We start from the raw sequence: 115,343 nt of genomic DNA, 5'->3' as shown, positions 1-115,343 counted from the left end.
TCGCCTGAATACATCGCCAACCAATTCACGCGTTACGCCTTTTTAGATATGAGTCTGTTTGATGTCGTAACTGTACTGGAGCAGATCACCCTGGAAGACGTAGAGCGGGTCATTAAAGAAGAAGTGTCAGAAGACAGGCTGACAGTCTGCAAAGTCGTGCCAAAATCATAAAAAAACATCCCTCACGCCCTGAGGGATGTTTTTCTGGGGAAAGAAGGAATGTTGATTGATGAAACAGACAGCGCTCGTCACCGGAGCAAGCGGCGGAATCGGACAAAGTATAAGTGAAGTCCTCGCAAAAAACGGATATGACGTGCTTTTGCATTATCATTCTAATAAAGAAGCCGCACACAGGCTTGCGGAAAGATTGAGCGCATCATTCGGTGTAAAAGCCTCTATTATTCAGGCGGATCTGTCCTCACCGGAAGGCGCGGAGACACTCAGCCGCTCCGTTAAACAGCCTGTGGACGCTCTGATATTAAACAGCGGCAAAAGTCATTTCGGCCTGATTACGGACGTGACGGATGACATGGCGCGGGAGATGGTGCAGCTGCATGTGACGAGCCCGTTTTTGCTGGCGCGTAATCTGGTGCCCGGCATGATCCGGAAAAAAAGCGGAGGCATCGTCGCGATCGGTTCCGTATGGGGAGAAACAGGCGCATCGTGCGAAGTGTTATACAGCATGGTCAAAGGAGCGCAGCATTCGTTCGTCAAAGCGCTTGCCAAAGAGCTCGCTCCGAGCGGCGTCCGCGTGAACGCAGTCTCGCCGGGCGCCGTTGATACGAATATGCTTGATCAGTTTACGTCTGATGAAAAAGAAGCATTGGCAGAGGAAATACCCGCGGGCCGGCTGGCAAATCCCGGGGAAATCGCCGAAGCGGCAGCGTTTTTATTATCGGAGAAGGCTTCCTATATTACCGGACATATATTATCGGTAAACGGCGGCTGGCACTGCTGAAAAAAATGTGTGTATAGTTTGCATCTGCACGGACAAAATAATTTTGTAACAACAGATGAAATGGAGGAAGCCAACATGTCAGTATTAGAAAACTGGGATAATTGGAAGAATTTCCTTGGCGACAGATTGAACTATGCACAGGAAAAAGGGATGAGTGATGAAACGGTCACTGATCTCGCTACAGAAATCGGCGGTTACCTTGCGAACGAAGTCGACTCGAAAAACCATCAGGAAAAAGTGCTTGCTGATCTTTGGAGCGTTGCTTCTGAAGATGAACAGCGCGCCATTGCAAATATGATGGTGAAGCTTGTTGAAAATAACAGCACTCATTAAGAGGGGAGGATTTTCTCCTCTCTTTTTTTATGTTTTCCTCTATAGAGCAACATTCTTCTTTCTAATTAGAGAAAAATGTTTTATGATAAAGGAAGGTAAAAATTTTGCCACAATGGAGGGGGTATATCATTTGGCAAAGCTCGAATGGTATTTTGAATATGAAATTCAAGTGAACCGCCCCGGCCTGCTCGGGGATATTTCATCTCTTCTCGGGATGCTGTCAATTAATATTGTCACAATTAACGGTGTCGACCTTTCCAGAAGGGGAATGCTGCTCAGATGCCGGCATATAGATCAAATTAAACGATTGGAATCAATTTTAAAAACAATGGAGACCATTAAAGTAACGAAGCTGAGAGAACCGAGGCTTCGCGACCGTCTCGCAGTCCGTCACGGAAGATACATTCAGCGTGATGCCGATGATAAAAAAACCTTCCGCTTTGAAAGGGACGAGCTTGGCCTTTTGGTTGACTTTATGGCTGAGCTGTTTAAAAAAGAAGGACACAAACTGATCGGAATCCGGGGAATGCCGCGGGTCGGAAAAACGGAGTCCATCGTTGCCTCAAGCGTCTGCGCCAGCAAAAGATGGCTTTTCGTATCTTCAACGCTGTTAAAGCAAACGATCCGCAGCCAGCTGGTTGCCGATGAATACAGCACGGAAAACGTATTTATCCTTGATGGCATCGTTTCGACAAGACGGGGCTCTGAGCGCCATCTTCAGCTCGTCAGTGAAATTATGAGGCTCCCGGCGACAAAGGTCGTGGAGCACCCGGATATTTTTGTTCAAAATTCGGAGTATACGCTCGATGATTTCGATTATATTATCGAACTCAGAAATGATCCTGACGAAGTCATTACATATGAACATGCAGAAGAACCGCAAATATTTGATCAGACCGGTTTTTCAAGCTTTGATTTTTAATATTGGAAGGTGTTTGTTGTGACAGAATTAGCAATCCGGCTTAAAGAAGCCAGAGAGGAAAAAGGGATGTCATTGGATGAACTCCAGGCGGCGACGAAAATTCAGAAAAGATACTTAACCGCTCTGGAAGAAGGCTCCTATGATGTCATTCCCGGCAATTTTTATGTGCGGGCGTTTATCAAGCAATACGCTGAAGCTGTCGGGCTTGATTCAGACCAATTATTTGAAGAATATAAAAAAGACATCCCGAACACGTATCATGACGATGTGTCGGAGAAAATCTCCGGTCTCGCCATGCAAAGGGAGCTGCCTAAGTCCTCAAAGGCGGCGGAATGGCTTCCGACCGTTCTTATTGTCATCGGTGTGATTATCGTCATTGCGATCCTGTATGCGATTATTCAGTTTGGAATAAGCAAGTCCGGGCAGACTGACAGCAATAAGGCCGTCACCCAAAGTGAGAGCAAGTATGAGATTCCTAAGGATTCTGCGCTGAAAAACGACGGCAATACAAATGACGGAGCGCAGACTGACAGCAAAAAAGACAAAAAAGCGCCAGAGCAGAAAAAGAAAGAAAAGAGCAGTGAAAAGACAGAGATCAAAGCGGCCGGAACAGAAGGCTCCGCTTCTTCATACAACGTTTCCGGAGCTGATAAGTACAAGCTTGAACTGATTGCTTCCGACAACGCTTGGATCCGCGTCCGGGATGACAGCGGCGGTTCATTAAAAGAAGGGACGCTGCAAAAAGGCGAAACCTACAAAAAAGACATCACAGATCAAAAGCAGATTGAAATACGCACGGGCTATGCCCCTAACCTGAAAATTAAAATCAACGGAGAGGTTCTGTCCTATGAACTCAATCCGCATGATGTGATGGCGCAGACCATAACAATCAAGATGAAAAAATAAAAGGGGAAAAGTCATCTGAACGATTAAGATGACTTTTTCTTCACGTCCGAGTACATATTATTGGAGGGGCTTTATGTTTAACTTACCGAATAAAATCACACTGGCAAGAATCGCTTTAATTCCTGTATTTATGATTATCATGCTTGTTCCTTTTCAGTGGGGCAGCCTTCATATAGGGGATGAATCGATTCCGGTCGCACATCTTACGGGAGCTGTTTTATTCATTATCGCATCAACGACTGACTGGGTGGATGGCTACTACGCCAGAAAGCTGAACCTCGTGACAAACTTCGGGAAATTTTTAGATCCGCTGGCTGACAAGCTGCTTGTGTCTGCGGCATTAATTACGCTTGTGCAGTTTGACCTTGCGCCGGCGTGGATGGTCATCGTCATCATCAGCCGCGAATTTGCCGTAACGGGACTAAGACTTGTGCTGGCGGGAACGGGGGAAGTCGTAGCCGCCAATATGCTGGGAAAAATTAAAACATGGGCTCAGATCATCGCTGTTGCAGCGCTTTTACTTCATAATCTCCCGTTTGAGCTCGTTTCTTTCCCGTTCGGGGATATCGCTTTATGGGTGGCCGTGCTCTTCACAGTCATTTCCGGCTGGGATTATTTTGCGAAGAACTGGGATGCGTTAAAAACATCTAACTAAGAAAGAAGGACTTGAACATGGAAATAGCAAAAAAAGCGGAAATCATTGCAGTCGGCTCAGAGCTTCTGCTCGGCCAGATCGCCAATACGAACGCTCAGTTTATCAGTAAAGAGCTGGCGGAAATCGGCGTAAACGTGTTTTACCACACCGCTGTCGGTGACAATCCGGAGCGGCTTAAGCAAGTCATCCGCACTGCCGAAGAGCGCTCGGACCTGATTATTTTTTCAGGCGGCCTCGGACCGACCAAGGACGATTTAACAAAAGAAACCATTGCAAACACAATGGGACGCCCGCTCGTTCTGAATGACGAAGCGTTCCGGTCGATTGAAGAGTATTTCGCGAAAACAAAACGGACCATGTCGCCGAATAACCGCAAACAGGCGCTCGTTATTGAGGGCTCGGACGTTTTGGCGAATCATTTCGGCATGGCGCCGGGAATGCTTGCAGAGCACGGATCAAGGCTTTATATGCTGCTTCCCGGACCGCCGAGCGAGCTGCGTCCGATGTTTGAAAATGAAGCGAAGCCGCTGCTTCTTAAAAAGCTCGGTTCAAATGAGAAAATCGTTTCAACCGTGCTGCGGTTTTTCGGAATCGGTGAATCTCAGCTTGAAGCTGATTTAGAAGATATCATTGACGCGCAGACGAATCCGACGATTGCGCCGCTTGCCGCTGACGGTGAGGTCACGCTGCGTTTAACGGCGAAACATGCCGATGAAAAAGAAACAGAACGGCTTTTAAAAGAAACGGAAGCCTCCATTTTAGAACGTGTCGGTGAATTTTTCTACGGATATGATGATACGTCCCTGGTGAAGGAGCTTTCAAAAGCATGCAGACAGAACGGAATCACGATTTCCTCTGCCGAAAGCTTTACAGGCGGACTGTTTTCAGAGTGGGTGACTGATTTAAGCGGCGCGTCTCAACTTTTTGCAGGGGGCGTTGTCTGTTATTCCGACAGCGTGAAACAGCATGTGCTCGGCGTGAAAGCTGAGACGCTGGCAGATAGCGGAGCGGTCAGCAAAGAGTGCGCGCGCGAGCTTGCCGCCGGTGTCAGAAAGCTGACCGGAAGCGATATCGGTATCAGCTTTACCGGAGTTGCGGGCCCGGATCCGCAGGAAGGGCATGCCCCGGGCCGTGTCTTTATCGGCATTTCCGCGGAAGGAAAAGAAGAGGTGCATGAATTTAACTTTGCCGGATCAAGAACCGGAATCAGAAAGCGCGCCGCTAAATACGGCTGCCATCTCATTTTAAAAATGCTGGATCAAAAATAAAGTTTTAAAAGGGCATTTTCTCTGATTTTTAATTTTTACGAAGGGAATTATGTTCTTTTGAAGAAAAGCGAACGCGGAAAAAATCCGAATATGCGTTCGCTTTTTTCTTGGCAAATGTCAGTAAACAAGGTATAGTATATGTAGTGGCAAGATAAAGGAGGAAAAAAATAAATGAGTGATCGTCAGGCAGCCTTAGATATGGCTCTTAAGCAAATAGAAAAACAATTCGGCAAAGGTTCCATCATGAAGCTCGGGGAAAAAACGGATACAAGAATTTCAACGGTGCCGAGCGGCTCCCTTGCACTTGATACCGCTCTCGGAATAGGCGGATACCCACGCGGACGGATTATTGAAGTGTACGGACCTGAAAGCTCAGGTAAAACGACCGTAGCGCTTCACGCCATCGCTGAGGTTCAGGAAAAAGGCGGACAGGCAGCATTTATTGATGCTGAGCATGCCCTTGATCCTGTTTATGCGCAAAAGCTCGGTGTCAATATCGAAGAGCTGCTTCTGTCTCAGCCGGATACGGGAGAGCAGGCGCTGGAGATTGCTGAAGCGCTGGTGCGAAGCGGAGCTGTTGATATCGTAGTCGTTGACTCTGTTGCGGCGCTTGTTCCAAAAGCTGAAATTGAAGGTGACATGGGTGACTCACACGTCGGTTTACAGGCGCGTCTCATGTCTCAGGCGCTCCGTAAGCTTTCCGGGGCCATCAATAAATCTAAAACAATCGCAATCTTTATTAACCAGATTCGTGAAAAAGTCGGCGTTATGTTCGGAAATCCGGAGACGACACCGGGCGGACGCGCGCTGAAATTCTATTCTTCCGTGCGTCTTGAAGTGCGCCGTGCCGAGCAATTAAAGCAGGGCAACGACGTGATGGGGAATAAAACGAGAATTAAAGTCGTAAAAAACAAAGTCGCTCCTCCGTTCCGTACGGCTGAAGTGGACATCATGTACGGTGAAGGAATCTCCAAAGAAGGGGAAATCATCGACCTTGGGACTGAACTTGATATCGTGCAAAAAAGCGGCTCGTGGTATTCTTATGAAGAAGAACGCCTCGGACAGGGCCGTGAAAATGCCAAGCAGTTCTTAAAAGAAAATAAAGACATCATGCTGATGATTCAAGAACAAATCCGTGAACATTACGGTTTGGACAATAACGGTGTTACGGAAAAATCGGAAGAAACTCAGGAAGAGCTTGAATTTGAAGAATAAAAGCACGATCAAAAGGGCGGAATAAGCAATTTCCGCTCTTTTTTTGTGTGTTTAAAAAAACACTGGCTGTTTCGGAAAATTTTATCTGAAATGTTACAACTTTTTTCACCCTTCACTCGTCTAACATCATGGCGAAAGTTGAAATTATATCTGAGGAGGAAAAAAGATGACGAGCCCCCGCCGCACAAGAATTAACAAAAAAAGAAAGAAGAAATTGATGAAAACGGGAGGGCTGTTTCTTTTTCTGCTGCTTGTCACTGTTTTTATTATGATCTGGACCGTCACAGCGCATCACCGGGAGAAGGATTCTGTTAAAAGTGCTCCCGCCGCTCAATCTGATTCTTCAAATGACCAGACTCAACAAAAAAAAGAAAAGACGCAAAAAGAGAAAACACCTAAATCAATCGATCACAATAAACGGATCAGCAATTACTTGCAACAGATCGGGTTCAGCGGCACAGCAATGGTCGTAAAAGATGGAAAAGTTGTGCTGAAAAAAGGTTTTGGCTATGCGGACCGAAAACAAAAAATCAAAAACAATCCGGAAACATCATATTATATCGGTTCTTCACAAAAGGCGTTAATTGCGACGGCTGTCCTGCAGCTTGAAGAAAAAGGGCTGCTTCAGACGAGTGACCCCGTCAGTACATACTTGCCGAATTTTCCTAACGGCACGCGCATCAAACTGAAAAACCTGCTCAATCATACGTCCGGCATAAACGGACATATTGAGGGTCAGGGACCGATTTCTCCCATTGATTTAATTAAGGATATAGAATACCGCGGAATTAAACGGCAGCCTGGGGTTTGGGATTACAGAGATTCCAATTATTCAGTGCTCGCCTATATCGTATCTCAGGTCAGCGGGGAGTCATACGAACAATATATAAAAGACCACGTATTCAAACCGGCCGGAATGAAGCATGCCGGATTTTACAAAACATTTGCTGAAGCCAAATATCCTGCCGTCGGCTACAAAGTTGATGAGAGCGGACAGCTTGTAACGCCTCACATTTTGGACCTATCGCAGCTGTATGGGGCGGGCGACATGTATATGAGTGCTGAAGATCTTTATAAATTTGATAAAGCGGTCGTCAACGGCACGCTCCTTTCAAAACAAAGCTTTACAAAAATGTTCACAGCCGGAAGCAGTTCCGCTTACGGCATGGGATTTTACATTGATCCGGGAAGCTATTCCAATCACGGTGTGATGCCCGGTTACAACATTTTGAACAGCTTCAGCCATTCGGCAGGCAAATATGTCATTTTACTGTCAAATATTCAGAATAACGCCAAATTAGGGCAGGTAAACAATAGAATTTACCAATTGCTTAACCAGCCGGACTAGACGAGCCGTCATTTGCGAAAAGCAGATGAAGGTGTGGTATGATATATACATGGCGAAGATTCTGAGCCGAAGGCGAATCGTTAAGCTGGCAAGCTTGACAAGTATTTCCGACACAATTACAATGAAGTTGTAACATTTGTTTTTTTAACATGATTGTTAAACCATTTAAACTTGACAAGGGCATGAGAGATTCATTCCCTGTGAAGGTTCTGTATGTTGAGAAAATCTGACAATGTACATGCCGGCACTTATTTAAGCAACAACCAAGTTCATAGCAAGAGGAGGTGAAAGTATGACCCTAATGACGGTTCTCATCTCCATTTTGCTGACTCTGCTCGGTTTAGTTGTTGGCTACTATGTTCGTAAAACCATTGCCGAAGCAAAGATTGCGGGCGCACGCGGTGCTGCCGAGCAAATCCTTGAAGATGCAAAGCGTGATGCTGAAGCACTGAAAAAAGAAGCTCTGCTTGAAGCAAAGGACGAAATCCATACACTTCGAATAGATGCTGAACAGGAAGTTCGTGAAAGACGAAATGAGCTTCAAAAACAAGAAAACCGTTTACTTCAAAAAGAAGAAAATCTTGACCGTAAACATGAAGGAATTGATAAACGGGAAGCGATGTTGGAGAAGAAAGATCATTCTCTGAATGAACGACAACAACATATTGAAGAGATGGAAAGCAAAGTGGATGAGATGATTCGTATGCAGCAGTCAGAACTCGAACGCATTTCGAGCCTGACACGGGATGAAGCGAAACAAATCATTCTTGACCGGGTTGAAAATGAGCTTTCACATGATATCGCCATCATGACAAAAGAAACCGAAAACCGTGCGAAAGAAGAGGCGGATAAAAAGGCGAAAAACATTCTGTCGCTTGCTTTGCAGCGCTGTGCAGCAGATCATGTTGCCGAAACGACGGTATCGGTCGTCAATCTTCCGAATGATGAGATGAAAGGACGTATCATCGGCCGTGAAGGGCGTAACATCCGTACGCTTGAAACGCTTACAGGTATCGACCTGATTATTGATGACACCCCTGAAGCAGTCATTCTTTCCGGATTTGATCCGATCAGACGGGAGACGGCAAGAATCGCTCTTGATAAACTCGTGCAGGATGGCCGTATTCACCCGGCGCGCATTGAAGAAATGGTTGAAAAATCCCGCCGCGAGGTTGATGACTATATCCGGGAAATGGGTGAACAGACGACGTTTGAAGTCGGCGTTCACGGACTTCATCCGGACCTGATCAAGATTCTCGGCCGATTGAAATTCCGTACAAGCTACGGGCAAAACGTACTGAAACATTCCATGGAAGTGGCGTTTTTAGCCGGTTTAATGGCTTCTGAACTTGGAGAAGATGCAAAGCTTGCCAAGCGGGCCGGTCTTCTGCATGACATCGGAAAAGCAATTGACCATGAAGTGGAAGGAAGCCACGTGGAAATCGGAGTGGAGCTTGCGACCAAATATAAAGAGCATCCAGTCGTCATTAACAGTATTGCGTCACACCACGGAGACGAAGAGCCGACTTCCATTATCGCCGTTCTGGTCGCTGCCGCTGATGCACTGTCAGCCGCACGACCGGGTGCGAGAAGTGAAACGCTCGAAAATTATATCCGCAGACTTGAAAAGCTTGAAGAAATCTCCGAGTCTTACGAAGGTGTTGAAAAATCATTTGCGATTCAGGCCGGCCGTGAAGTTCGCATCATGGTGAAACCGGACTCCATTAATGATTTAGAAGCCCATCGTTTGGCGCGTGATATCCGAAAACGAATTGAGGACGAGCTTGATTATCCGGGCCACATTAAAGTGACCGTGATCAGAGAAACTCGAGCCGTAGAGTATGCAAAATAAAGTGATGCTTAGCGCATCACTTTATTTTTTTGAGCCCCAGAAAAGAAAGGAATGGAATGTATGAGAATTTTATTTATCGGGGATGTTGTCGGTTCCCCGGGCCGCGACATGGTAAAAGAATATGTCCCGAAACTGAAAGCGAAACATAAACCGCATTTTACGATTATTAACGGAGAAAATGCAGCACACGGAAAAGGACTGACGGAAAAGATCTACCATAGCCTGATGGAAGCCGGAGCCGATGCCATTACAATGGGAAACCATACGTGGGATAAAAGAGAGATCTTTGACTTTATTGATGATGTGCCGCATCTTGTCCGGCCGGCGAACTTCCCGGAAGGTACGCCGGGAAAAGGCATTACCTACATTAAATCGAACGGAAAAGAGCTTGCCGTCATGAATTTACAGGGACGGACGTTTCTTCCGCCGCTTGATGATCCGTTTGCTAAAGCGGATGAGTTAATAGAAGAAGCGAAAAAGCGCACACCGTACATTTTTATTGATTTTCACGCCGAAGCGACAAGCGAAAAAATTGCGATGGGCTGGTACACAGACGGAAGAGCCTCTGCCGTGGTTGGCACGCATACACACGTACAAACTGCAGATAACCGCATTTTGCCGAAAGGAACGGCATATATTACTGATGTAGGCATGACGGGTCCGTACGACGGAATCCTCGGTATGGACAGAGAAACGGTCATCAAGCGGTTTAAAACCAATCTTCCTGTCCGGTTTACCGTTGCGGAAGGGAAAACAACGCTGAGCGGAGTGCTCATCGACATCGACGAGCAAACGAAAAAAGCCGTAAATATCGAACGGATTTTAATCAATGATGACCATATGTTCTTTGAATAGGTGATCATGTGTTTATTTTATAAAAATATTAAAAGGAAAAGCAGGAATATAGCAACTTCTTAGTGAATATAGTAGAAATGGAAGGTAGCCCGCTATTTTTGAAAAGCATTGTGGGGATGGCTTTTTGGATAGCAACATCTAATAATGATTGTTCTAATGAACACTCACTTATCCATTGTAAAACTAAGGGGGAGCAGAAATGGAAATCTTAAAAGTTTCAGCAAAATCAAGTCCAAATTCAGTGGCAGGCGCGCTTGCGGGCGTATTGAGGGAACGCGGAGCCGCCGAAATTCAAGCAATTGGGGCGGGTGCCTTAAATCAGGCTGTTAAAGCGGTTGCGATTGCCAGAGGCTTTGTCGCGCCAAGCGGCGTAGATTTGATTTGTATTCCGGCTTTTACAGATATACAGATTGACGGAGAAGAAAGAACGGCGATTAAGTTAATCGTCGAACCCCGTTAAACCAAAACCTGTTCATTCTCAACCTGCTTGCATAAGGCGAGCAGGTTGTTTTTATTGCTGTCATATTTTCTCACAATATTATATTGATAGTACGAAGAGATGATAAACGGCTTTATTCATATAATATTCAAAAAAAATCCCGCCCATTTTTCCGGACGGAAGCAATTGTATTTACTGAATGGACACTGCTGTTTACCTCCTTCTTAAGCCATGTTACAATCCAGTTATTACAGTGTTTTTTTGAGGGGGAGTGTACATGTTGGAAGGAAAGATGAAAGCTGTCGTTAAAAATGAAAACGCTTTCGGAGCAACTTTGAAAGAAATTTCCATACCTTCCATTAATGAGAATGAAGTTCTCATTAAAGTACAGGCCGCATCTATATGCGGTACAGATGTGCATATTTATAATTGGGATCAATGGGCGCAGGAACGAATCAAAACACCTCAAGTATTCGGACATGAATTCAGCGGTATCGTAGCAGAAACAGGCAAGCACGTCACAAATGTCAAAACAGGCGACTATGTATCGGCGGAAACCCACTTCGTCTGCGGAACTTGTGTCCCCTGTTTAACAGGAAAACATCATGTGTGCACTCATACAAAGATCCTTGGCGTGGATACAGCCGGATCCTTCGCTGAATATGTCAAAGTGCCGGCTCAAAACATTTGGAAAAACCCTGCTGACATGGATCCTGCAGTCGCCTCAGTTCAAGAGCCGCTTGGCAACGCGGTGCACACGGTGCTGGAAAGCGGCCATCTGGCGGGCGGCACCGCTGCAATTATCGGCTGCGGGCCGATCGGACTCATGGCGGTGGCTGTGGCTAAAGCGGCCGGCGCATCCTGCATTGCGGCCATTGATAAAAATGATTACAGACTGGCTCTTGCAAAAAAATTAGGAGCCGAAATTACGATTTCAGCTGACAAGGAAGATCCGCTTAAGGTCATTGATGCCTTAACGGGCGGAGAAGGAATAGACCTTGTCTGCGAAATGTCAGGCCACCCTGCAGCGATAATACAAGGATTAAAGATGGCGGCCAATGGAGGAAGATTTCATATGCTGAGTCTGCCGGAACACCCGGTGACGATTGACCTGACAAATGACGTGGTGTTTAAAGGGCTGACCGTTCAGGGCATCACAGGCAGAAAAATGTTTGAAACATGGCGTCAGGTATCGCATCTGCTTGAATCCGGCCTTGTTGATCTGACTCCGGTGATTACCCATCAGTTTCCGCTTGAAGAATTTGAAAAAGGATTTGACCTGATGAGAAAGGGCCAGTGCGGCAAAGTCATTTTGATTCCATAAAGGGAGGGTTCTATAATGAAAGAATTTGAATATCTAAAAGCAGAGCTTGATAAAATGAAAGAAAATAACACATGGCAGCAAATGAAACAAATTGAAACGAAGCAGGGGCCGTCGGTGGCAGTCAAAGGGGAGAACGTGATTCAGCTTTCATCGAACAATTATCTCGGTCTGACGTCGCACCCAAGGCTTGTCGAAGCGGCCAAACGCGCTGCGGAGGAATTCGGAGCGGGTACGGGGTCCGTCCGGACAATCGCGGGAACATTTACGATGCACAATGAGCTGGAGAAGAAACTGGCAGACTTTAAAAAAACAGAAGCGGCACTTGTTTTTCAATCAGGATTTACAACCAATCAAGGCGTTTTATCAAGCATTCTTACAAAAGAAGATATCGTGATATCTGACGAATTGAACCATGCTTCCATTATCGACGGGATCAGGCTGACGAAAGCAGATAAAAAGGTGTACCGCCATGTCGATATGGACGATTTGGAAAGGGTGCTGAAAAAGTCAATGAATTACCGCATGCGCCTCATCGTCACGGACGGCGTATTCTCAATGGACGGCAACATCGCTCCATTGCCTGACATTGTCAAACTTGCAGAGGCGTACGATGCTTTTGTCATGGTTGACGATGCACATGCTTCCGGCGTACTCGGAAAAAACGGAAGGGGAACGGTTAATCACTTCGGGCTTGACGGAAGAGTCCACATTCAGGTGGGCACATTAAGCAAAGCCATCGGGGTTCTTGGCGGATATGCTGCAGGGTCGCAGGTTCTGATCGATTACCTGCGCCATAAAGGCCGTCCTTTCTTATTCAGCACGTCTCATCCGCCTGCGGTAACGGCAGCATGCATAGAAGCCATTGACGTCCTGCTGGAAGAGCCGGAACATATGGAAAAGCTATGGGAGAACACGGCGTATTTCAAAGACAAACTGGTTCAAATGGGGCTGACTCTTACAAAAAGCGAAACACCGATCGTGCCGATATTAATAGGTGAGGAAGAAAAAGCCCAGGCATTATCAGACCTTTTATTGACCCGCGGCGTCTTTGCACAAAGCATCGTGTATCCGACCGTCGCTCAGGGAAAAGCGAGAATCCGCACCATTATTACAGCGGAGCATACAAAAGAGGAGCTTGACCGGGCGCTTGAAGTGATCCGTTCAGCGGCAAAAGAGCTTCAGCTTGTATAAGAGGGAAATGATTCCCTCTTTTTATTTCTTATTGATTCTTATTCTCAATAAGGTGTACAATAATAGGCTGGCGGTTGTGCCAAACGCTTTTAACCAGTATACTTGAGGGTGGAAGTTTCGGTTGAAAGGAGACATTCGAACATGAATGAAAAGCAAAAGCAGGAAAGCGGACAAGTAAATCCAGCGGACAAAAAATCCGAAAAGGATTACAGTAAGTATTTCGAAGCCGTATATATTCCGCCTTCTTTAAAAGATGCGAAAAAACGGGGCAAAGAATCCGTTCAATATCATAACGATTTTAAAATCTCAGAAGAATTTAAAGGTCTCGGCGAAGGCAGGAAGTTTTATATCCGCACGTACGGATGCCAAATGAACGAGCATGATACGGAAGTCATGGCGGGTATTTTTATGGCGCTCGGTTATGAAGCGACAAACTCGGTCGATGATGCGAATGTCATTTTATTAAACACCTGCGCCATCCGGGAAAATGCTGAAAACAAAGTGTTCGGTGAGCTCGGCCATTTAAAAGCGCTCAAAAAAAATAATCCGGATCTGATTCTGGGTGTATGCGGCTGTATGTCACAGGAAGAATCAGTCGTAAACCGCATCCTTAAAAAGCACCCGTTTGTCGATATGATTTTCGGCACGCACAACATTCACCGCCTGCCGGAACTGTTATCAGAAGCCTACTTATCAAAAGAGATGGTTATTGAAGTGTGGTCGAAGGAAGGGGATGTCATTGAAAACCTTCCGAAGGTCCGCAACGGGAAAATTAAAGGCTGGGTCAACATTATGTACGGCTGTGATAAGTTCTGCACATACTGCATCGTGCCGTATACCCGCGGAAAAGAGCGGAGCCGCCGTCCTGAAGAAATCATCCAGGAAGTCAGAAGACTTGCAAGCGAAGGCTATAAAGAAATCACGCTGCTCGGTCAAAACGTTAATGCGTACGGAAAAGATTTTGAGGACATGACGTACGGACTCGGTGATTTAATGGACGAACTGCGTAAAATTGATATTCCGAGAATCCGGTTTACGACGAGCCACCCGCGTGACTTTGATGACCATCTGATCGAAGTGCTCGCCAAAGGCGGCAACCTGCTTGACCATATCCATCTTCCGGTTCAATCAGGAAGCTCGGCGATGTTAAAAATGATGGCGCGCAAATATGACAGAGAACGCTATTTGGAGCTTGTCGGAAAAATTAAAGCAGCGATGCCGAACGCTTCACTTACTACCGATATCATTGTCGGTTTCCCGAATGAAACGGATGAACAGTTTGAAGAAACGCTTTCGTTATATCGCGAAGTGGAATTTGACAGCGCATATACGTTTATCTACTCTCCTCGTGAAGGCACGCCTGCAGCGAAGATGAAAGACAATGTTCCGATGAGGGTCAAAAAAGAACGTCTTCAGCGCCTCAATGATTTGGTGAAAGAAATTTCAGCCAAAAAAATGAAGGAATATGAAGGCAGGACTGTCGAAGTATTAGTTGAGGGAGAAAGCAAAAATAACCCTGACATTCTTGCCGGCTATACGGAAAAAAGCAAGCTCGTCAACTTCAAAGGGCCGAAAGACGCCATCGGCAAGATTGTACGCGTCAAAATCGAACAGGCGAAAACATGGTCGCTTGACGGTGTGATGGCAGGAGAAGCAATCGAGGTGAAATAATAATGACGCTTTACTCTAAGAAAGACATTGTCCAGCAGGCAAGAAACCTTGCGAAAATGATTTCTGAAACAGAAGAAGTTGATTTTTTCAAACGCGCCGAGGCGCAGATTAATGGAAATGAAAAAGTCTCTGCGATTATTAATCAGATTAAAGCTCTGCAAAAGCAAGCCGTTAACCTGAAGCATTATGAAAAGCTTGAAGCTTTGAAACAAGTGGAAAGTAAAATTGACGCCCTGCAGGAAGAGCTTGAAGGAATTCCGATCATTCAGGAATTCAGAGATTCCCAGATTGAGGTCAATGATCTTCTTCAGCTTGTCGCCCATACGATTTCCAATCAGGTGACAAATGAAATCATTACGTCTACCGGCGGCAACCTGCTGACAGGAGAAACCGGTTCAAAAGTAAAACATTCGAATAACAGCTGTTCTCTTTAAACACGGGGCCATCATCGGCCCGTGTTTTTTTGTCGATTTAGAACTAATTATTATATGTACTAAATATTCATCATATTGCCGTTTCGGCCCACTTTCCCTCAAAAAGTTTTATCAGACTTAAAAGTAAAGTTTCTGGGCAGGGCTGCATACAATGAAACAGAAACTTTGTATTTTTATATTTTTATTATAAAAATGCACATGAGACAAATGCCCAGCATAAGATAACACGAAGAAGAACAAGGAGGCCTATCGGAATGTCTGAATACAGGGAAATTATTACGAAAGCGGTAGTTGCGAAAGGCAGAAAATTCACCCAGTGCACGAATACAATCTCACCTGATGAAAAACCGTCAAGTATATTGGGCGGCTGGATTATCAATCACAAATATGATGCCGAAAAGATCGGGAAGACTGTAGAAATTGAAGGGTATTATGATATAAACGTCTGGTACTCTTACGCTGATAATACAAAAACGGAAGTTGTAACCGAGAGAGTGAAATATGTTGATGTAATTAAACTCAGATACAGAGATACTAATTACTTAGATGACGAACACGAAGTCATTGCCAAAGTGCTGCAGCAGCCGAATTGCCTTGAAGTCACCATTTCTCCTAACGGAAATAAAATCGTCGTTCAGGCCGAGCGGGAGTTTTTAGCGGAAGTGGTCGGGGAAACGAAAGTAGTCGTAGAAGTAAATCCAGACTGGGAAGAAGACGATGATGATGATTGGGAAGACGATCTTGACGAAGAATTAGAGGACATTAACCCTGAATTTTTAGTCGGAGATCCTGAAGAATAAGCAGAGGCTGGGGGAGTCAGCACCCCAAGTCTCTTTTTTATATATAAAGATATCACTCTTTTGTTTATGTTATAATGGGATGCGGAAAACAGAAGATACATAGTGAGGGATTAAATGATGGCTAGTTACACGCCTATGATACAGCAATACTTGAAAATAAAGGCAGAGCACCAGGATGCCTTTTTATTTTTTCGGCTAGGTGACTTTTATGAAATGTTTTTTGAAGATGCAAAAAAAGCGTCACAAGAGCTTGAAATTACACTGACGAGCAGAGACGGAGGTTCAGCTGACAAAATTCCGATGTGCGGCGTGCCTTATCATTCTGCGGCGGCTTATATTGAACAGCTGATTAAAAAGGGCTATAAAGTCGCGATCTGTGAGCAGACGGAAGATCCGAAGGCGGCTAAAGGCGTTGTGAAACGGGAAGTCGTCCAGCTGATCACGCCGGGAACCGTGATGGACGGAAAAGGCATTCATGAGTCGGAAAACAACTTTATCGCTTCCGTTTCCGAATTTCGTGACGGATACGGCCTCGCTTTATCGGATTTAACGACCGGAGAAAACCTGGCCGTATTTATTGAGCGGATTGAAGATGTCATGTCAGAGATTTATTCAGTCGGCGCCAAGGAGATTGTCGTCTCAAGCAAGTTTAATGAAAAGACAGCAGCCCAGCTGAAAGAACGGTGCGGCGCAACGATTTCCATCGAAGACGGAGAAATGACAGAACAGATCGAAATCGCAAAGCACTTGCCGGGCGAAGAGCTGACAAAGACGTTTATGCGTTTATATACGTATTTGCAGAAAACGCAAAAACGGAGTCTGGATCATCTGCAGCCGGTTCAAGTGTATGAATTGGAAGAAGCGATGAAAATTGACCTGTATTCCAAGAGGAATCTTGAACTGACGGAAACGATCCGTTCAAAAAGCAAAAAAGGCTCGCTGCTTTGGCTTTTGGACGAAACGAAGACAGCAATGGGCGGCCGGCTTCTCAAACAATGGATTGACCGTCCGCTGATCAGAGCATCCCAAATCGAAGAACGCCAGGAAATGGTTGAGACGCTGATCAATCATCTCTTTGAGCGTGAAGATCTGCGCGAGCGCCTCAAAGAAGTGTATGATTTAGAGCGTCTTGCGGGCCGGGTCGCATTCGGAAACGTCAATGCAAGGGATTTAATCCAGCTGAAAGAATCATTAAAACAGGTGCCGAGCATTAAAGAGCTTGTAGGGTCTCTTAACCATAAAAAAGCAAAAGAACGCGCCGGCTTGATTGATCCGTGCGGAGATCTGCTTGATTTGTTAGAGGATGCGCTTCATGAAAATCCGCCGTTATCTTTAAAAGAAGGCAACTTAATAAAAGACGGCTATCACCAGAAGCTCGATGAGTACCGTGACGCCAGCAAAAACGGAAAAGACTGGATTGCCAGACTGGAGCAGCAGGAACGCGCTTATACAGGCATCCGTTCATTAAAAGTCGGCTTTAATAAAGTGTTCGGCTATTATATTGAAGTCACAAAAGCAAACCTTCATCTGCTTGAGGACGGGCGGTATGAGCGGAAGCAGACGCTCACAAACGCCGAACGGTACATTACGCCGGAATTAAAGGAAAAAGAAGCGCTTATTTTAGAGGCGGAAAACAACATTTGCGAGCTGGAATATGAGCTTTTTGCCGAACTGCGGGAAAAAGTTAAGAAATTTATTCCTCGTCTGCAGCGTCTTGCTAAGCAAATGAGTGAGCTGGACGCGCTGCAATGCTTTGCCACGATCAGTGAAAACAGGCATTACACAAAGCCCGTCTTTTCTGATAACGAGGTCAAAGTCATTGAGGGGAGACATCCTGTCGTTGAAAAAGTGATGGACAGTCAAGAATACGTGCCGAACAATTGCCTGATGGGCGATTCACGGGAAATGCTCCTGATTACGGGTCCGAATATGTCAGGTAAAAGCACGTATATGAGACAGATCGCACTCTTGTCCATCATGGCTCAGATCGGCTGTTTTGTGCCCGCAAAAGAAGCGGTTCTGCCGATTTTTGATCAAATCTTTACGAGAATCGGGGCTGCGGACGATTTGATTTCCGGACAAAGCACCTTTATGGTGGAAATGCTGGAAGCGAAAAACGCGATTGTAAACGCCACAAAAGACAGCCTGATCCTGTTCGATGAAATCGGACGCGGGACATCAACGTACGACGGAATGGCGCTGGCACAGGCAATTATTGAATATGTTCATGATCATATCGGCGCTAAAACACTGTTCAGCACGCATTATCATGAACTGACGGTGCTTGAAGATAAGCTCCCTCAGCTGAAAAACGTTCATGTGCGCGCCGAGGAATATAACGGCACGGTCGTGTTTCTTCATCAAATTAAAGAAGGAGCCGCAGATAAAAGTTACGGCATTCATGTCGCCCAGCTTGCTGAGCTCCCGGATGATCTGATCAGCCGCGCACAGGAGATCTTAAAACAGCTTGAGCAGACAGGAGATAAACCGGAGCTTCCGGCGGCCCCTGAGAAAAAGCCCGCCGTCAAAGAAGAACCGGCACAACTGTCCTTTTTTGCTGACAGTGATAAAAAACAGAAGGCACCGGCTGTTTCTCAAAAAGAAAAACAAGTGCTTGAAGCCTTCAAGTCAATCAATATTCTTGATATGACGCCGCTTGAGGCGATGAATGAAATGTACAAGCTGCAAAAAAAATTAAAATAGAAAGAGGTGACGGACTTGGCAAAAGTCATCCAGCTGTCAGATGAACTTTCAAATAAAATAGCGGCAGGTGAGGTGGTGGAACGGCCTGCATCTGTCGTTAAAGAATTGGTGGAAAACGCCATCGACGCAAACAGCACAGTCATTGAAATTGATATAGAGGAAGCGGGACTTTCGTCGATTCGGGTGCTTGACAACGGCGAAGGTATGGAAACCGATGATTGCAAACGGGCTTTCCGCCGCCATGCGACCAGTAAAATCAAAGATGAAAACGACCTGTTCCGGGTGAGAACACTCGGTTTCCGCGGAGAAGCTTTGCCAAGTATCGCGTCTGTTTCTCATCTGGAAATCAAAACGAGCATCGGCGAGGGAGCGGGAACTCATCTCATTCTTCAAGGCGGTAATATCATTTCTGAACAGAAATCCTCCAGCAGAAAAGGAACGGAGATCATCGTTACCAACCTGTTTTTCAATACACCCGCCAGATTAAAATATATGAAAACCGTGCATACGGAACTCGGCAATATTACGGATGTCGTCAACCGGATCGCCCTTGCGCATCCGGAAGTATCCATCCGCCTCCGCCACCAGGGGAAAAATCTTCTGCAGACAAACGGCAATGGAGACGTGCGCCATGTGCTGGCCGCGATTTACGGGACGGCGGTTGCGAAAAAAATGATACCGCTCCATGTCAGCTCGCTTGATTTTGAAGTCAAGGGCTACATTGCGCTGCCGGAAATCACGCGTGCATCCAGAAACTACATGTCATCTGTCATTAACGGAAGATACATTAAGAATTTCCCGCTTGTAAAAGCGGTGCATGAGGGCTATCACACGCTTCTGCCGATCGGCCGCCATCCGATTACGTTTATCGAAATTACGATGGACCCGATTTTAGTCGATGTCAATGTCCATCCGTCGAAGCTTGAAGTCCGCCTCAGCAAGGAGACGGAACTGCATGAGCTGATCCGTGACGGGATAAAGGAAGTATTTCAAAAGCAGCGGCTGATTCCGAGCGCCCAGCTTCCGAAAAAATCAGCGCCGGCGCCGGTCAAAAACGAACAGCAATTCATAACGTTCGAGGAAAGTGCCCCTGAGCGGAAACTGCCGGAAAAAATGCCGGAACCGTCGTACTCGCCGATGAAGCTGAGTTCGGTCGTAAAAGAGCCGGCTTCGGTAATAGAAGAAGAGTTCCTCCCGAAGGAAGCGGATGATGACGTGCTGTCGGAGATCAGCATGCCGGAACCCGAAGCGCCTGTTTCCGATATTCCGGAGCCTGAAGAGGAGGCTGTCTCTGAAGAGATACGGGAAGAAAGGGTGCCGGTGATGTATCCGATCGGCCAAATGCACGGGACCTATATTTTAGCCCAAAACGAAAACGGGTTATATATCATTGACCAGCATGCTGCTCAAGAGCGGATTAAGTACGAATATTTCCGGGAAAAAGTCGGGCAGGTTGAGCCTGAAGTGCAGGATATGATCGTGCCGCTCACCTTTCATTATGCGGCAAATGAAGCGCTGATTATTGAACAGCACCAGCAGGAGCTTGAAAGCGTCGGGGTATTTTTAGAAGCATTCGGCACGAACAGCTATATCGTCCGATGTCATCCGGCCTGGTTTCCAAAAGGAGAAGAAGCTGAATTGATTGAAGAAATCATTCAGCAGGTGCTTGACGCCAAACGGATCGACATTAAAAAGCTGCGGGAGGAAGCGGCCATTATGATGAGCTGTAAAGGCTCGATCAAAGCGAACCGCCATTTGCGCAACGATGAAATCAAAGCGCTCTTGGACGATCTGCGCCGAACGACAGACCCGTTCACATGCCCGCACGGCCGGCCGATTATTATTCATCACAGCACGTATGAGATGGAAAAGATGTTTAAACGCGTGATGTAAAAGGGTTCTGTGTGGGATGTACCCCTCGTGCCCACATTTTCTCCACTGATTTTTAGCTGTTTAGGTATTTATCAAACCGATTAATGCTGAATATCTTTTCAAAAGCCAAGAAAGGATCAACAAGCCTATTTCCCGGTCGATGGCTTATAAGATTCTGATGGCTGCTGCTGAGCATGTCGGTTTGGATGATATAGGCATACACACGTTGAGGAAAACATTCGGATACCATTTTTACAGGCAAACAAAAGACGTTGCCATACTGCAGGAGATTTTCAACCACTCTGACCAGCGGACAACCCTTCGATACATTGGAATTAACCAGGATGCCATGAACAACGCTATGAAGAAATTTAAAATATAAGCAGGCTCATCTCATAAAAAGATGAGTCTTTTTTTTTCGCACATTTTTATTGATTCCCTTCAAAAAGCAAACGTGGAATTTATTTTAGGGATATCGCTTGAAAACAAGGGTGGCAAGGGCTGGCAGCACTTCGGGCAGTTGCACAGTATATAAGATATGAGTAATTCGTGGATTGTGTGGATAAATGGAAAAATTGGGCGTTTTTCGTGGTATCATCGTGTTACAGGAGGTGAGCGGCATGAGTAGAGGCGCAACAGGTTCAGCGTTAGAAGAGAAAGGCATGGTTTGATAGAACGATACTAAGTAATGAAGGGGTGAGCGGGATGACAGCAGCAGAGCAAAAAGGAATGTACTAAAACAATTTTGGCAGAAAGATGGCACGATAACGGCACACCATTTTGTTTTAGATAAGTTATTATGGTAGTAGGTAATAAATCAAGGGAGCGGCACTGCTGATGAGCGGGGTCGCTTTTTTTATGTTCCCTGTAAACTGTTCCCGGTAAATCGTTCGACAAATTTTGCAAGCAGTTCCTTTGTCACGCTCTTTCACCGATAATAAAGCAGGGGTGATAAAATGAATTTAGAAACTATAAAGAAGTCAGTTGTATATTTGAAATGTTTTAGCGATGATGATCAAGATACTGGTACAGCTCTCTTTGTTAAAAAAGAGAATAAAACGTACTTAATTACTGTGAGGCATTTAATTTTTAGTAATAAGACTAAAGAATTATTTAACACTGTCATGAAAGGAATGAATTACAATGAAAAAAGAGACAGTCTTGGGTTGGACGAAATTAGAAATTTCAGCTTGAAGCACGTAGTTTATGAGGAAAATGTGTATGATATGGATTTAGCGATAATATCGCTAAATTTTGAAGAAACAAAAGGGTTTGCACGCCATCTAGAATCTGCAGGATACAAGCCGTTAGATTTGGTATATTTTAATAATAAAAAAATAAAAGAAGGAGACGATATCTATTTAATAGGCTATCCACTTTTCAGTAATTTGGGGGGAGTTAATCCAGCTTTAGGTAACTATCATTTACCTATTTTATCCTCTGGGAAAGTTGCGATGTACCATGAAGATTTTAATTATTTTCTAGGCAATATTTTTAACTACGGTGGTTTTAGCGGAGGCCCAGTTATTTGGAATAACAAAATAAGTGGAATCTGTGTTTCTCAGGAAGCAAATCCTTTGTTTAACCAAGATGGTGAAATTATAACTCTTATCAGATACCCAATGACTTATATAAAAAAGGCAGAATGTATATTCCGACTTCTAGAAAGAATGCAAAGTAATGAAAAATAAAAAAAGCACCTTAACTAGGTGCTTTTTTATATTCTCTGTAAACTGCGTCCGGTAATTCTCAGGATAGACAATCGGCGGTTAACGGCTTGAGTGCGGGTGCAGTTTAGAAAGAATATATCCAAGTGCTTTCCCAATAGGGAGGGCGCTTTTTAATTGGAGGGATTAACCTTGTCCGAAGACAATTTGTACGTTGATCAATTTAAAGCGTGGCGCACTGAACAAGAACTTCTTTTAAAACAGATTAATTATGACATTGAAATCAGTAAAAGGAAAATCGAATTGAACGAGAAACAAAAGCAGTTGCACCTGCAACGCGTGAATATAGGAATTCAGGAATTCAATAATTGGGCAAAAACTTCTAATCGTGACGAAAGACTGGAGCTATTAAAGGAGGGTCAAGCAGATTGAAGAAAGCATTGAAGCCTTGTAATGAACCAGGATGTCCTAGCCTAATGCGAGAGGGTTACTGCGAACAGCACAGGCGAACCAAGCCGGCCTATGATCAATACCGGGAGTCTGCTGCCAAAAGGGGGTATAACAGCAAGTGGAGGCAGGCGCGTGCTGGCTACCTGTCCAAACATCCGTTATGTGCCGCTTGCTTGATGCAGGGCAGAAGAACCCCGGCAACAGTTGGCGATCATATCGTTCCGCATAAAGGTGATGTGAAACTATTCTGGGATTCAAGTAAATACAGCCCCTACATTGTGCCCCCGTGCCACGGCCGAAAGACAGCCAAGGAGGTGAGGGAATGACCAGACCGCGGCAACCTTTAGATTTGTTACTTTACCAAGCTTTTAATCAATCAGGACAAGCTATTTAAGTAATACCGGCAAGCTTCCAGTGATTTAGAGGATGTATGTGCTGCATTTTCCTGTTGGTCCGAAGACGAAAATTGCGGAGTACAATTTGAAATCAAAAAGGGGCCCTCTCTTTATGAGGACCCTAATCCGATTTATCTCCATCTCCAATTTATTTCGTTATCTTCTTCATAGATACCGGGCAAGGAAATGCCTACTTTTTTATACTCATCATCAACAATAAACCAATTATCATCGTCTAATAGATCATCGTCAAACTTCTCAATTGCAGAGGGATTATCTTCATCTACTACAGCTCTAAAAAAGTCTTTGAAGTTTTCCATCTTCTCATTAGGGATGATCTTCCCATAAGCCCAAGGCCCTTCTACTGCAACCCCTTCAATTTTACCTAAACACTCATTTTGATAGTAAAGAAACATATGCGTATGCGTCACTCCTTAGAAAACATTTTGAAGTATTCTTTTGGTATCTCACCTTTAACAAAATATTCAGTATCTCTATTTGTCCATTTGAGGGCTTTATTTTTCCAATTGTCTGTTTGTCTCGTATCGTTTTTTATAAGTCTCTCAATTTGTTTAGGATTAAGGATGGCAACTCCTTTTAGCTCACCAGAACGTATTGCTTTTCGAAGAGAGGATATGTCCAATTCAATAGTATGATCTCCGTAACCTTTTGCAATCTTTTTGTTGACTGTAAAGCTGGTGTATGGACTATTTGATTTTCCGCCTCTTCTATATCCTCCTAAAATATGTTCCATTACAGTTACCTGACGACCTTTATACATTCCACTTTTGTTAGCAGGTATTAAGTTTCCGGTTTCAGGTGATATATAAGATTTGCCGATGCCATTCTCCCTTTTTGCAGCATAGGGGAAATTTTCTCCTCTGTACAGGTTAGAAGGTTTTCCTGTTCCAGCGTTTGCCTTTAACACTTTTCCTGTCCCAATCATACCTATAGGGCTGATTGCAGCCAATGCTTGATGGAATCCGTTTTCCTGTCTCTCATCAGATATTTTATTCCCGAACATATCCCGGCCGGTTACAGCCTCGCCAAACCCATTTGCAGACGCAAGCCCGTATAATCCTTTCTCTGAATTATGAAGAGCTTTAAAGGTTTTTGGAGTTTTATATATTTCGAGCGCTTTATCTGCTTTGTAAATTGCTTTTCCAGTTGAATAGATTGCCTTTCCGCCTTTAAAGATACGGCCGGCCCACCCGACAATTGGAATGTAACCAGCGGCTGCCATTCCCCCGGCTGCGACTCGCTGACCAGCAGTGAGTTTTTCACCTGTGACTGGGTCAACTCCATCAGCCGCTCTTTTATAATCATAATACCCAGTAGCTTCTCCTGTAAAATTACAAACGACATCCCATGTTTTTTCGTACCAAGGCCTGTTCGCGAGCTCTTCCTGTTCCTTCGCAATTCTTCTTTCTTCTGCCTGCTGTTTTTTGAACGAAAGATATTCCGATGATTGTTTATGTAATCCTGCTTGCATCTGATGGATTTCACTTTCCCGGTACGCCTTGGCATTATAGTTGAGCGGGGTGGCGTTTTTGCCTTTCCCTGTCGCATCTTGTAATGCCTGAAAATCTGCCATAATGAACGCCTCATTAGCTTCTGACAGCCCATATTCATTTGAAAGGTTGTTATCCAGCTCACCAATTTTATGTATTGTATCTCTTTTTGTTGTATCAGAATCCTCTAATTTTTGATCCGCGTTATCGGTTGAAAAGAGATCGAGCGGCAGTATATCTGCGATTTCATCAAGGATACCTTTCATTTCATTACGCTGCTCTTGCATAATCGCTTTTGATTTATCAAGTGCGTGTGTCAATTCATGTTCAAGGAAAGATTCTTCCACATAAGAATCTGAAAGCCCGGCATCTTCAATCATAGCTTCTATGCTTGTGAGAAACGCAATTTTCATATCAATTAATTCAAGCCATTCATCTGTGACGCCAGCGTGATCTTGAAATAAAGCTTTGATGTTGTCGGCGCCTTTGCCCGAAAAATCGCTGTCGCCCAGGTCTGTCATGCCTTGGAACGCATTTTTCAGGTTCGTCATTTGGCTGCGCAATTCTTTGTATTCAGTTGCGCGTTGTTTGGCGGCAGAAAGCAGGGTGGTTGCTTCAAAGATTTTCATGATCATATCCTTTCGCGATAATATGTTATTCAAAATTTTACCATGATGATAGCCGGAGTAAAATGAATTCGTTAAGAATTCACCGAGAATATAAGTTCTGATATAGTTTATCCGAGGTTAATATAATGAGGGAAATGTCAAAAGGACTTACCGAGAAGATCACGAGCAAGTGGTTTTCTTAAAAGGATACAAAAAATATATGAGCAACATCGATTTAAACTTGTTTTAACGTTTCCATCATTGTTTAAAGGGTCAAAAGATTATAAAAGTAATCGAAAATCTAGGTGATTATCATGAGTTTTATGAGTACCTCCTTTTACAAATTCACAGGGAGATGGTGAAAGAATTTAAATAAAATTTGAATTTGGTGAGCTGACAATCTAAAAGTCAAAGGGGACTAGTAATTAGCCCCCCTAAATTTAGTTCTTCCTGCGTTTTTTTCTGCTTTTGATTAAACTGAAAACCACTAAGAGAACCACACCGACAGCAACAACATAAAATGAAATTTCTGCTGCTGGGGTGTTAATATTTTTAAGAATAAGGACAAGTCCTATTAAAACTATAGGAATGATGTAAGTTAGAATTTTTATCGCTTTTGGGCTTGGTTCAGCGTTTCTTTTATTTTCCATAATTACCTCCCGTCTAAAGCTTAACACAGGTTAAATTTGATCATCACCAACAATAGTCCCGTTTAAAGGGGGAAAACATAAGAGTTTAAGTCATCCATCAAGCGGCGTACGTGCCGTTTGGTTCAGAAGATACTTTATCTTTCTGGCATAAAAGATTACTCAGGAGAGAATGCACCGGCTGTTCCAAGTTTTGGACTGAATTCTGGCAAAAGAAAGTGAAGAAACAACATCTTGTGTGTGAATTACGTCGTATTTTTTCTGATTCGAATTGTGCGTTAATGCCAACTCATAAGCATAATATTGAAATTCGGTGTAAGGAACTAAGGTATTCTGATATATTTTGAGGAAGCCGTATGGGTTTAGTTTAGCTTGAAGAAAAGGATTGAAATAAGAATCAAGATTGAGAGTCATTTAAAGACTGATTTTCCTCTCCGGCTATTTCGGCAATTCCTTGTTTTTATTCTTTTTATCCGAAAATTATACCATTCTTCATTTTCTGAATAAAATCTCCTAAAGTATTCATGTAAATGAATATTCTTATTTCCTTATATATTACGATAACAAATTTTAAAAACCGGCGGCTGGTTCTTTTGGTTGATTTGAACAGTTTTTCATCTTTACCGGAAAATCCATGGAAAAACGCGGTGTCATCTGGTAAAGTGGTTACAGCCGGCTGGGCGGCAGCAGCAGTCTGTCCGGATCTTTTGAATGGGAATGGTGACAATGGATCATACATATGAAGTGCATCAAATTAAAACCTATCACCAGATGTGGTCAAACTATTGTTATATTATCGCAGACCGATCAAAAAAATCTGCGATAGCGGTGGACCCGTCCTGGGAAATCGGCAAAATAACCGATAAACTGCATGAATTGGATGTTGATTTATCAGCTGTTTTATTAACACATTCACATTATGACCATGTAAACTTGGCGGAGCCGCTTCAGCAAATCTATCACTCTGATGTATACATGTCGTCGGCTGAAATCGATTACTATCAATTCCGGTGCAGAAACTTAATAGCGCTTGAAGACGGACAGACCTTTGCGGCGGGGGGATTTATCATCAAGAGCATACTGACTCCGGGACATACGGCCGGAGGGATGTGCTATTTGCTTTCTGATCACCTTTTTACCGGTGACACCGTGTTTACCGAAGGTTGCGGTATATGTGAGGACAGAGGCAGTTCTGCGGAAGATATGTTTAACAGTATACAGCGGATCAAAGCCTCCATTCCGCCGCACGTGCGAGTATATCCTGGGCATTCTTTCGGGGAGAAACCGGGTCAAAAAATGGAGAGTCTTTTGAAAAACAATATTTACTTTCAAATTGACAAAAAAGAACATTTCGTGAATTTTCGCACCAGAAAAAATCAAAAAGGGCTGTTTCATTTTAAGTAGCGTATAATTTAGTTCTATTTAACTGCTTTTTCTTTCGGGATTAGAAATATCTGAAATAAAAAGATAGTAATTGCTTTCTTTTTGTTGATTTATGCCTGATTAACAGGGGTTTGCGGGAAGGAGCGCAGAGCAGGCTGGGTGGGACATTCTGCTTATATCTGTTCCGAAAGACCTAAACACGCCTTCTCCTAGGAAAAAATAGGCATTCTTCAGGAGTCCGCATAGGATAAATTAACTTGACATGGTATTTTTGTGAAGTTACTATCAACTTGAATATGCTTCTTATCTGAATCCGAGAAAGGATGGCTGAGAAAATGATTACATACTTATTCCCAGGACAAGGTTCTCAAAAACAGGGAATGGGAAGTTCATTGTTTGATGAATTTAAAGACTTAACTGAGCAGGCTGATGACACACTCGGATATTCTATGAAACGGCTTTGTCTTGAGAATCCGTATTCCAACCTTCACAAGACGCAGTTCACTCAGCCCGCTTTATATGTAGTCAACGCGTTAAGCTATTTGAAAAAAATCCAAGACAATGACATAAAGCCGGATTATGTGGCCGGCCACAGTTTGGGAGAATATAATGCGCTGTTTGCCGCAGGCGCTTTTGATTTTATTACGGGCTTGCAGCTTGTCCGTAAAAGAGGCGAATTAATGAGTATGGCCACTGACGGAAAAATGGCCGCCGTTATGGGATTAACTGCACCTCAAGCGGCAGACGCCCTTCAAACGAACGGATTACATACGATTGATATTGCCAACATGAATTCTCCTCATCAAGTTGTCATCTCCGGACGAAAAGAAGACATTGAAAGAGCCAAAAGCGTATTCGAAGAAATAAAAGATGTGACGATGTTTCATCCGTTAAACGTAAGCGGCGCTTTTCACTCGAGATATATGAGTGAAGCAAAACAAGAGTTCGAAAAATTTTTACAGTCATTTCATTTTTCTGCTATATCAATTCCTGTCATTTCTAACGTGCATGCCAGACCTTATGAACAAGACGAAATCCCCTCCGTTCTGGCTGATCAGATCGACCATTCAGTACGATGGCACGACAGCATCCGCTATCTCCTGAACATCGGGCGGATGGAATTTGAAGAAGTCGGCCCGGGCCATGTGCTGACAGGACTTATTCACCGCATCAAAAAAGAAACTGAAACTTTACCCGCGATGTAGCGGAACATAAGACAAAATTCTTTTCTCACACAACATTGCCCAGTCATACAACATCACGATCACTTCACTTCACGACATCACGAAACACTCACGAATCAATATTTCAAAAAAACATATAGCGAAAAGGAGAACAAATGAGCCAGCCAATTGTTTTCATGTTTTCCGGACAGGGTTCCCAATATTATCACATGGGAAAAGAGCTGTTTGCACATAACGCCGTTTTTCGGCAGAAAATGCTCGACTTGGACGATTTTGCCGCCAGCCGTTTCGGTGTTTCTGTCCTTAAAGAGATTTATCATACAGCCAACCGTCTGTCCGATCCATTTGACCGCCTTCTTTTCAGCCATCCCGCCATTTTTATGGCTGAGTATGCACTCGCGTATGCTTTGGAACAAAAAGGCATACGTCCCGATTGTGTAATCGGAGCGAGCCTCGGTGAATATGCGGCGGCCGCTGTGTCGGGTGTGCTCAGCCCCGAAGACGCATTAGATTGCGTGCTGGAACAGGCCGAAATCATTACGGAAACATGCCGCAATGGCAGCATGCTTGCGGTACTGGGGAATCCGAAATTATACCAAGATGACCCGCTGCTCCATGAAAATAGTGAATTGGCCGCTGTTAACTATCAATCTCACTTTGTCATCTCCGGAGAGCGGGGACACATCAGAAAAATCATCGACGACCTGAGAGAAAAGCAGATTCCTCATCAGCTGCTGCCGGTATCATATGGGTTTCACTCAGCGATGGTTGATCAGGCGGAGCATCCGTACAAGCGCTTTTTGGCTCGGAAATCAATCCGGACTCCGTTTATTCCGTTCATTTCCAGTGCGACTGGAGAGGCTGAGACGGATATTCAAGCGGACTTTTTCTGGAATGTCGTCAGAAAGCCGATTCGATTCCGCGAAGCGCTTCAAGTTGCTGAAAGCCGTGAAAAGGGATTGTATATTGATGCCGGGCCTTCCGGAACATTGGCCGCATTTGCCAAACAGATTCTTCCCGCAGGATCGGCTGAACGCATCCGTACTATTATGACGCCGTTCCATAAAGAACAAACCCATTTGCAGCAAATCGAAGACATCATTTTATCATCGCCCGGAAGGAGACTGTAAGATGATCAGCTTTGTTTTTCCCGGCCAAGGTTCGCAAAGAATAGGGATGGGAGAGGAGCTGTTCGGCCGCTACCCTGAATTAACTGCAAAGGCCGATCACATTCTCGGATATTCCGTTCAGGATCTGTGCAGGGACGGAGAACGTCTCAATCAGACTCAATTCACTCAGCCGGCACTCTATGTCGTCAATGCCCTGAGTTATTTGAAAAAAACAGAAGAAACCGGCTTGAAACCGGATTTTACCGCCGGACACAGTTTAGGAGAATATAACGCGTTATACGCCTCGGGGGCCTTCGATTTTGAGGAAGGCTTGCAGCTGGTCAAAAAGAGGGGCGAACTGATGAGCCGCGCAAAAGGAGGCGGCATGGCAGCGGTGATCGGTCTGACTCATGGGCAGGTGACGGACGTTTTAAGAGAATCTCAATTACATATGATTGATATCGCCAACATGAACACACCGCAGCAAATTGTCCTTTCCGGATATAAAGAAGATATTGAAAAAGCCGCAGCCGTATTTGAATCTGTAAATGGCGTGAAAATGGTTCACCGCTTAAATGTCAGCGGCGCTTTTCATTCCAGATACATGCTGGAGGCGAAGGAGGAGTTTTCACGGTTTATTGAATCTTTCCATTTTAAGCCGCTGTCCATTCCGGTCATTTCAAATGTGACGGCAAGACCTTATGAGCAGAGAGAGCTGAAAGAGACACTCGCCGCGCAAATAACGGGGTCTGTGAACTGGACAGACAGCATCCGTTTCTTAATGGGACGAAAGAACATGAGCTTTGAAGAAATCGGTCCCGGAAAAGTGCTGACCGGGCTGATTCAAAGAATTACAGCTGAAGCGAAGCCGATAACAGATGAAATCAAAGCTCCGGCTGCGGCTGAAAAAAGCTCAATTACGGCGGCATCTTTAGGAAATGAAGAGTTTAAAAGTGATTATCGGCTGAAATACGCCTATCTGGCCGGCGGCATGTACCGCGGAATCGCTTCGAAGGAGATGGTCGTCAGGCTGGCCAAAAAAGGAATGATGGGCTTTTTCGGAACGGGCGGATTGAGCATCGGACAGACGGAGGACGCCATTTTGTCAATTCAGCATGAGCTTCGTGACGGCGGTTCCTTCGGCATAAATGTTGTACATAATATGAAGCATGCAGATTCTGAAGAAAAAATGGTTGACCTTTTACTGAAGCATGGGGTGCAGAATTTGGAAGCATCAGCATTTTTAACGGTTACTCCCGCTTTAGTCAGGTTTCGCGCTAAGGGGTTAAAGCGAGGTGCTGACGGACAAGTGACAGCGCGTCAGCGGATTATCGCCAAACTGTCCCGTCCGGAAGTAGCGGAAGCGTTTCTCAGCCCGGCGCCTGATCATATGTTGCAAAAGCTTGCAGCCGAAAACAAGATTACCGCTGAAGAAGCGAATCTGATGAGAGAAATACCCGTTGCGCATGACATCTGCGTGGAGGCCGATTCGGGCGGCCATACTGACGGCGGAGCTGCTTACAGCCTCATGCCGGCGATCGTCCGTTTAAGAGATGACATGATGAAAAAATATCGATACGGCAAAACCGTCCGTATCGGAGCCGCAGGGGGAATCGGAACGCCTGAGGCTGCCATGGCTGCATTTATGCTCGGCGCTGATTTTATTGTGACCGGGTCCATTAACCAATGCACCGTTGAAGCGGCGACAAGCATTCCCGTCAAGGATCTGCTTCAGCAGATGAATGTACAGGACACGGCTTACGCGCCGGCCGGCGATATGTTTGAATCAGGCAGCAAAGTGCAGGTATTAAAGAAAGGACTGTTCTTCCCGACCCGCGCTGCTAAACTGCATGAACTGTATCAGCGTCACGGCTCAATCGAAGAAATTGATGAAAAGACAATCAGACAAATAGAAGATAAGTATTTTAAGGCAAGTGTAAGCAGTGTTTATGAAAAAGTGAAGGCGCACTATTCGAGAGAAGACATTTCAAAAGCCGAACGGAATCCGAAACAGAAAATGGCGCTCATATTCAAATGGTATTTCAGGCAAAGCTCCGCCTCGGCGATTAAAGGAGATCCCGATGCCAAGGTAGATTACCAGATTCATTGCGGTCCGGCATTGGGAGCCTTTAATCAATGGGTGAAAGGTACGGAGCTGGAATCCTGGAAAAACCGCCATGCTGATGGAATCGGCCTGCTGCTGATGGAAGAGACGGCCTCGCTTTTGAATCAGAAGTTACGTTCATTTTTGCAAACGTGTTGACAAGACGAAATGATAGATTGAAAACATGGAATATTCATAAAAAGAATGAAACAGGGAGGAACTGACAATGAGTAAAGATAGAATCTTTGAATTGCTGCAGAACACAATTTACGAGGTTTTGCCTGATTTAGAAGGCGAACAGCTCTCACATGAAGACCGTTTAGTTGATTTGGGGGCGGATTCAGTGGATCGTGCAGAAATTATCACAATGATGCTGGAGGAATTATCTTTGCAGATCCCGCGTGTGGAGCTGACAGGAGTCTCAAACATCGGCGAATTGGCTGAAAAGCTTTATGAAAAGGTACAGGCCGTCTGATAAAACGGCGCAAAAATCGGAAGCTCAAAATTCATATTGGAGGCGAAGTTCATGACTGCTGCCGGAATAGAAGCGATAAATGTGTTTGGCGGGACGGCATACCTCGATGTCATGCAGCTGGCGGAGTACAGAAACTTAGACCCTGCCAGATTTGAGAATTTACTGATGAAAGAAAAAGCGGTGGCGCTTCCTTATGAAGACCCCGTTACATTCGGCGTTAACGCGGCAAAGCCGATTATCGACCGATTGACAGAGGCTGAAAAAGATAGAATCGAGCTGCTGATTACCTGCTCGGAGTCCGGCATCGACTTCGGAAAATCACTCAGTACATATATTCATGATTACTTAGGCCTCAACCGGAACTGCCGTTTATTTGAACTGAAGCAAGCCTGCTATTCAGGAACGGCGGGCCTGCAGATGGCGCTTAACTTTATTTTGTCACAGACGTCCCCAGGAGCGAAAGCGCTTGTCGTTGCGACGGATATTTCCCGGTTTTTAATTGCCGAAGGCGGCGATGCGTTAAGCGAAGATTGGTCTTACGCAGAACCGAGCGCCGGAGCGGGTGCCGTCGCCTTATTGATCGGTGAAAATCCGATCGTATTTCAGGCGGATGCCGGCGCAAACGGCTACTACGGCTATGAGGTGATGGATACATGCCGCCCGATCCCGGACAGTGAAGCCGGTGACGCCGACTTGTCATTGATGTCTTACCTTGATTGCTGTGAACAGACATTTCGCGAGTATAAAAACCGTGTGCCGGGCGCCGACTACAAAGAGACGTTTCACTACCTTGCCTTCCATACACCGTTTGGCGGCATGGTAAAAGGAGCCCACCGGACAATGATGCGCAAGCTTGCAAAAGCGAAAAACGCTGAGATCGAACAGGATTTTCAAACAAGGGTAGAGCCGGGGCTCCGCTACTGCCAACGAGTCGGAAACATTATGGGCGCAGCCTCTTTATTGGCTCTTGCCAGTACGATTGACCAAGGGGCATTCGGCACTTCTAAACGGATCGGCTGTTTCTCCTACGGGTCAGGATGCTGTTCGGAATTTTACAGCGGCGTTGTGACGCCTGAGGGACAGGCGCGGCAGCATTCTTTCAAGATAGAAGAGCATCTGAACGACAGATACAGGCTGTCCATGGAGGAGTATGAAGAACTGTTTAAAGGCAGCGGTTTGGTGAAGTTCGGTACCCGGAATGTCAAATTGGATATGAATATGATTCCGAACATTTTAGACCATCATGCCGGGAGCCCTCGTTTATATTTGGAAGAAATCACGGAATTTCATCGGAAATACAGGTGGATCCCGTGACCTATGAGACGATAAAGGTCCGTTTTCAGCAAAATGTCTGCTTCATCACCTTTGATCGGCCTGAAGCCAACAATACGATTAATGAGCGTTTAGTGGAGGAATGCCTGCATGTTCTTTCTGAATGTGGGGACTCCGTCACCTCCGTAGTGCTTGAAGGGCTGCCGGAGGTATTTTGTTTCGGGGCGGATTTCGATGAGATGTACGAGAAAATGAGACAGGGCATGCAGCATGCGGAATCACAGGAGCCGCTTTACCGTTTGTGGCTGGCATTAAAATCCGGGCCGTACATCACCATCGCCCGCGTGCGCGGAAAAGTAAACGCGGGAGGTGTCGGATTTGCCGCCGCGTGCGATATCGTCATCGCAGATGAGAGTGCTTCATTCAGTTTATCTGAACTGTTATTCGGGCTCTATCCCGCCTGCGTTCTGCCGTTTTTAATTCAAAGAATCGGATTTCAAAAGGCGCATTATATGACGATTATGACAAAGCCCGTGCCGGCAAGGCAGGCGCTTGAATGGGGACTTTGCGACGTATGCGTTTCGGACAGCGCAACAGAGCTGAGAAAGCATTTGCTGCGCCTTCGTCCGCTGTCGAAAAAAGCAGTCATCCGCTATAAACGATACATGGATTCCTTAAACGACCTTGTTCATCGTTCGAAATCCGCTGCTTTAGCCGAAAATCAAGCGATGTTTTCAGATCCGGATAACCAATCAGCCATCATCCGTTATGCAGAAACGGGGCGGCTTCCTTGGGAAACGGAGAACAGTTAGGAGGATATCATGCCGAACGCCGCAGTTGAACTGCTCGAACTTGAACCGGAAATTATCCAAGTGACAATGCAGGATAAAACCCACAAAAATGCCTTCTCCAAAGAGCTGACGGATGGATTGATGGAGGCTTTCGCCCGTGTTAAAAAATCGTCCGTCTATAAAGCTGTGATTTTAACAGGCTACGGCCATTACTTTGCTTCCGGAGGCACACAGGAAGGCTTACTGAGGATTCAGCAAGGCATCACGAAATTTACGGAAGACCGCATGTACTCTTTGGCGCTGGAATGTGATATTCCCGTCATTTCCGCCATGCAGGGCCACGGAATCGGAGGCGGGTTTGTCATGGGGCTTTTCAGTGATTTTGTCATTTTAAGCAAAGAAAGCGTGTATACCGCAAACTTTATGAAATACGGCTTCACCCCCGGAATGGGCGCTACCTTCATCGTTCCGCAGAAGCTTGGGGCAAGCCTCGGACATGAAATGCTGTTAAACGGAGGCCATTACCGCGGCGGTGATCTGGAGAAAAGAGGGGTGCCTTTTCCGGTGCTTCCGAGGCAGGAAGTATTGGGATACGCACAGGAACTGGCCCGTGAGCTGGCGGAAAAACCGAGAAACTCGTTAATCACATTGAAAAGGCACTTGGTGACGCCGTTTCGCGAGCAGCTGCCGGCCATCATTGAGAAGGAGTTAATCATGCATGACCAGACGTTTCATGATGATGAAGTGAAAAAACGAATCACGACGATGTACGGAGTATAAGACATACAGATGAAATGGAGGCAGCTCTATGAAAAGTGATATGAAGGCAAGCGGGTTACTCAAGCCATCTGTCAGCTATGGAAAATCATTGCGGCTTTCAGCGGATCAGCCGATGACGATTCCTGAAGTCCTGCATAAAACCGCCGCGGCAGCGAATGATCAAAAGGGCATCACATATATACAGCCTGACGGCACCGAAGTGTATCAGACTTACAGCGGATTGAAAAAGATCGCTCTTTCGATTGTGAAAGGACTCCGCCAATCAGGCGTGAAAGCCCATGATGAAGTCATTTTACAGCTCAGTGACAATTCTCAGCTGATTCCTGCTTTTTGGGGCTGTGTTTTTTTAGGAGCGATTCCGGTTCCGCTTGCGGCCGCTCCGGCTTATACAGAAATGAACAGCGGGACGCAAAAACTGAAAGACGCTTGGACGCTTTTGAATCAGCCGTATGTCATCACAAGCCGTGAAGTGCTGACGGAGATGACTGAATGGGCGAAGGATCAGGAGCTTTCCGGGTTCTGCGCTTTGGCGGCAGAAGATCTTTCGGCGCATGAAATGGATACAGATTGCCATTATCCCCGTCCGGAAGATCTGGCGATGCTGCTGTTGACCTCGGGAAGCACAGGCACGCCGAAAGCCGTGATGCTCAGTCATGAAAACATCATCTGCATGGTCAAAGGAAATATTCAGATGCAAGGCTATACAAGTGAGGATGTCACGTTTAACTGGATGCCTTTTGACCATGTCGGCGGCATCGGAATGCTTCATCTGCGTGATGTTTATCTCGGGTGTGAAGAAATCAACATACCGAGTGAATCCATTTTGATGGACCCTTTAAAATGGCTCGATATGATTGATCATTACCGTGCTTCGGTCACGTGGGCGCCCAATTTTGCCTTCGGACTCCTCGCCGATTTCGCAGAAGAGATTCAAACGCGGAAATGGGACTTATCCTCCATGCGTTATATGCTGAACGGAGGGGAGGCCGCGGTTGCGAAAGTCGGACGCAGAATTATGGAGCTTTTAGAGCCGCACGGTCTGCCGGCTAATGCCATCCGTCCCGCATGGGGAATGTCCGAAACGTCTTCAGGCGTTATTTTCTCAGATGAATTCACGCTGGAAAACACGAGTGATGACGACCGCTTCGTGGAGATCGGTCTGCCGATTCCGGGGTTTAATATGAGAATTGCGGATGACCGCAATCAGGTGGTGGAAGAAGGAGAAATCGGCCGCTTCCAAGTGTCGGGTCTGACTGTGACAAGCGGATATTATGAGCGGCCGGACTTAAATGAGACTGTCTTTACAGAAGACGGCTGGTTTGAAACGGGAGATCTCGGATTTCTGCGGGAAGGCCGTCTGACGATAACGGGCCGCACGAAAGATGCCATCATTATCAACGGTGTGAATTATTACAGCCACGCCATTGAATCAGCCGTTGAGGAATTACCGGAAATCGAAACGTCATATACAGCGGCATGCGCCGTCCGGCCGAATCAAAGCACGACAGATGAGCTGGCGATTTTCTTTGTGACATCTGTTCCGTTGGATGAGAGCCGCCGGACGAAGCTGCTTCATCACATTCACCAGCATGTGACACAGCGAATCGGCGTCACCCCTGACTATCTGCTTCCGGTCGCAAAAGAAGACATTCCTAAGACGGCGATCGGGAAAATCCAGCGCACCCAGCTGAAACAATCATTCGAACAAGGGCAATTTGCTTCATTACATAATAACGGGCAAGAAGACGGCACTTCCGAATCAGCTTCTTTAGAGAAAGAAATTGAACGGGATTTTATCCGCTTTCTGAAAGAGGAACTTTCCATCGCGGATGAACTTGTTGATTCAAATACACCGCTTCAAAGTCTTGGCGTCAATTCGATTAAGATGATGAAACTCGCCAGATCAATCGAAAAAACGTATCATATCCGGCTGACGGCAAGAGAGCTGCACAAAAACCCGACGATTGGCGCTTTAGCGGCTTATACTGCTGAAAAAGCGGCAAACATGTCAGCGGACCATCATCCCCAAAAAGCCGAACCGCCGGCAGAACGGGAGAGCAAGCAAACGGCGCCAGCGCTTTCAGAAGTTCAAAAAGGGCTGTGGACATTGCAGAAAATGTCGCCTGAAACGGCTGCATACCATGTCCCGCTCTGTTTCCGATTCACATCAGAAATCGACAAAAAGAAACTGAAACAGGCGTTTCAGCTTGTATTAAAACAGCACCCGATACTCAAAAGCGCCGTAAAGGAAACAGACGGCGGGTTTTATTTCGCAGAATCGGCTGATCCTTTTGTATTTTCGGAAGAAGATATTTCTGACGTAAATGAATCACAAATACCCGCTCTGATACGAAAAAAAGTGAAAGAGCCGTTTGTCAAAGAAGGCGGGCCTTTGCTGCGTGTGCAGCTGCTTTCAAAATCCGTCTCGGAACATTATCTTTTGACGGTCATTCACCATATCGTGTTTGACGGCATTTCATCCATTACATTTATTCACAGTCTGCTGGATCACTATCAGGCGCTGCTGCAGGGAGAAGAATTTACAGCTGGTGCTTCCGTACATTCCGATTACGCGGTTTGGGAAAAGCAGTACTTGGCAAGTGAGGAAAGCAAGAAAGACCGTGCTTACTGGATGGAACAGCTCGGAGGCGACCTGCCCGATCTTCAGCTTCCGCCGATGCGCACGGACAGCAGTGCTCCGGCGTTTACAGAAGATACGCTGACACGCAGGCTTCCTGAACGGCTGCTGAAAAATGTCACGGCATTTGCCGCATCGCGTTCGATTCATTTGTCCACCGTCATGCTGAGCTGCTACATGGTGCTTTTAAGCAAGTATACGGATAAGGAAGATATTGTGACTGGCATGCCTGCAATGGTCAGACCGGAAGAACACTTTGACGGGGTGATCGGCCATTTCCTCAACATGCTTCCTATACGGGGCAGAGCCGGACGGAAAGAAACATTTGCTGACTTTGTTCAAAAGGCGCAGGATGCGGTTTTGGACGGACTTGATCACTCATTTTATCCGTTTCCGAAAATGGTGCGTGATGTTCATGCGACACCTCGGCAGAACGGTTCACCTATTTTCACTAATGCTTTTTTCTATCAAAATTTTCTGCAGCATTCAAGCTACCAATCGATGCTTGATGAATATAAGGAATTCTCCTGTGAGTTTGTAAAAGGCATTCATCAGGAAGGGGAATATGATCTTGTATTTGAAATGTGGGAAGAAGCATCAGGCATGGATCTTACGATTAAATACAGCACTGAATTATTTGATGAAGCAGGGGCAGTCAGACTTTTTAACCAATTTGTACAGGCAGCAGAATCTTTGACGGCAAACGCGGATATGCCGCTTGAGAATGTTTCTCTCATGACAAAAAGAGAGGAGCAAAAGATTTTTAAGACTTGGAATGAGACAAGCCGCGAGTATCCGGATGCCTGCTTCCATGAATTATTCGAACGTCAGGCGGCAGAAACCCCTGATGCCTGTGCAGTTGTATATGAAAAGCAAAAACTGACGTACCGTGAACTTGATGAAAAAAGCACGAAACTGGCGCTCTATTTGCAGGCGCACGGCGCGGAGCCTGATGATCTCATCGGCATTTATACAGATCGTTCATTGCATATGGCTGTCGGCCTTCTCGGCATTTTAAAAGCCGGGGGAGCGTATGTGCCGCTTGATCCTTCTTACCCCGCTGACAGATTGGAATATATGATTGCTGACAGCAGGATCTCAATGTGTCTGACGACAGCTGATTTAGAGCACTCTTTGAAATGGGGAGGCGTGCAGACAGCAGCCATTGACCGCGATTGGTCTGATATTGAAGAGACTGCGGGGGAAAGAATGACGCTGAAACGGCTGGTGACGCCTGAAGATCTGGCGTATGTCATTTACACATCGGGCAGCACGGGCAAACCGAAAGGCGTCATGATTCCGCATCGGGCGCTGACCAATTTCTTGATCTCGATGGCGCATGAACCGGGGCTTTCGTCCGAAGATAAACTGCTTGCCGTCACGACATATTGCTTTGACATCGCGGCATTGGAGCTGTACCTTCCCTTAATCACAGGAGCGCAATGCCATATCTGTAAGACAGAAGTCACAAAAGATGCACGGAAGCTGAAAGAACTGATTAAGGAGTACAAACCGACGATCATGCAGGCGACGCCGTTTACGTGGAAAATGCTCTTTCATTCCGGATGGACAAATGAAGAAAAGGTGAAAATCCTTTGCGGCGGTGAGGCGCTTAGCGAGCAATTGAAACAGCAGTTTCTCGATACGAAAAGTGAGGCTTGGAACATGTTCGGGCCGACAGAGACGACAATCTGGTCCGCGGTGCAGCGTATAACGGAAAATGAGAGCGCGCTTACGATCGGGCGCCCGATCGCCAATACCCGTGTGTATATGATGGATTCCAACCTCAACCCTGTTTTAGAAGGGGTGCCGGGAGAGCTTTGTATTGCGGGAGACGGATTGGCAAGAGGGTATTTCAACAAGCCCGAGCTGACGGACAAAGCCTTCGTCAGCCACCGGCTGGAACAGGGATCAAAGCTTTATAAAACAGGCGATATGGCGCGTTTTCTTCCCGGCGGCCGCATTGAATACATGGGGCGGATAGACAGCCAAGTCAAAATCCGCGGCTACCGGATTGAACCCGGAGATATTGAGAGCCGGCTGAATGCCCATCCGGCCGTACAGGAAAGCGTCGTTGTTGTAAACAATCACTCCGGAAATGAAAGGCTTTGCGCATTTTATATCCTGAAAAACGGAGAGCCGCTTCCGTCTTCAAAGGAATTGCGCAGGCATTTGAAACAAGCGCTGCCGGCCTATATGGCGCCAGCTTCCTTTATCCGTCTTGAAGAGCTGCCGCTTACGCCGAACGGAAAAGTTGACCGCAGGCTTCTTGCAGCGCGCGATCTGACAGAGAAAAAGCCGGAAACAAAAACATACTCTTCATCTCATATTCAGCAGGCGGTGCTTGCGATTTGGCAGGACGTATTAAAAAGCAGTGACATAGCGCTTGATGACCGCTTTTTTGATGCGGGAGGGGATTCGCTCCTTGCCGTAACTGTCACTGACCGGATGACGCGGGAACTGGATTGTGATTTCAGTGTGACGGAGCTGTTTGAATACGCGACGGTAAAAGACATCAGCCGGTATATCGCTGAACAAAAACCGCAAGAAACCGTTTTTGCATCTGTATCAGAAAAGAAAGTGAATGCAGAAAACCGCGAAAACCTGACGGGAAAATTTCCCGATTATTATGAAGAAAGCGTCGCGGTTATCGGTATATCCTGTGAGTTTCCGGGAGCGAAAGACCATTATGAGTTTTGGAATAACATCAAAGAAGGCAAAGAAAGCATCACCTTCTTTTCAAAAGAGGAGCTCCGCCGTTTCGGTGTTTCCGAAGAACTGGCTGATCATCCCGGCTTCGTTCCGGCTAAAGCCGTTTTAGAAGGAAAAGAAATGTTTGATCCGGGTTTTTTCGGCTTTTCACCAAAAGATGCGGAATATATGGATCCTCAGCTGAGAATGCTTTTGCTCCATTCATGGAAGGCGATTGAGGATGCGGGATATGTCTCAACAGACATTCCGGAAACAAGCGTGTATATGTCTGCAAGCGCCAACTCTTACCGCAGCCTGCTGCCGGAGGAGACGACAGCACAGCTGGAAACGCCGGATGGCTATGTGTCATGGGTGCTTGCCCAAAGCGGGACGATTCCGACGATGATTTCTCATAAACTCGGATTGAAAGGGCCGAGCTATTTTGTCCATGCTAACTGCTCATCTTCTTTAATCGGCCTGCATTCGGCTTTTCAAAGCCTGCAGTCCGGCGAAGCCAAATACGCCCTTGTCGGCGGTGCGACCCTTCATACGGAATCAAGTGCCGGGTATGTTCATCAGCCTGGGCTGAATTTTTCAAGCGACGGGCATATTAAAGCGTTTGACGCGGCTGCTGACGGAATGATCGGCGGTGAAGGGGCCGGTGCCGTGCTTTTGAAAAAAGCGTCTGATGCTGTTAGGGACGGCGACCATATTTATGCGCTGCTGCGCGGAATCGGCGTCAATAACGACGGAGCGGATAAGGTCGGATTTTACGCGCCGAGCGTCAAAGGACAGGCTGAGGTCATTCAGAAGGTCATTGATCAGACGGGCATCCATCCTGAAACGATCGCGTACGTCGAAGCGCACGGCACGGGAACAAAACTCGGCGACCCGATTGAACTGTCCGCGCTTCAATCTGTGTACGGCCGGTACACAGATAAAAAACAATACTGCGGCATCGGTTCAGTCAAAACAAACCTTGGGCATTTAGATACAGCCGCCGGAATGGCGGGCTGCATCAAGGTTGTCATGAGCTTATATCATCAGGAAATCGCGCCGAGCATCAATTACAAAGAGCCGAATCCTCATCTTCATTTAGAAGACTCTCCGTTTTACGTTGCGGAAGGGAAAAAAGAGTTAACCCGCGAGAACACAGCGCACCGCATGGCTTTAAGCTCTTTCGGGCTTGGCGGAACAAATACACATGCGATTTTTGAAGAATATCCCGAGGTGTCTGAGGCAGCAGAATGGACAGGTCCGTACATTATCCCGTTGTCTGCCAGAAAACAAGACCGTCTGAAGGAGTACGCAAAACGGCTGCTGGCTTTTCTCGATGCAAAAACGGACGCCGATCTTGCGGATATTGCTTACACTTACCAAGTCGGAAGGGAAGCGATGGAGGAGCGCGCGGCCTTTATCACAAGCGGCGTTGCGGAGCTGAAGCGGCAGCTTGCCGATTTTATCAATGATAAGCCGGCTGTAGCAGGCTGCTTCAGGGGAGAAAAACAGCAGGCAAAAGACATCGCCTGGCTTTCTGATGATGATGACAGCGCTGAACTCATTGAGAAATGGCTTGCGAAAGGAAAAGGTTCGAAGCTATGTGAAATGTGGAGTAAAGGTGTCGCCATAAATTGGCACAAGCTTTACAAAGACAAGTATCCGAAGCGGATCAGTGTGCCGGTCTACCCGTTTGCAAAGGAACCGTACTGGCCGAAAAAAGCTGAAACGAAAACATCTGCCGCACATACCGGAATCTCAGTTTTACACCCGCTCGTGCAGCAAAATACGTCAGACTTGGCCGTTCAGCGGTTCAGCTCACGGTTTACAGGCTCTGAATTTTTCCTGAAGGATCATGTGGTCAGAGAAAAAGCGGTGCTGCCGGGAGCGGCATATTTGGAAATGTCTTATGAAGCGGTAAAACGGGCGCTTGGCGGTTTATTAAAAGACCAAGATAGAATAACGCTCCATCATACGGTCTGGATGAAACCGATCGTCGTTCACGAACAAGAGCGCCAAGTCCATATTGCGCTGTTTCCTGAAGAAGACGGCATCATCTCGTATGACATTTACAGCGTAAACGCTGACGATGAAGAAGTGCTGCACAGCCAAGGCCGGGCTGAAATCATAAAGGCAGACCGAGAGCCTGAGGCAGACCTTTCTGCCATACAAAGCAGGTGCACAGCGGACATTCTTGATCCGGCGGCCTTTTATCGGGAAGGCAGGAGCAGGGGAATGTTCCACGGAAAAGCCTTCCAAGGCATTAAGTCCGCCTTTATCGGTGAAAGAGAAGTGCTTTCTGCCATACAGCTTCCGGATTCTGTTTCTCATACGAACGGACAATTTACGCTTCATCCTAGCATCATTGATTCGGCTATTCAGACGGCGACGATCTGCATTATGCAGGAGTTTTCCGGACAAAAGCTGATTCTGCCGTTTGCGCTGGAATATCTTGAAGTCATCAAAGCATGCACACCGACTATGCGGGCGCATGCACGCTTCAGCGAAGGATATCAAGCCGGCGATTCCGTGCAAAAAGCCGACATTGACCTGTATGACGAAACAGGAGCGCTTTGCGTGAAGGTGAGAGGCTTCTCTACGAGAGTGCTTGAAGGCGATGCAGAATCGGCTCAGCCATCCGGCTCGGAAAAGGCCTTGTTTGCACCGGTGTGGAAAGAAGCTGCGGCATCCGAGAAAGCTTCTGTCCATGCTGATGAGCATTTGATCATTCTTTGTGAAGATGCAGTCCATCTAAAAAATGAAGCGGCATCCGGTCTGAAAGACGCCGAACTGCTGATTGCGGAAGGTGAGGGCGGAACAGCCGCTGAACGCTTCCAAACCTATGCGCAGACGATCGCTGAACACATTCGGCGGATCATGAGCGAAAAAAGGCAGGGCCGCATTCTGATTCAGACCGTTATTTCAGCAGACGGCAGCCAGCAATTGTTTGCGGGGTTAACCGGTTTGCTAAAAACAGCCGAGCTGGAATACGGAAAACTTGACTGTCAGCTCATCGAAATGGAATCAATCGGCGAAATGCCGGCTGTCGCTCAAAAACTGAAAAACGACAGTCATCGGCCGCATGATAAACACATCCGTTATAAAGGAGAGAAACGGTATGTGAAGGCCTGGGAAGAAATGCATCCTGCAGGTGGCGGCACCGTCTGGAAGGACGAAGGCGTATACCTGATTACCGGAGGCGCCGGAAGCTTAGGCTTGATGTTTGCAAAAGAAATCACTGATCGCGTAAAACACCCGAAGATCATTCTGACCGGCCGCTCAAATGTGACAGAAGCCAAGCAGCGTGAAATCGCTATGCTTCAACATGCAGGCGCACATGTCGTCTGGAAAAAGCTGAATGCGGCAGACCGGCGGGAAAATGAGGCGCTGATAAAAGAGATTACGGCGGAATTCGGGGAGCTTAACGGAATTATTCACGCTGCGGGCGTGATACAAGACCGCTTCCTGCTGCAAAAAACGAAGGAAGAATTCCGGGAAGTGCTGGATCCGAAAGTGATCGGCACCGCTTATTTAGATGAAGCCAGCAAAGACTGCAGGCTTGACTTTTTCGTATTGTTCTCCAGTGTTTCCGGCGTTCTCGGCAATGTCGGGCAGGCTGATTATGCAGCCGGCAACGCGTTTATGGATGCGTACGCCGCTTACAGGCAGTCCCTTACGGAGAATGGCCTGCGGCACGGAAAAACGATCGCCTTCAACTGGACGCTGTGGAAAGATGGCGGCATGCAGGCGGGAGACGAGACGGAGAGAATGATGAAAAAAGCTTTCGGCATGGTTCCGCTTCAAAAGGCGGCCGGCTTTGCTGCATTCTATGAAGGCCTGGCTCAGGAAAAGCCGCAAGTTTTAGCAGCTGAAGGCTACAAGGCAAAATTAAAACAGACGTTCCTATCCATTTCTGAAGCTGACAAGCAGCAGGAGAAGACGGCAGAGCCTGTATCAGCCGTTTCATCAGGCAAATGGCACGATTCGCTTATCCGAATGGTCAGTTCGATTTTAAAAGTCAGCCAAGATGAGATTGATATCGATACGGAGCTGAGTGAATACGGCTTTGATTCTGTATCCTTTACCGTTTTTACAAATCAATTAAATGAGGCGTATCAGCTGGAGCTGGCGCCGACGATCTTCTTCGAGCACGGTACGATCCGCAGTTTAGCGGAATATTTGACAGGTGAGGATGCCGGCCTTCCTTCTCAGCCGGAAGAAAAACAAGATGAAGAGGAAGCTCTTCCGATGCTTCATACCGCTTTGACAGACATGGTAAGCGGAATTTTAAAAGTCGGCCGTGAGGATATTGAGATTGAGACGGAATTGAGTGAATACGGTTTTGATTCCGTAACGTTCACCGTCTTTACAAATCAATTAAATGAAGCGTATCAGCTGGAGCTGGCGCCGACGATTTTCTTTGAGCACGGGACGATCAGCGATCTGGCCGGATATTTGGCAAAAGAGCATCCGGGCCGTTTCGGCGAAAAGAAGAAAGAGACGCCGAAAAAAGAGCAGCTAAAAGCCCATAAGCCGAAAACGCAGAGAAGAAAGCGTTTCGCGACGGTAATGCACGCTGCGGCAGAGACAAAAGAACCGCGACGCTTTGATCCGGTTGCGATTGTCGGAATCAGCGGCAGATTCCCTGGCGCAAAAGATATAGAGGAATTTTGGCGCAATCTGAAAGAAGGAAAAGATTCTATCACAACGATTCCGAAAGACCGCTGGGATTGGGAAGTGTTTGATGGCGACCCGAATCTTGAAGGGAATAAAACGAATATCAAGTGGGGCGGCTTTATCGACGGAATAGCTGAATTTGATCCGCTGTTCTTTGGAATTTCACCGCGGGAAGCCCAATATTTAGATCCGCAGCAGCGGCTGTTATTGACTTATGCGTGGCGGGCGATAGAAGATGCGGGCTGTAAGCCGGAGAGCCTTTCCGGCACAAATACTGGCGTCTTCATCGGAACCGGAAATACCGGTTATAAAGATTTGTTCACAAGAGCAGGTCTTGCGCCGGAAGGACATGCGGCGACAGGCAGCATGATTCCTTCCATAGGTCCGAACCGTCTGAGTTATCTGTTAAATCTTCACGGGCCGAGCGAGCCGATTGAAACAGCATGCTCAAGCTCGCTTGTGGCGATCCATCGGGCGGTATCCGCCATAGAAAACGGAGAATGCGACATGGCGATTGCCGGAGGGATCAACACGATTTTGACTGAAGAAGCGCATATCAGCTACAGCAAAGCAGGCATGCTCAGCAAAGACGGAAAATGCAAAACCTTTTCCAAAGACGCCAATGGGTATGTCAGAGGAGAAGGCGCGGGCATTCTGATGCTGAAGAAATTGACAGATGCCGAACGGGACGGAAATCCGATTTACGGCGTAATTCGCGGGACGGCTGAAAACCACGGCGGCCGGGCGAATACGTTAACCTCGCCGAATCCGAAACTGCAGGCTGACTTATTGGTGAAAGCATACCGGAAAGCGGGAGTGGACCCGAGCACCGTCACTTATATTGAAGCGCACGGTACAGGAACGGAATTGGGTGATCCGATTGAAATAAACGGTTTGAAAGCAGCGTTTCACGAGCTGGCGAAAACAAATCAAGAGCCTGGAGTCTCCGGTCATCGCTGCGGCATCGGTTCGGTCAAAAGCAATATCGGCCATTTAGAGCTTGCCGCGGGAGTATCAGGCGTCATGAAAGTGCTTTTGCAAATGAAGCACAAAACGCTGGTGAAAAGCCTTCATTGCGAGACGATCAATCCTTACATTCAGCTGGATGACAGTCCTTTCTACATCGTGCGGGAAAATCAGGAGTGGACCGCTGCTGAAGATAGAAACGGAAATGCGATTCCGCGCCGGGCCGGGGTCAGCTCATTTGGCATCGGCGGGGTCAACGCCCACATTGTCATTGAAGAGTATGTCCCGAAAGAAACCGCTCAGCCTGAGCACGGTCCGGAAAACCCGGCGATCATCCTTCTGTCCGCCAAATCAAAAGAAAAACTGTTTGAACAGGCGCAGCAGCTGCAAAAAGCGATCCGCCAAACGCCGTACACAGATCAAGACTTGGCGGCTGTCGCTTATACGCTGCAAACCGGAAGAGACGAAATGGAAGAGCGCCTTGCCATTCTTGCAGCGACGATGGCGGAATTGGAAACAAAGCTGGAAGCATTTACGGAAAATGAGAAAAACATCGCCGGACTGTATACTGGCCAGTCTCACCGCAACAAAGATACGTTCGCTCTGTTTACGGCGGATGAAGATATGGACATCGTCATTGATGCCTGGGTCAGAAAAGGAAAATTCGCCAAGCTGGCCGAGGTATGGGTGAAAGGCGGCGTGTTGAATTGGAACCGGCTGTATGAAAAAGGCACACCGCGTTTACTCAGTCTGCCGTCTTATCCGTTCGCAACAGACACGTATTGGGTGCCGGAGAATCGTGACAAAAATAATAAGGTCCATATAGAAGAACGGATCAAACGTATTCTGACGAAACAATGGGAGCTGAGCCCGCTCGAACTGCGTGAACCGTGTGCACGCCCCGTTGCGATTTTGACAGGCGGGGACATGATCAATCTCGCAGAAGAGGTCGCAGCGCATATCCCGAATCACCGTATCATCACCGCATCAGGCTTTAGCGGTGAATATGACTGGCAGGCGTTTGACGGAGTCATCGACCTCCTCGGCGCAGCGAAAGAAGATTCTGAAGACATGGCCGCTATCCAATGGCTTCAGCAATTGATTGAGCATGGACATAAAGAAGGGATGACACTGCTTTGTGTCACAAAAGACCTTGAGTCAATAGAAAAAGAGGCCAATCAAATAACGGGAGCAAAACGGGCCGGTCTGTACAGAATGCTGGCGTACGAATACAGCCATCTGTCATCAAGGCATCTCGATCTTGAAGGAGCGCTTTCGGACGACATATTGGCGCAGCAAATTGCCGATGAGTTTCATGCCCGTGCTGATGATGCGGAAGTTTGCCGAAGAGGCGGCGTGCGTTACCGTGCCATATTGAGAGCCTCAGAAAACATAGAGATGAAAGGCGGGCGAATTGATTTTCCGTACAGCCATGCGCTGTTGATTACCGGGGGCACGAGGGGGATCGGTCTTTTATGCGCACGCCATTTTGCCGAACATTACGGAGTGAAAAAACTGGTGCTTACCGGCCGTGAGACCCTTCCGCCGCGAAATGAGTGGACGGGCGGCCTGAATGAGGTGCCGGATTCTGTAAAAGCGAAAATTGAAGCTGTTCTCGACTTGGAATCCAAAGGTGTACAAGTGAAGGTATTGTCCGTCCCGTTAGCGGATGAAGCCGGACTGAGACAAGAACTGGATCAGATCAAACAGACGCTCGGACCGATCGGCGGGGTTATCCACTGCGCGGGTGTGACCGATAAAGAGACGCTCGCATTCATCAGAAAAACCGATGAGGATATACAGCGTGTGCTTGAGCCGAAAGTAGCCGGGCTTCAGGCGTTATACAATGTTGTAAGCGAAGAACCGCTCAAGTTTTTCGTCCTGTTTTCTTCCGTGTCAGCTGCGATACCGGCGCTTTCAGCAGGACAGGCCGACTATGCCATGGCTAATGCGTATATGGACTATTTTGCAAACTCATACAAAGAGCAGCTGCCGATCGTAAGCATTCAGTGGCCGAACTGGAAAGAAACCGGAATGGGAGAAGTAACGAACAAAGCTTATAAAGAGAGCGGGTTATACAGCATCACGAATGCAGAAGGATTACAGCTTCTTGCCGGCATACTTCTTGCATCAGCAAGGGGCCCGGTGCTGCCGGCCGTTTTGAATCCTAAGCTGTGGAAACCGGAGCAGTTCATGCGGCAAAGCAGCCAGGATAAGCCGATAAGTCCGGCTGCGGTAAAACCGAAAAAAACAGCTGATTCGGCCGCGGACAGCGAACAATTAACAAAGAAAACAGAAGAGTGGCTGACAGGATTATTTTCTGAAGAGCTGCGGATTGACCAGGATCAGCTTGAGACAGACGTATTATTCCAAGATTACGGAGTGGACTCCATTATCCTTGCCCAGCTTTTGCAGCGGATCAATCGGAATCTCTCAGCATCGCTTGACCCGTCCATTCTGTATGAATATCCGACGATTCAATCTTTCGCAAATTGGCTTCTCGATGGATATACAGAAGTTTTGTCAGATCTGTTTGATATGGCGGCGGGGCCTGTTATGAAGGCACCGGCTGAGCCGGTCATTGAAACACAAGCCGTTAAGGCGGAAGAAGAGCCGGCCGGAAAACAGATTCACGGGGAAGATATCGCGGTCGTCGGCATGTCCTGCCGGTTTCCGGGGGCGGCTTCCTTAGAAGCGTACTGGTCGCTTTTGGCTGAAGGCCGTTCGGCCGTCCGTCCTGTCCCGGATGAGCGTTGGGGTTTGAAGACGCCTTATTATGCGGGAATGCTTGATGGAATTCATCAATTTGATCCGGACTTCTTTTTACTGGCTGAAGAAGATGTAAAGGCAATGGACCCTCAAGCTTTGGCCGCTCTGGAAGAATGCCTTAACCTGTGGTATCACGCCGGCTATACGCCGGATGAGATAAAGGGAGAGGCAATTGGTGTGTATCTCGGCGGACGGAGCCGGCACAGACCGGGTGAAGAGAAACTGCTGGACGCGAAAAATCCGATCGTCGCGCTGGGCCAGAACTATTTGGCCGCAAACCTCTCTCAATACTTTGATATGCGCGGCCCGAGTGTTGTCCTCGATACGGCTTGCTCTTCTGCTTTAGTCGGAATGAATATGGCCGTTCACGCCCTTACAACAGGAGAAATAAAAGCGGCCGTTGTCGGCGGTGTAAGCCTGTTTGAATCTGAAGAAACCCATAAATTGTTTGAACAGCGCGGCATTTTAAGTAAAGCGCAGTCGTTCCATGTATTTGACGAACGCGCCGATGGAGTCGTACTGGGCGAGGGTGTCGGAATGGTTCTTTTAAAAACCGTGTCTCAGGCCGTTAAAGACGGAGATTCCATTTATGCCGTGGTGAAGGCGGCTTCTGTCAATAATGACGGAAGAACAGCGGGGCCGGCTACGCCGAGCCTTGAAGCGCAAAAGGCCGTCATGAAGACAGCTCTTGAAAAAAGCGGAAAACGGCCGGAAGACATCACTCATATTGAAGCGAACGGTTCAGGTACGGTCGTCACTGATCTGTTAGAACTGAAGGCCATTCAATCCGTCTACCGCACAACAGATGGCGGACCGCTCGGAATCGGATCTGTGAAACCGAACATCGGGCACCCGCTTTGTGCGGAAGGAATTGCAAGTTTCATAAAAGTTGTGCTCATGCTGAAAGAAAAGAGCTTTATCCCGTTTTTATCAGGTAAGCATGAACTTACACATTTCGACAGAGAAAAGGCCAATATCCAGTTCAGCCGCACTCTGACAGACTGGCCGTCATCGATACCGGCGGCAGGAATAAACTGCTTTGCCGACGGCGGAACAAACGCCCATGTCATTGTGGAAGCGTGGCAGGAAGATGAAGGACGACGAATCAAGCGCCATCCTTTAACACCGCCTGCACTAAATAAGCGGCTGATTTCGCCGGGCAAAGAAGAAACGAACGAAAAAGCTGCGGCAAACATCTGGGATACCTATGAAGTGGAGGTTTAACGTGAAGAACTTCAATAAGCAAATCACTTTATCGCTGAAAAATCCGTTTATTTTACATCATGACGTTTACGGAGAAAAAGTCCTTCCGGGATTGGCTTATATTGATATGTTTTATCAGGTTTTCAAAGAGCGCGGCTATTCATACGACGGGCTTCAGCTGCGCCATTTATCCATATATCAGCCGCTTATTGCGAAAGAAAACAGCGCCGTCAAGCTTACGGTTGAATGTACAAAGGTAAAAGAAGGGCGCTGGAAACTGACCGCAAAAGGGACTGAGATGGGCGGCGGACGAGTCCAGCCGGACGAACGTATTTACGTCAAAGCGGAAATGCATGAGACGGCTCCCGCAGTGTTCAGTGACACGCTTGATCTTGACTCTGTCAAACGCGAGGCGGAACGCACCATCGATTTAAATGAGCTGTATGCACAATGCAGAAGCCAGGAATTGGTTCACAGCGGATATATGAAAGCCGAAGGAGAAGTATTTGAGGAGCGGGACGGCGTCACCTTTGATTTATCACTCGGAAAAGACGCGATGGGACAGGCCGGAGGGTTTTTGTTTCATCCGACTCTTCTTGACGGAAGCGGCGTCGGCGCAAACCTATTGATTTCATCGCTGTTAAATGGGGAAAAGAGGCTGTTTCTGCCTCTTTTCTATGAATCTTTTACAGCTTCCGAACCTTTGCAGGGCGGATGCATCACGAGAATCAAACGTTCGTCGCTCCGGCAGGAAAAGGAGCTCATTTACATTACACTGGAGTTTTTTAACGCATCCGGCCGGAAAGTAGCCGAGCTGAAAGATTTCACAAGCAAGCTCGTGCGGGATGCCGAGCTGATTAATACAGACCGAAAGCCTGCTGAGAAACCTCCTGAAAAAGCCGGTTTACCGGAAGTTGCGGCATCGCTTGAAGGCGGACACCCGCATGAGGAAGCAGAACGGTATGTCATGAATCTGATGGCGGAAAAAATCGGCAAGCCGCTTGAACAGATTGATTCTCAAGTCGGCTACTATGAAATGGGGTTGACATCGTCCGGCCTGCTTGACGTCGTCGAAACGATCAGCGAAAAAATCGGCGAAACCCTTTCACCGACTTTGCTGTTTGAATATACGACGGCAGCAGAGCTTGCGGCTTTCCTGACTGAGCAGCACGGGAGCCATTTCAGCGCACCTCCGGTAAAAATGGAGAAGCAGCCGCAAACAGAAAAAAGGCGGAAAAGCAGTGTGGCGCAAGATGAAGATATCGCCATTATCGGGATGGCCGGCCGCTATCCGCAGGCCGAAAATATTCACGAATTCTGGGAAAACCTGAAAGAAGGAAAAAACTGTGTCACCGAAATTCCGGAGTCTCGCTGGGACTGGCGCCGATTTGAAAATGTAAAGTCGCCTTCCGGAAAGAGCATTTCAAAATGGGGCGGATTTATTGATGATCCGGATTGCTTTGATCCTCAATTTTTCAGGATTACGCCGCGGGAAGCTGAAACAATGGACCCTCAGGAACGGCTGTTTTTACAAACATGCTGGGAAACGATTGAGGATGCCGGATATACGCCGAAGTCGCTCGCAGAGGCGCGCGGACAAAATAAGAGACAGCGCGTCGGCGTCTTTGCCGGGGTGATGCACAAGGACTATACGTTGGTCGGAGCTGAGGCTTCTTCTGAAGATCATGTATTCCCGCTATCTCTTAATTATGCGCAGATCGCAAACAGAGTTTCATATTTTTGCAATTTTCACGGGCCGAGCATGGCGGTTGATACGGTCTGTTCATCTTCGCTGACTGCGGTTCACCTTGCTGCGGAGAGCATTCGGCGCGGAGAATGTGAATCGGCGGTTGCCGGAGGCGTCAACTTGTCGCTGCATCCGAATAAATATCTGACATACGGTTTATGGGACATGTTTTCAACAGACGGGGTTTGTCATACGTTCGGGAAAGACGGAGACGGCTATGTACCGGCTGAGGGAATCGGTGCCGTTTTATTAAAACCGCTGCAAGAAGCGATAAAAGACGGAGATCGGATTTACGCGGTAGTAAAGGGCAGTGCCGTCAACCACGTGGGAACAGTAAGCGGGATTTCCGTGCCGAGCCCGGTCGCGCAGGCCGATTTAATTGAGGAATGCCTGGATAAAGCGGGAATCGATCCGCGCACGGTCAGTTATATTGAGGCGCACGGGACCGGAACGTCTCTCGGCGATCCGATTGAAGTTCAAGGCCTTGTCAAGGCGTTCCGCCAGTACACACAGGACAAGCAGTTCTGCGCCATCGGATCAGTGAAGTCCAATATCGGCCATGCTGAATCGGCGGCGGGCATCAGCGGCTTAAGCAAGGCCGCCCTGCAGCTTCACTATAAAACGCTGGTGCCGTCTCTGCATTCCGAGGAGCTGAATCCGTATTTAGATTTTGAACAATCACCGTTTTATGTCCAGCATCAAACCGAAGCATGGCAGCAGCCTTCAGTGACGGAAGACGGAAACGAGACCGTATATCCGCGGCGTGCTGGGATCAGTTCTTTCGGGGCGACAGGTTCAAATGTGCATCTCATCCTGGAAGAATTTATTCCGGAAGAATCACACAAAACAAATGCTGAACCTGCGGAAGGACAGACATTCATTTTCCCGGTTTCCGCCCGAAATGAAGAACGGCTTAAAGAGTATGTTGCGAAGCTGTCTGCATTTATTCATCCCGGCGTGCCGCTTGAGGATGCGGCATATACACTTCAGGTCGGCCGTGAGCAGATGGAGGAGCGGGTTGTTTTCACCGCACAGAATATAACACAGCTTAAAGAACGGCTGGGAGGTTTTCTGGCGGGTCAAACGGCCGGCGGATGCTGGCGGAACAGAGCTGATAAAACGAAACAGGCAGAGCTTGCTCCGGACTTGATACATAAATGGCTTTCTTCCGGAAGTCTGGAGATGATTGCTGAGAAGTGGGCCGGCGGAGGAACGATGGATTGGAATCTCTTATACGGTGAAAACAAACCGAATCGGATCAGCCTGCCGACTTATCCGTTTGAAAAAACACGGTATTGGGTGCCCGAGGCGGAGAAAAGAGATTCGTTGCCGCAAAAAAATGCAGGCATGCTGCACCCGCTCCTGCATGAAAATGTATCAAACATGTCAGGCGTCCGTTTTCGGTCCTCTTTTAGCGGCGGAGAGTTTTTCCTGAAAGATCACGTCGTCAAAAACGAGCGGACGTTACCGGGCGCGGCTTATCTGGAAATGGTCCGGGCAGCCGTTGAACACGCGGCAGAAACGAAGGAAGAAGGAACAGTCCGTCTGAAGCATGTCGTATGGATACGCCCGTTTACAGCGGCGGATGAGTCCGCAGAATTGTATCTTCGTCTTTATGACGAAGAAAATGGGGAGATGGGATTTACGGTTTATCGTGAATCGGTTTCATCAGAACAAGAGCCCGTTCTCTATGCGCAAGGAAGCGCGGCGTTTGTCCGGGCGGGCGAACCGGCGAAAATCGAGATTGACAAATTGAGAGAATCACGCCGTCTGATCACACCTGACGCTTGCTATCAAGCTTATAAACAGATGGGGATTGAATACGGGGATGCTCATAAAGCGGTCACGGAAATCTATGCAAAAGACAGCGAAGTGCTCGCAAAACTCTCCCTCCCGTCATCTGTTTCTTATACAAAAGATCAGTTTGTCCTCCATCCGAGTCTCTTGGATGCGGCATTCCACGCGACAATCGGTTTGATGCTTGATAGAGACGGAACTGACATAAGGCCGATGCTGCCGTTTGCTCTGGAGCAGATTGATGTGCTGAAAAGCTGTAAAAGCAATATGTGGGTTTCCATTGCGTACAGCGGCGATAGCAAGCCTGAAGATGCCGTGCAGAAGCTGGATATTGATGTATGTGACGAACAAGGCAATGTATGTGTGAAAATGACTGGTTATTCCGCACGGGAAATTGAAACGAATAAAACAGATACACTATTTTTTGAGCACGTATGGGAAGAGAAGGCTGCTGTACATGAAAAAGCGCCAATCCATTTCAAAGCCCGTCACGTGATGATATCTGACCGGTTTACAGAACAGATGAACAGCATACAGACAGACTTCAGCTGTCACGTGCTCCGTGATCAGCATAAGAGTGAAGACGAACGGTTTGAAGCCTGTGCGCTTCAGGCTTTTGAAGAAGTGAAGAAAATCCTCGCTTCAAAATCCGGCGGGCGCGAGCTTATTCAGATTGTCGTGCCTCAAGAAGCTGATACGCAGCTCCTTTGCGGCTTAACGGGGCTTTTGAAAACAGCGGCGCTTGAAAACCCGAACCTGACCGGCCAGCTGATTGAAGCGGAGCCGGACGTCAAGGCAGACACGCTGTCACGATATGTAAAAGAATGCAGCGCTCATCCTGATGACAAGCATATTCGCTATGAAAACGGCAGGCGCTATACGGCGCAATGGCAGGAATCGGGTCTTGAACAGTTGGGCGCCGAAAAGCCGTGGAAGGATAAAGGTGTTTATCTGATCACAGGCGGTGCGGGCGGTCTCGGATTTTTGTTCGCCAAAGAAATCGCCCGGCATGCAAAAGGCGCCGTTCTTATTTTAACGGGGCGTTCTCTGTTGGATAACCGTAAAAAAGCCCAGCTGCAAGAGCTGTCCGATCTTGGCGCGCAAGCCGTATACAAACAAACGGACATGACGGAAAAACAAGAAGTCCAATCGCTCACAGCGGATATCTGCCGGCAGTACGGCGGCTTAAACGGCATCATACACAGCGCCGGAACGATAAAAGACAACTACATTCTGAAAAAGCACAAGGATGAAATCCATGATGTGCTGGCACCGAAAGTCTCCGGGCTGGTTCACCTTGATGAAGCATGTAAGGACATAGAGCTTGATTTTCTGATTCTTTTCTCTTCCGGAGCGGGAAGCGCCGGAAGCGCGGGCCAAGCAGATTATGCGATGGCCAATGCGTTTATGAACGCTTTCAGTGAAAAAAGAAACCGGCAAAAGGCCCGAAATGAACGCCATGGACACACTCTTTCAATCTGCTGGCCGCTTTGGAAAGACGGCGGGATGACGGTTGACGCCGAAACGGAAGCCATGCTGACAAAAGAAAGCGGCATGGTCCCTATGAAAACAGAAAACGGCATTCAAGCTTTGTACCGCGGGTGGGCAGCAAAGACATCCCAGATCATGGTGACGGAAGGCTACGCTGCAAAAATCCGGGCGTTTCTGAAAAAATCAGCGGAAGATCAAGAAGAAACGGAAAGCGAACCAGAAGCACCGGCAGGCTTTTCATCAGGCAGAGAAAACATGCTTGCGGAAAAAACGGAGCATTTCTTGAAACAGGTGCTTTCGGAAGTAACCAAACTTCCTGTCGGCAGTATTGACGCCAAGGCACCTATGGAAGATTACGGAATTGATTCGATTATGATTATGCATTTGACGGGACGGCTGGAAAAGAGCTTCGGTTCATTATCAAAAACATTGTTTTTCGAGTACCAGAATATTGAATCGCTGGCGCAATATTTTATGAAAGCTCACCGCGGCACGCTGCTGGAAGCGACCGGGATGAAAACGGAAGAACCCCCTGCAGCCAAAACGGATCTGCAGGAGAAAACAGAAGAAAAGCCTGTATCCTATCGCAGTGAAGGCAAAAAAGGCTTTGCGCAAGTCCGCACAGACACGCGGGAAAATCCAGTGCCGGAGCGTGAGGATATCGCGATTATCGGTATATCAGGACGATATCCGCAGGCCGAAAATCTCCAGGAATTTTGGAAGAACTTAAGTGAAGGCGTTGACTGCATAACCGAAATTCCAAGCGGCCGCTGGGATCACAGCCTTTATTACGACGCTGATAAAGATCAAGAAGGCAAGACGTACGGAAAATGGGGAGGATTTTTGAAAGACGTGGACAAATTTGATCCGCAATTCTTCTCTATTTCACCCCGGGATGCAAAATTGATGGACCCGCAGGAGCGGTTATTTCTGCAATGTGTCTACGAAACAATGGAGGATGCCGGTTATACGCGCAAAAAGCTGACCGGAAAATCGGGTGACCTGCAGGGCGCCAATGTCGGTGTTTACGTCGGCGTCATGTATGAGGAATACCAGCTTTACGGAGCCGAAGAACAGGCGCGCGGAAAATCGCTCGCTTTGACCGGAAATCCGTCATCCATCGCGAATCGGGCTTCCTATGTATTCGGCTTTAACGGTCCGAGCATGGCTCTTGATACGATGTGCTCTTCTTCTTTAACAGCCATTCACCTGGCGTGTCAAAGCTTGCGGAACGGGGAATGCGAGGCGGCATTTGCCGGGGGCGTCAATGTATCCATCCATCCGAATAAATATTTGATGCTCGGCCAGAACAGATTTTTATCAAGCAAAGGCAGATGTGAAAGTTTCGGAGAAGGCGGAGACGGTTATGTGCCCGGTGAAGGAGTGGGCGCCGTACTCCTCAAGCCGCTTTCTAAAGCGAAAGCGGACGGTGATCATATTTACGGCTTGATCAAAGGAACGGCCGTGAACCATGATGGAAAAACAAACGGGTATTCCGTCCCGAATCCGAACGCCCAAGCTGCGGTAATCAAACAGGCGTTAAAAGACGCGGGAACCGATCCGAGGGCGGTCAGCTACATCGAAGCCCACGGCACCGGAACTTCACTCGGCGATCCGATTGAAATCACGGGTCTGACAAAAGTCTTTTCAGAACAAACACAGGATAAACAGTTTTGCGCCATCGGCTCAGCAAAATCCAATATCGGGCACTGTGAAAGCGCAGCAGGCATCGCGGGGCTGACGAAGGTGCTGCTGCAAATGAAACACAAGAAGCTTGCGCCGTCACTGCATTCCCGGACGCTTAACCCGAATATTGATTTTCCGAGTACGCCGTTTAAAGTGCAGCAGACGCTTGAAGAGTGGAAAAGACCGGTCATAAATGATAAGGAACTGCCGAGAACCGCGGGGCTTTCCTCTTTCGGAGCCGGCGGCGTCAACGCTCACATCGTCATCGAAGAATATACCGCTGATGTGGATAAGGAGACGGCTTTTGCCGCACCTCATCCATCGATGATCATTCTTTCCGCGAAAAATGAGAAACGGCTTCAAGAACGGGCGAAACGCCTTCTTGATGCACTGCGGAGCGGGCGTTACAGGGAAGCGGATCTGGGCCGGATCGCCTATACGCTTCAAACCGGCCGTGAAGCGATGGAAGAGCGTCTCGGTCTGATTGTCAGCAATTTGCGCGAGCTTGAAGAAAAGCTTGACGGATTTACGGGAGGCAAAGATTCAATTGATCAGCTCTACCGCGGACAAGTCAAACAGAATAAAGACACGATGGCGCTGTTTGCGGCTGATGAGGACATGGAAAAAACCATTGAGGCATGGCTTGAAAAAGGCAAAGCCGCAAAGGTATTAGAGCTTTGGGTAAAGGGCCTTCCGCTGAATTGGGATAAGCTGTATCAAATGGGCAGACCGCAAAAAATCAGTCTCCCGGCTTACCCGTTTGCAACGGACCGTTATTGGATCGACACATCAGCTGATGCAGCTGTCAAAAAAACGGTGGAAACAAAGCCTGCACCGATCGCACCGGCGGCCGTCCCGGAACCGGTCATTGAAGCAGCACCTCTTTCCGAGGAGATTACAAAAGAAAAACCGTCAAATATTACATTGCAGCCTTTGAGCGGCGCGGGACCAAAAAGAATGGCACAGTCCGCTGACCGTCCGGCGGTTTCCGCTGAAAAAGTAAGTGCCGAATTAACGGAAAGTTTGGCGGACGTTTTATATATGGATCCTGGCGATATCGACGCAGACGACACTTTTATTGATATCGGTATGGATTCAATCACCGGTCTTGAATGGATAAAGGCCGTTAATAAAACGTACGGCACGTCCCTTACGGTGACGAAAGTATATGATTATCCGACAATCCGCCAGTTTGCGGTCTTCTTGCAAAAAGAGCTCGGGACAGAACCGATCCTTGAGGAAGTAACCGAACCGAAGAAAACGGAGGCCGTGAACAAACCGTCCAACATACTTCTGCAGCCTTTAAACGCTCATAAGCAGCCGGTGATACAGGCAGAAGCGGCTATTCTCGAGGCGATGTCTGAAACGGCAGCTTCCGCCGAACCGGAAGAACAGATTGAAGCGGTGCATGACGAGTTATCAAAAGCACTTGCTGATGTATTGTACATGGAGCGGCATGAAGTAGATATTGATGAGGCCTTTATTGATCTGGGCATGGATTCGATTACCGGGCTTGAATGGATAAAAGCCGTCAATAAACGGTACGGCACGGACTGTAACGTAACGAAAGTGTATGATTATCCGACAATCCGTCAATTTGCCGATTTTCTGCGCACGCAGCCGTCCGTCCGCGGTAGAAAAAAACAGGCGGTTCCCGTACGTCCGAAGCCGCTTACGCAGCAAGACGCCCCGCAGGAGAAAACACCTGCCGAGCCGGAGAGATTAACGGTTCAAAAGGAACTTGAACCGGTGCAGGCCAAACAGGAGCCTAATGACGAGATGGCGGACGCGATAGCTATCGTCGGCATGTCGGGCAAATACCCCGACGCACCGGATCTTAAGACGTATTGGGACAATTTAGTGCGTGCGAAAAACGCCATTCGCGACATCCCGCTTTCCCGCTGGAATGTAAACCAATACTATGATCCGGCCTTAAACAAGAAGGGCAAAGTATACTGCAAATCAATCGGTATGCTTGACGGCATTGAAGATTTTGATCCGCTGTTTTTTAATATTTCTCCGTCTGAAGCGGAACTTATGGACCCGCAGCACCGGATATTTTTACAGGAAGGCTTTAAAGCCTTTGAAGATGCTGGCTACAGCTCAAAAGAATTAAGCGGGAAAAATTGCGGCGTTTATTTAGGGATTATGAACAATGAATACGGCATGATGTTAAATAAACATCAGACAGGAGGAAGCGCAACGGGCAACAGTTTCAGCATCGCGGCGGCCCGCCTGGCGTATTATCTCAACTTGAAAGGGCCGGCGATTCCGATCGATACGGCATGCTCATCGTCTCTTGTCGGGACTCATTTGGCGCGTCAGGCGCTGTTGAATCATGAAATTGACATGGCGCTTGTCGGCGGCGTCACCTTGTATATAACGCCTGAATCATACATCAGCATGTGTGAAGCCGGAATGCTGTCTCCTGACGGCCAATGCAAAGCATTTGATAACAGCGCAAACGGATTTGTGCCTGGCGAAGGCGCGGGGGCGCTCGTTCTGAAAAGGCTGAAAGATGCGGAAGCCGATCAAGACCATATTTACGGAGTCATTATCGGATCCGGAATTAACCAGGACGGAAAAACAAACGGTATTACCGCGCCGAGCGCGAAAAGCCAAATGGATTTAGAGCGCCAAGTGTATGAAACGCACAACATCCACCCTGAGAGCATCACCTATGCGGAAATGCACGGCACCGGCACAAAGCAGGGGGATCCGATTGAATTAGAAGCTTTATCTTCTGTATTTAAGGAAAAAACGGACCGAAAACAATTTTGCGCCATCGGTTCGGTTAAATCGAATATCGGACATACGTCGGCGGCGGCAGGCGTAGCAAGCGTGCAGAAAGTCCTGCTGTCGATGAAGCATCAAAAGCTTGTGCCGAGTCTTCATTTCAGCACGCCGAATGAACATTTTGATTTCGATGACTCGCCTTTATTTGTCAATACCGAACTCAAACCTTGGGAAACAGGCGGAGCACCGCGGCGGGCCTGTGTCAGCTCATTCGGCTACAGCGGCACAAACGCTCATCTCGTCATTGAAGAGTACCAGCCGAAAGACCGGGGCAGCCGAAAGCCTGATGAGACAAACATTTTTGTACTGTCGGCGAAAAAAGCGCCGCAGCTAAAAGCCTATGCCGAGTCGATGATCGATTTTGCAAAAGCCAATCAGGATATCCATCTTTCAGATATGGCGTACACGCTTCAAACCGGGCGTGACGCAATGGACTGCCGTCTTGCGGTTACAGCTGGTTCGAGAGAAGAGCTGATCAGCCGTTTAACCGATTTTGTATACGGCAATACGGGTGAAGGGATATATGAAGCCCACATCAAAACGGCAAAAAAAGAAATCAAAGCATTTGAAACGGACGATGATCTGAAGCAGCTTGTCAGGTCATGGTTCGATAAGAAAAAATACGGCAATATAGCGGAATTGTGGGCAAAAGGGCTTCACGTGGACTGGAACAGGCTTTATCAAGACGAAAAACCACGCAGAATCAGTCTGCCGGCTTACCCGTTTGCCAAGGAGCCGTACTGGCTGCCTCAAGTGAAATCCGCATCGGAGGAAACGGAAGACCGGCGCGAAGCTGTGCTTTTAGAAAAGCAGTGGGTTCCGTGTAAGATCAAGTCTGCCGATGAAAAAAGCGTTCAGAAGGTCATGATTCTGGCTGATGCAAGGACAAGGGGACTTGCCGAAGAGACTGCAAAGCATTTCGATGACTCGTTCATTCTCCCGGTCGATTCGGCTGACACTGCAGCTAGCGATTGGAATCGCATAGATGGCGCAATCGATCTGACGGGATGCGGAGACGAAGACCTTTCACTGGAAGGGATCAGCCGGCTCCAGACTCTGATTGATACAAGCCGCCGTCAAGCGCGGCCGCTGACGCTGCTGTATGTAACAAAAGGCTTGGAGCCGTTTCAGCAGAAAACGATTCATCTCGCAGGAGCGGCAAAAAGCGGCCTGTACAGAATGCTGCAAAGTGAGTATCAAAACGTGACATCAAGACACATGGATGCCGACACCGATACAAATCAGCAGACACTTGCCAAACAGATTGCGGATGAATTTTCAGCGGACAGCACAGAACCGGAAGTCTGCCTCCGAAACGAACAGAGATACCGCGCTGCATTCAGGGAGATTCCAAAATGGGAGCGATCAGAACAACAGCCCGCACCGTTCCCGGAAGATCATGTGCTTTTCATTACCGGAGGGACGAGAGGGCTCGGTCTTTTATGCGCACGCCATTTCACAGAAAAACACGGCGTGAAAAAAGTGGTGCTGACAGGCAGGGAGCCGATTCCTCCCCGCCATGAACGGTCAGCTGTGAATACACGGCTGAAAGAGAAAATACGGGCGATTGAAGCGCTAGAAGCAAAAGGTGTGCAAGTAGCGGTCATCAGTCTGAAATTGTCTGACCGTGATGCGGCGGCTGCGGAAATTGAAACGATCCGGCGCACGATGGGACCGATCGGCGGGGTCATTCACTGTGCAGGCTCGGTTAATTCAGTAAATCCGGCGTTTATCAGAAAGACTGCTGACGACATACAAGAAGTGCTGGAACCGAAAGTCGCCGGGCTTCAAACCTTAAGCAGCCTTTTTACAAATGATCCTTTGCGATTCTTCGTCTTATTTTCTTCCGTATCTGCTGTCATACCGGCGCTTGCCGCAGGGCAGTCGGATTATGCGATGGCAAATGCGTACATGGATTATTTCGCGGCTGCTCATCAGCATCAATATCCGATGGTCAGCATTCAATGGCCGAATTGGAAGGAAACCGGATTGGGTGAAGTCCGCACAGAAAGCCTGAAGCAGACCGGACTTTTAGGACTGACGAATGCGGAAGGGATTGACTTGCTGGACCGCATTTTGTCTGAAAACATCCGCCCGGCCGTTCTGCCGGCCATCGTTGATCGAAGCGGATGGCATCCTGACAGGCTGCTCAGTCAAAAGAAAAAACAAAAAGAGGCTGAAGCAGAAATAAACGGTCAAATCGAGGAAAAACAATCAGACTCAGACCTTCTTTTTGATACGAAGGCATGGCTTGTAAAACTGTTTTCTGATGAGCTGAAAATCGCTCCGGATGAACTGGAAACAGACGAACCGTTTCAGGATTACGGGGTTGATTCGATCATTTTAGCGCAGCTTTTACAGCAAATGAATCAAGCGCTCAAAAAGGACTTAGATCCGTCTGTTTTATATGAACATCCGACGATTGACGCGTTTGCCGAATGGCTTGTATCCAACAGTCAGCCGCTGCTCACAAGGAAGGAATCTGTCACAGAAACCGCGGTTCCCGCCAATGTGCAAACCGTTCAAGCTGAACAAAACCGATATGCCGAAAATGAAGACATTGCCGTCGTTGGAATGAGCTGCCGCTTTCCGGGAGCGGAATCGTTAGAACAATATTGGGATTTGCTGAGAAACGGCAGGTCCGCGATCGGCTCCGTGCCGGCCGAACGATTCGGTTACGAAAATCAGTATGTTGCGGGCTTGATTGAACATATGGATCACTTTGATTCCGATTTCTTTTTCATACCGGAAAACGACGCGAAAGCGATGGATCCTCAGGCATTGGCGGTGCTGGAAGAAAGCGTAAGGCTTTGGTGTCATGCCGGCTATACCCGTGAAGAAATCAAGGGCATAGAAGCCGGTGTGTATATCGGAGGCCGCAGCCAGCATCAGCCTGATCCTGAAATTCTTGCGAATACCCGCAATCCGATCGTTGCGGGCGGGCAGAACTATTTAGCTGCAAACGTTTCGCAATTTTTTGACCTGCGGGGGCCGAGCATCGTGCTTGATACGGCTTGTTCATCGGCTTTGACAGGAATGAATATGGCCGTACAGGCACTGAGAAGCGGCGATATCAAAATAGCGGTAGTCGGCGGTGTCAGTATGCTGAACACGGATGCGGCGCACCGAATGTTCCAAGAGCGCGGGCTGTTAAACGAAAAACCGGCATTTCATGTATTTGATAAGCGTTCAGGCGGCGTTGTCCTCGGAGAAGGCGTGGGCATGGTGCTGTTAAAAACGGTAAGCCAGGCGCAAAAAGACGGCGACACGATACACGCAGTCATTAAGGCCGCCGCCATGAATAATGACGGCAGAACGGCAGGACCGTCAGCCCCTAATGTTCAGGCGCAAAAAGACGTTATGAAAAGCGCGCTTTTAAAAAGCGGCAAAAAGCCGGAGGATATCACTTATATCGAAGCAAACGGATCGGGTTCCGCTGTGACTGATTTACTTGAGCTGAAGGCGATTCAATCTGTATACCGCTCAGGTCAGCATGTTCCGCTCGGCATCGGGTCAATCAAGCCGAACATCGGGCATCCGCTTTGCGCAGAAGGCATCGCAAGCTTCATTAAAGTCGTATTAATGCTGAAACACAGGCAAACGGTTCCGTTTCTCTCAGGGGATGAACCGATGCCGCATTTTGATATAACAAAGACCGATTTGTATTTTGATAAAACAGCCGGCGAATGGGATGCAGCCAGACCGTCTGCGGCCATCAACTGCTTTGCCGACGGCGGAACGAACGCCCACGTCATTCTGGAAGCTTGGGAAGAAAAAGATACCCGACTGAAAAGAAAGCCGCTGCCTGCACCGTCATTAAGACGTAAGGGTCTCGTAAAAGAACCTGATGCACCGGTGAAGAAACAAGAGCTTCCTGCCAAGAAAATGTTCTGGAAAGCATTTAAATAGAGAGGAGTGGGAAGAAATGATATCGGAAAAAATCAATATTTCACTGGATCATCCTATCATGAAGGGCCATACGGTCTTTGGTGAAGCGGTATTGCCCGGTCTTAGTTATATCGATTTGATTTATCAGGTTTTTCAGGAGCACGGTTATTTATACAATGAGCTCGAACTGAAGCATGTCACGATTTATCAGCCTTTAACCGTCAGTGAAACGGCTGCAATCATTCTGACCATTCAATGTTCTGAAAGCGGAGATGGAAAGTGGCTCATCTCCCTTTCCGGACAGAAACAGCAAGATGACGAGCTGTCAGACAATATACAATATGCGACGGCTGAAATGGTAAAAAGAGACGCAGTCACATTTGACGAAACCATTAATTTCGGCGAGCTGAAGCAGTCAGTCCGATCTCTGGATCTTGATGACATGTATAACCGCTGCCTGGGTCATGACCTGGTCCATTCCGGGATGATGAAATCGAGCGGACGATTGTACGAAACAGAAGACGGCATGCTGGCTGAGCTTTCTTGCGAAGAAGGAAAGGATTTCTTTTTATTCCATCCCGCCCTTTTGGATGCGAGCGGCATCGGGGCGAGCGGTTTGCTTTCTGAAACAAACCGGCTTCACCTGCCTTTATATTATGAATCGTTCAAAGCCGCCGGCAGGCTTCAATCAGAGTGCACGGCGCGTATTGCCGCTTCCGGCGTCCGTCAGGAAAAAGAACTTACAACGATGACAATCGAGTACTTCAGCCGTTCCGGACAGAAGGTGGCTGAGCTTAAAAACATGACGGGAAAAGCGGTTCGGCTCGAAGAAAACGGGTACGCAGCAGGACAGAATAAACAGGATGCAAAAGAGCCGGAAAGCGCAGATGAAAAAGACATCATTCTGTTTTTGAAGAAGCTTTTGGCTGATAAGCTTGGTCAGCCTTGGGAGACGCTGGACGTTCTTGCCGGCTACTACGAGCTCGGGCTGGATTCATCTTCTTTGCTTGAGGTTGTGCAGGATATCAGTAAAAAGGCGGGTGCGGAACTCGCGCCCACTCTTCTCTTTGAATATACGAATATAAAAGAACTGGCAGCCTATCTGAAAAAGACCGTTTCATTTGAATATGCGGAACGTGCAGCCGAATCACCGGGCGTGCCAGAACATCATGAAAACACCGGTGACATTGCGATTATCGGAATGGCCGGCCGCTATCCGAAAGCGAAAAATGTGGCGGAGTTTTGGGAAAACCTAAAGGCGGGCACGGATTGCATCACTGAAGTTCCGAAGTCCCGCTGGGATTGGAAAACATATAAAAACGTAACGTCCCCATCTGGAAAGACCGTATCAAAATGGGGCGGTTTCATCGACGATGCCGACTGCTTCGATCCGCAGTTTTTCAGAATCTCACCGCGTGAGGCGGAAATGATGGACCCGCAGGAACGCCTGTTTTTAGAAACCTGCTGGGAAACGATTGAAGACGCGGGGTATACGCCTGAAACGCTTGGAAATAAAGGGGCGAAACAGCATCCGATCGGCGTTTTTGCAGGAGTGATGCATAAAGATTATTCCTTAATCGGCGCAGAACAATTATCGGAAACGGATCCTTTTCCGGTTTCGCTGAATTATGCGCAGATCGCCAACAGAGTGTCCTATTATTGTGACTTCCACGGGCCGAGCATCGCGGTCGATACCGTTTGTTCCTCATCATTGACCGCCGTTCATCTGGCGATTGAAAGCATCCGCCGCGGCGAATGTGAAGCCGCGCTTGCGGGAGGGGTGAACTTGTCGCTCCACCCGGCGAAATATCTGAGCTACGGAAGCGTCGGCATGCACTCAAGCGACGGCCGCTGCCGCACGTTCGGCGAGGGCGGTGACGGCTATGTTTCCGGAGAAGGAGTCGGTGCGGTATTACTCAAGCCGCTGGAAAAAGCCGAACAGGACGGCGACCGGATTTACGCGGTCATTAAAGGAAGCGCCGTTAATCACGTCGGGAAAGTAAGCGGGATTACCGTCCCGAGCCCTGCTGCACAGGCAGAAGTCATTAAGACATGTCTGAAAAAAGCAGGGATCAGCCCGCGGACCGTCAGTTATGTGGAAGCTCATGGAACGGGCACTTCGTTAGGTGACCCGATTGAAATTGAAGGTCTGTCAAAAGCGTTCAGCGAAGGGACGCAGGATCAGCAATTTTGTTCCATCGGTTCAGTCAAATCAAATATCGGCCATGCAGAATCGGCGGCGGGCATCAGCGGATTAACAAAGGCGGCGCTGCAGCTTCATCACAAAACGCTTGTCAAATCTCTGCATTCAGCGGAATTAAATCCATACGTGAAATTGGAGAAGTCTCCTTTTTACGTACAGCAGCAGACTGCTCTTTGGAAGCAGCCGGCAGCGGAAGAAAACGGAAAAGTCACGTATTATCCGCGCCGGGCCGGGCTCAGTTCCTTCGGGGCATCAGGTTCGAATGCCCATATCATTTTAGAAGAATACATTCAGCCGGAACACAAAGCGCCTGCACCTGAGAACGATGCAGCCAAAATCATCCCGCTGTCCGCAAGAAATAAAGACAGGCTTCTGGCCTATGCGGAAAAAATAGCCGGGTCGCTTTCCGAAAAGACGGTGCTGTCTGAACTGGCTTACACGCTTCAGACAGGACGCGAAGCAATGGAGGAGAGAGCTGTCTTCCTTGCAAATGACACCAGCGAATTGAAGCAAAAGCTGAATGATTTCGTAAAAGGAAATGAAAACATCCCCGGATTTTGGCGCGGACAAGCCGAGATGCCGGAACTGAGCGAACCTGCTCCTGAAACAGATGATCCGATACAGCTTGCAGGTTTATGGGCAGAAGGGAAAACAGTAGATTGGAATAAGCTGTACGATGCGGATAAACCGCGTAAAACAAGCGTTCCGACATATCCGTTTGCAAAAGAGCGCTATTGGATTCCGCAGCAGAAAAAACACGGGAAAAGCCTGTCAGGCACTGTGCTGCATCCGCTTTTACAAGAAAATACGTCAGATTTTTCACAGCAGCGTTTTACTTCTCTTTTTACGGGAGATGAATTTTTCCTGTCTGACCATGTCGTCAACGGTCAAAAAATTCTGCCCGGTGTCGCCTATTTAGAAATGGCCGCAGAGGCGGTGAAAAAGGCCGCGGCTGTGACGGACAAAGGCCATAGCGTCACACTCAGACAGGTCGTTTGGGTCCGGCCGGTCATGATTGAAAACAAACCGAAGGAAATACATATTGCCCTTTATCCAGAAGATAACGGTGAGATTACCTATGAAATATACAGTGAGGCAGAAGTAAACGGCGAAGATCCGGTTATTCACAGCCAAGGTGAAGCGGTCATTACTGCACAGGGCAGTGCTCAGTTAGATATTGAGTCTGTCAAGGCTTCCTGCGATTTAGGGATCGTGACGGAGGAAGAATGTTACAGTGCTTTTGAAAAGATCGGCCTGGATTACGGAGAGGCATACAGGGGCGTACAGCAATTGCTGATCGGGGAAGACCGGTTACTGGCCCGTATTTCACTCCCGGCTTCCGTTCAAGACGATAAAGAGCTGTATACGCTTCACCCGAGTATAATGGACGCCGCTTTTCACGCCTCCGTCGGTCTGCTTGTCCGCTCGATTCATGACGATGCAGACAGTCACGAGCTTTCTTTGCCGTTTGCGATGCAGGAAGTGGAAGTGTTCGGGCCGTGTCCTGAACAGATCTGGTCATATATCCGGTACACAGAAGGCAGCAAAGCAGATGACAACGTAAGAAAATTTGATATTGATATGTGCGATGATGCCGGTACGGTTTATGTTCGAATGAAAGGCGCATCCGTCCGGGCGCTTGAACCAAGCCAAACAGCAGTCGGTAAAACCCCAGAGGCTCCTGTCGGCCATACGATGATGATTCCGGCATGGGAGCCCGCTGCACTTATAAATACCGGGAAAGCGATAACGGCGGATAAGCAGACTGCTGTTTTCGGAGGAACTGACAGAAGCCATGCGCGCATCAAAGAGCATCTGCCGAATGCTTCTTACTATCCAATCAGAAGCACGGATGATATCACATCTCTTACGCACTTGCTTGAAGGACAAAAAGAACTGGAGCAAATCATTTGGCTCGCGCCGCAGGCTGAGAGTGCTGACATCCTTAAGGAACAGGAGCGCAACGTTTTTCATGTGTTCAAGCTGATGAAAGCTTTGCTTGCCTTAGGATACGGAGAGAAACATTTGGACTGGTGCTTCGTCACAGCAAATGCCCAGCCGTTTTCAGATCAGGACAGCGCTGATCCGTCACAAGCAGCGGTCAGCGGACTTGCCGGGACAATGGCGAAAGAATATCCGCATTGGAATATCCGCATGATTGACACAGAGACGGACGGCATCTGGCCGATCGGCGAGGCGCTTTCTCTTTCTGCCGGGAAAAACGGAAGAGTTTGGGCATACCGCAATGAAGAGCTGTATGAGCGGCAGCTGATACCGCTTGACAATATGCCGAAAAACGGCACCCTGTACCAAACAGGCGGGGTTTATGCCGTGATCGGAGGCGCCGGGTATCTCGGTGAGGCATGGAGTGAATATATGATCCGCCGCTACAAAGCGCGCGTCATTTGGATCGGAAGAAGCACGCTGAATGATTCGATACAGGCGAAACTCGACCGGCTCAGCGCATTCGGCCCGGCGCCTGAATATGTTTCCGCCGATGCCGCTGACAGGGCTTCCTTAGAGCGGGCTTATCGGCTCATAAAAGAGCGTCACACAAAAATTAACGGTGTCATCCACTCGGCAATGGATCTGTCTGAGCAAAGCTTAAATAATATGGAGACGGAAGAGTTCAAATCGGTGCTGCGGGCAAAAGCCGATGTAAGTGTGTCCATGGCGGAGGTATTTGGACGGGAGCCGCTTGACTTTGCGCTCTTCTTCTCCTCGCTTGTGGCATTTATCCATAATGTGAAACAAAGCCATTATGCCGCAGGGTGCGCCTTCAGTGACGCATTTGCGAAGGAACTTGCTCAGAAATGGAACTGCCCGGTCAAAGTCATGAATTGGGGCTACTGGGGCAGCAGCGAGGCGGCTGAAGACGGCAATTTTATTCAGCTGATGGATCAGATCGGATTGGGATTGATCGAACCGGACGCAGCGATGGAGGCGCTTGAAACCCTTATGACGCTTCGGGTTGAGCAGGCTGCTTTCATTCATACGACAAAACCTGTCGCAGTAGAGGGTATGAATGAACGAGAAAAGATGTCTGTTTATCCGCCTCAGCCGCTTGTATCCGGACAACAGCTGAAGGTTGCTCCGCCGGGCGCACGTCTTGTAAGAGAGACCGGGCATCAGGAGCTTGATGGTTTTCTGTATCAGCTATTGATCGCCCAGCTAAAAGAGGCGGACTTGCTGACGCCGCAAAGCCTTAAAGCGTATAAGCCTGAACACGGCTATTTTAAAAAATGGCTCAATCAAACGATCGCCTTTCTGCTGGAACACGGCTATCTGGAAGGGGATGCCGATTCATTTACACTGTCAGCCCGCGCTGAAAACACAACCGCCTCGTTATGGCGGAAGTGGGAGCAGGAAAAGGCGGAATGGCTCAATCATGCCGATACAAAAGCGATGACTGTTTTGGCCGAGACGATGCTTAAAGCACTGCCGGACATTCTTCGCAAAAACGTGCCGGCGACAGACATCATGTTCCCGCACTCTTCAATGGAACTCGTTGAAGGAATTTATAAACACAACCAAGTTGCGGATTACTTCAACGGCGCCCTGTCAGATACTTTAACGGCCTATGTGAAAGAAAACATCAGTAAAAATCCAAAAGCCGAGATCCGCATCCTGGAAATCGGAGCGGGCACTGGCGGCACAAGCGCAGGCATATTTGAAAAGCTTAAGCCGTATCAAAACCATATCAAAGAGTACTGTTACACCGATGTATCGAAAGCTTTTCTCGTGCATGCGGAGACAGAATACGGCAAACAGAATCCTTATCTGACTTATAAACTTTTTAATGCAGAAGAACCGCTTTCCGGTCAGGACATAGAGCCGGGCGCATACGACATCGCCGTTGCCGCCAATGTGCTCCACGCGACAAAAGACATACGACAGACGCTGAGAAACGCCAAAGCCGTTTTAAAAGACAACGGTTTGCTGCTCTTAAATGAGATGGCGGGCAACAGCCTGTTCCCGCATATTACTTTCGGTCTGCTTGAAGGCTGGTGGCTGCATGAAGATTCCGGCCTTCGAATTCCGGGATGCCCGGGCTTGTATCCGGAAAGCTGGAAGCGCGTGTTAGAAAGTGAAGGCTGGCATTCTGTCTTCTTCCCGGCAGAAGCGGCACATGAATTAAGCCATCAGATTATAGCGGCAAAAAGCAATGGCATTGTGCGCCAAAAAACGCTTAAAGCTGAGGCCGGAAAACGGACCGCACCGCCAAAAGCGCCCGAACTTCAACCGCGAACAACGGCCGAAAAAAGCACAGCCTTAACAGAAAAAAGCACCGAGTACTTGAAAACGTTAATCGGAGAAACGTTAAAAATTCCGCCGGCTCAAATTGATCCGAAAGCGCCGCTTGAAAAATACGGAATTGATTCTATCGTCGTCGTACAGCTGACAAATGCGTTACGAAATGTGTTAGACCAAGTCAGCAGTACCTTATTTTTTGAATACCAGACGATTGAGGCTCTCGTCGGCCACTTAATCAAAACGAAAAAAGACGAGATGATCAAACTGACGGGACAAACGCCTGTTCAGGAAGAACCGGCGGCATCAAAACCGCAGGCTGTACAGCCGGCTAAGCCGCTTCGCACTGACTGGCGGCGGAAAGAAAAACAGACAGCCAAAGAGACCGTCCGGCAAAGTTCAGTTCGCGACGTGGCGATTATCGGCGTATCCGGCCGCTACCCGCAGGCCAAAACCGCGGCTGAGCTTTGGGCAAACATTAAAAAAGGAAAAAACTGCATAGAAGAAATCCCGCGGGAGCGCTGGAACTGGCAGGATTACTACGATGAAGAAAAAGGGAAAGAAGGCTCTATTTATACGAAATGGGGCGGCTTCATTGAGGATATGGACAAGTTCGACCCGCTGTTCTTTCAGATTTCTCCTTTGGAAGCGGAGCGAATGGACCCGCAGGAGCGATTATTTTTAGAAACGGCGTATGCGAGTATCGAGGATGCCGGCTATACGCCTGACAACCTGTGCCAAAGCAGAAAAATCGGCGTTTTTGCCGGAGCCATGAACAAAAACTACCCGACAGGCTACGGCTACTGGTCCATTGCCAATAGAGTATCTTACCTTTTTGATTTCCAAGGGCCGAGCATTGCCGTTGATACAGCCTGCTCTTCTTCCTTGACGGCCATTCATCTGGCGCTTGAGAGCCTATACAGCGGTTCAAGCGAATGCGCGATTGCCGGCGGCGTAAACCTTGTAACCGACCCGGTCCATTATATGAATCTGTCAGTCATGAACATGCTTTCTGCAAGCGACACGTGCAAATCGTTCGGAGACCGCGCGGACGGTTTTGTCGACGGAGAAGGGGTTGGCGCGGTCGTATTAAAGCCGCTGGAGCAAGCGATCGCCGACAACGATCACATTTACGGTGTAATTAAAGGAAGCGCCATTAACAGCGGGGGCAAAACGAACGGCTACACCGTTCCGAATCCGAATGCGCAGGCCGCCTTAATAAAAGAAGCTTTCGAAAGGGCAAACGTCCCGGCGCGCACCGTCAGTTATATTGAAGCCCACGGCACGGGGACCGCATTAGGCGATCCGATTGAAATCGCCGGATTAACGAAAGCATTTGAAGAGGATACAACAGACAAACAGTTTTGCGCCATCGGCTCTGCGAAATCAAATATCGGCCATTGTGAAAGCGCCGCAGGCATTGCGGGTCTGACAAAAATATTATTCCAGCTGAAAGACCGCCAAATTGCGCCGTCCCTGCACGCGAAAGAGCTGAATCCGAATATTGAGTTCGCGTATACGCCGTTTGCCGTTCAACAGGAGCTCGGTGAGTGGAAGCGTCCCGTCATCGGCGGAAAAGAGCTTCCGAGAAGGGCCGGGTTAAGCAGCTTCGGCGCGGGGGGAGCAAACGCCCACCTCGTCATAGAAGAATATATGGCAGACAAAGAACCTGATGAGACGCCGGCAGATCAGCCTGCCATCATCGTTCTGTCTGCGAAAAACAGCGAACGGCTCACCGAAAAAGCAAAACAGCTTAGAGACGCCGTCCGTGAAAAAAGATACAGCGGCTGTGACCTTATGAGCATAGCCTATACTCTCCAGACGGGCCGTGTGCCGATGGAAGAGCGCCTGGGCTTTATTGTTCATTCACTGCCTGAACTTGAAGAAAAACTGAATGGATTTATCGCCGGACAAGACAGCGCCGGACTGCACCGCGACAGCACGGAAGAAAACAAACGGATGCTTGCCGTATTTGCGGCCGATGATGACATGGAAACCATCATAGACGCTTGGATCAGCAAACGGAAATATTCTAAGCTGCTTGAGCTTTGGGTAAAAGGATTGGACATCGATTGGGCGAAATTATACGGAGACCGTCCTCCGGTTCGCATCAGCCTGCCTGCTTATCCGTTTGCGAAAGAACGCTTTTGGCATCAGCCGCCTGTACAAAGTAAAACAGCGCCCGTTAAGGCGCCGGCTGATGAAAGTGATCCGGCCGAGCAGTTTGAAGTGATGGCTTTTAGAGAAGTCCTTAAAGAACAGGCTCTGCCTGCTGCCGGAGAAAAGAAAATCAAAACGGTGATTTCTTTCTTAACGGATCAGAAGAAGCAGCAGGAAGCCGTCTCTGTGATCAAATCGTATGACAGTGAAGCTGACGTTATTTTTATCGCTCAGGGAAACCGGTACGAGGGCTTAACAGCCGGCCGCTGCCAAGTGGTGCGGGAAGATCCGCAATCATATGTAGACGCTTTTGCGGACATTCAAAAAGAGTACGGTGAAGCATCTGCCATTTTGTATTTATGGGCGCTTGAAGATAAAAGCTGCATCGAAGATTTTTCATGTATCGTCTATATTCTCAAGGCTATGGCTGAGACCGGTCTGCAGCCGGAAAGACTGTTACTGGCGGGTGAATATGCATCCGGTCTGGAAAAATGCTACTTGGAATCATGGATCGGCTTTGAGCGTTCGCTCGGCATGGTTCTCCCGAAAACGGACATTACCGGCCTCTTCAGAAAAGCCGGCGCAGCCATGACAGACTGGATGGGAACCATTTGGGACGAGCTGAAAGCTGAAACAGACCACACCGTTTTCTTGGAACAAGGGAAACGATATGTCTATCACACTGAACCGACTGGATTGACAAAAGAAAACAGCAGGATCAGAACCGGGGGCACATATCTCATTACGGGCGGATTAGGAGGGCTCGGCTACTTATTTGCCCGCCGCCTCGCCCGGAATTATCAGGCAAATGTCATTCTCACGGGGCGGTCGCCGATCAATGAAGAGAAGAAAGAAAAAATGAAAGAGCTGGAAAATCTCGGCGCGGGTGTTCTTTACGCCGAAGCCGATGTTTGTGATCCGATCGGGATGGGCGACTGCATCAAACGCGCGAAAGAACGATTCGGAGCCATTCACGGCGTCATTCATGCGGCTGGCATCGAAAGCAGAACATCCGTCTTTGAAAATGAAATCGGGAACTTCCGCAATACGCTTGAACCGAAAATAAACGGAAGCCTGCTTCTTGACGAGTGGCTGAAAAACGAAACCTTGGACTTCATCTGCTACTTTTCATCCACATCGGCTGTTTTAGGGGATTTCGGCTGCTGTGATTACGCAGTGGCGAACCGGTTCCAAATGGCGTATGCCCATTATAAAAATGAACAATCAGAAAGCGGAAACGCTTTTGTCATAAACTGGCCGGTCTGGAAAAACGGCGGAATGGCCATCGGCGGTGAAGAGACGACGGGCATGTACCTGAAATCAAGCGGCCAGCGCCTGTTAGAAACAGATGAAGGCATTGAACTGTTTGAGCGCATCATTTCTCAAGACAACACACAGTGCCTTGTCATTGCCGGCAAAAGAAGCCGTGCCGAGCGATTTTTAGGCATCCGGCGGGACGATTCATCAAAAACGGAAGTTCTTTTGGAAACCGTGAGCAGCCGCATCCCGGAAGAAAGCACGGAAAAACGGCTCGAAGCGGATTTGAAAGAGCTGATACACAGTCTGCTGAAAATATCCAAAGATAAGCTCGTCCTGCATAAAAACTGGGCGGAATTCGGATTTGATTCCATCTATTTAGCCAAATTTGCCGCTCTATTGTCGAGCCATTACGGCATTGAAGTCACTCCGGCGTTATTTTACAGCTATGCCACGCTCGGGGACGTTATGAACTACTACCTGACAGAACACAAAGAAACGATCGAAACGTTTTACAGGGCGGAAGAAACCAAAACAGAAGACGCCGCTCCGGAAAGCAAGGAGTATACGGATCAGGAGATCATCGCCATGATGAAACGGGTCTCTGAGGGGACATTGGATTTTAAAAGAGTGCAAGACATCATAGAAGGGAGTAAGACCTATGAATCATAAAGAACTTCTCGATGCCTACAGATCAGGAACGCTCACCATCGCTGAGGTAGAACAAAAGCTTCAGGCTTTCAAGCGGACGACTGCAAAACGTCCGCTTTCCGAAGGCCAGAAAGGTTTGTGGATGCTTCAGAAAATGTTTCCGGAGATGAGCGCATACAACATTCCGTTATGCTTTCGTTTTCAAAAGCTGGATATCGAGACATTCAAAACGGCCCTTTTTTCCGTGCAGCGCCAGCACCCCATTTTGACGAGTGTGATAAAAGAAGACAACGGCCTTCCGTATCAGACAGAAGATACGGGATTGCATTTTCCGATTGAAGAAATAGATCTTTCCGAATTAAGCGGGCGTGACGCTCTTACGTTTATTAAAGAAAAAGCAAAAGAACCGTTCGCGCTTGAAACAGGTCCGCTTTTGCGCGTTCAAGTGTTTCGTCAGGCGAAGCCGATTGTGTTAATCACCATTCACCATATCATCTTTGACGGCGTCTCCCTTATGACGTTTATGTCGGCGCTGCTGGATGCTTATGTAAAAGCAAGCGAAGGCAAAGAACCGGAAATGCTTCAGCAGGCCGCAGATTATCACGACTTTGTGAAATGGGAAAAGGAGCTGCTGGAAAGCGAAAAGGGAAAAATGCATCTCTCTTATTGGAAAAAGCAGCTTGACGGACCGCTTCCGGTGCTTGAGCTTCCGGCGGATTACCCGCGATCATCGGTTCAAACGTGCAGGGGGCAGGCGTATCAGCGCTTGCTTCCTGATGAACTGAACCGGCAGATTAAAGTTTGCGCCCGAAAACATAATGTCAATGAATCCGTTGTGTATCTCGCTATTTTCAAAGGCTTGCTCTATCAATATACGAATCAGGAAGATGTCATCGTCGGCATGCCGACGATGGGGCGTTCTGAGGCTCAATTTGAATCTGTCATCGGCTACTTTATTAATATGATCGCGGTCAGAAGCAGGGAGACGGGCGCCAAATCCTTTAGCGCGTTTTTGAAGGAGCTCCAGCTGACCCTTGCAGAAGGGCTGGACCATGCCGCGTATCCGTTTCCGGCGCTTGTCAAAGAATTGAAGACGGACCGCTCGCCTGCGGTTTCGCCTGTTTTTCAAACCGCGTTTTTCTATCAAAACTTCTTCCAGACAGAAGGAGCGGAAAAGCTTTCGGAACGATATCAATCACTCGGCATTGAAATGATAGAAGACATTCATCAGGAAGGCGAATTTGAGCTTGCGCTTGAAGTCTATAAAAAAGAAACGGGAACCGTCCTGCAATTTCTGTACAACCCGGATGTCTACAGCCCTTCTTTCATCGAACAGATGGCGGAGCATTATATGAAACTGGCAGAAAAGGTGCTTTCTGATCCGGAGATCGCGTTTGATGCCTGCTCCGGCCTGCTCAATCAAAAACGAGACGAAAGCCGTCCATCTCATCTGCCGAATAACCGCTGCATTCATGACGTGTTTGCAGAAAAAGCCGGGCGATACCCTGACAGAGCAGCCGTCACATTCGGTGAGACAAGCCTTACATATCGCGAATTAGATGAACGAAGCACGGCGCTCGCTGTGCATCTGCAAGAAATGGGCGTCACACCGGAATGCCCGGTCGGTATCTGTACGGAGCGTTCTTTTGAGATGGTCATCGGCATCCTCGCCATTTTAAAAGCGGGAGGTGCGTATGTCCCGCTTGACCCGGCTTTTCCAAACGAACGGATGGCACACGTGTTGACTGACAGCGGCGTTTCAATCGTATTAACGCAAGCGAAAACACGCGGCGTGATTGAGCGGTTAACCATCGGCGGCGTGAGCACGGTGGAGATTGAAAACAGCGGACGTCCTGTCAGCGGAGCGAAACTGATGCCGCGTTCAAAACCGCATCATCTCGCTTATATTCTTTATACGTCCGGAAGCACGGGAAAACCGAAAGGCGTCATGGTTGAGCACAGAGCCATCATGAACACACTGCAGTTTTTAGAAGCGGAGTATCCGGTCGCGCATGAGGATGCCTATTTGTTAAAAACGAATTATGTGTTTGACGTTTCAATTTCAGAATTATTCGGCTGGTTTATCGGAAACGGACGGCTTGTCATTTTGCCGCCCGGTGCAGAAAAAAATCCGCAGCTTTGCATGGAATATATCCAGACTCACCAGGTGACGCATCTGAATTTTGCCCCTGCCGTGTTTAATGTATTTTTAGAAACGGTAAAGCGGCATACGGCATTTACAGAAGGCGGTCCTTTGAAATATGTAATGGTGGCCGGAGAGGCGTTTCCGAAAGACTTGGTCAAAAAGTCGGTTTCCATCTTCAAGCATGCCAGAATTGAAAATATATACGGCCCGACGGAAACATCCATTTATGCCGCTTACTACAGCTGCGGTGATAAAGAAATCACAAGCAGAAATACGCCGATCGGAAAACCGATCCAAAACACGCGGCTCTATATCGTCGATGAAAAGCTCAGCCCCGTCCCGGACGGTGTGGCCGGCGAGCTTTGCGTGGCCGGCGCCGGACTGGCCAGAGGCTATTACAATCAGCCTGAGCTGACGGCGGCATCATTTATTGATAATCCGTTTAGTGAAGGTGAAAAGCTTTACAAAACAGGCGATTTGGCCAGATGGCTGCCTGACGGAAATATAGAATATGCCGGCCGTATTGACAGTCAAGTGAAAATCCGCGGCTTCCGCATTGAATTGGGAGCGATTGAAACAAAATTGAGCGAGCATCCGGATATCCTTGATCAGGCGGTTGTTGTGCAGGAAAAGAACGGACATAAAAAGCTGATTGCTTATTATACGGCCCGCTCCGGTCATTCGGCAGATGAAAAAGCGCTCCGCGAACATCTTTTATCGGGTCTGCCGGATTATATGGCGCCTGCCCGTTTTATCCGTCTGGATGCGCTGCCGTTAACACCGAGCGGAAAAGTGAACCGCAAAGACCTGGAACAGCGCAAGGTGATCGTTCACCGGTCTGAAAGGACGGGCAGACTGCCGTTGTCAGAAGCGGAAGCGAAAGTGACCGAAATATGGGAAGACCTTCTGAATACGGCAGGAATCAAAACTGAAGACGGCTTTTTCGATGTGGGGGGCGACTCGCTTCTGGCTGTTGCGGCGGCAGAACGCATTAAACAGGAGCTGGAGTGTGATTTTACCGTTACGGATTTATTCGAACACTCGACGATTCAGGCGATCAGCCGTTTTATTGTTGAAACAAAACAGGCGGATGAACCAGAAACGCCCGGCCAAGATGAGAGAGAAAGGGAACAAACACCGCAAAACGGGATGCCGTCTTACCTTGAAGACAGTGTGGCAATAGTAGGGATTTCCTGTCAGTTTCCCGGTGCGAAAAATCATCATGAGTTCTGGAAGCAGTTAAGAGAAGGAAAGGAAAGCGTCCGTTTCTATTCGGAACAAGAGCTCCGGGAAGCCGGCGTCCCGGAAGATTTGATCGAAAATCCAAACTATGTGCCGGCATTATCGGCGATAGAAGGAAAAGATCTTTTTGATCCTGAATTCTTTCACATTTCTCCGAAAGACGCTGAATTTATGGATCCTCAGCTGCGGCTTCTGCTGCTTCATTCCTGGAAAGCCGTCGAGGATGCGGGATATGTATCCAAAGAGATTCCGAAGACAAGCGTTTATATGTCGGCGAGCAATAATTCGTATCGGTCGCTTTTGCCGGAAAAAACAACAGAAGGCCACGAATCACCTGACGGCTATGTGTCATGGGTGTTAGCGCAGAGCGGCACGATTCCGACGATGGTTTCCCATAAGCTCGGATTAAAAGGGCCAAGCTATTTCGTTCATTCCAATTGCTCGTCATCACTGGTCGGTCTTTATTCAGCCTGCAAAAGCATAACGAGCGGAGAATCAGAATACGCGCTCGTCGGCGGAGCAACTCTGCATGCTTCGACCAGCATCGGCTATGTGCATCAAGCCGGATTGAATTTTTCAAGCGACGGGCATGTCAAGGCATTTGACGCTTCAGCCGACGGTATGGCGGGCGGAGAAGGAGCGGCCGTCATTCTGCTGAAAAAGGCGTCACAAGCCGTACAGGACGGTGATCACATATACGCCGTGCTCAGAGGCATCGGTCTGAACAATGACGGAGCGGATAAAGTCGGTTTTTACGCACCGAGTGTAAAAGGCCAGACGGACGTTATCCAGCATGTTTTAGACAGCACGGGCGTTCACCCGGAGACCATTTCTTACATTGAAGCGCACGGCACAGGAACGACGCTGGGTGACCCGATTGAAATGTCTGCTTTGCAGCAAGTGTATAAACGTTACACGGATCGGGAGCAGTATTGCGGGATCGGCTCCGTAAAAACAAATATCGGCCATCTGGATACAGCAGCGGGCCTTGCCGGATGTATTAAAGTTGCGTTGAGTTTATATCATCAGGAGCTGGCGCCTACCCTTAATTACACATCACCGAATCCGAATATCACATTCAGCGGTTCGCCGTTTTATGTGGCGGACAAGAGAAAACCGCTTCCGGAGAGAGACACGCCGCACCGCGCAGCGTTAAGCTCATTCGGACTCGGAGGAACAAACGCACACGCCATTTTTGAACAGTATGAAAACAAAACGATCAGCGGATCAAATGACGGACAGCAGCCTTATATCGTTCCGCTCTCAGCGAGAAATCACGAGCGTCTGACTGCCTATGCGTCTTGTCTTTCTGACTTTCTGAATGACGCCGAAAACGATGTATCCTTGCATGATCTGGCATTTACGTATCAGACCGGACGTGAAGCGATGGAAGAGAGAGCCGTTTTTATCAGTCATGATCGTCACGATTTGAAGCGGCAGCTGCAGGATTTCATCAATGGCAATGACCAAAACATCTTACGGGGCGAAAAGGTGAGAAATAAAGAAGCGTCATCTCAGGAGCTGGATGAGATTGCGGCATGTCAGACACGGGATGAAAAGCTGAAAGCACTTGCGGCGCTTTGGATAGAAGGAGTGCGTGTCGATTGGGGTTTATTGTATGAGGATTCCGCGCCGCAAAAAATCAGTGCGCCGACCTACCCGTTCGCAGAGGAGCGCTTCTGGCCGGAAGAAACCGTGAAGCAAACAGATGCGAAGCTTTTGCATCCGCTGGTACATCAGAATACATCTGTTTTGCAGGAGCAGCGATTCAGTTCGGAATTCACGGGAAAAGAGTATTTTATTGCCGAGCATATCATTAAAGGAATGGCGATCGTGCCGGCTGCCGTCACCCTTGAGATGGCACGGGCCGCGGCGGAGAGAAGCATCGGCGGGGTAACAGACGAATCTCTGGGCCTGCGTTTAAAGAATATCGTATGGGTCCGCCCGGTGATAGCCGATCAGGAGGCTGTCCGTGTTCATATCGGACTTTATGAAGAAGAAGACGGGCAGATTCAATACAGAATGTACGGCGGGAATGATTCAAGCGGTGAAGCAGACCTTCTTTATAATCAGGGCATCGCTGAAATCATCCGGAAAGAACCGGAAGAAACAGCGGATCTTGATGAGCTGAAGCGCCGATGCACGCAGGGAACAATCGAATCTCAAGCGTTTTACAAAGGAATGATCGGAGCTGATTACGGGCCGGGCTACAAAGGTGTCCAGCTTGTATACAAAGGCGAAGACCGGATGCTTGCTAAATTGAAGCTTCCTGAATCCGTCTCTCATACAAAAGCTGATTATATCCTTCATCCGAGTATGATGGATGGTGCGCTTCAGGCCGCCGAATATTTGCAGAACGTGACAAGAGCGCAACTTGCAGAAAGCGGAGAACCATTCAAAGCCGCATTGCCGTTTGCTTTAGAGGAGCTGGATGTTCTGAAGCCATGCGCTGATGACATGTGGGTGCACGTCACATTCAGCGCGAACAATAAAGCCGGCGATCCTATTCAAAAAGCCGATATTGATTTATATGACCATAACGGCGTGCTTTGTGTGCGGATGAGAGGTTTCTCAACCCGGATCATGGAAGAAAACGCGGGTGCCGGCGTTTCGGTCAGCCGTACCGAGATATTGCTGGCTGAACCGGTCTGGAAAGAGCAGCCGGAACCGGCGGACCGCGAGCCGTCGTATGAACAGCATATCATTTTCCTCTGTGAGTACGATGAGGCCGTTAAACAAGCCGTCGAATCAAAGCTTGAACATGCAAGCGTCTTGATCTTGGACGAGCGTCCCGCATCCATTGCAGAGCGGTATCATTCTTATGCGGGCCAGCTGTTTGCCCGTATGAAAACCATCATGAAAAATAAGCCGAAAGGCCGCATCCTTCTTCAGGCTGTCACGCGGTCAGCGGGCTTACAGCAGGTGTTCTCAGGCATTACCGGTCTTTTCAAAACGGCATGTCTTGAACAATCCAAGCTGATCTGCCAAATGATAGAAGCCGATGAGAAAGAAAGTGCTGAAGGTATCGCGGAAAAAGCGGCGGAAAACCGCAGGCATGCCGAAAGCGTCCATGTGAAATATGAAAACGGCAAGCGCTTTGCCGCTGATTGGAAAGAGCTGGACATTTCTGAAGCGGGGCCTGACATTCCGTGGAAAGATGAAGGCGTTTATCTCATTACAGGAGGTGCGGGAGGTTTAGGTCTGATCTTTGCAAAAGAGATCGCAACCCGCACAAAAGGCGCCGGCATCATATTAACCGGCCGATCCGCTCTCGGAGAAAAGCAGAAAGACATGATGGAAACAGTGCGTGCTGCCGGTGCATCTGTCTTTTACGAGCAGACCGATGTCACAGATGAAGCAGAAGTATACCGTCTCATCCGCAATATCCGCAAACGGCACGGCAAGCTGGACGGGATTGTACACAGTGCCGGTGTTATTAAAGACAACTACATGGTGAAGAAGACGGCGGAGGAATACCAAGACGTTCTCGCTCCGAAAGTGAAGGGTCTTGTCTATCTTGATGAAGCGTCACAGCACGAGAAATTAGATGTCTTTATTGTCTTTTCCTCCTTATCGGGTGTGCTTGGAAGCGTCGGGCAAGCTGACTATGCGTCCGCAAACGTCTTTATGGAGATGTATGCCGAGTACCGCCGTTCTTTGCAAGCCGCAGGACAAAGATACGGAAAGACGCTTTCTGTCAGTTGGCCGTTATGGAAAGAAGGCGGAATGCAGGCAGGAAAGCAGACAGAAGATATGCTGATGCAGGAGGCGGGAATCGCACCGCTCGGCACAGAAGCCGGCATCAAGGCCTTATATCAAGGCTTGATGAGCGGGACAGCCCGGATGACGGTTCTTGAAGGAGATGTGAAAACCATGAAAGAAAAGCTGTTCCGCAAAGAAGATGAACGTCCGGAAGCAGAGACCCGCTTACGTCATGACATTGATGCTGACAGCCTGCTTGAAAAAGTGAAGCATCTGTTAAAACAGCAGACGGCCTCACTGTTAAAAGTGAAGCTTGACAACATTGATCCTCATGAAGAAATGACAAAATACGGGCTTGACTCAATTTCGATGACCGAGTTTACAAACCGGTTAAACAAAACGTACCGGCTCACGTTAACACCGACGATTTTCTTTGATCATCCGACGATCCATGAATTCGCTGTTCATTTAATCGGTGAATATGAAGAGGAATTCGCGGGACGTTTTGCGGTAAATACAAAAACGGTCCAATCACAAAGACCGGTAAAAGAGGCTCAAAACACACGCCCGTCCGTTAAGCGCCGCCGCACTCTGCCTGAGACACTGCCGCAGACAGTGCAGCGGAACCAAAAGCCGGAGCCGATCGCAATCGTAGGCATCAGCGGGATTTTCCCGATGGCCGAAGACATTGAAGCTTACTGGCAGAACCTGAAAGAAGGCAAAGACTGCATGACCGAGATTCCGAAAGACCGCTGGGACTGGCGGGACTACTACGGGGATCCTGCAAAAGAAGCCAATAAAACAAACGTCATCCAGGGCGGATTTATTGACGGAATTGCAGAGTTTGATCCGTTATTTTTCGGAATCTCGCCCCGGGAAGCGGAACAGATGGACCCTCAGCAGCGTCTCTTGCTGACGTATGCGTGGAAAGCGATTGAAGATGCCGGATATGCATCAAAGAGTCTCTCAGGCACAAAAACAGGTGTGTTTATCGGGACTGGAAATACCGGTTACGGATCTCTTTTAGCCAACGCCGATGCGACGATTGAAGGGTCGTCCGCAGCCAATACAAGCCCGTCTGTCGGACCGAACCGTGTCAGCTATACGCTCAATCTGCACGGACCGAGCGAACCGATTGATACGGCATGCTCAAGCTCACTCGTTGCCATACACCATGCCGTTTCTTCAATTGAAGAAGGGACGTGCGACATGGCTTTGGCGGGAGGAATCAACACGATCATTCTTCCGGATGTGTATATCAGCTTTGACAAAGCGGGCGCGCTGAGTAAAGAAGGGCGATGTAAAACATTCTCCGATCAGGCTGACGGTTTTGCCCACGGGGAAGGAGCCGGGCTCTTTTTCCTCAAAAAACTAAAAGCGGCTGAGGCGGATGGAGACCATATTTACGGCGTCATTAAAGGAAGCGCGGTGAATCACGGCGGCCGCGCGGCATCTTTAACAACGCCTAACCCGAAACAGCAGGCGGAAGTCATTAAAGCCGCATACAAAAAAGCGGGCATTGATCCGAAAACGGTCTCTTATATCGAAGCGCACGGCACGGGAACAGAACTTGGAGATCCCGTTGAAATTAACGGTCTGAAGCAAGCATTCAGCTCATTTACAGACGGAAAAGAGAAAGCGTCCGGCTATTGCGGCTTAGGCTCAGTCAAAACGAATATCGGCCATTTATCCCTTGCGGCGGGAGCAGCGGGAATCATTAAAATCTTGCTGCAGATGAAGCATCGGACATTGGTAAAAAGTCTTCATTGTGAGACGGTAAATCCGTACATTCAGCTTGAAGACAGCCCGTTTTATCTGGTGCGGGAAACGATGGAATGGAAGACGCAGACGGACGAACACGGAAACGGCGAGCCGCGCCGCGCGGGCATCAGCTCATTCGGCATCGGAGGGGTAAACGCCCACGTCGTCATCGAAGAATACATTCCGCAAGAAAAAGCGGAAGCAGATGATTCGCATATCAACCCATGTCTTTTCGTTCTATCCGCTAGAAATGAAAAACGCCTGAAAGAACAGGCCGAACAGCTGAAACGTGCGCTTACTGAAAAACGATACGATCAATCCAGCCTCGTTTCTATGGCTTATACCCTCCAAATCGGAAGGGATGCCATGGAAGAACGTCTGGCGGTCATTGCCGGATCTGCAGAAGAACTGCAGGAAAAACTGTCACAGTTTATCACCGGGGATAAGAACGCGGACTTGTACAGAGGAAGAATAGACAAAGGCACGCTGCAAATGCTGACGGAAGATGAAGACATTCAAGAAGCCGTTGAAAAATGGATGGCACGCGGCAAATACGCGAAGCTGCTTGAATTATGGGTCAAAGGGCTGAACGTCAATTGGGCGAAGCTGTACGGAGACCGGCCGCCTAAGAGGATAAGCCTGCCGACATACCCGTTTGCAAAAGACCGCTATTGGGCGGAAAATCGTACCGGAAAACATGAAAAAACAGCCATTGTTTCAGCCGGAAAACAAGACGTGCTGCATCCGCTTCTGCACAGAAATACATCAAACCTTGCCGAACAGCGGTTCAGCTCAATCTACACCGGGGAAGAATTTTACCTTGCGGACCATGTTGTACAAGGCGTGCCGATTTTACCGGGAGTGGCACATCTTGAAATGGCGCGCGCAGCAATGGAACAGGCATCTGAAGTGCCGGCCGGACAAGGAAGCATCAAACTTAAGAATACGGTTTGGGTGCGGCCGATCACCATTGAAGACGAGCCGGTCCATGTCAACATCCGCCTCGTTCCCGATACTGCAAACAATGTTCAATTTGACATTTACAGCGGCCGGGAAACAGATCAGCCGTCCGTTTACAGTCAAGGTTCAGTATCAATCCGCCCTGACGCCAAGGCACCGGTCATTGATCTGCAAAAGCTGAGATCACGATCCGCTGAGGCACCGTTTTCTGCAGACGAAGTGTACGATATGTACCGCAAAATCGGTTTTGATTACGGCCCGGCTTTTCGGGGTGTCAAAGCGATTTATACAGGTGCCGATTTCGTACTGGGCAGACTGTCGCTTGATCCGGCTTGTTCAGACACGGTACGGCAGTATGTCATGCATCCGGGCTTAATGGACTCTGCATTGCAGGCATCAAGCATATTAACCGGAACAAATGATGAAAAGCTGATGCTTCCGTTTGCGGTTCAGGAGCTCGAAGTATTCAGCGCATGCGCTGCCGAGATGTGGGTTTACGCCAGACTTTCCGAAGACCACAAAGCCGGCCAGGTTGAAAAACGCGATCTTGATATTTGTGATGAAAACGGCAAGGTTTGTGTAAGGCTGAAAGGTTTGTCATTCAGAATGGCTGAAAAAGAACCTGAGAAAAAAGAAAAAGCTCCGGAAACGCTCATGCTTGAGCCGGTATGGACCCGAAGCGATGAAACTGCTTTTCAAACGGAACCGGTTTTTGCCCGGCATATCGTGATACTTTGTGACACAGACGCCGGATTGAAACAAGCCGCTGAAGCTGCGGGGGCCGAATGCATTGAACTGACCTCCCCGCACGGGAAAGCTGCGGCGCGCTTCCGTGATTATACAGGACGGATATTGGAGACACTGCAAAAACTGCTGAAGGAAGAGACGGAAGGAGACGTCCTCATCCAGACGGTTCTCTCTAAAACAGATAAGCATCAGCTGCTCTCAGGGATTTCAGGTCTGTTAAAAACAGCCGGTCTGGAACATCAAAAACTGAAAACCCAGCTGATTGAAATAGAACCGGCAGAAAACGGCAGAATCAAAGACATCATCCAGGAAAATAAAACACGGGCTGATGACAGCCATGTCAAATATGAAAAAGGCATCCGATACAGCGCAGATGTCAAAGAAACGGCCGTCTCCGGCGGCAAAGGCAAAATACGCATTCCGTGGAACGACGGAGGCATTTATCTCATTACCGGAGGAGCCGGGGGCTTAGGTTTTATTTTCGCAAAAGAAATCGCCCGCAAAGTCAAAGAGCCGACACTCGTTCTGACAGGCCGTTCCGCGTTAAGCGAGAATCAGCGGAAGCAGCTGCAATCGCTTGAATCACTCGGAGCAAAAGCGGAATACAGACAGGCTGATGTGACAAACGCTCAAACTGCGGCAGAGCTGGTCAATACAATTGAAACGGAATACGGCGGCCTTCACGGCATCATTCACAGCGCGGGTGTGATGAAAGATCAGTATATCGCAAAGAAAACAACCGAAGAGTTTTACAGTGTATTGGCGCCTAAAACCGATGGATTTGTCAACCTTGATGAAGCAACCGAGCATTTAGCGCTGGACTTTTTCATCGTTTTCTCATCTATATCCGGTGTCACCGGGAATGCGGGACAGGCGGATTATGCGGCGGCAAACGCATTTATGGACAGCTATGCGGCATACCGCAACGCGCTGGTTGCGGCAATGTACCGCCACGGGCATACATTGTCGGTCAATTGGCCGCTTTGGAAAGACGGCGGAATGCAAGTCAATGAAGAAATGGCGAAGCTCACCGAAAAAAGAACCGGTGTCGTGCCGATGCGCACTGAAACCGGAATAGAAGCTCTTTACAACGCATGGAGCACAGGGAAAACAAGTGTGCTCGTCATGGAAGGAAACCGCGCCGTCATGCGGGAAAAACTGCTTCAGAAGACGCCTGCAGCCGCTTTTGCACCGGTTAAGAAAACGACGGAGGAAACGCCTGCACCGAAGGACTTGACGGCAAAAATTCAGGAATTGCTGGCAAAAGAAGTTTCCGCACTTCTGAAAATAAACATTGATGAAATCGATATTGAATTGGAGTTCAACCAATACGGATTTGATTCCATTACGCTGACGGAATTCGCCAACAAGCTGAATGACACTTATGAGCTTGATTTGACACCGACCGTATTTTTTGAATATGCGACGATTCAAGCCTTGGCACATCATCTGGCCGAAGACTATCACACACAATTTGCCGGCAGCACACAGCCGAAAGAAGAGAAACAAAGCCGCATAACAGATGACGGCAGCATGAGACTGACAGGGAACAAGCGCTTTGCAAAAACTGCCGTACAGCCTGTTCAGACTGCGGTTGAACATAAACCGGAACCGATTGCCATTGTCGGTATGAGCGGAGTGTTTCCGAAGGCCGCAAATATTGATGAGTATTGGCGCAACTTAGAAGAGGGAACAGATTGCATAACAGAAGTGCCGGCGGACCGCTGGGACTGGCGGGAGTATTACGGTGACCCGCTTTATGAAGCCAACAAAACAAATGTAAAGTGGGGCGGATTTATTGACGGAGTTGCGGATTTTGATCCGCTGTTCTTCGGAATTTCGCCGCTGGAAGCCGAACAAATGGACCCGCAGCAGCGCTTGTTAATGATGTATGCGTGGAAAGCGATTGAAGATGCGGGATATTCCGCTAAAAGTCTTTCCGGCACGAAAACAGGCCTGTACATCGGCACGGGAAATACCGGATACGGCTCACTGTTTTCCGACTTGGATATCGGCGGTGCGTCAGCCGCAAATATGAGTCCGTCAGCAGGACCGAACCGTGTCAGCTATATGCTCAATCTGCACGGGCCGAGTGAACCGATCGACACGGCTTGCTCCAGCTCGTTGGTCGCGATTCATCACGCGGTGTGCGCCATTGAAAACGGGAACTGCGACATGGCGATCGCAGGCGGCGTGAATACCGTCGTCACACCGCAAGGCCACATCGCTTATGACAAAGCCGGCGCGCTGAGCAAAGAAGGGAAATGCAAAACATTCTCCGACAGGGCGAACGGATTTGCCGTCAGTGAAGGTGCCGGAATTCTGTTTTTGAAAAAGCTGTCAGAAGCAGAAAAAGCGGGCGATCATATCTATGGCGTCATTAAAGGCAGCGCGGTTAATCACGGCGGACGCGCGAACTCCTTGACGACACCGAATCCGAAAGCCCAGGCGGAAGTCGTCAGAACGGCTTATGACAAAGCAGGCATTGATCCGAGAACCGTCACTTATATTGAAGCGCACGGAACCGGAACGGAGCTTGGCGATCCGGTCGAAATCAACGGACTGAAATCGGCCTTTCAAAAGCTGTACGAAAAAACCGGCGATCCCGCCGTTTACGCGAGTCACTGCGGTCTGGGCTCGGCAAAAACCAATATCGGCCATTTGTCGCTTGCAGCCGGTGTCGCGGGTGTGATCAAAGTGCTGATGCAGATGAAGCATAAAACACTTGCAAAAAGCCTCCATAGCGAGGTCATCAACCCGTATATCAAACTGAAAGACAGCCCGTTTTACATCGTACAGGAAAAAAGAGAATGGACGGCATTGAAAGACGAAAACGGCAGCGATCTGCCGCGCCGTGCGGGAATCAGTTCTTTCGGCATCGGCGGCGTAAACGCACATGTCGTCATTGAAGAATATATCCCGAGGGAAGAAAGGAAAACAGCCATTTTCACACACCCTCAAATCTTTGTGCTGTCGGCCAAAGAAGAAGACCGTCTGCAGGAACAGGCACACCAGCTGGCACAAGCTTCTTTTACGGATGAGGATCTTACGGGTATTGCTTACACGCTTCAGCAGGGGCGTGATGCCATGGAAGAGAGAGCGGCCGTTATCGCTTCCTCCGCGGAAGAACTGCGGGACAAGCTAAAGAGCTGTGCAAAAGGGAATTATGACGCAGCGGGCATCTATAAAGGGAAAGCGGGTAAAGCCGCGCTGAAATCCATTATGGCAGGCGCAAACGGCGAAGCGGATACAGAAGAACTGATCAGCCGCCGAGAGAATGACAAGCTTGCCGAATTATGGGTGCAGGGTGCCGATATCAAATGGGACGGCCTGTATGCTGATATCAAGCCCCAACGGATGAGTCTTCCTGCTTATCCGTTTGCGAAAGAGCGCTATTGGATCACAGACAACCGGCCGAAAGCAGAGAAACCGCAAGCTGTGCCGACGGCCAAGGTGCTGCATCCGCTGCTCCACGAAAACGTATCGGATTTAACAGAACAGCGGTTCCGATCTGAATTTACGGGGCAGGAGACGATTTTCACCGATCATCTGATTAAAGGCAAACCGGTCATGCCGGGCGTCGCCTACTTGGAAATGGCTCGGGCTGCAGTTGCTCAGGCGGTCAAAGGGCAAAAAGAACGTCCGTCTGTCATCCGTCTGAAAAACATCGGCTGGGTTCGGCCGATTGAAGCGGGAAGCCGCCCGATTGAAACGCAGATCAGCCTCGTTCCAAGGGAAAACGGTGAAATCGTGTATGACATTTACACGGCTTCACAAACAGAAGCAAGCGGCAGGCAAATACACTGTCAGGGGGCTGCCGGCATTCTCGGCGCCGTTGAGACTCCGCATCGTGATATAGGCGCACTGAAAGCTCAATGCAGCCGCAGCATGCTGACTTCTGAGCAGTGTTACGGCTTATTCAGCAAAATTGGCATTGACTACGGTCCCGGACAACAAGGAATCAAGCAGATTCACATCGGAAGCAATCAAGCATTGGCTGAGCTCCGGCTGCCTTCTTTCCTCGAAGAAACGGCAGATCAATACGTTCTTCACCCGTGTATGCTTGATTCAGCTTTGCAAGCGACAATCGGACTGAAGCTGCACGCAGATGATAACCAGCTGTCACTGCCGTTCGCTCTTGAGGAACTGGACATTTTCAGTCCGTGCACGACAAGCATGTGGGCGTATGTCAGCTCCCGGGGAACGGACGAGAAAATACAGCGGCTGGACATTGACTTATGCGATGAGACAGGCCGGGTCTGTGTCAGGATTAAAGGGATTTCTTCCAGAGTGATGGAAGGCTCTGCGCCGGAAACATCATTAAATGGAGCAAACCTTCTGGCTCCGGTATGGGATCTTGCGGAATTCAGTGACCGAAGCCCGGCATATAAGACGGAAGAGGTTGTCTTTATCGCGGGGGATGAGGAGAGCGCAGCTTTTCAATTGCATCATCCTTATGCGAAAAGGCTTCATATCACTCCGGAGGATGAAATAGAGGCTGTTGCAGCAAAAATGAAAGCAAGCGGGCCATTCGGCCATATCGTATGGATCGCCCCTGTTCACAGCGCTGCTGACATGGTGAAAGCTCAGGATACGGGCGTCATCCAGATGTACAGAGTGATCAAGGCCATGCTTGCTTTAGGATATGGAGGCAAGCGAATCAGCCTGACTGCAGTCACCATAAAAACACAGTCCGTACAGCCGGGGGACATCATTGATCCGGCTCACGCAGGCCTTCACGGTTTAATCGGCTCGCTCGCAAAAGAGTATCCGAACTGGCAGACAAGGCTGATTGATGCCGGATGTCCGGAAGATGTTTCAAAGGCGGAGCTGTTCTCGGCGCCGTTCGATGAGCAAGGCAATACTTTGGCGTACCGGAACAATCTCTGGTACAAACAGCGCCTCATTCCTGTACAGCAGCCGGTGTCAAGCCGGCCCGCTTACCAAAAAGGCGGCGTCTATGTCGTCATCGGCGGCGCCGGAGGCATCGGCGAGGCATGGAGTGAATATGCCGTAAAAACGTATCAGGCACACGTCGTTTGGATCGGCAGACGAAAGCATAACGGCCCCATCCAGGAAAAAATCGACAGACTCAGCCAGTTCGGTCCGGCGCCGATTTATATTGAAGCAGACGCGGCAGATCAGGATGAACTCACACGGGCGTATGAAACGATCAAACGCACGTACCCGCAAATTAACGGAATCATCCATTCCGCAATCGTTTTAGAGGATCAGAGCCTGGCAAATATGCCGGAAAGCCGTTTTAAAAGCGTGCTCGCTGCAAAGGTTAATGTCAGCGTGAATATGGCCCATGTTTTCCGAAATGAGCCGCTGGACTTTGCTTTGTTCTTCTCGTCTGTACAATCATTTGCACGAGCGGCCGGACAAAGCAATTACGCCGCCGGATGCAGTTTCAAAGATGCCTTTGCCGCTCATTTGGCTCAAACGCGGCCGTATAAGGCGGCGGTGATGAATTGGAGCTACTGGGGCAGTGTCGGAATCGTCTCATCTGCCGATTATCAAGAACGGATGAAACAGGCGGGAGTCGGATCAATTGAAGCGCCGGAAGCAATGGCGGCGCTTGAACGATTGCTCGGCGGCCCGTTGAACCAGTTCGTCATGATGAAACAGGCGGAAGAGCCTTTGGGAAAACCGGAAGAAATGATAGAAGTATACCCGGAACATCACGGCTCGGCGATGCAAAAACTGCGAAGCTATCAGCCTAAAGTAACTAGACGTGAACAACAATTGAGTTAAGGAGGGGACGGCTTTGCAAAACACTGAAGATCTTCTTTACAAACTATTGGCAGGCCAGCTGAAATCTGTCGGATTCTTTACAGAAAACGAGACAAAGCCTGTATTGCAGGGGTTTTACGGCAGGTGGCTGGAAGAAAGCATCTCCATCTTGGTGCAAAAAGGCTTTTTGAAACAGTCAGGCAGTACGTATGTGTTAACAGGTCCGATAGAGCGTGCGGACGTGCTGTGGAAAGAATGGGATGAAAAGAAAGCTCCTTTACTCAAGGACAGCAGTAAACAGGCGATGATCACTTTAGTGGAGACAGCCCTCAGAGCTTTGCCGGATATTTTATCCGGCAGAGTTTCTGCCACTGATGTTCTGTTTCCTGATTCCTCAATGGAATTGGTAGAAGGAATTTATAAAAACAATGAAACGGCAGACTACTTTAATGAAGTGCTCGCTGACACATTGACGGCGTTCATTGATGAACGCCTGAAAGAAGACCCGAACGCAGAAATCCGGATACTAGAGATCGGAGCGGGGACGGGCGGGACAAGCGCGGCCGTTTTCAAAAGATTAAAAGAGTACAAACATCATGTAAAAGAATATTGTTATACCGATCTGTCAAAGGCCTTTTTCATGCATGCTGAAAAAGAATACGGCCCCGACAATCCGTATTTGACTTATAAGCGCTTTAACGTGGAGGAGCCCCCGGCTTTGCAGGGTGTAGAGGCGGGCGCATATGACGCGGTGATTGCGGCAAATGTGCTTCACGCGACAAAAAATATTCGGCAGACGCTTCGCAATGCCAAAGCAGTGCTTAAAAAGAATGGGATTTTGCTATTAAATGAGATCAGCAGCCATTCGGTTTATTCTCACCTGACATTCGGTCTTTTAGAAGGCTGGTGGCTGTATGAAGACGCCGAACTGCGTATTCCCGGGTGCCCGGGGCTGTATCCTGAAGCGTGGCAGTCCGTGCTGGAAAGCGAGGGATATCGGTACGTTACATTTATGGCGGAGTCGTCACATCAGCTCGGCCAGCAGATCGTAGCGGCAGAAAGCGACGGCGTCATCAGGCAAAAACAGCCGGACGCGCAGGCGGCTGAAGAAACTGCGGCTTCCAAAGAGCCGGCTGATTTTACAGAACCGGCTTTCTCAGTGACAGACCGGACCGTGCAATTCATAAAAGAAACGTTAGCCAAGTCGATAAAGCTTGCTCCCGAGCGCATTCAGCCGGAAACGAGCTTTGAAAAATACGGCATCGATTCCATTTTGCAGGTGAATTTCATCCGTGAACTGGAAACATTGACGGGCGAGCTGCCGAAAACGGTCTTATTTGAACATACGAATACGAAAGAACTTGCCGAGTATTTGCTGGAAACTTACCCGGATAAGCTTAAACAGGCATTTGGAGCTGAAGAAGCGCCTCCTGAAACGGAGCATCCGGAACCTGTAATGGCTGAACCGGTGCCGCTCGTCACGGAAACGCGGCGATTTATCACTGAACCAAAAGAGCCGGACGCGCCAAAGCCAGAAAAAGAAACCGCCGCCGCTGATCGCTCTGATCGTGACGACATTGCGATTATCGGCATCAGCGGCCGCTACCCTGAGTCTGAAACCCTCGATGAGCTGTGGGAGCATTTAAAAGCCGGAGACAGCTGTATTTCAGAAGCCCCGGAAAACAGATGGAAGTCCGGTCTTCTGAAAACAATGGCAAAAGAAACACGAAAAGAAGATCGCAAAACAAGGTACGGCGGATTTCTGCAGCATATTGACGCTTTTGACCATCACTTGTTTGACGTTAAGGAAGACCATGTGATGGAGATGACGCCTGAGCTCCGGTTAAGCCTTGAAACCGTATGGGAAACATTTGAAAACGGCGGCTACTCGTTAGAAAGATTAAACAAATGGCAGGAATCAGACAGCGGCATCGGTGTATTTATGGGCAGTATGTACAATCAATATTTTTGGAATATCCCGTCATTGGAAAAAGCCGCGCTCAGCTCTAACGGAGGGGATTGGCATATCGCTAACCGCATTTCTCACTTTTTCAATTTAACGGGTCCGAGCATGGGCGTCACGACCGCATGCTCCAGCTCACTGAGCGCCATCCATCTCGCCTGTGAGAGCCTGAAGCTTAACAGCTGTTCTATGGCGATTGCCGGAGGGGTCAATCTCACGCTTGAACCGTCTAAATATGATGCGCTTGAACGGGCGAATTTGCTTGAACAGGGAAGTGAAAGCAAAAGCTTCGGAACCGGCACAGGCCTGATGCCGGGAGAAGGGGTCGGGGCAGTGCTATTGAAGCCGCTCTCCAAAGCGGTTGCCGACAGCGATCATATTTACGGCGTCATTAAAAGCAGCGCATTGTGCCATAGCGGCGGAAGGCAGATGTACACGGCTCCGGATCCGAAACAGCAGGCGAAGCTCATGGCGGCTTCCATCAGCAAAGCCGGAATCAATCCGGAAACAATCAGTTATGTCGAATCAGCGGCAAACGGCTCTGTATTGGGAGATCCGATTGAGGTCATTGCTCTGACAAACGCGTTCTCGCAATATACCGGTAAAAAACGTTTTTGCGCGCTTGGATCTGTCAAGTCAAATCTCGGCCATTTAGAGGCGGCTTCCGGTATGTCCCAGCTCACGAAAGTGCTGCTGCAAATGGAGCGGGAAACGTTAGTTCCGACGATTAACGCAAAACCGCAAAATCCGAATATCTCGCTTGAAGAAACGGCCTTTTATCTGCAGGAGAAAACCGAGTATTGGGAGCGTCTGAAGGATGCCGAGACGGGAGACATCATCCCGCGGAGAAGCATGATCAATTCCTTCGGGGCAGGCGGGGCATATGCAAACCTGATCGTAGAAGAATATATCAGTCCGAATTCCGATCATGCCCGTCAAGGCAATGAAGAATATATTTTCCCCGTGTCAGCGAAAACGAAATGGAGTTTTGAAGCCTATCTTGACAGGCTGGCGGCTTTTTTAGAAAAAACGCCGTCTCTTCATCCGGCCGCCATTGCATCCGCTCTGCAAAAAAGAACGCATCATTCGGAGTATCGGGCGGCATTTACGGCTTCTTCCATAGAGGAACTGCTGAACGAGCTGGTCTCTTACCGCGCGGATCAGCCGGGCCGGAGCCGCTCCGATTCTGCTGTCGGCCATCGGGCGCGGCAATGGGAAAAAGGAGAGAATATCACGTTTGATCAGTTGCAGCAAGAGCACGCTGTTCATTTGCCGGCTTATGCTTTTGACCGCCGGACTTCTTTTCAGTTCGGTGAATCAGAAAACGCTGCCGGCGTTCAGGTGATATACAGTGATGATGATCCATATGTGCAGGGGCATCAATTCAGCGGAGAACCTGTCCTCGTCGGCGCTACATACAAAAGCCTGGCAGCCGAGCAGTTTTATCATCTCTTTCCTGAAGCGGAAGGAGGACAAATTAAAAAACTGAATTACGTCAATCCCATTGCCGTAAAAAAAGGCGATCGCATCGAGCTGAAAACTGTATCGAAGCAAAACGGGGATGCATTTGAACTGAGCATGATGTTCCGCAGCTGCACGTCTCCTGATTGGAGCATAGCGGCGTATGCCGAGTGCAGTCCGTATCCGTTTCAGAAGCAGCACGCGGATCTGGCAGCCATTCAGCGTTCTTACCGGGAAGTGGGGATAGATAAGTTATACGGCGACGGCACGGGTACCGTCGTGTGGGGAGAAGAATTTAAAACGATCACACGCTTGTACAAAGGCACTGATGCGGTGTTAGCAAAGCTGAACCTGAATAATATCGGCTCACAACAAGCGCATCATTACGCCATAAATCCGTTAATCGCCAACAGTGCTTACTTGGCCGCGCTTTCTTTATTGGACCAAGCCGATGCGGAAAGCTATCTGCCGTTCGGCATTAATGCCGTCACCTTCAGCAGCCCGGCAGATCTCGATAATTGCTGGCTGCATATCAAGCTGGCCAAACAAACAGGGGAAATGATCCTGTTTAACGCAGATGTCATCAGCAGCCGATCTGAAGTGGTGATGTGTTATGAAGGCTATGCCCTTAAACGGTTCCGTCCGGAAACGAAACAGATCAATCAGCCGGCCCGAACGGCTGTTAAAAGCCCGGCGCAACCGGTTTCTGCCGGCAGTCTGACAGATCACATCCGCAGCTATGTCCTTGGCAAGCTTGCCAAAATGATGAGTGAACCTGTGCCATCCCTGCGTTCTGATGTAAATATTATGGAATTGGGGCTTGATTCAGCGAGCCTGATCGGACTGACAAAAGAGATCGGTCAAGAGGCAGAAATCGATGTGAATCCGACATTGTTTTTCGAGTACCCGACGGCAGAAGAGCTGACCCGCCACTTTGCGTCAGCGTATGAGAGTAAGTTTTCTCAATTGCTTGCCGATCATAAGCATTCAGAAGAGGCTAAGGTCATGGAAACAGAAGAGCGCACTATGCCGAAGGAACAGCATCAGCCTTGTGATAACGGCAATATCAAACAAGGAATCGCCATTATCGGTATGTCAGGCCAGTTTCCGCAATCTCCGGATATCCAGTCTTTTTGGGAGCACATCGTAAACGGAGATCACTGTATTTCAGAAATTCCGGCGAACCGCTGGGACTGGCGCCGTTACGCAGGTGATGAGGATGACACAGGTGTCAGATGGGGCGGTTTTATTGACGGCGTCGGAGAATTTGACCCGCTCTTTTTCGGAATTTCTCCTAAAGAAGCTTCACAAATGGGACCGGAGCAGTTTCTGCTTTTGATGCATACATGGAAGGCAATGGAGGATGCGGGCCTGACGAGTAAGACGTTATCAAGCAGACCGACGGGCGTTTTCGTTGCCGCGGGCAATAGCGACCCGAACAATGGAACAGCCATTCCGTCCATAATCCCAAACAGGATATCATATGCCTTGAATTTACAAGGACCGAGCGAATATTACGAGGCGGCCTGCACGTCAACACTGGTGGCTTTGCACAGGGCGGTTCAATCAATCCGTCATAACGAATGTGAGCAGGCTGTCGTGGGCGCCGCCAATATTCTGCAGTCGCCGAAGGGCTTTATCGGTTTTGACGCAATGGGATATTTAAGCAAAAACGGCCGGGCGAAATCTTTCCAAAAAGATGCCGATGGCTTTGTCAGAAGTGAAGGTGCGGGCGTTATCATCATCAAACCGCTTGAGGCGGCAATTGAAGACGGCGATCATATTCACATGGTCATTAAAGGAACCGGGGTGTCTCATGGCGGTAAAGGCATGTCGCTTCACGCGCCGAATCCCGCGGGGATGAAGGCTGCGATGAAAAAAGCGTACGAAAACACCGATGTTGACCCGCAAACCGTCACATACATTGAAGCGCACGGCATCGCCTCCGAAATGGCAGATGCGCTTGAGTTCAATGCAATCCAAGCGGGTTACGGCGGGTCTGCGAATGAGGAGGAAAGCGCGCCTTGTTACATCAGCACCGTGAAACCTTGCATCGGTCATGGCGAACTCGCTTCCGGACTGGCCGCCCTTATAAAAGTGGCGATGGCCATGAAACATCATACCATCCCGGGGATTCCCGGTTTCACTGCCGCAAATGAGCAAATGACCAATCAGCAAAGCCGTTTCCGATTCACTGAAGACAATCAAGAATGGACACAGCTTACCGACCGTACAGGCAGTCCGATTCCGCGCAGGGCCGCGATTAACAGCTATGGATTCGGCGGCATGAATGCGCATGTCGTTTTGGAACAGTACAGCCCGAGCCCTAAAGACAAAGAATCTGTGCATGAACCGCAGCTTATCGTGATGTCTGCTAAGAGCGAAGGCCGGCTTAAGGCGGCCGCAGGTCAGCTGGCCGATTTCATACAAGCTGAACATACTCCGTCACTGCGGGATATTGCTTATACGCTCCAGACCGGCCGCGAGGCGATGAATTGCCGCCTGGCATTCGTTGCCCGCAATCAAGATGAACTGTTGGAAAAGCTGAGAGACTACAGAGAGTTTTGCGGAGAAAGCAATGGAGTGAAAAGCTTCTTTACCGGCAGTCAGCAGACTGGAGCAGGAGACATCGGCATTTTACTGGAAGGGACGCTCGGTACAGTCGTCACGGAGGCGCTTTTGGCTGAAAACAATCTGGAAAAGCTGTCATTTTGCTGGGTAAAAGGTGCGGATATACCGTGGGACAGACTCCATCAAGGCAAATCTGTTCAAAGAGTGCCGCTTCCGACATATCCTTTTGAAAAACATAAGTATTGGAACGGCAGTCAGACAGAAGACAACAGCCTTGAACCGATTCTAGAGAATCAACAGTTCCGCCGCGGGGGCGCGGCTGACATAGCGGCTGACATTTTAGGAATGGACGCAGCGGAACTGGACCCAAATAAGCCGCTGACTGAATACGGCTTCGATTCAATGTCCTGTATTCAGCTTCTGAAAAAACTTGAAGACACAGACTGCCGAGTAAGTCTGGAAGCTCTTCAGAACTGCGGCACTCTTAAGGAGCTCAGCTTGCTGTTAAAAACGAACCAATCGCAGGATGGGGAAGGGAAATTTCCCGAACTCGTCAAGCTCAATGAAAGAGAAACAGGACGTCCTGTTTTCTGGTTTCATGGAGGAACGGGTGGCGTCGAAGCGTATCAGCCATTCGCCAAAAAAAGCCAGCGTCCTTTTTACGGCATTCAGGCAAGAGGTTTGACAGGGAAAGATCCGCTGCAAGGAATCGGAGAGCTGGCCGCTTCTTATGCGAAAATCATTCAAGCGGTACAGCCGAAAGGCCCTTATGACCTCGGCGGATATTCCTTAGGCGGAATGCTCGCATATGAAACGGCGCGCCTCTTGCAGGAGGAAGGTCATACGGTGAAAAGCGCCGTCATGATTGATACCCCGTACAGTGAAAAATGGAAAGAAAGAAAACCATCTGTCAAGTCAGTCATGCTGCAAACGATCAATACGATGCTTACGGCATATCTCAAGCCTGAAAATCCTGAAGACGCATTAATCAGCAGGGAAGACATTAACGTGCAGGCTGGGGAAGAGGCTGTATTGAATGAATTGATCAGCCTTGCCAAAGAGCGCGGACTGCCAAAACCGGAAGAAGCGATCCGGATGCAGATGGAGCAAATGATGAAGACGCAGCTCGCTTACGGAATGGAAGAGTATGAGATAAAGCCGCTGCCGCATCCGGAAACGCTGCAGTGCTACTATTTCCGTAATAAAACCGGCTTGTTCCTCGGAGATCTTGAACGTTATCTGACAGCAGAGGAAGAACAAAATCTGTTAGACCATGAGGCGTATTGGGAAGAATGGGAACGGCAGATAAAACAATTTTACCTGCTGGATGTTCAGTCTTCTAATCATGTTACAATGCTGTCGGAATCAAAACCGCAAAACGCGATTAAGGCATTCTGTGAAAAACTGTACGCAAATAAAGGAACGATAAGCGCCAATTTCCTTAATTCTTTCAGAAAAAAGCTGGACGAAACAAATGAGTTGGTAAAACGGTAATATAGAAAGAGCTGCCGGAGCAATCCGGCAGCTCTTTTTGACTAATGAGAACTAAATTTACTATGTACTAAATTTTCATAGTTACTTGTTGTTTCCTGTTAATAAGATATTTAAAAACCCCCAATATGGGGGCGGATATTATAATCTGACAGGCAGTGCTTCAAGCCCTCTTAAAAACACATTCTTTCTCCATGATAAATCCTCAGGCGCTCCCTTCAGCTCTATATTCGGAAACCGTTTTACAAGCGCTGTAAAGGCAATAGATGCTTCCATCCGGGCGAGCGGAGCTCCGAGACAGAAATGAATGCCGAAGCCGAAAGAGATATGACGGTTCGGTGTTCTCGCTGTATTTAATGTATCAGGATCATCGAAATATTCCGGGTCCCGATTGGCTGAACCGATGCCGATAAATATCATATCGCCTTTTTTAATGGAAACATCTTTATAGGTGAAATCTTCAATCGCCCATCGATTCGCCATCATGATGACGGGAGAGGTATAACGCAAAAGCTCTTCGACCGCCGTCTGGATAGTTTCAGGCTGCCGCTTTATCTTCTCCAGCTGGTCTTTGTGCAAAAGAAGCGCCAGTGTGCCGGAGCCGAGAAGGTTAACCGTTGTTTCAAGTCCGGCAACGACTAACAAAAACAGCATGGAATAAAGCTCTGATTCACTCAGCTTTTGGCCGTCCTCTTCTGCGTAAATCAGCTTGCTCGTCAAGTCTTCACCCGGATGTATTCTTTTTTCTTCGATCAGTGTTTTCATATATTGTTTAAACTCTTTTAGCGCCTGATTGGTCGCTTCTCGTCCGCTTTCTGACGTGTCGACCATCGCGTTTGTCCACACCTGAAATGAGGCGCGGTCCTCTTTCGGAATTCCGAGCAGCTCTGAAATGACGATAAACGGAAGCGGAGCGGCGAAATCTCTCATGATATCAGGATCTGTTTTTGTTTCCATTTCATCCAGCAGCTCTTCTGTAATCCATTCTATCCCGGTGCGAAGCTGCTCAATCATCCGGGGAGTGAACCCCTGATGCACCAAAGACCGCAGGCGTGAATGATCCGGCGGGTCCTTTGCCAGCATATGCTCTGATACAAAATCTATATCTTCACTGACATTCAGCTTTGCGATCAGCTCCTTCGGCATGACCCGTTTTACATCTCTCGTAATTCTGCTGTCCTTTAGAAACGCCATACAATCATCATAACGCGTGATGAGCCAAGCCGGAAAGGTGCCCCCGAAACGCTGCAGTTCGAATTTATGTATGGGATCCTGCTCTCTGAAAGTGCTTAAAACCGCAAAAGGGTTCTCGTGAAACTCGAATGAGTGTGGATGAAACATTATTTTTTCCATCTTGATTTCCCCGCCTTCATGTTTTTAAGAAAGACTTAAGACATAACAAACTGCCGGTCGGCATTCCTCCTTTTATCCGCTGAAGACACTGATTACAACGGCGCATAAGTATGTCTAAAATATATAGGGAATCAGAAGCTTGTTCAATAGAGAAACCGTAAAGCCGTCATTTTCGTTGATTATCAACAAAACAGCAAACTTTTTTTGCCAATTCATCATGTGTGCCGAATCCGGCTAATATACATATTTACGCTTCATATCAACTTCTTAAGGAGGCTGTGAATGACTGCGTTTATGAAATGGGCGGCAAGTCTGCTTTTGGTGATCTCTCTTCAGTTCAGCTTTATGAGCGCCGGGACTCATTCTGAGAATACTGCCCGAGCCGCGTCCAGATACGATCAGGTGCTTTATTTCCCGCTGTTAAAATATCCGGAGACGGGAAATCATATAAAAGACGCCATTTCGGCAGGGCACTCTGACATTTGTACAATTGATCGCGGCGGAGCTGAGGATAGAAGGAAAGAATCATTGAAAGGAATTCCGACAAAGCCCGGGTTTGACCGTGATGAATGGCCGATGGCAGTCTGTACAGAAGGCGGGGCTGGAGCTGATATCAGATATGTAACCCCTTCGGACAATCGCGGGGCCGGCTCATGGGTTGGAAATCAAATGAGCAGGTATTCCGACGGCACGAAAGTATTATTTATCGTTCAGTAACCTTCTCCGGCGCGCCGGAGTTTTTTTATGCTTTGAAAAGGCGGCGTACCGGCTGGACATATGAAATGGCGAAGAGTAAACTTATATGTTGGACTCAGCATGAGAAAGGATTGGATCACATTGACGGTGACTACATACCGAAATATTGCACTTTTGCTTCTTTGTTTAACTGCGGGAATTGTGGATGTGATCGGTTATTTAAGTTTAGGACACGTCTTTACCGCCAACATGACGGGGAACATCGTTCTGTTCGGCATGGCGATCGGCAACTCATGGCATCTTGCCGTACTCAAATCTTTAACCTCGTTAATCGGATTTATTGCAGGCGTTATGGCCGCGGCTTGGCTTGTCGGCAATAAAAAGAAATCATTCTGGCCTCCTGCGGTCACTGCCGCATTGATCATTGAAGGGGCTGTTTTACTTTTGTTTGCTCTGTTCTCCTGCTTTTTTGCAGAATCCATTTCTGTTTATGTGCTGATTATGCTGCTCAGCTTCGCAATGGGAATGCAGACAACAGCCGCGAGAAAACTTGGAGTAGCCGGGATTTCGACTACTGTATTAACGGGAACGCTTGCTAATTTTTTTGAAGATCTCACCGCAAGGTTTTACAAAGCGGACAAGCGGAAGCAGTTTACGAGAGATGCGGTATTGCGCGCGCTTGCCTTGGTGCTGTATTGCTTTGGGGCGGTTATCGGCGCATTTGCCGAACCGGATTATAAATTTGCCGTGATCTGGCTCCCGATTATCATTATTTTAGGCATTATGCTTTGCGCATTTACAATGTTCCACGGTTACTCGGAAGAAAAAAACCAATAAAAAAACGCCGCTGATTCACGGCGTTTTTTTCGTTTTATTGCTCTTTTCGGGTCCCGATTGTATAAACGGCCCGATCTGTATGTACCTTTAATCCGTCTTGCTCTTTTTGGATGGTAATCTCGCCGAGCAAAGGGATTTCATACGCATCTTGAGGGAGCGGGACATTTCCTTCCTCCGTATAGGTTGTGCCGTGTCCTTTTAGGACGAGTTCTTCGTCAGCTACATAGTCATCGGGATGATTTGTCCGGCGGACGAGAACATCATCAAGGTGAAGCATGATCTGGTCCATATCAGAAATCTCGTTCCGGCTGTCTGTCAGCTCTCCTTTTCTAATATCAAGCGTTTGTCCGATCTGCTTTTGCAGCCATTCAGACAGTTCGGTGTTTGTAAGTGCCATTGTTATTCCTCCTTTTATCTACACCATACTTATTCCCTATTTTTTTAGAAATACACTGCTCCGCTTGATCTTTTTTTCTGACAGCCGGTTTTAAAGAGTTACTAGTTTCTTCATTATAATTGTTTACTAAAAACGGGGTCATCTTCCGGTGCAGACGACCCCGTTTACTCATCATATAAAAGTTATTCTCTCGGCACGGCGTTTTCGGCGTTCACTGCGCCCGCTCCGTAAATGTTCGGATCTTCATTTGTCCATTTATCCGGACTTTCCTTGATCAGTGTTTTCACTTCGTCAGGCGTAAGCTGCGGGTTCTGCTGGAGGATTAAAGCAGCAATGCCCGCGCAGATCGGAGTGGCCATCGACGTGCCCGACAGACTGAAATACAACGACCCTACACGATTTGATTTTTGTAATTTGTCAAGGTATGAACGAGGTGAACGAAGGGACACGATATCGACTCCGGGCGCAAGAATATCAGGCTTTTCTTTTCCGTACACCGTCGGGCCGCGGCTTGAGAAAGAAGCAGCCGTATCGTCTTCATTCGCGGCCGTATCATTGTCATCATAGGCGCCTACCGTGATGACCTTCTCACTGACGCCGGGGCTTGAAATCGTTTGAGCTTCCGGACCGGAATTGCCAGCGGCGACGCAGACGACGATTCCTGCGTTCCATGCTTCTTCAACGGCCTTGACCAGCGGATCGTCCGTTTCTTTGTCATATCTGAGCGCTTCTCCGCCCAGTGACATGCTGATGATCCGGATCGGATTGTCAGTGTGTTTTTTATTATATTGTATGCACCATTCCACACCTTCAATGATATCAGCCAAGGTTCCAGATCCGGTTTTGTTTAAAACTTTGACACCGATCAGATTGGCTTCCGGCGCGGGTCCCTGATATTTTCCGGAAGACGAAGCGCCGCTGCTCGCGAGATCACCGGCGCAATGGGTGCCGTGGCCGTTGTCATCATACGGTTCTGTCCTTTGGTTCACAAAGTCTGCAAATCCGGTAATTCTTCCTTTTAAATCGGGGTGCTGATAGATTCCGGTATCAATGACGGCAACGGTTACGCCTTTTCCTGTTAATACGGTGCCGTTTCGAATCACTTCTTTTGCATGGGATGATTCGGCTGCCGTATCAAGAAGTGCTTTTACTTCCCGGTTTAAATAGACTTTACGGATATCCCGGCATTGAGAAAGAAGCAAGTGAAGGACGGCCGGGGTGACTTCAGCGCTGCAGCAATTAATTGTGTGAAACTGCTTTTTGATCGTGCAGCGTTTCTCATTTGACAGGACCTGGCCTGTGCTGTGAAACCCGGATTCATGGCAGCCTTCCTCGAATTCAATGATGACTGACATTTTCTTTCTGTTGTTCACCTTTTTTTCGAAAAAACGATGCAGAAAGCAAGGCGTCCATTTGAAAGGTTTATATAACTGTAATACGTTTTCTCTAAGCGGCCCGTCCAGCTTATGAGCATTTGACCGAACCATTTGTACCATTGAGTAACCAAACATATATACTTTTCCTCCCATTCTGGCGATTCTCTCTATACCATATGAACAGGCAGTATATTCGGTCAGTTTGTTTGTCCTTTCAGAGAGCTGGTTACTTGCGGCTTTTTCATTTGAAAAAGAACATTTGTTCGCTTATAATAAAACCGACAGAAGGAGGTATATTCATGAACATGATATTGAGACATTCCTTGGAAAAGCAGCTTCCGATTGATATTATATATATGAAAAAAGACGGCTCCATTTCAAAACGGACCATTATTATTAAAAAAGGGGATGAGCGGGCTGTAACGGCATTTTGCTGTACAAAAAGGCAGATGAGAACTTTTTTGACGGGCTCCATTCTGTCCTGCGCATTTGCTTCGGGAGACGGATATTCATTTTTAAAAGCATATTCTTGATGCCGTCTGTTTCCGGCTGTGAATCTCCCGCCCCTGAAAATTCGGGCATTCCTCCCTTTTTTTTTTGCCTCTCTCAACCTTTTTTCACTGATGCCCGGCATTTGAGCGCTTGAACCGTGACCATCAATTGATTTTTCGAAACCGGGAAGTTTTTCACTGATGATAATGTTAATAGAATGTTAAGATAAGACCTATTGACAAAAATCCAAATAATGAATATCTCATTTTTCAGAAAGGAGCAAAGAAGGAGAGCTGATGAAAAGAATTATACTTAATGTCATCATTATCGTAGCAATGGTCTTACTAATAAGATGCGCTCATTATGCGTCAGACCCTGATCCCTCGAATTCTTCAGATACATACACAGATTTTAAAGATCTGGCTGAACATGAAGACCCCGATGATTATCATATATCGTACAATAAGCGAAAGGGGAGCCCTGTATTGATCATGTCGCCGCACGGAGGGAGAATTGAGGGCGGGGTGAGCGAGATCGTCCGCTCTTTCAGAGATGATTATTCAACCTACCTGTTTGAGGGATTAAAAGCGCATGATAACCAGACTCTTCATATTACGAGCACCAAGTTCGATGAGCCTTTAGCCGTCGAAAGCATTAAGCAGCACCATTATGTGATCGCAGTTCACGGTTATAAAGGCGACGAGAAAAATACCCTTGTCGGAGGAAGCGACCGGAAGCGGGCGGAAAAATTGGTGAGAGCTTTCAAACGAAATGGATTTCCTGCAGAATTGGCAACCTCAAAAACCGGTCTGGCCGGGGTTGACACAGAAAATATCAATAATCAGGCGCAAACAGGTCTGAGCATACAGCTTGAAATCAGCAGAGAACAGCGGGGAGCGTTTTTTGATAATTTTGACTACCGCGAAAGAGAATTCACAAAAACAGACGAATTTTACCGGTTTGTCCGTACGATAAAAAGAGTGATCAATCAAGAGTATTCATGAGCTTTTAATAAGACAAACCAGTGAAAGATGAGTAAACTTAAAAAAAGGAGGATGGTCCCTTGGCAAAACATCATTTTTATTTAAAAGCAAATTGGCCCGGAAATCGGAATGACGTCGGCGATATTAAAAGCGGCCAACTGGAAACGGCTGTGTCCATTCCTAAGGAAATGGACGGTCCGGGAGAAGGCACAAATCCTGATGAGATGCTGCTTGGAGCGGCCGCGACCTGTTATATTATAACGCTTGCGGCAATGATGGAAAGAAGCGGTCTGGATAAAGAAGATTTACATATGGAATCTGAAGGAATTGTAGATGTAACAAACGGTGTGTTCACGTATCAAAAAATCATTCACCGCCCGTTTATATTATTAAAGCCGGATGCAAACGAAACGGATTTTGCACTGGCCAGGAAGTTAGCGCAAAAAGCGGAATCGTCGTGTATGATTTCACGAGCGGTTCAGGGAAACGTGGAGATGGAGCTTGAGGTTGAAGTAAAAGCCGCCCGCGCATGACGAATTCAAACGGTCAGCTCCGGGCCGTTTGATTTTTTTTCGTTTTTTGAGATTTGGAACGGTTCAGCAGGATGACGCCTGTGATGACCAACACAAGACCGATCATCATTTTGATCGTCATGGCTTCCTTAAAAACAATAAAGCCGACGATTGCAGTTAAAGCTGTGCCGACACCTGACCATGTCGCGTATGCGGTGGATAAATCAAGGCTTTTCAATGAAAAGCTCAAAAACATAAAAGAGGCTCCGATTCCGGCAATGACGCCGAGAGCGGGCCACAGGTGCGTAAAACCGTCCGACAGCTTCAGCATCGTGCTCCCGAACACTTCTGATACAATGGCTAATGCCAAGCAAAGTAATCCTTTCATCAGCATGCCTCTCCTTTCTACCAATTCATCAAAATGACACCGGCCAATAAGAAAAAGAGTCCGATGACGGCCTGCTTGTCCAGTTTTTCCTGAAACCACTTCGCTCCGATAATGGACGCAAGCACCGTTCCGGCCCCGCTCCATGTGGCATAGGATAAGCTGAGCGGAATAAGATTCAGTGTCAGTGAAAGCATATAAAAGGCCAATGAATAGCCAGCCACTACAAGCGCGCTCGGCACAAACCGCGTAAATCCGCGGGAGACCTTCAGCATGGCCGCACCCATTGACTCTGATAAAATAGCAATTGTGAGGAAGATATAACCCAGAATCATATCCAATCCCCCTCTCATCATCATCTTCATGCCTTTTGTTTAAGGCAGTAAAATAAAATAATATCCGAACTTTACCCGGCAAGTCAAGACATTCGGCCTATATAAAAAGGCCCCTGAAAGGAGCCCTTTTTGATTGTCTTAGTAGTAATACGGATAACCTCCGTACGGATAGTAAGGGTAGCCGTAACCTCCGTACAAATACGGATTTAATAAGGCGCTTCCGACCAGACCCCCGACAAGCCCTCCGGCAAACGGACCGCCGAAAAATCCAAACGGACGTCCGAACCCGCCAAACCAAGGCCGGCCAAACCCAAAACCCGGCCGTCCGAATCCAAAGCCGAATCCGGGACGTCCGAACCCGAATCCCGGCCGGCCAAACCCAAATCCAGGCCGTCCAAACTGTCTCATATCACTATCTGCTGCGTATGCGTATTCTTCATTCATAATTAAGGTACCTCCAAGAATAAATTTTAGATGATAACAGAGTATTCAGCCCACCAATTTTTGATTGGGCGTTTATCAAAAAAATAAAGGAGTGAGCTTTTGTGGGCCTGTATCAGTCCGATTGGTCAAAAAAACCTCCGCACACACACGCTTACCGGGCTGTAACGGATATTGTGCAGGGGCATTACCATTTGATCGAAGGCTTCTCACAGCCTGAGAACGGCAGCAATACAGATCAGCATACACATTTCTATACGGGCATCACCTCATTTGAAAACGGGCATTTCCACAGATATTACGGTATTTCCGGCCCTGCCATTCCGAGGGCTGACGGAACGCATTACCATGAGCTTTCAGAGACCACCTTTGCCGCCTACAATGAGCCGATTCAGATCCAGTACGGCGGCGTCGTTTACGATCCGCGGGAGGAAGGACGGAAAACGCACCGCCATACACTCAAAGGAAAAACGAGAGAGGTTGTCGGCAACGAGCCGATCGGGTGGTAGCGGACGTTTAGCGCTCAGGAAAAAGGGCAAAATGGATAGGTGCATGGAGCAATGAATGCTATAATTAGGGGGAGATTTATAAAAGAGAGTGATACATATTGAAAAATAAAAAACAGCCTGTCGTCATACTCGTCGGACCGACGGCAGTCGGAAAAACAAAACTGAGCATCGGACTCGCAAAAATGCTGAATGCGGAAATCATCAGCGGAGATTCCATGCAGGTATATAAAGGGATGGACATCGGAACGGCCAAAGTCACCGAAGAAGAGACAGAAGGCGTGCCGCATCACCTGATTGATATTTTGGAGCCGTCCGACACTTTTTCAACGGCCGATTATCAAAAAATGGTGAGAGAAAAAATCAGTGAGATTGCCGCCAGAGGAAAGCTCCCGATGATTGTCGGAGGGACGGGTCTGTACATCCAGTCTGTGCTGTATGATTATACGTTTACGGAACACTCCGGTGATCCTGTGTTCCGAGAGCGCATGGAGAAACTGGCTGCCGAGGAAGGGGCTGAGGCTCTTCATGCTAAACTTGCGGCGGCCGATCCGGAAGCAGCGGCAGCCATTCATCAAAACAATACGCGAAGAGTCATCCGCGCGCTCGAAATTCTGCACATATCGGGAAAAACAATGTCAGAACATCTTAAAACCCAAAAACGGGAGCTGCTTTACAATGCGGTGCTCATCGGTCTTACAATGGACAGAGAAGTGCTGTACGGCCGGATTAACGAGCGTGTTGACCTGATGATGGAAGCCGGCCTTCTTGAGGAAGTCAAGCGGCTGTATGATATGAATATCCGGGACAGCCAATCGATTCAGGCGATCGGCTATAAAGAGCTGTATGAATATCTTGATGGAAAAGTGCCGCTTCCTCAGGCCGTGGAGCAATTAAAACAAAATTCAAGACGTTATGCGAAACGCCAGCTGACCTGGTTTCGCAATAAAATGTCCGTTTCATGGACCGATATGACGCCGCCTGTTGATCTTGAACAGAAAAAAAAGGAAATTTTCGAGTGTATAGCAGGAAAACTGGAAATTTAATCGAAACAGTATTGTATTGAGAACCAAGGAGGACGAAACATGAAACCGATTAATATTCAGGATCAGTTTTTGAATCAAATCCGAAAAGACAATACGTTCGTCACAGTATTTTTACTCAACGGCTTTCAGCTTCGCGGCCAGGTAAAAGGCTTTGACAACTTTACCGTCTTACTCGAAACGGAGGGGAAGCAGCAGCTTATTTATAAACATGCCATCTCCACGTTCGCCCCGCAAAAAAACGTTCAGCTTGAGCTTGAATAAACTTTTGTCAAAGACCATGAACAATGGTCTTTTTCTATGCGCATCTGTATATTGCCGGCTGTATATCGGCAACATAAAAGGGGGCTTGGAAAACAATGTTCGAAAGTGAGAATGAACTGAGAAGAATCAGGATAACGCTCGTCTGGATCGCTGTTTTTTTGCTGTTTGGAGCATGCAGCAATCATGAAACGGTGGTGACGGATGATGACGGCGGCTCGGCGGATGCCGAACCGCAGACAGAAGGCACGGTGCAGCTGGAGCATAACCATTTCGGCGTCGTCGAAGACGGTTATTTAAAAATATACCGTTACAACGAAAAAACAAATAAAGTCGAACTGAAAAAAGAAACGACGTTAGATGAGCTTGAATAAATTTCACAAGCTTTCGAATTTACAAAGCGGGCCGCACAAGCTACACTAGGTACTGACATTGATCATGCAGAGGGTGAGACGATTGAAACACAAGGTGATAATCAACCATTGGGAAGAAACCTGTGAAGATGATTCCTGCTATGAATATGGAACCAGCATCATTGTTGACGGCAAAGAACTGCTCAGAGAGGCTTCCATCACAAGCGCTCTGAAAGCTGTGCTGAAAGAAATCGGTGCTGATGCGGAAATAGAAGAGACCGTTGAAAGCGAAAAAAAATGTGATTCTTACAAAAAATAAGAATAAAAGTCTAGACTACTAAGCAGTTTTTTTTCATGTTATGATAGACATCGGCTTACACATGACACCTTGAGTAGGATGAGAGATGATTCTCGTTCTGCTCTCTTTTTTGGGCGTTAATCGGGGCAGAACCAAGGTCCGCTCTTTCAAAAATATGAACTTTTTATAAATCGATCTCAATATGTTGTGTTTTTCTGAGAGGTTAGTATACTATATATAGTGTTAAGAGATTCATTATTTTTGATAGGTCGTGATAAGGATGGTTCAAATCATATTTGATTCAAAGACAGGGAATGTTCAGCGTTTTGTGAATAAAACAGACTTTCAGCTGATCCGCAAGGTGGATGAAATGGACCACGTGGACACTCCGTTTGTTTTGGTCACCTACACGACAAACTTCGGCCAGGTACCGGCATCAACACAATCATTTCTCGAAAAATACGCCCATCTCTTATTAGGAGTCGCTGCGAGCGGCAACAAAGTATGGGGCGATAACTTTGCAAAAAGCGCCGATACCATTTCAAGACAATATCAGGTGCCGATCTTGCACAAATTTGAACTCAGCGGCACAGCGAAAGACGTTGAATTGTTTACTCAGGAGGTAGAAAAAGTTGTCACAAAACCAAGTGCCAAAATGGATTCAGTTAAATAACGAAATTATGATCCAACAAGATGGAAAATTCCAGTTTGATAAAGATAAAGAGGCTGTACATAGCTATTTTGTTGACTATATCAACCAAAACACAGTTTACTTTCACGATTTGAAAGAGAAGCTGGATTATTTAATTGAAAACCAATACTACGAAGAAGAATTTTTAAGCCTGTATTCTTTTGAAGACATTAAAGAAGTGTTTAAGACAGCTTACGCAAAGAAGTTTCGTTTTCCTTCCTTCATGAGTGCGTTTAAATTCTATAATGACTATGCTTTGAAAACGAATGACAAAAAAAGAATCCTCGAGCGTTACGAGGACCGGATCTCAATTGTTGCGCTGTTCTTCGCAAACGGCGACACTGAGAAAGCGAAAGAATATGTGAATCTGATGATCAACCAGGAATATCAGCCGAGCACGCCGACATTCTTAAATGCGGGCCGCAAACGACGCGGAGAGCTTGTCAGCTGTTTCCTTTTGGAAGTCAATGATTCCTTAAACGACATCTCAAGAGCGATCGACATCTCCATGCAGCTTTCTAAACTGGGCGGCGGGGTTTCTCTTAACCTGTCTAAGCTCCGTGCGAAAGGTGAAGCGATTAAAGATGTGGAAAACGCCACAAAAGGCGTCGTAGGCGTGATGAAGCTTCTTGATAATGCGTTCCGCTACGCTGACCAAATGGGGCAGAGACAAGGCTCAGGCGCGGCATACCTGAACATCTTCCACCGGGATATTAATGATTTTCTTGATACGAAAAAAATCTCGGCTGATGAAGATGTCCGCGTTAAAACCCTTTCTATCGGCGTCGTGATTCCGGACAAGTTTGTCGAGCTTGCGCGTGAGGATAAAGCCGCTTATGTCTTTTATCCTCATACGATTTATAAAGAATACGGCCAGCATATGGACGAAATGGACATGACGGCGATGTATGAGGAGCTTGTCGACAACCCGCGCGTCAAAAAAGAAAAAGTGAATGCGCGCAAATTGCTTGAAAAGCTTGCCGTTCTCCGTTCTGAGTCAGGCTATCCGTACATTATGTTCCAGGATAACGTAAACAAAGAGCACGCGAATAACCACGTATCAAAAGTGAAATTCTCGAACCTTTGCTCTGAGGTGCTTCAGGCGTCACAGGTTTCAGCTTACACAGATTATGACGAGGAAGACGAAATCGGCCTGGACATTTCCTGCAACCTTGGTTCTTTAAATATTTTAAATGTCATGAAACATAAATCGATTGAGCGCACGGTGAAACTCGCGACGGATTCCCTGACTCATGTGTCCGAGACGACGGATATCCGCAACGCGCCGGCAGTCAGACGCGCAAACAAAGCGATGAAGTCGATCGGTCTAGGTGCGATGAACCTGCACGGCTACCTTGCCCAAAACGGCATTGCTTACGAAAGCCCGGAAGCAAGAGATTTCGCGAATACGTTCTTTATGATGGTGAACTTTTATTCCATCCAGCGTTCAGCTGAGCTTGCAAAAGAAAAAGGCGAAACGTTTGAGCATTATGAAGGCTCCACTTATGCAACGGGAGAATATTTCAATAAATATATTGAAAAAGAATTCTCGCCGGCATACGAAAAAATCGCTGCGCTCTTTGAAGGCATGCACATCCCGACAATCGAAGACTGGAAAGAGCTGAAGGCGTTTGTCGCTGAAAACGGCATGTACCACAGCTACAGACTGTGCATCGCGCCGACAGGCTCCATTTCCTACGTCCAATCCAGCACGGCCTCCGTTATGCCGATTATGGAACGGATTGAGGAAAGAACATACGGAAACTCCAAAACGTATTACCCGATGCCGGGGTTAGCGTCTAATAACTGGTTCTTCTACAAAGAAGCTTATGATATGGACATGTTCAAAGTAGTGGATATGATCGCGACAATCCAGCAGCATATCGATCAGGGAATCAGCTTTACCCTGTTTTTGAAAGATACGATGACAACTCGTGATCTGAACCGTATTGATCTGTATGCCCACCATAGAGGCATCAAAACCATTTACTATGCAAGAACGAAAGATACCGGGCAGGACAGCTGTCTTTCTTGTGTCGTTTGATTAAAGGAGAGTTTACAGTGACAAAAATTTATGACGCAGCAAACTGGTCAAAGCATGAAGATGATTTTACCCAAATGTTTTACAACCAAAACGTAAAGCAGTTCTGGCTTCCCGAAGAGATCGCATTAAACGGCGATCTCCTCACTTGGAAGTACTTGGGTAAAAATGAGCAGGATACGTACATGAAGGTGCTCGCCGGCCTGACACTGCTTGATACAGAGCAGGGGAACACGGGCATGCCGATTGTGGCCGAGCACGTAGAAGGCCATCAGCGAAAAGCGGTTCTTAATTTCATGGCGATGATGGAAAACGCGGTGCACGCAAAATCATATTCAAATATTTTTATGACACTTGCTCCGACTGAAACGATCAACGAAGTGTTTGAATGGGTAAAGCAGAATAAGTACCTGCAGAAAAAAGCCCAAACCGTTGTCGGACTGTACCGCGCTATCAAAAAAGACGATGAGATTTCGCTGTTTAAAGCGATGGTCGCTTCCGTTTACTTAGAAAGCTTCCTTTTCTACAGCGGTTTCTATTATCCGTTATATTTCTACGGACAGGGAAAACTGATGCAAAGCGGTGAAATCATCAACCTGATTCTTCGTGATGAAGCGATCCACGGCGTCTATGTCGGATTGCTTGCCCAAGAAATATACAATAAACAAACAGAAGCGAAAAAGGCGGAACTTCGTGAATTTGCGATTGAGCTTTTAGAAGAGCTTTATCACAATGAACTTGAGTATACCGAGGATCTGTACGATCAAGTCGGGCTGTCTCATGACGTAAAGAAATTCATCCGCTATAACGCCAATAAAGCTTTGATGAACTTAGGGTTCGATCCTTACTTTGAAGAAGAGGATATTAATCCGATCGTATTAAACGGATTAAACACCAAAACGAAATCACATGATTTCTTCTCCATGAAAGGGAACGGCTACAAAAAAGCGACGGTAGAACCGATTAAAGACGAGGATTTTTATTTCGGTCAAGATGAAGAGCAGATATAATATCTGCTCTTTTGGCTTGAATGGAGAAATATGACAGGAGGAACCGACATGGATAAAATGGATGAAATCATCTTAGCCGCGCCGCGGAGTGACGTCTTCCAAAACGAAACGCTGACATTCCAGGGAGTCAACAGCGAAGATGAGCGTATCGTGAAGATTATGGCTCAAATTGAGGAGCATTTTTCAGAAATCAGAAGAGGCGACGCGGAAGAGGACCCGCGTTTTAAACAGCCGATTCCGTATGTCGTCATCCGCCGCGATGATGAGGTGTTTGTGTATGAGCGGCTCGCGGGCGGCGGAGAATCGCGCCTTCATAATAAACTTTCCCTCGGCTTCGGCGGTCACATGAATCCTATGGAGGGAGCGGCCTCATTTGCGGAGGTGCTGAAACAGAATACCGACCGGGAGTTAGCAGAAGAACTGCATATTCTTGAGGAAGACAAACAAAACATTGTCACACTCGGTTTAATCAATGATGATGAAAACAGTGTCGGAAAGGTGCATATCGGCATCCTTTCTGCGCTCCAATTAGCGTCTGGAGCACAAGTCGAAGTGAAAGAAAAAGAGCAGATCGCCGGACGCTGGATGAAAGTGAACGAATTAAAAGAAGAAGACGTGTATCAGCGGCTTGAAACTTGGTCTCAGTTTGTCGCCGATATTCTTCAATAACAGAAAAACCCCTGTTCCTCCTAAAAAAGGGAGAACAGGGGTTTTTCATTAGTTTAACGTAATGACGGTATCAAATCCCGCTTTTTTGGCCCGCGCTGCTAAAGATTCAGCATAATCTCTGGAAGAGAATGCGCCGATCTGCACTTTAAATAAGCCGTCTTTTGGAAGCACAATCGCATCAAAACCTTTAGACACCGCATTGGCGGCAAGTGCATCAGCATTTGCTTTCACATTGAAAGCGCCGATTTGTACTTTATATAAGTCAGGCTTTTTTTTTAGACCGAAAGCCTGCTCCAAGCCCTTGGCATGTCCTCTTGCAAGGCTTTCAATAAAACTGGCTGTTTTCAATTTGTTTGCATCAGCTGCCGTATCAACAAAACCATTCTCCGTCAAAATCGCCGGCATACTTGTCTCCCGCAGCACATGGAAGTTGGCTGTTTTTTTCCCTCGGTCATTAAAACCGGATGCTTGGATTACTTGCGTGTGAACGGCTGATTGATAAGTCGAAGTCGGCGCTCCTACACTCGGGTAAATATAGCTTTCGAATCCGGTTCCGCCTCCTGAGTTAATATGAATGGATAAAAAATAATCTGCGCCCCAGCTGTTGGCGGCATCCGTTCTTTCCGTCAGACTGACCGTCTTATCGCTTGTCCTGCTCATCGTGACAGAAACCCCTTCATACTCATTCGTCAGAATCGTGCGCAAAACCAGTGCGATCTCCAGCGTGACCGCTTTTTCCTGAAGCCCGTTTCCGGTTGCGCCTGAATCAGTTCCGCCATGACCGGGGTCTAAAAAAATTTTAACCATTCTCCATCACCTCATTACAGCATATGATGATATTTAAAAGGTGCTTGTACGGCTGTCATTCATGAAAAAAATGATAAATCCGCCCGGCATTTCCCGGAAAATAAAAATAAATGGTTTGTCCTTCCGTTTCAGCTGAATACAATAAGAAATGAAAAATATTTCTCGGGAAAGCGCAGGATTCAGCATCATTCCCGAAGAGAACGGAAAATGCGACAGATAAAAGGGGTAATCGGGCCTCATGATGATAGGCGGGTGTCACGGAACGCCTTTATCATGAATAAGATAAAGAGAGAACAGAGAGGTGAGCATGTTGGAGCGCGCTGTAACCTATAAAAATAACGGACAAATTAACATCATTCTTAATGGCCAAAAGCAAGTGCTGACAAATGCGGAAGCTGAGGCGGAATATCAGGCCGCCCTGCAAAAAAATGAAGCCAAGCACAGCATTCTGAAAGAAATAGAAAAAGAAATGAACACATTAGTGGGTATGGAAGAAATGAAGCGCAACATTAAAGAAATTTATGCGTGGATATTCGTCAACCAAAAACGGGCCGAACAAGGGCTGAAAGTCGGAAAACAAGCTCTTCATATGATGTTCAAAGGCAATCCCGGCACCGGAAAAACAACCGTCGCGAGACTGATCGGCAAGCTTTTCTTCGAAATGAACGTGCTTTCCAAAGGACATCTGATCGAAGCAGAACGTGCCGATCTGGTCGGTGAATACATCGGACACACGGCGCAAAAAACGAGAGATCTGATTAAAAAATCGCTCGGAGGCATTTTATTCATTGATGAAGCATACTCACTTGCAAGGGGCGGAGAAAAGGATTTCGGTAAAGAGGCGATTGATACGCTTGTCAAGCATATGGAAGACAAACAGCATGAGTTTATTCTGATCCTGGCAGGGTACTCGAGAGAAATGACACATTTCCTGTCATTAAATCCCGGCCTGCAATCGCGTTTTCCTATCAGCATCGATTTTCCGGATTACTCTGTCGCTCAGCTGATGGACATTGCAAAGCGCATGATAGCGGAGCGGGAGTATCAATTAAGCCAGGAAGCCGAGTGGAAGTTAAAAGATTACTTAATGACGGTGAAAAGCACGACAAGCCCCATTAAATTCAGCAACGGACGTTTTGTCAGAAATGTGATTGAAAAATCAATCCGCGCTCAGGCCATGAGGCTTTTAATGGGGGACCAATACTTAAAAAACGATCTGATGACGATCAAGAGTCAGGATTTATTTATAAAAGATGACACCGCAGCTCATGAATAATCCTCTCAGCCGGGTTTGAGAGGCCTTTTTTTATTTCTCTCTTTAAAACCCGCCGGATGTGTGGTATACGTCCTGCGGGTTTGGTATGATAGTACTACTGCCCAATACGACACAGAAAGGAACATCCATTTGAACGAACAGGAAGAAAAAAAAGAAACGGTCATTTTAGTCGGCTGCCAGCTTCCGCACATGACCGACGAGCACTTTGAACATTCCATGGACGAGCTTGCTTCATTGACAAAAACGGCTGACGGAACGGTGCTGACCCGGATTACGCAAAAACGGAACAGAGCGGATGCCGCTACATATATAGGCAAGGGGAAAGTAGACGAGCTGAAGGCGCTGTGTGAAGAGCTTGAAGCGGATCTGGTCATTTTTAATGATGAACTGTCACCGAGCCAGCTTAAATCACTCGCCACGGCAATTGAAGCGAAGATCATCGACCGCACGCAGCTTATTTTGGATATTTTCGCAAAAAGGGCGAAGACGAGGGAAGGAAAGCTTCAGATCGAATTGGCCCAGCTTCAATACGCACTGCCGCGCTTGAGCGGACAAGGAATCAATCTCTCCAGACAAGGCGGCGGAATCGGGACGAGAGGGCCCGGTGAGACAAAGCTTGAAACAGACCGGCGCCACATTAGAAACCGCATACACGAAATTAACGTGCAGCTGTCAACGGTTATCCGCCACAGAAGCCGTTATCGGGAGAGACGCAAGAAGAATGGTGTGCTTCAGGCGGCGCTCGTCGGATATACCAATGCCGGAAAATCAACGTGGTTCAATAAATTAACAAGCTCAGACAGCTATGAAG

General features: G+C 47.9%; 61 protein-coding genes and 1 pseudogene (2 of these 62 only partly in view). 52 read left to right on the top strand and 10 right to left on the bottom strand.

Translation table 11 applies throughout. The features are described 5' to 3' along the window. From yfmH to AUL54_RS21615, 23 genes and pseudogenes are all read left to right on the top strand, one after another. Window positions 1–171, top strand: the final stretch of a protein-coding gene (gene yfmH, locus AUL54_RS02185; RefSeq protein WP_016936068.1) for an EF-P 5-aminopentanol modification-associated protein YfmH. 1,116 nt of this gene lie to the left of the window's left edge; 171 of the gene's 1,287 nt are visible here — the last part of the coding sequence; the start codon falls outside the window, past its left edge; its stop codon occupies window positions 169–171. A gap of 58 nt (window positions 172–229) precedes the next feature. Beyond that, window positions 230–958, top strand: coding sequence for an elongation factor P 5-aminopentanone reductase (ymfI, locus tag AUL54_RS02180; RefSeq protein ID WP_060965039.1), 729 nt, complete (start codon window positions 230–232; stop codon window positions 956–958). A gap of 75 nt (window positions 959–1,033) precedes the next feature. Continuing rightward, entirely contained in the window at window positions 1,034–1,291 is a 258-nt protein-coding gene (locus tag AUL54_RS02175; protein WP_060962762.1) for a DUF3243 domain-containing protein, read from the top strand. Between the two features lie 130 nt (window positions 1,292–1,421). Further along, window positions 1,422–2,213: a DUF3388 domain-containing protein gene (locus AUL54_RS02170; protein WP_007409819.1), complete on the top strand. Its 792-nt coding sequence runs from the start codon at window positions 1,422–1,424 to the stop codon at window positions 2,211–2,213. A gap of 18 nt (window positions 2,214–2,231) precedes the next feature. Then, window positions 2,232–3,119, top strand: coding sequence for a helix-turn-helix domain-containing protein (locus AUL54_RS02165; RefSeq protein ID WP_047474929.1), 888 nt, complete (start codon window positions 2,232–2,234; stop codon window positions 3,117–3,119). Between the two features lie 73 nt (window positions 3,120–3,192). Next, window positions 3,193–3,774 carry a CDP-diacylglycerol--glycerol-3-phosphate 3-phosphatidyltransferase gene (gene pgsA, locus AUL54_RS02160; protein WP_016936065.1) on the top strand — a complete coding sequence of 194 codons (582 nt, stop codon included), beginning with the start codon at window positions 3,193–3,195 and terminating at the stop codon, window positions 3,772–3,774. 17 nt (window positions 3,775–3,791) lie between these two features. Next, complete coding sequence (locus AUL54_RS02155; RefSeq protein WP_060962761.1) at window positions 3,792–5,042, top strand: competence/damage-inducible protein A; 1,251 nt, start codon at window positions 3,792–3,794, stop codon at window positions 5,040–5,042. 171 nt (window positions 5,043–5,213) lie between these two features. Further along, entirely contained in the window at window positions 5,214–6,257 is a 1,044-nt protein-coding gene (gene recA / locus AUL54_RS02150) for a recombinase RecA (RefSeq protein ID WP_015417498.1), read from the top strand. 166 nt (window positions 6,258–6,423) lie between these two features. Then, window positions 6,424–7,605, top strand: coding sequence for a serine hydrolase domain-containing protein (locus AUL54_RS02145; protein ID WP_060962760.1), 1,182 nt, complete (start codon window positions 6,424–6,426; stop codon window positions 7,603–7,605). Between the two features lie 292 nt (window positions 7,606–7,897). Then, window positions 7,898–9,457 carry a ribonuclease Y gene (gene rny / locus AUL54_RS02140; protein WP_016936061.1) on the top strand — a complete coding sequence of 520 codons (1,560 nt, stop codon included), beginning with the start codon at window positions 7,898–7,900 and terminating at the stop codon, window positions 9,455–9,457. A 60-nt stretch (window positions 9,458–9,517) separates the two neighbouring features. Beyond that, window positions 9,518–10,312, top strand: a complete 795-nt coding sequence (locus tag AUL54_RS02135; RefSeq protein WP_060962759.1) for a TIGR00282 family metallophosphoesterase — start codon at window positions 9,518–9,520, stop codon at window positions 10,310–10,312. A 199-nt stretch (window positions 10,313–10,511) separates the two neighbouring features. Further along, window positions 10,512–10,772, top strand: coding sequence for a stage V sporulation protein SpoVS (gene spoVS / locus AUL54_RS02130; protein WP_003154135.1), 261 nt, complete (start codon window positions 10,512–10,514; stop codon window positions 10,770–10,772). A 256-nt stretch (window positions 10,773–11,028) separates the two neighbouring features. Beyond that, window positions 11,029–12,075, top strand: coding sequence for an L-threonine 3-dehydrogenase (tdh, locus tag AUL54_RS02125; RefSeq protein WP_060962758.1), 1,047 nt, complete (start codon window positions 11,029–11,031; stop codon window positions 12,073–12,075). 12 nt (window positions 12,076–12,087) lie between these two features. After that, the gene (locus AUL54_RS02120) at window positions 12,088–13,266 is read left to right on the top strand and encodes a glycine C-acetyltransferase (protein ID WP_101605494.1); all 1,179 of its coding nucleotides are present in this window, start codon (window positions 12,088–12,090) and stop codon (window positions 13,264–13,266) included. 141 nt (window positions 13,267–13,407) lie between these two features. Further along, a complete protein-coding gene (miaB, locus tag AUL54_RS02115; protein WP_003154116.1) occupies window positions 13,408–14,937 on the top strand; it encodes a tRNA (N6-isopentenyl adenosine(37)-C2)-methylthiotransferase MiaB in 1,530 nt (509 codons plus the stop codon). Between the two features lie 2 nt (window positions 14,938–14,939). Beyond that, complete coding sequence (locus AUL54_RS02110; protein WP_060962756.1) at window positions 14,940–15,371, top strand: regulatory iron-sulfur-containing complex subunit RicA; 432 nt, start codon at window positions 14,940–14,942, stop codon at window positions 15,369–15,371. Between the two features lie 254 nt (window positions 15,372–15,625). Further along, entirely contained in the window at window positions 15,626–16,171 is a 546-nt protein-coding gene (gene cotE / locus AUL54_RS02105) for an outer spore coat protein CotE (RefSeq protein ID WP_016936056.1), read from the top strand. A 117-nt stretch (window positions 16,172–16,288) separates the two neighbouring features. Continuing rightward, window positions 16,289–18,874, top strand: coding sequence for a DNA mismatch repair protein MutS (gene mutS, locus AUL54_RS02100; protein ID WP_060962755.1), 2,586 nt, complete (start codon window positions 16,289–16,291; stop codon window positions 18,872–18,874). A gap of 15 nt (window positions 18,875–18,889) precedes the next feature. Beyond that, window positions 18,890–20,767: a DNA mismatch repair endonuclease MutL gene (mutL, locus tag AUL54_RS02095; protein ID WP_060962754.1), complete on the top strand. Its 1,878-nt coding sequence runs from the start codon at window positions 18,890–18,892 to the stop codon at window positions 20,765–20,767. A gap of 88 nt (window positions 20,768–20,855) precedes the next feature. Then, window positions 20,856–21,128: pseudogene (locus AUL54_RS02090) on the top strand (tyrosine-type recombinase/integrase); the annotation flags it as partial. A gap of 574 nt (window positions 21,129–21,702) precedes the next feature. After that, entirely contained in the window at window positions 21,703–22,437 is a 735-nt protein-coding gene (locus tag AUL54_RS02085; protein ID WP_060962753.1) for a S1 family peptidase, read from the top strand. A 153-nt stretch (window positions 22,438–22,590) separates the two neighbouring features. Continuing rightward, window positions 22,591–22,845 (top strand): hypothetical protein, encoded by a 255-nt coding sequence (locus AUL54_RS02080; protein ID WP_235588396.1) that lies wholly within the window; start codon window positions 22,591–22,593, stop codon window positions 22,843–22,845. Then, the gene (locus tag AUL54_RS21615) at window positions 22,842–23,189 is read left to right on the top strand and encodes a hypothetical protein (protein ID WP_060962751.1); all 348 of its coding nucleotides are present in this window, start codon (window positions 22,842–22,844) and stop codon (window positions 23,187–23,189) included. Before AUL54_RS02080 ends, AUL54_RS21615 begins: the two co-directional genes overlap by 4 nt. A 200-nt stretch (window positions 23,190–23,389) precedes the next feature. Here the strand turns inward: AUL54_RS21615 and AUL54_RS02070 are convergent, their stop codons facing one another. The 3 genes from AUL54_RS02070 to AUL54_RS02060 form a co-directional block, all read right to left on the bottom strand. Further along, on the bottom strand, window positions 23,390–23,674 hold the full coding sequence (locus AUL54_RS02070; protein WP_060962750.1) for a hypothetical protein: 285 nt from the start codon (window positions 23,672–23,674) through the stop codon (window positions 23,390–23,392). 11 nt (window positions 23,675–23,685) lie between these two features. Continuing rightward, a complete protein-coding gene (locus tag AUL54_RS02065) occupies window positions 23,686–25,398 on the bottom strand; it encodes a ribonuclease YeeF family protein (protein WP_060962749.1) in 1,713 nt (570 codons plus the stop codon). 419 nt (window positions 25,399–25,817) lie between these two features. Next, a complete protein-coding gene (locus AUL54_RS02060; RefSeq protein WP_060962748.1) occupies window positions 25,818–26,027 on the bottom strand; it encodes a hypothetical protein in 210 nt (69 codons plus the stop codon). A 723-nt stretch (window positions 26,028–26,750) separates the two neighbouring features. On the opposite strand from AUL54_RS02060, the gene AUL54_RS02055 reads away from it, so the two are divergent. The 13 genes from AUL54_RS02055 (at window position 26,751) to AUL54_RS01995 (ending at window position 97,773) form a co-directional block, all read left to right on the top strand. Further along, on the top strand, window positions 26,751–27,428 hold the full coding sequence (locus AUL54_RS02055) for an MBL fold metallo-hydrolase (RefSeq protein WP_060962747.1): 678 nt from the start codon (window positions 26,751–26,753) through the stop codon (window positions 27,426–27,428). 314 nt (window positions 27,429–27,742) lie between these two features. Beyond that, window positions 27,743–28,612, top strand: coding sequence for an ACP S-malonyltransferase (gene fabD / locus AUL54_RS02050; RefSeq protein WP_060962746.1), 870 nt, complete (start codon window positions 27,743–27,745; stop codon window positions 28,610–28,612). Window positions 28,613–28,746: 134 nt separating this feature from the next. Continuing rightward, complete coding sequence (locus tag AUL54_RS02045; RefSeq protein ID WP_060962745.1) at window positions 28,747–29,721, top strand: acyltransferase domain-containing protein; 975 nt, start codon at window positions 28,747–28,749, stop codon at window positions 29,719–29,721. 1 nt (window position 29,722) lies between these two features. Beyond that, a complete protein-coding gene (gene fabD, locus AUL54_RS02040; protein WP_060962744.1) occupies window positions 29,723–31,963 on the top strand; it encodes an ACP S-malonyltransferase in 2,241 nt (746 codons plus the stop codon). Between the two features lie 67 nt (window positions 31,964–32,030). Beyond that, on the top strand, window positions 32,031–32,279 hold the full coding sequence (locus AUL54_RS02035; protein WP_060962743.1) for an acyl carrier protein: 249 nt from the start codon (window positions 32,031–32,033) through the stop codon (window positions 32,277–32,279). Window positions 32,280–32,330: 51 nt separating this feature from the next. Beyond that, a complete protein-coding gene (locus tag AUL54_RS02030) occupies window positions 32,331–33,593 on the top strand; it encodes a hydroxymethylglutaryl-CoA synthase family protein (protein ID WP_060962742.1) in 1,263 nt (420 codons plus the stop codon). Then, window positions 33,590–34,363, top strand: coding sequence for an enoyl-CoA hydratase/isomerase (locus tag AUL54_RS02025; RefSeq protein ID WP_060962741.1), 774 nt, complete (start codon window positions 33,590–33,592; stop codon window positions 34,361–34,363). The genes AUL54_RS02030 and AUL54_RS02025 overlap by 4 nt, the downstream gene beginning before the upstream one ends. Window positions 34,364–34,372: 9 nt before the next feature. Then, window positions 34,373–35,122, top strand: a complete 750-nt coding sequence (locus tag AUL54_RS02020; protein WP_060962740.1) for a polyketide synthase — start codon at window positions 34,373–34,375, stop codon at window positions 35,120–35,122. Between the two features lie 28 nt (window positions 35,123–35,150). Then, complete coding sequence (locus AUL54_RS02015; protein WP_060962739.1) at window positions 35,151–50,084, top strand: non-ribosomal peptide synthetase; 14,934 nt, start codon at window positions 35,151–35,153, stop codon at window positions 50,082–50,084. 1 nt (window position 50,085) lies between these two features. Then, window positions 50,086–63,489: a type I polyketide synthase gene (locus tag AUL54_RS02010; protein WP_060962738.1), complete on the top strand. Its 13,404-nt coding sequence runs from the start codon at window positions 50,086–50,088 to the stop codon at window positions 63,487–63,489. A 16-nt stretch (window positions 63,490–63,505) separates the two neighbouring features. Further along, complete coding sequence (locus tag AUL54_RS02005) at window positions 63,506–74,011, top strand: type I polyketide synthase (protein ID WP_060962737.1); 10,506 nt, start codon at window positions 63,506–63,508, stop codon at window positions 74,009–74,011. After that, window positions 74,001–90,305: a non-ribosomal peptide synthetase gene (locus AUL54_RS02000; RefSeq protein WP_060962736.1), complete on the top strand. Its 16,305-nt coding sequence runs from the start codon at window positions 74,001–74,003 to the stop codon at window positions 90,303–90,305. Before AUL54_RS02005 ends, AUL54_RS02000 begins: the two co-directional genes overlap by 11 nt. A 13-nt stretch (window positions 90,306–90,318) precedes the next feature. Further along, window positions 90,319–97,773 carry a beta-ketoacyl synthase N-terminal-like domain-containing protein gene (locus AUL54_RS01995; RefSeq protein ID WP_060962735.1) on the top strand — a complete coding sequence of 2,485 codons (7,455 nt, stop codon included), beginning with the start codon at window positions 90,319–90,321 and terminating at the stop codon, window positions 97,771–97,773. A gap of 138 nt (window positions 97,774–97,911) precedes the next feature. On the opposite strand, the gene AUL54_RS01990 is transcribed toward AUL54_RS01995, so the two are convergent. Further along, window positions 97,912–99,123, bottom strand: coding sequence for a cytochrome P450 family protein (locus AUL54_RS01990; protein WP_060962734.1), 1,212 nt, complete (start codon window positions 99,121–99,123; stop codon window positions 97,912–97,914). Window positions 99,124–99,468: 345 nt separating this feature from the next. Here AUL54_RS01990 and AUL54_RS01985 point away from each other — a divergent pair, with 345 nt between their 5' ends. Together AUL54_RS01985 and AUL54_RS01980 are read left to right on the top strand one after the other, a co-directional pair. Further along, window positions 99,469–99,840, top strand: coding sequence for a NucA/NucB deoxyribonuclease domain-containing protein (locus AUL54_RS01985; protein ID WP_231937532.1), 372 nt, complete (start codon window positions 99,469–99,471; stop codon window positions 99,838–99,840). Between the two features lie 60 nt (window positions 99,841–99,900). Next, window positions 99,901–100,656, top strand: coding sequence for a YoaK family protein (locus tag AUL54_RS01980; protein WP_060962732.1), 756 nt, complete (start codon window positions 99,901–99,903; stop codon window positions 100,654–100,656). 34 nt (window positions 100,657–100,690) lie between these two features. On the opposite strand, the gene AUL54_RS01975 is transcribed toward AUL54_RS01980, so the two are convergent. Together AUL54_RS01975 and AUL54_RS01970 are read right to left on the bottom strand one after the other, a co-directional pair. Continuing rightward, entirely contained in the window at window positions 100,691–101,053 is a 363-nt protein-coding gene (locus tag AUL54_RS01975; protein ID WP_016936035.1) for a protein YmzB, read from the bottom strand. 182 nt (window positions 101,054–101,235) lie between these two features. Further along, the gene (locus tag AUL54_RS01970; protein ID WP_060962731.1) at window positions 101,236–102,564 is read right to left on the bottom strand and encodes a serine protease AprX; all 1,329 of its coding nucleotides are present in this window, start codon (window positions 102,562–102,564) and stop codon (window positions 101,236–101,238) included. A gap of 164 nt (window positions 102,565–102,728) precedes the next feature. Here AUL54_RS01970 and AUL54_RS01965 point away from each other — a divergent pair, with 164 nt between their 5' ends. From AUL54_RS01965 to AUL54_RS01955, 3 genes are all read left to right on the top strand, one after another. Next, the gene (locus tag AUL54_RS01965; protein ID WP_060962730.1) at window positions 102,729–102,962 is read left to right on the top strand and encodes a hypothetical protein; all 234 of its coding nucleotides are present in this window, start codon (window positions 102,729–102,731) and stop codon (window positions 102,960–102,962) included. Window positions 102,963–103,217: 255 nt separating this feature from the next. Then, window positions 103,218–103,925 (top strand): poly-gamma-glutamate hydrolase family protein, encoded by a 708-nt coding sequence (locus AUL54_RS01960; RefSeq protein ID WP_060962729.1) that lies wholly within the window; start codon window positions 103,218–103,220, stop codon window positions 103,923–103,925. A 59-nt stretch (window positions 103,926–103,984) separates the two neighbouring features. Beyond that, the gene (locus AUL54_RS01955) at window positions 103,985–104,437 is read left to right on the top strand and encodes an OsmC family protein (protein WP_060962728.1); all 453 of its coding nucleotides are present in this window, start codon (window positions 103,985–103,987) and stop codon (window positions 104,435–104,437) included. Window positions 104,438–104,450: 13 nt separating this feature from the next. On the opposite strand, the gene erbB is transcribed toward AUL54_RS01955, so the two are convergent. The 3 genes from erbB to AUL54_RS01940 form a co-directional block, all read right to left on the bottom strand. After that, on the bottom strand, window positions 104,451–104,804 hold the full coding sequence (gene erbB, locus AUL54_RS01950) for an SMR family multidrug efflux transporter EbrB (protein WP_016936029.1): 354 nt from the start codon (window positions 104,802–104,804) through the stop codon (window positions 104,451–104,453). A 17-nt stretch (window positions 104,805–104,821) separates the two neighbouring features. Next, window positions 104,822–105,136, bottom strand: coding sequence for an SMR family multidrug efflux transporter EbrA (erbA, locus tag AUL54_RS01945; protein WP_016936028.1), 315 nt, complete (start codon window positions 105,134–105,136; stop codon window positions 104,822–104,824). A gap of 138 nt (window positions 105,137–105,274) precedes the next feature. Next, window positions 105,275–105,580, bottom strand: coding sequence for a hypothetical protein (locus AUL54_RS01940; RefSeq protein WP_060962727.1), 306 nt, complete (start codon window positions 105,578–105,580; stop codon window positions 105,275–105,277). A 101-nt stretch (window positions 105,581–105,681) separates the two neighbouring features. Here AUL54_RS01940 and AUL54_RS01935 point away from each other — a divergent pair, with 101 nt between their 5' ends. From AUL54_RS01935 to AUL54_RS01895, 9 genes are all read left to right on the top strand, one after another. Further along, complete coding sequence (locus AUL54_RS01935) at window positions 105,682–106,086, top strand: YmaF family protein (protein WP_060962726.1); 405 nt, start codon at window positions 105,682–105,684, stop codon at window positions 106,084–106,086. Between the two features lie 98 nt (window positions 106,087–106,184). After that, window positions 106,185–107,129 carry a tRNA (adenosine(37)-N6)-dimethylallyltransferase MiaA gene (gene miaA, locus AUL54_RS01930; RefSeq protein ID WP_060962725.1) on the top strand — a complete coding sequence of 315 codons (945 nt, stop codon included), beginning with the start codon at window positions 106,185–106,187 and terminating at the stop codon, window positions 107,127–107,129. A 39-nt stretch (window positions 107,130–107,168) separates the two neighbouring features. After that, window positions 107,169–107,390, top strand: a complete 222-nt coding sequence (hfq, locus tag AUL54_RS01925) for an RNA chaperone Hfq (protein WP_003154064.1) — start codon at window positions 107,169–107,171, stop codon at window positions 107,388–107,390. 95 nt (window positions 107,391–107,485) lie between these two features. Further along, entirely contained in the window at window positions 107,486–107,761 is a 276-nt protein-coding gene (locus tag AUL54_RS01920; RefSeq protein WP_060962724.1) for a YmzC family protein, read from the top strand. 82 nt (window positions 107,762–107,843) lie between these two features. After that, complete coding sequence (locus AUL54_RS01915) at window positions 107,844–108,059, top strand: hypothetical protein (protein WP_016936023.1); 216 nt, start codon at window positions 107,844–107,846, stop codon at window positions 108,057–108,059. A 259-nt stretch (window positions 108,060–108,318) separates the two neighbouring features. Further along, window positions 108,319–108,711, top strand: coding sequence for a class Ib ribonucleoside-diphosphate reductase assembly flavoprotein NrdI (gene nrdI / locus AUL54_RS01910; protein WP_016936022.1), 393 nt, complete (start codon window positions 108,319–108,321; stop codon window positions 108,709–108,711). Continuing rightward, window positions 108,671–110,773: a class 1b ribonucleoside-diphosphate reductase subunit alpha gene (gene nrdE, locus AUL54_RS01905; protein ID WP_007611605.1), complete on the top strand. Its 2,103-nt coding sequence runs from the start codon at window positions 108,671–108,673 to the stop codon at window positions 110,771–110,773. The genes nrdI and nrdE overlap by 41 nt, the downstream gene beginning before the upstream one ends. Before the next feature lie 17 nt (window positions 110,774–110,790). Then, the gene (nrdF, locus tag AUL54_RS01900; RefSeq protein WP_047474863.1) at window positions 110,791–111,780 is read left to right on the top strand and encodes a class 1b ribonucleoside-diphosphate reductase subunit beta; all 990 of its coding nucleotides are present in this window, start codon (window positions 110,791–110,793) and stop codon (window positions 111,778–111,780) included. A 48-nt stretch (window positions 111,781–111,828) separates the two neighbouring features. After that, window positions 111,829–112,449, top strand: a complete 621-nt coding sequence (locus AUL54_RS01895) for a hypothetical protein (RefSeq protein WP_060962723.1) — start codon at window positions 111,829–111,831, stop codon at window positions 112,447–112,449. A gap of 48 nt (window positions 112,450–112,497) precedes the next feature. On the opposite strand, the gene AUL54_RS01890 is transcribed toward AUL54_RS01895, so the two are convergent. Beyond that, entirely contained in the window at window positions 112,498–113,256 is a 759-nt protein-coding gene (locus AUL54_RS01890) for an N-acetylmuramoyl-L-alanine amidase (protein WP_060962722.1), read from the bottom strand. Window positions 113,257–113,563: 307 nt separating this feature from the next. Here AUL54_RS01890 and spoVK point away from each other — a divergent pair, with 307 nt between their 5' ends. Then, entirely contained in the window at window positions 113,564–114,532 is a 969-nt protein-coding gene (gene spoVK / locus AUL54_RS01880) for a stage V sporulation protein K (RefSeq protein WP_032864740.1), read from the top strand. A gap of 129 nt (window positions 114,533–114,661) precedes the next feature. Then, window positions 114,662–115,343, top strand: partial view of a GTPase HflX gene (gene hflX, locus AUL54_RS01875; RefSeq protein ID WP_060962720.1) — the 5' portion only. It continues 581 nt past the right edge of the window; 682 of the gene's 1,263 nt are visible here — the first part of the coding sequence; the start codon lies at window positions 114,662–114,664; its stop codon lies off the right edge, out of view.

It is taken from the genome of Bacillus sp. SDLI1, assembly GCF_001553895.1.
Lineage (GTDB): Bacteria > Bacillota > Bacilli > Bacillales > Bacillaceae > Bacillus > Bacillus siamensis.
Note: the sequence above shows the minus strand (reverse complement) of the source record. Positions and strands in the feature narration are given on the sequence as shown.

Excerpts from the sequence above, each read along its gene's own strand:
- pgsA (WP_016936065.1), top strand. The coding sequence starts at position 3,193 with ATGTTTAACTTACCGAATAAAATCACACTGGCAAGAATCGCTTTAATT.
- recA (WP_015417498.1), top strand. The coding sequence starts at position 5,214 with ATGAGTGATCGTCAGGCAGCCTTAGATATGGCTCTTAAGCAAATAGAA.
- AUL54_RS02145 (WP_060962760.1), top strand. The coding sequence starts at position 6,424 with ATGACGAGCCCCCGCCGCACAAGAATTAACAAAAAAAGAAAGAAGAAA.
- AUL54_RS01920 (WP_060962724.1), top strand. The coding sequence starts at position 107,486 with ATGTTCGAAAGTGAGAATGAACTGAGAAGAATCAGGATAACGCTCGTC.
- AUL54_RS01980 (WP_060962732.1), top strand. The coding sequence starts at position 99,901 with ATGAAATGGCGAAGAGTAAACTTATATGTTGGACTCAGCATGAGAAAG.
- miaB (WP_003154116.1), top strand. The coding sequence starts at position 13,408 with ATGAATGAAAAGCAAAAGCAGGAAAGCGGACAAGTAAATCCAGCGGAC.
- AUL54_RS01940 (WP_060962727.1), bottom strand. The coding sequence starts at position 105,580 with ATGAATGAAGAATACGCATACGCAGCAGATAGTGATATGAGACAGTTT.
- AUL54_RS02155 (WP_060962761.1), top strand. The coding sequence starts at position 3,792 with ATGGAAATAGCAAAAAAAGCGGAAATCATTGCAGTCGGCTCAGAGCTT.
- AUL54_RS01965 (WP_060962730.1), top strand. The coding sequence starts at position 102,729 with ATGAACATGATATTGAGACATTCCTTGGAAAAGCAGCTTCCGATTGAT.
- erbB (WP_016936029.1), bottom strand. The coding sequence starts at position 104,804 with ATGAAAGGATTACTTTGCTTGGCATTAGCCATTGTATCAGAAGTGTTC.
- AUL54_RS02055 (WP_060962747.1), top strand. The coding sequence starts at position 26,751 with ATGGATCATACATATGAAGTGCATCAAATTAAAACCTATCACCAGATG.
- AUL54_RS02005 (WP_060962737.1), top strand. The coding sequence starts at position 63,506 with ATGATATCGGAAAAAATCAATATTTCACTGGATCATCCTATCATGAAG.
- AUL54_RS02015 (WP_060962739.1), top strand. The coding sequence starts at position 35,151 with ATGAAAAGTGATATGAAGGCAAGCGGGTTACTCAAGCCATCTGTCAGC.
- AUL54_RS02070 (WP_060962750.1), bottom strand. The coding sequence starts at position 23,674 with ATGTTTCTTTACTATCAAAATGAGTGTTTAGGTAAAATTGAAGGGGTT.
- hfq (WP_003154064.1), top strand. The coding sequence starts at position 107,169 with ATGAAACCGATTAATATTCAGGATCAGTTTTTGAATCAAATCCGAAAA.
- spoVK (WP_032864740.1), top strand. The coding sequence starts at position 113,564 with ATGTTGGAGCGCGCTGTAACCTATAAAAATAACGGACAAATTAACATC.
- AUL54_RS01990 (WP_060962734.1), bottom strand. The coding sequence starts at position 99,123 with ATGGAAAAAATAATGTTTCATCCACACTCATTCGAGTTTCACGAGAAC.
- AUL54_RS02135 (WP_060962759.1), top strand. The coding sequence starts at position 9,518 with ATGAGAATTTTATTTATCGGGGATGTTGTCGGTTCCCCGGGCCGCGAC.
- AUL54_RS02060 (WP_060962748.1), bottom strand. The coding sequence starts at position 26,027 with ATGGAAAATAAAAGAAACGCTGAACCAAGCCCAAAAGCGATAAAAATT.
- AUL54_RS02030 (WP_060962742.1), top strand. The coding sequence starts at position 32,331 with ATGACTGCTGCCGGAATAGAAGCGATAAATGTGTTTGGCGGGACGGCA.
- AUL54_RS02085 (WP_060962753.1), top strand. The coding sequence starts at position 21,703 with ATGAATTTAGAAACTATAAAGAAGTCAGTTGTATATTTGAAATGTTTT.
- AUL54_RS01960 (WP_060962729.1), top strand. The coding sequence starts at position 103,218 with ATGAAAAGAATTATACTTAATGTCATCATTATCGTAGCAATGGTCTTA.
- AUL54_RS02035 (WP_060962743.1), top strand. The coding sequence starts at position 32,031 with ATGAGTAAAGATAGAATCTTTGAATTGCTGCAGAACACAATTTACGAG.
- fabD (WP_060962746.1), top strand. The coding sequence starts at position 27,743 with ATGATTACATACTTATTCCCAGGACAAGGTTCTCAAAAACAGGGAATG.
- ymfI (WP_060965039.1), top strand. The coding sequence starts at position 230 with ATGAAACAGACAGCGCTCGTCACCGGAGCAAGCGGCGGAATCGGACAA.
- AUL54_RS02000 (WP_060962736.1), top strand. The coding sequence starts at position 74,001 with ATGAATCATAAAGAACTTCTCGATGCCTACAGATCAGGAACGCTCACC.
- nrdI (WP_016936022.1), top strand. The coding sequence starts at position 108,319 with ATGGTTCAAATCATATTTGATTCAAAGACAGGGAATGTTCAGCGTTTT.
- tdh (WP_060962758.1), top strand. The coding sequence starts at position 11,029 with ATGTTGGAAGGAAAGATGAAAGCTGTCGTTAAAAATGAAAACGCTTTC.
- AUL54_RS01985 (WP_231937532.1), top strand. The coding sequence starts at position 99,469 with ATGAGCGCCGGGACTCATTCTGAGAATACTGCCCGAGCCGCGTCCAGA.
- AUL54_RS02065 (WP_060962749.1), bottom strand. The coding sequence starts at position 25,398 with ATGAAAATCTTTGAAGCAACCACCCTGCTTTCTGCCGCCAAACAACGC.
- AUL54_RS01895 (WP_060962723.1), top strand. The coding sequence starts at position 111,829 with ATGGATAAAATGGATGAAATCATCTTAGCCGCGCCGCGGAGTGACGTC.
- fabD (WP_060962744.1), top strand. The coding sequence starts at position 29,723 with ATGATCAGCTTTGTTTTTCCCGGCCAAGGTTCGCAAAGAATAGGGATG.
- AUL54_RS02175 (WP_060962762.1), top strand. The coding sequence starts at position 1,034 with ATGTCAGTATTAGAAAACTGGGATAATTGGAAGAATTTCCTTGGCGAC.
- AUL54_RS02110 (WP_060962756.1), top strand. The coding sequence starts at position 14,940 with ATGACGCTTTACTCTAAGAAAGACATTGTCCAGCAGGCAAGAAACCTT.
- AUL54_RS01970 (WP_060962731.1), bottom strand. The coding sequence starts at position 102,564 with ATGTTTGGTTACTCAATGGTACAAATGGTTCGGTCAAATGCTCATAAG.
- cotE (WP_016936056.1), top strand. The coding sequence starts at position 15,626 with ATGTCTGAATACAGGGAAATTATTACGAAAGCGGTAGTTGCGAAAGGC.
- AUL54_RS02020 (WP_060962740.1), top strand. The coding sequence starts at position 34,373 with ATGCCGAACGCCGCAGTTGAACTGCTCGAACTTGAACCGGAAATTATC.
- rny (WP_016936061.1), top strand. The coding sequence starts at position 7,898 with ATGACCCTAATGACGGTTCTCATCTCCATTTTGCTGACTCTGCTCGGT.
- mutS (WP_060962755.1), top strand. The coding sequence starts at position 16,289 with ATGGCTAGTTACACGCCTATGATACAGCAATACTTGAAAATAAAGGCA.
- spoVS (WP_003154135.1), top strand. The coding sequence starts at position 10,512 with ATGGAAATCTTAAAAGTTTCAGCAAAATCAAGTCCAAATTCAGTGGCA.
- AUL54_RS01975 (WP_016936035.1), bottom strand. The coding sequence starts at position 101,053 with ATGGCACTTACAAACACCGAACTGTCTGAATGGCTGCAAAAGCAGATC.
- erbA (WP_016936028.1), bottom strand. The coding sequence starts at position 105,136 with ATGATTCTGGGTTATATCTTCCTCACAATTGCTATTTTATCAGAGTCA.
- AUL54_RS02045 (WP_060962745.1), top strand. The coding sequence starts at position 28,747 with ATGAGCCAGCCAATTGTTTTCATGTTTTCCGGACAGGGTTCCCAATAT.
- AUL54_RS01890 (WP_060962722.1), bottom strand. The coding sequence starts at position 113,256 with ATGGTTAAAATTTTTTTAGACCCCGGTCATGGCGGAACTGATTCAGGC.